At 71.6% G+C, this 111,560-nt stretch carries 105 protein-coding genes (2 of these 105 only partly in view); 50 read left to right on the forward strand and 55 right to left on the reverse strand.

Going from position 1 to position 111,560, the window contains the following annotated elements:
* From ACE101_RS15340 to ACE101_RS15365, 6 genes are all read left to right on the forward strand, one after another.
* Window positions 1-173 carry the 3' portion of a hypothetical protein gene (locus tag ACE101_RS15340; RefSeq protein WP_379130948.1) on the forward strand. It extends 109 nt beyond the left edge of the window, so only the last 173 of its 282 coding nucleotides appear in the window; the start codon falls outside the window, past its left edge; its stop codon occupies window positions 171-173.
* Window positions 174-259: 86 nt separating this feature from the next.
* Entirely contained in the window at window positions 260-604 is a 345-nt protein-coding gene (gene fliN / locus ACE101_RS15345) for a flagellar motor switch protein FliN (RefSeq protein WP_379138706.1), read from the forward strand.
* 14 nt (window positions 605-618) lie between these two features.
* Window positions 619-1,656 (forward strand): flagellar motor switch protein FliG, encoded by a 1,038-nt coding sequence (locus ACE101_RS15350; RefSeq protein WP_379130951.1) that lies wholly within the window; start codon window positions 619-621, stop codon window positions 1,654-1,656.
* Between the two features lie 79 nt (window positions 1,657-1,735).
* On the forward strand, window positions 1,736-2,800 hold the full coding sequence (gene flhB / locus ACE101_RS15355) for a flagellar biosynthesis protein FlhB (RefSeq protein ID WP_379130953.1): 1,065 nt from the start codon (window positions 1,736-1,738) through the stop codon (window positions 2,798-2,800).
* Complete coding sequence (locus ACE101_RS15360) at window positions 2,800-3,243, forward strand: BspJ family T4SS effector nucleomodulin (protein WP_379130955.1); 444 nt, start codon at window positions 2,800-2,802, stop codon at window positions 3,241-3,243. The genes flhB and ACE101_RS15360 overlap by 1 nt, the downstream gene beginning before the upstream one ends.
* A gap of 257 nt (window positions 3,244-3,500) precedes the next feature.
* Window positions 3,501-4,175: a response regulator transcription factor gene (locus ACE101_RS15365; protein ID WP_379130957.1), complete on the forward strand. Its 675-nt coding sequence runs from the start codon at window positions 3,501-3,503 to the stop codon at window positions 4,173-4,175.
* Between the two features lie 58 nt (window positions 4,176-4,233).
* Here the strand turns inward: ACE101_RS15365 and ACE101_RS15370 are convergent, their stop codons facing one another.
* The 18 genes from ACE101_RS15370 to ACE101_RS15455 form a co-directional block, all read right to left on the reverse strand.
* Window positions 4,234-4,866 (reverse strand): transglycosylase SLT domain-containing protein, encoded by a 633-nt coding sequence (locus ACE101_RS15370; RefSeq protein ID WP_379130960.1) that lies wholly within the window; start codon window positions 4,864-4,866, stop codon window positions 4,234-4,236.
* A gap of 13 nt (window positions 4,867-4,879) precedes the next feature.
* The gene (gene fliK, locus ACE101_RS15375; protein WP_379130962.1) at window positions 4,880-6,904 is read right to left on the reverse strand and encodes a flagellar hook-length control protein FliK; all 2,025 of its coding nucleotides are present in this window, start codon (window positions 6,902-6,904) and stop codon (window positions 4,880-4,882) included.
* Window positions 6,901-8,205: a MotC family chemotaxis protein gene (locus ACE101_RS15380; RefSeq protein WP_379130965.1), complete on the reverse strand. Its 1,305-nt coding sequence runs from the start codon at window positions 8,203-8,205 to the stop codon at window positions 6,901-6,903. The genes fliK and ACE101_RS15380 overlap by 4 nt, the downstream gene beginning before the upstream one ends.
* 20 nt (window positions 8,206-8,225) lie before the next feature.
* Window positions 8,226-9,545: a MotB family protein gene (locus tag ACE101_RS15385; protein ID WP_379130968.1), complete on the reverse strand. Its 1,320-nt coding sequence runs from the start codon at window positions 9,543-9,545 to the stop codon at window positions 8,226-8,228.
* 1 nt (window position 9,546) lies between these two features.
* Window positions 9,547-10,242, reverse strand: a complete 696-nt coding sequence (locus ACE101_RS15390) for a hypothetical protein (protein ID WP_379130971.1) — start codon at window positions 10,240-10,242, stop codon at window positions 9,547-9,549.
* Window positions 10,242-11,936, reverse strand: coding sequence for a flagellar basal-body MS-ring/collar protein FliF (fliF, locus tag ACE101_RS15395; RefSeq protein WP_379130974.1), 1,695 nt, complete (start codon window positions 11,934-11,936; stop codon window positions 10,242-10,244). Before fliF ends, ACE101_RS15390 begins: the two co-directional genes overlap by 1 nt.
* 172 nt (window positions 11,937-12,108) lie before the next feature.
* A complete protein-coding gene (gene fliP / locus ACE101_RS15400; protein ID WP_379130976.1) occupies window positions 12,109-12,882 on the reverse strand; it encodes a flagellar type III secretion system pore protein FliP in 774 nt (257 codons plus the stop codon).
* An 18-nt stretch (window positions 12,883-12,900) separates the two neighbouring features.
* Window positions 12,901-13,395 (reverse strand): flagellar basal body-associated FliL family protein, encoded by a 495-nt coding sequence (locus ACE101_RS15405; RefSeq protein ID WP_379130978.1) that lies wholly within the window; start codon window positions 13,393-13,395, stop codon window positions 12,901-12,903.
* Between the two features lie 133 nt (window positions 13,396-13,528).
* Window positions 13,529-14,227: a flagellar basal body L-ring protein FlgH gene (flgH, locus tag ACE101_RS15410; protein WP_379130980.1), complete on the reverse strand. Its 699-nt coding sequence runs from the start codon at window positions 14,225-14,227 to the stop codon at window positions 13,529-13,531.
* The gene (locus ACE101_RS15415) at window positions 14,227-14,751 is read right to left on the reverse strand and encodes a MotE family protein (RefSeq protein ID WP_379130982.1); all 525 of its coding nucleotides are present in this window, start codon (window positions 14,749-14,751) and stop codon (window positions 14,227-14,229) included. Before ACE101_RS15415 ends, flgH begins: the two co-directional genes overlap by 1 nt.
* The gene (flgI, locus tag ACE101_RS15420; protein WP_379130983.1) at window positions 14,751-15,869 is read right to left on the reverse strand and encodes a flagellar basal body P-ring protein FlgI; all 1,119 of its coding nucleotides are present in this window, start codon (window positions 15,867-15,869) and stop codon (window positions 14,751-14,753) included. Before flgI ends, ACE101_RS15415 begins: the two co-directional genes overlap by 1 nt.
* On the reverse strand, window positions 15,869-16,360 hold the full coding sequence (flgA, locus tag ACE101_RS15425) for a flagellar basal body P-ring formation chaperone FlgA (protein WP_379130985.1): 492 nt from the start codon (window positions 16,358-16,360) through the stop codon (window positions 15,869-15,871). Before flgA ends, flgI begins: the two co-directional genes overlap by 1 nt.
* 285 nt (window positions 16,361-16,645) lie before the next feature.
* On the reverse strand, window positions 16,646-17,434 hold the full coding sequence (gene flgG, locus ACE101_RS15430; protein WP_379130987.1) for a flagellar basal-body rod protein FlgG: 789 nt from the start codon (window positions 17,432-17,434) through the stop codon (window positions 16,646-16,648).
* A 14-nt stretch (window positions 17,435-17,448) separates the two neighbouring features.
* Complete coding sequence (fliE, locus tag ACE101_RS15435) at window positions 17,449-17,790, reverse strand: flagellar hook-basal body complex protein FliE (protein WP_379130990.1); 342 nt, start codon at window positions 17,788-17,790, stop codon at window positions 17,449-17,451.
* Window positions 17,791-17,800: 10 nt separating this feature from the next.
* Window positions 17,801-18,214 (reverse strand): flagellar basal body rod protein FlgC, encoded by a 414-nt coding sequence (gene flgC / locus ACE101_RS15440; protein WP_379138709.1) that lies wholly within the window; start codon window positions 18,212-18,214, stop codon window positions 17,801-17,803.
* Window positions 18,215-18,216: 2 nt separating this feature from the next.
* The gene (gene flgB, locus ACE101_RS15445; RefSeq protein WP_379130993.1) at window positions 18,217-18,594 is read right to left on the reverse strand and encodes a flagellar basal body rod protein FlgB; all 378 of its coding nucleotides are present in this window, start codon (window positions 18,592-18,594) and stop codon (window positions 18,217-18,219) included.
* A gap of 85 nt (window positions 18,595-18,679) precedes the next feature.
* Window positions 18,680-19,057 carry a DUF2794 domain-containing protein gene (locus tag ACE101_RS15450; protein WP_379130995.1) on the reverse strand — a complete coding sequence of 126 codons (378 nt, stop codon included), beginning with the start codon at window positions 19,055-19,057 and terminating at the stop codon, window positions 18,680-18,682.
* 541 nt (window positions 19,058-19,598) lie between these two features.
* Window positions 19,599-20,165, reverse strand: coding sequence for a peroxidase-related enzyme (locus ACE101_RS15455; protein ID WP_379138712.1), 567 nt, complete (start codon window positions 20,163-20,165; stop codon window positions 19,599-19,601).
* A gap of 375 nt (window positions 20,166-20,540) precedes the next feature.
* Here ACE101_RS15455 and ACE101_RS15460 point away from each other — a divergent pair, with 375 nt between their 5' ends.
* On the forward strand, window positions 20,541-25,382 hold the full coding sequence (locus ACE101_RS15460; RefSeq protein ID WP_379130998.1) for an NAD-glutamate dehydrogenase: 4,842 nt from the start codon (window positions 20,541-20,543) through the stop codon (window positions 25,380-25,382).
* Window positions 25,379-26,020, forward strand: coding sequence for a 5,6-dimethylbenzimidazole synthase (gene bluB, locus ACE101_RS15465; RefSeq protein ID WP_379131000.1), 642 nt, complete (start codon window positions 25,379-25,381; stop codon window positions 26,018-26,020). Before ACE101_RS15460 ends, bluB begins: the two co-directional genes overlap by 4 nt.
* An 18-nt stretch (window positions 26,021-26,038) precedes the next feature.
* On the opposite strand, the gene ACE101_RS15470 is transcribed toward bluB, so the two are convergent.
* Window positions 26,039-27,202, reverse strand: a complete 1,164-nt coding sequence (locus ACE101_RS15470; protein ID WP_379131003.1) for an FIST signal transduction protein — start codon at window positions 27,200-27,202, stop codon at window positions 26,039-26,041.
* A 218-nt stretch (window positions 27,203-27,420) separates the two neighbouring features.
* Window positions 27,421-27,711 (reverse strand): 50S ribosomal protein L28, encoded by a 291-nt coding sequence (gene rpmB, locus ACE101_RS15475; protein ID WP_379131006.1) that lies wholly within the window; start codon window positions 27,709-27,711, stop codon window positions 27,421-27,423.
* A 274-nt stretch (window positions 27,712-27,985) separates the two neighbouring features.
* Here rpmB and ACE101_RS15480 point away from each other — a divergent pair, with 274 nt between their 5' ends.
* Window positions 27,986-28,843, forward strand: coding sequence for a DUF3108 domain-containing protein (locus tag ACE101_RS15480; RefSeq protein ID WP_379131009.1), 858 nt, complete (start codon window positions 27,986-27,988; stop codon window positions 28,841-28,843).
* Window positions 28,844-28,853: 10 nt separating this feature from the next.
* Here the strand turns inward: ACE101_RS15480 and panB are convergent, their stop codons facing one another.
* Window positions 28,854-29,735: a 3-methyl-2-oxobutanoate hydroxymethyltransferase gene (panB, locus tag ACE101_RS15485; protein WP_379131012.1), complete on the reverse strand. Its 882-nt coding sequence runs from the start codon at window positions 29,733-29,735 to the stop codon at window positions 28,854-28,856.
* Window positions 29,732-30,379, reverse strand: coding sequence for a TetR/AcrR family transcriptional regulator (locus tag ACE101_RS15490; RefSeq protein WP_379131015.1), 648 nt, complete (start codon window positions 30,377-30,379; stop codon window positions 29,732-29,734). The genes panB and ACE101_RS15490 overlap by 4 nt, the downstream gene beginning before the upstream one ends.
* A 96-nt stretch (window positions 30,380-30,475) precedes the next feature.
* On the opposite strand from ACE101_RS15490, the gene ACE101_RS15495 reads away from it, so the two are divergent.
* The 5 genes from ACE101_RS15495 (at window position 30,476) to ACE101_RS15515 (ending at window position 38,534) form a co-directional block, all read left to right on the forward strand.
* Window positions 30,476-31,177, forward strand: a complete 702-nt coding sequence (locus ACE101_RS15495; RefSeq protein WP_379131018.1) for a PspA/IM30 family protein — start codon at window positions 30,476-30,478, stop codon at window positions 31,175-31,177.
* Window positions 31,178-31,216: 39 nt separating this feature from the next.
* Complete coding sequence (locus tag ACE101_RS15500; RefSeq protein ID WP_379131021.1) at window positions 31,217-31,492, forward strand: YiaA/YiaB family inner membrane protein; 276 nt, start codon at window positions 31,217-31,219, stop codon at window positions 31,490-31,492.
* 78 nt (window positions 31,493-31,570) lie between these two features.
* A complete protein-coding gene (locus tag ACE101_RS15505; RefSeq protein ID WP_379131024.1) occupies window positions 31,571-34,990 on the forward strand; it encodes an acyl-[ACP]--phospholipid O-acyltransferase in 3,420 nt (1,139 codons plus the stop codon).
* 681 nt (window positions 34,991-35,671) lie between these two features.
* Window positions 35,672-38,035: a bifunctional diguanylate cyclase/phosphodiesterase gene (locus tag ACE101_RS15510; protein ID WP_379131027.1), complete on the forward strand. Its 2,364-nt coding sequence runs from the start codon at window positions 35,672-35,674 to the stop codon at window positions 38,033-38,035.
* A 13-nt stretch (window positions 38,036-38,048) separates the two neighbouring features.
* Window positions 38,049-38,534, forward strand: a complete 486-nt coding sequence (locus ACE101_RS15515) for a BLUF domain-containing protein (RefSeq protein ID WP_379131029.1) — start codon at window positions 38,049-38,051, stop codon at window positions 38,532-38,534.
* Window positions 38,535-38,627: 93 nt separating this feature from the next.
* On the opposite strand, the gene ACE101_RS15520 is transcribed toward ACE101_RS15515, so the two are convergent.
* Both ACE101_RS15520 and ACE101_RS15525 read right to left on the reverse strand, forming a co-directional pair.
* The gene (locus ACE101_RS15520; RefSeq protein WP_379131032.1) at window positions 38,628-40,310 is read right to left on the reverse strand and encodes an acyl-CoA dehydrogenase family protein; all 1,683 of its coding nucleotides are present in this window, start codon (window positions 40,308-40,310) and stop codon (window positions 38,628-38,630) included.
* A 114-nt stretch (window positions 40,311-40,424) separates the two neighbouring features.
* The gene (locus ACE101_RS15525) at window positions 40,425-41,312 is read right to left on the reverse strand and encodes a DMT family transporter (protein ID WP_379131034.1); all 888 of its coding nucleotides are present in this window, start codon (window positions 41,310-41,312) and stop codon (window positions 40,425-40,427) included.
* 143 nt (window positions 41,313-41,455) lie between these two features.
* Here ACE101_RS15525 and ACE101_RS15530 point away from each other — a divergent pair, with 143 nt between their 5' ends.
* Entirely contained in the window at window positions 41,456-42,337 is an 882-nt protein-coding gene (locus tag ACE101_RS15530; protein WP_379131036.1) for a YihY/virulence factor BrkB family protein, read from the forward strand.
* 253 nt (window positions 42,338-42,590) lie between these two features.
* Here ACE101_RS15530 and ACE101_RS15535 read toward each other — a convergent pair whose 3' ends face one another.
* Window positions 42,591-43,628, reverse strand: coding sequence for a glutamine synthetase beta-grasp domain-containing protein (locus tag ACE101_RS15535; RefSeq protein ID WP_379131038.1), 1,038 nt, complete (start codon window positions 43,626-43,628; stop codon window positions 42,591-42,593).
* Window positions 43,629-44,081: 453 nt separating this feature from the next.
* Between ACE101_RS15535 and ACE101_RS15540 the strand changes: the two genes are divergently transcribed.
* A complete protein-coding gene (locus tag ACE101_RS15540) occupies window positions 44,082-44,276 on the forward strand; it encodes a DUF2735 domain-containing protein (RefSeq protein WP_379131041.1) in 195 nt (64 codons plus the stop codon).
* 96 nt (window positions 44,277-44,372) lie between these two features.
* On the opposite strand, the gene ACE101_RS15545 is transcribed toward ACE101_RS15540, so the two are convergent.
* Entirely contained in the window at window positions 44,373-45,302 is a 930-nt protein-coding gene (locus tag ACE101_RS15545) for a glutaminase (RefSeq protein ID WP_379131044.1), read from the reverse strand.
* Between the two features lie 45 nt (window positions 45,303-45,347).
* Window positions 45,348-48,170, reverse strand: coding sequence for a phosphoenolpyruvate carboxylase (locus ACE101_RS15550; protein WP_379131046.1), 2,823 nt, complete (start codon window positions 48,168-48,170; stop codon window positions 45,348-45,350).
* 272 nt (window positions 48,171-48,442) lie between these two features.
* Between ACE101_RS15550 and ACE101_RS15555 the strand changes: the two genes are divergently transcribed.
* The 3 genes from ACE101_RS15555 (at window position 48,443) to ACE101_RS15565 (ending at window position 49,701) form a co-directional block, all read left to right on the forward strand.
* Window positions 48,443-48,790 carry a hypothetical protein gene (locus ACE101_RS15555; RefSeq protein ID WP_379131049.1) on the forward strand — a complete coding sequence of 116 codons (348 nt, stop codon included), beginning with the start codon at window positions 48,443-48,445 and terminating at the stop codon, window positions 48,788-48,790.
* Window positions 48,787-49,371: a hypothetical protein gene (locus tag ACE101_RS15560; RefSeq protein ID WP_379131052.1), complete on the forward strand. Its 585-nt coding sequence runs from the start codon at window positions 48,787-48,789 to the stop codon at window positions 49,369-49,371. Before ACE101_RS15555 ends, ACE101_RS15560 begins: the two co-directional genes overlap by 4 nt.
* Before the next feature lie 78 nt (window positions 49,372-49,449).
* Window positions 49,450-49,701, forward strand: coding sequence for a hypothetical protein (locus ACE101_RS15565; protein ID WP_379131055.1), 252 nt, complete (start codon window positions 49,450-49,452; stop codon window positions 49,699-49,701).
* Between the two features lie 42 nt (window positions 49,702-49,743).
* Here the strand turns inward: ACE101_RS15565 and ACE101_RS15570 are convergent, their stop codons facing one another.
* On the reverse strand, window positions 49,744-50,019 hold the full coding sequence (locus tag ACE101_RS15570; RefSeq protein WP_379131057.1) for a hypothetical protein: 276 nt from the start codon (window positions 50,017-50,019) through the stop codon (window positions 49,744-49,746).
* A gap of 545 nt (window positions 50,020-50,564) precedes the next feature.
* On the opposite strand from ACE101_RS15570, the gene ACE101_RS15575 reads away from it, so the two are divergent.
* Window positions 50,565-51,308, forward strand: a complete 744-nt coding sequence (locus ACE101_RS15575) for a Crp/Fnr family transcriptional regulator (protein ID WP_379131058.1) — start codon at window positions 50,565-50,567, stop codon at window positions 51,306-51,308.
* A gap of 119 nt (window positions 51,309-51,427) precedes the next feature.
* Window positions 51,428-51,988, forward strand: coding sequence for a ComEA family DNA-binding protein (locus ACE101_RS15580; protein ID WP_379131060.1), 561 nt, complete (start codon window positions 51,428-51,430; stop codon window positions 51,986-51,988).
* Window positions 51,989-52,070: 82 nt separating this feature from the next.
* On the opposite strand, the gene ACE101_RS15585 is transcribed toward ACE101_RS15580, so the two are convergent.
* From ACE101_RS15585 to ACE101_RS15595, 3 genes are all read right to left on the reverse strand, one after another.
* Complete coding sequence (locus ACE101_RS15585; protein ID WP_379131062.1) at window positions 52,071-53,666, reverse strand: adenylate/guanylate cyclase domain-containing protein; 1,596 nt, start codon at window positions 53,664-53,666, stop codon at window positions 52,071-52,073.
* A gap of 154 nt (window positions 53,667-53,820) precedes the next feature.
* Window positions 53,821-54,783 carry a CobW family GTP-binding protein gene (locus ACE101_RS15590; RefSeq protein ID WP_379131065.1) on the reverse strand — a complete coding sequence of 321 codons (963 nt, stop codon included), beginning with the start codon at window positions 54,781-54,783 and terminating at the stop codon, window positions 53,821-53,823.
* 64 nt (window positions 54,784-54,847) lie between these two features.
* Window positions 54,848-55,669: a creatininase family protein gene (locus ACE101_RS15595; RefSeq protein WP_379131067.1), complete on the reverse strand. Its 822-nt coding sequence runs from the start codon at window positions 55,667-55,669 to the stop codon at window positions 54,848-54,850.
* A 194-nt stretch (window positions 55,670-55,863) separates the two neighbouring features.
* Between ACE101_RS15595 and ACE101_RS15600 the strand changes: the two genes are divergently transcribed.
* Both ACE101_RS15600 and ACE101_RS15605 read left to right on the forward strand, forming a co-directional pair.
* Window positions 55,864-56,442, forward strand: a complete 579-nt coding sequence (locus ACE101_RS15600; protein ID WP_379131070.1) for a MarR family winged helix-turn-helix transcriptional regulator — start codon at window positions 55,864-55,866, stop codon at window positions 56,440-56,442.
* A 113-nt stretch (window positions 56,443-56,555) separates the two neighbouring features.
* Window positions 56,556-56,753 (forward strand): hypothetical protein, encoded by a 198-nt coding sequence (locus ACE101_RS15605; RefSeq protein WP_379131073.1) that lies wholly within the window; start codon window positions 56,556-56,558, stop codon window positions 56,751-56,753.
* Window positions 56,754-56,790: 37 nt separating this feature from the next.
* On the opposite strand, the gene ACE101_RS15610 is transcribed toward ACE101_RS15605, so the two are convergent.
* Window positions 56,791-57,825, reverse strand: coding sequence for a phosphotransferase family protein (locus tag ACE101_RS15610; RefSeq protein WP_379131075.1), 1,035 nt, complete (start codon window positions 57,823-57,825; stop codon window positions 56,791-56,793).
* A gap of 152 nt (window positions 57,826-57,977) precedes the next feature.
* Here ACE101_RS15610 and ACE101_RS15615 point away from each other — a divergent pair, with 152 nt between their 5' ends.
* On the forward strand, window positions 57,978-59,375 hold the full coding sequence (locus ACE101_RS15615) for an FAD-binding oxidoreductase (protein ID WP_379131077.1): 1,398 nt from the start codon (window positions 57,978-57,980) through the stop codon (window positions 59,373-59,375).
* Window positions 59,376-59,785: 410 nt separating this feature from the next.
* Here the strand turns inward: ACE101_RS15615 and ACE101_RS15620 are convergent, their stop codons facing one another.
* From ACE101_RS15620 to ACE101_RS15635, 4 genes are read right to left on the reverse strand one after another with little or no spacing between them, the layout of a single operon-like run.
* Window positions 59,786-60,490, reverse strand: coding sequence for an FAD-binding oxidoreductase (locus ACE101_RS15620; protein WP_379131079.1), 705 nt, complete (start codon window positions 60,488-60,490; stop codon window positions 59,786-59,788).
* A 1-nt stretch (window position 60,491) separates the two neighbouring features.
* A complete protein-coding gene (locus ACE101_RS15625) occupies window positions 60,492-61,097 on the reverse strand; it encodes a sulfite oxidase-like oxidoreductase (RefSeq protein ID WP_379131081.1) in 606 nt (201 codons plus the stop codon).
* Between the two features lie 58 nt (window positions 61,098-61,155).
* Entirely contained in the window at window positions 61,156-61,341 is a 186-nt protein-coding gene (locus ACE101_RS15630; RefSeq protein WP_379131083.1) for a hypothetical protein, read from the reverse strand.
* On the reverse strand, window positions 61,338-61,691 hold the full coding sequence (locus ACE101_RS15635) for a hypothetical protein (RefSeq protein WP_379131085.1): 354 nt from the start codon (window positions 61,689-61,691) through the stop codon (window positions 61,338-61,340). Before ACE101_RS15635 ends, ACE101_RS15630 begins: the two co-directional genes overlap by 4 nt.
* A 219-nt stretch (window positions 61,692-61,910) precedes the next feature.
* Here ACE101_RS15635 and ACE101_RS15640 point away from each other — a divergent pair, with 219 nt between their 5' ends.
* Window positions 61,911-62,201 carry a hypothetical protein gene (locus ACE101_RS15640; RefSeq protein WP_379131087.1) on the forward strand — a complete coding sequence of 97 codons (291 nt, stop codon included), beginning with the start codon at window positions 61,911-61,913 and terminating at the stop codon, window positions 62,199-62,201.
* A gap of 52 nt (window positions 62,202-62,253) precedes the next feature.
* Here ACE101_RS15640 and cysK read toward each other — a convergent pair whose 3' ends face one another.
* Window positions 62,254-63,237, reverse strand: a complete 984-nt coding sequence (gene cysK, locus ACE101_RS15645) for a cysteine synthase A (RefSeq protein ID WP_379131089.1) — start codon at window positions 63,235-63,237, stop codon at window positions 62,254-62,256.
* A 155-nt stretch (window positions 63,238-63,392) separates the two neighbouring features.
* The gene (locus ACE101_RS15650; protein WP_379131091.1) at window positions 63,393-65,150 is read right to left on the reverse strand and encodes an ABC transporter ATP-binding protein; all 1,758 of its coding nucleotides are present in this window, start codon (window positions 65,148-65,150) and stop codon (window positions 63,393-63,395) included.
* Between the two features lie 239 nt (window positions 65,151-65,389).
* Between ACE101_RS15650 and trxA the strand changes: the two genes are divergently transcribed.
* Window positions 65,390-66,298: a thioredoxin gene (gene trxA, locus ACE101_RS15655; RefSeq protein ID WP_379131094.1), complete on the forward strand. Its 909-nt coding sequence runs from the start codon at window positions 65,390-65,392 to the stop codon at window positions 66,296-66,298.
* A gap of 64 nt (window positions 66,299-66,362) precedes the next feature.
* On the forward strand, window positions 66,363-67,031 hold the full coding sequence (locus tag ACE101_RS15660) for an LON peptidase substrate-binding domain-containing protein (protein ID WP_379131096.1): 669 nt from the start codon (window positions 66,363-66,365) through the stop codon (window positions 67,029-67,031).
* 123 nt (window positions 67,032-67,154) lie between these two features.
* Here ACE101_RS15660 and ACE101_RS15665 read toward each other — a convergent pair whose 3' ends face one another.
* The 5 genes from ACE101_RS15665 to ACE101_RS15685 are packed head-to-tail and all read right to left on the reverse strand — an operon-like array spanning window position 67,155 to window position 69,946.
* Window positions 67,155-67,613 carry a peptidylprolyl isomerase gene (locus ACE101_RS15665; protein ID WP_379131098.1) on the reverse strand — a complete coding sequence of 153 codons (459 nt, stop codon included), beginning with the start codon at window positions 67,611-67,613 and terminating at the stop codon, window positions 67,155-67,157.
* Complete coding sequence (locus ACE101_RS15670) at window positions 67,606-68,085, reverse strand: UCP034077 family protein (protein ID WP_379131100.1); 480 nt, start codon at window positions 68,083-68,085, stop codon at window positions 67,606-67,608. The genes ACE101_RS15665 and ACE101_RS15670 overlap by 8 nt, the downstream gene beginning before the upstream one ends.
* Window positions 68,075-68,614, reverse strand: a complete 540-nt coding sequence (locus ACE101_RS15675) for a peptidylprolyl isomerase (RefSeq protein WP_379131103.1) — start codon at window positions 68,612-68,614, stop codon at window positions 68,075-68,077. The genes ACE101_RS15670 and ACE101_RS15675 overlap by 11 nt, the downstream gene beginning before the upstream one ends.
* Window positions 68,615-68,653: 39 nt before the next feature.
* Window positions 68,654-69,154, reverse strand: coding sequence for a pantetheine-phosphate adenylyltransferase (gene coaD, locus ACE101_RS15680; protein WP_379131105.1), 501 nt, complete (start codon window positions 69,152-69,154; stop codon window positions 68,654-68,656).
* A gap of 45 nt (window positions 69,155-69,199) precedes the next feature.
* A complete protein-coding gene (locus ACE101_RS15685; RefSeq protein ID WP_379131107.1) occupies window positions 69,200-69,946 on the reverse strand; it encodes a phosphodiester glycosidase family protein in 747 nt (248 codons plus the stop codon).
* Window positions 69,947-70,109: 163 nt separating this feature from the next.
* On the opposite strand from ACE101_RS15685, the gene ACE101_RS15690 reads away from it, so the two are divergent.
* On the forward strand, window positions 70,110-70,655 hold the full coding sequence (locus tag ACE101_RS15690) for a hypothetical protein (protein WP_379131110.1): 546 nt from the start codon (window positions 70,110-70,112) through the stop codon (window positions 70,653-70,655).
* A 34-nt stretch (window positions 70,656-70,689) separates the two neighbouring features.
* Here the strand turns inward: ACE101_RS15690 and ACE101_RS15695 are convergent, their stop codons facing one another.
* Both ACE101_RS15695 and ACE101_RS15700 read right to left on the reverse strand, forming a co-directional pair.
* Window positions 70,690-71,097 carry a DUF4174 domain-containing protein gene (locus tag ACE101_RS15695; protein ID WP_379131112.1) on the reverse strand — a complete coding sequence of 136 codons (408 nt, stop codon included), beginning with the start codon at window positions 71,095-71,097 and terminating at the stop codon, window positions 70,690-70,692.
* A gap of 90 nt (window positions 71,098-71,187) precedes the next feature.
* Window positions 71,188-71,496, reverse strand: coding sequence for a hypothetical protein (locus ACE101_RS15700; protein WP_379131115.1), 309 nt, complete (start codon window positions 71,494-71,496; stop codon window positions 71,188-71,190).
* Between the two features lie 543 nt (window positions 71,497-72,039).
* Here ACE101_RS15700 and curA point away from each other — a divergent pair.
* From curA to ACE101_RS15720, 4 genes are all read left to right on the forward strand, one after another.
* Window positions 72,040-73,053, forward strand: a complete 1,014-nt coding sequence (gene curA / locus ACE101_RS15705) for an NADPH-dependent curcumin/dihydrocurcumin reductase (RefSeq protein ID WP_379131117.1) — start codon at window positions 72,040-72,042, stop codon at window positions 73,051-73,053.
* Between the two features lie 126 nt (window positions 73,054-73,179).
* Window positions 73,180-73,401: a hypothetical protein gene (locus ACE101_RS15710; protein ID WP_379131120.1), complete on the forward strand. Its 222-nt coding sequence runs from the start codon at window positions 73,180-73,182 to the stop codon at window positions 73,399-73,401.
* A 242-nt stretch (window positions 73,402-73,643) separates the two neighbouring features.
* Window positions 73,644-74,735 (forward strand): transglycosylase SLT domain-containing protein, encoded by a 1,092-nt coding sequence (locus ACE101_RS15715; protein WP_379131122.1) that lies wholly within the window; start codon window positions 73,644-73,646, stop codon window positions 74,733-74,735.
* A 130-nt stretch (window positions 74,736-74,865) separates the two neighbouring features.
* Window positions 74,866-75,117: a hypothetical protein gene (locus ACE101_RS15720; protein WP_379131125.1), complete on the forward strand. Its 252-nt coding sequence runs from the start codon at window positions 74,866-74,868 to the stop codon at window positions 75,115-75,117.
* A 675-nt stretch (window positions 75,118-75,792) separates the two neighbouring features.
* On the opposite strand, the gene fdhF is transcribed toward ACE101_RS15720, so the two are convergent.
* The 5 genes from fdhF to ACE101_RS15745 all read right to left on the reverse strand — a co-directional run bounded on the left by fdhF (window position 75,793) and on the right by ACE101_RS15745 (window position 82,571).
* A complete protein-coding gene (gene fdhF, locus ACE101_RS15725; protein WP_379138715.1) occupies window positions 75,793-78,591 on the reverse strand; it encodes a formate dehydrogenase subunit alpha in 2,799 nt (932 codons plus the stop codon).
* 198 nt (window positions 78,592-78,789) lie between these two features.
* On the reverse strand, window positions 78,790-80,508 hold the full coding sequence (locus ACE101_RS15730) for an NAD(P)H-dependent oxidoreductase subunit E (RefSeq protein ID WP_379131127.1): 1,719 nt from the start codon (window positions 80,506-80,508) through the stop codon (window positions 78,790-78,792).
* 226 nt (window positions 80,509-80,734) lie between these two features.
* A complete protein-coding gene (locus ACE101_RS15735; RefSeq protein ID WP_379131130.1) occupies window positions 80,735-81,028 on the reverse strand; it encodes a hypothetical protein in 294 nt (97 codons plus the stop codon).
* A gap of 56 nt (window positions 81,029-81,084) precedes the next feature.
* Entirely contained in the window at window positions 81,085-81,693 is a 609-nt protein-coding gene (locus ACE101_RS15740; RefSeq protein WP_379131132.1) for a LysE family translocator, read from the reverse strand.
* Between the two features lie 74 nt (window positions 81,694-81,767).
* Window positions 81,768-82,571, reverse strand: a complete 804-nt coding sequence (locus tag ACE101_RS15745; RefSeq protein ID WP_379131134.1) for a universal stress protein — start codon at window positions 82,569-82,571, stop codon at window positions 81,768-81,770.
* A gap of 186 nt (window positions 82,572-82,757) precedes the next feature.
* Here ACE101_RS15745 and ccoN point away from each other — a divergent pair, with 186 nt between their 5' ends.
* The 4 genes from ccoN (at window position 82,758) to ccoP (ending at window position 86,268) form a co-directional block, all read left to right on the forward strand.
* Complete coding sequence (gene ccoN / locus ACE101_RS15750) at window positions 82,758-84,416, forward strand: cytochrome-c oxidase, cbb3-type subunit I (RefSeq protein ID WP_379131136.1); 1,659 nt, start codon at window positions 82,758-82,760, stop codon at window positions 84,414-84,416.
* A gap of 67 nt (window positions 84,417-84,483) precedes the next feature.
* Window positions 84,484-85,227, forward strand: coding sequence for a cytochrome-c oxidase, cbb3-type subunit II (ccoO, locus tag ACE101_RS15755; RefSeq protein ID WP_379131139.1), 744 nt, complete (start codon window positions 84,484-84,486; stop codon window positions 85,225-85,227).
* 4 nt (window positions 85,228-85,231) lie between these two features.
* Window positions 85,232-85,381, forward strand: a complete 150-nt coding sequence (locus ACE101_RS15760; RefSeq protein WP_379131142.1) for a cbb3-type cytochrome c oxidase subunit 3 — start codon at window positions 85,232-85,234, stop codon at window positions 85,379-85,381.
* A gap of 5 nt (window positions 85,382-85,386) precedes the next feature.
* On the forward strand, window positions 85,387-86,268 hold the full coding sequence (ccoP, locus tag ACE101_RS15765) for a cytochrome-c oxidase, cbb3-type subunit III (protein ID WP_379131144.1): 882 nt from the start codon (window positions 85,387-85,389) through the stop codon (window positions 86,266-86,268).
* A gap of 395 nt (window positions 86,269-86,663) precedes the next feature.
* Here ccoP and ACE101_RS15770 read toward each other — a convergent pair whose 3' ends face one another.
* The 4 genes from ACE101_RS15770 to ACE101_RS15785 are packed head-to-tail and all read right to left on the reverse strand — an operon-like array spanning window position 86,664 to window position 91,516.
* Window positions 86,664-87,917 (reverse strand): molybdopterin molybdotransferase MoeA, encoded by a 1,254-nt coding sequence (locus ACE101_RS15770; protein ID WP_379131147.1) that lies wholly within the window; start codon window positions 87,915-87,917, stop codon window positions 86,664-86,666.
* A complete protein-coding gene (gene mobB / locus ACE101_RS15775) occupies window positions 87,901-88,437 on the reverse strand; it encodes a molybdopterin-guanine dinucleotide biosynthesis protein B (protein WP_379131149.1) in 537 nt (178 codons plus the stop codon). The genes ACE101_RS15770 and mobB overlap by 17 nt, the downstream gene beginning before the upstream one ends.
* Window positions 88,428-90,404 carry a molybdopterin biosynthesis protein gene (locus tag ACE101_RS15780; RefSeq protein WP_379138718.1) on the reverse strand — a complete coding sequence of 659 codons (1,977 nt, stop codon included), beginning with the start codon at window positions 90,402-90,404 and terminating at the stop codon, window positions 88,428-88,430. Before ACE101_RS15780 ends, mobB begins: the two co-directional genes overlap by 10 nt.
* 8 nt (window positions 90,405-90,412) lie before the next feature.
* Window positions 90,413-91,516: a molybdopterin-binding protein gene (locus ACE101_RS15785; RefSeq protein WP_379131151.1), complete on the reverse strand. Its 1,104-nt coding sequence runs from the start codon at window positions 91,514-91,516 to the stop codon at window positions 90,413-90,415.
* Window positions 91,517-91,699: 183 nt separating this feature from the next.
* Between ACE101_RS15785 and ACE101_RS15790 the strand changes: the two genes are divergently transcribed.
* From ACE101_RS15790 to ACE101_RS15830, 9 genes are all read left to right on the forward strand, one after another.
* Window positions 91,700-93,493 (forward strand): acyl-CoA dehydrogenase C-terminal domain-containing protein, encoded by a 1,794-nt coding sequence (locus ACE101_RS15790; protein WP_379131153.1) that lies wholly within the window; start codon window positions 91,700-91,702, stop codon window positions 93,491-93,493.
* A 212-nt stretch (window positions 93,494-93,705) separates the two neighbouring features.
* Window positions 93,706-94,914 carry an acetyl-CoA C-acetyltransferase gene (locus ACE101_RS15795; RefSeq protein WP_379131155.1) on the forward strand — a complete coding sequence of 403 codons (1,209 nt, stop codon included), beginning with the start codon at window positions 93,706-93,708 and terminating at the stop codon, window positions 94,912-94,914.
* A 227-nt stretch (window positions 94,915-95,141) separates the two neighbouring features.
* The gene (locus ACE101_RS15800; protein ID WP_379131157.1) at window positions 95,142-95,672 is read left to right on the forward strand and encodes a DUF2059 domain-containing protein; all 531 of its coding nucleotides are present in this window, start codon (window positions 95,142-95,144) and stop codon (window positions 95,670-95,672) included.
* A 71-nt stretch (window positions 95,673-95,743) separates the two neighbouring features.
* A complete protein-coding gene (locus ACE101_RS15805; RefSeq protein ID WP_379131160.1) occupies window positions 95,744-97,945 on the forward strand; it encodes a 3-hydroxyacyl-CoA dehydrogenase NAD-binding domain-containing protein in 2,202 nt (733 codons plus the stop codon).
* 178 nt (window positions 97,946-98,123) lie between these two features.
* Window positions 98,124-99,056 carry a diacylglycerol/lipid kinase family protein gene (locus tag ACE101_RS15810; protein WP_379131162.1) on the forward strand — a complete coding sequence of 311 codons (933 nt, stop codon included), beginning with the start codon at window positions 98,124-98,126 and terminating at the stop codon, window positions 99,054-99,056.
* Entirely contained in the window at window positions 99,053-99,901 is an 849-nt protein-coding gene (locus ACE101_RS15815) for a metallophosphoesterase family protein (protein ID WP_379131165.1), read from the forward strand. Before ACE101_RS15810 ends, ACE101_RS15815 begins: the two co-directional genes overlap by 4 nt.
* A gap of 333 nt (window positions 99,902-100,234) precedes the next feature.
* Window positions 100,235-101,923, forward strand: coding sequence for a methyl-accepting chemotaxis protein (locus ACE101_RS15820; protein ID WP_379131167.1), 1,689 nt, complete (start codon window positions 100,235-100,237; stop codon window positions 101,921-101,923).
* A gap of 667 nt (window positions 101,924-102,590) precedes the next feature.
* Window positions 102,591-103,883, forward strand: coding sequence for an oxalate/formate MFS antiporter (gene oxlT / locus ACE101_RS15825; RefSeq protein WP_379131169.1), 1,293 nt, complete (start codon window positions 102,591-102,593; stop codon window positions 103,881-103,883).
* 140 nt (window positions 103,884-104,023) lie between these two features.
* Window positions 104,024-104,221: a hypothetical protein gene (locus tag ACE101_RS15830; RefSeq protein WP_379131171.1), complete on the forward strand. Its 198-nt coding sequence runs from the start codon at window positions 104,024-104,026 to the stop codon at window positions 104,219-104,221.
* Between the two features lie 115 nt (window positions 104,222-104,336).
* Here the strand turns inward: ACE101_RS15830 and ACE101_RS15835 are convergent, their stop codons facing one another.
* Window positions 104,337-105,926 (reverse strand): catalase, encoded by a 1,590-nt coding sequence (locus ACE101_RS15835; protein ID WP_379131174.1) that lies wholly within the window; start codon window positions 105,924-105,926, stop codon window positions 104,337-104,339.
* A gap of 205 nt (window positions 105,927-106,131) precedes the next feature.
* Here ACE101_RS15835 and ACE101_RS15840 point away from each other — a divergent pair, with 205 nt between their 5' ends.
* The 5 genes from ACE101_RS15840 to ACE101_RS15860 form a co-directional block, all read left to right on the forward strand.
* Window positions 106,132-107,073 carry a LysR substrate-binding domain-containing protein gene (locus ACE101_RS15840; protein ID WP_379138720.1) on the forward strand — a complete coding sequence of 314 codons (942 nt, stop codon included), beginning with the start codon at window positions 106,132-106,134 and terminating at the stop codon, window positions 107,071-107,073.
* A gap of 132 nt (window positions 107,074-107,205) precedes the next feature.
* A complete protein-coding gene (locus ACE101_RS15845) occupies window positions 107,206-108,294 on the forward strand; it encodes an AbrB family transcriptional regulator (protein WP_379131177.1) in 1,089 nt (362 codons plus the stop codon).
* A 91-nt stretch (window positions 108,295-108,385) separates the two neighbouring features.
* Window positions 108,386-109,933, forward strand: a complete 1,548-nt coding sequence (ilvA, locus tag ACE101_RS15850) for a threonine ammonia-lyase, biosynthetic (protein ID WP_379131180.1) — start codon at window positions 108,386-108,388, stop codon at window positions 109,931-109,933.
* Window positions 109,934-109,991: 58 nt separating this feature from the next.
* Complete coding sequence (lgt, locus tag ACE101_RS15855; RefSeq protein WP_379131183.1) at window positions 109,992-110,888, forward strand: prolipoprotein diacylglyceryl transferase; 897 nt, start codon at window positions 109,992-109,994, stop codon at window positions 110,886-110,888.
* Window positions 110,885-111,560, forward strand: the 5' portion of a protein-coding gene (locus tag ACE101_RS15860) for a class I SAM-dependent methyltransferase (protein ID WP_379131186.1). 428 nt of this gene lie beyond the right edge of the window; the window shows 676 of its 1,104 coding nt (coding positions 1-676); it begins with the start codon at window positions 110,885-110,887; its stop codon lies off the right edge, out of view. Before lgt ends, ACE101_RS15860 begins: the two co-directional genes overlap by 4 nt.

The raw sequence follows: 111,560 nt of genomic DNA on the forward strand, positions 1-111,560 counted from the left end.
AATACGGCCGCGCCTTCGCCCAGACGAGCCAGGCCCTGACAACGGCCGGCGAGGCGGTGCGCGGCTTCAGCCACGAGGGCCGCGAGATCCTCGAAGCCCTCTCGGCCAAGATCGAGGAGGCCCGCGCCACGCTGGCCGAACTCGAAGCCGCCGGCCGCCGGCCCGGTGCCTGAGCTTCCCCGACACTCCGCCCTGACACTCCGCCTTTGCCCGACGAGACGTGCCGATGAGCAGAAACCCCTTCGACGACGCGCCGGACATGTCGGCGAGCCACGCCGACGCCCTGTTCGCCGCGGTGAACCCGGCCCCGACGCAGGCCGAGCAGACGATCGGCACGGGCCGCAACCTCGACGCGGTGCTGCGCATCCCGGTGCTGATCCAGGTGGTGCTGGGCTCGGCCACGATGCCGGTCGCCAACCTGATGAAGCTCGGCCGCGGCGCCATCGTCCCGCTCGACCACCGGGTCGGCGAGCCCGTCGACGTGATGGTCAACGGCCGCGTGATCGCGCGGGGCGAGGTCGTGGTGGTGGAGGAGGACAATTCCCGGTTCGGCGTCTCGCTCACCGAGATCGTCGGGCCCTCGACCTCCGACCACGCGGCGTGACCTGAGAGGGCGGGATGACGGCGGCACCCCTGGCGGTTCGCGGCGTACAACAACGGCCTCTGAAGCCGGTCGACGAGGTCGCGACGCTGCTGCTTGCCATGGGCAAGCCGGCAGCGGGCCGCCTGCTCAAGTACTTCGACGAGGACGAGATCAAGCTCATCACCCGGGCCGCGGTGAAGCTCGGCCCGGTGAGCCCCGAGACGATCGACGGCCTCGTGGACGCCTTCGTGGCGGAGTTCTCGCAGGGCGCGAACCTGCTCGGCACCGTGACCGAGGTCGAGAAGCTCCTCACCGGCCTGCTCCCGCCCGATCAGATCGCCGACATCCTCGCGGAGGTGCGCGGCACCAGCACCAAGATGTCGGTCTGGGAGCGGGCCTCGGGCGTGTCCGAGACCGTGCTGGCGAGCTACCTCGTCAAGGAACACCCGCAGACCGCGGCGCTGATCCTGTCGAAGATCAAGCCCGCCGCCGCCGCCAAGGTGATGAGCCACCTGCCGCAGCCGCTGCGCAACAGCCTGATGCGGCGCATGCTGGCCTTCAAGCCGATCGTCGCCGACACCCTGCGCACCATCGAGAAGATCATCAACGACGACCTGATGGTGAACTTCACCCGCAACGCCGGGGCCGACACGCACGCCAAGATCGCGGACATCATCAACAAGATGGAGCGCGAGCACATGGACGACGTGCTGACGAACCTGTCGGAATCGCGGCCAAAATCCGCCGAGATCCTCAAGGGCCTGCTGTTCACCTTCGAGGACATCGTCAAGCTGTCGCCGCGCGCGCGCACGGCCCTGTTCGACGCGGTGCCGAACGACAGGCTGGTGCTCGCCCTCAAGGGCACGCCGACGGAGTTCCGCGACACGGTGCTCGGTGCGCTCTCGGCCCGCGTGCGCCGCATGATCGAGAACGAGCTCAACAGCGGCGATCCCGCCCAGGCGCGCGACGTGCTGGAGGCCCGCCGCACCATCACCGACCTCGCCCTCGACATGGCCGGTCGCGGCGAGATCGAGATCAACCCGGAGAGCGAGGATGACGCGCTCATCCGCTGACGGCGCCCGCCGTCCCCCGCCGGGCGCGGCCGTCCCGCGCGCCCCCACCCCCACCCGCCCTGCCGGATCGTGACGCCGCATGGCCGAGGACGTCGACCAGGACAGCAAAACCGAGAGCCCGACCGAGCGGCGCGTTCGGGAGGCGATCGAGAAGGGCGACGTCCCGGTCGCGCGCGAGGCCTCGGTCCTCGCCGCGGTGATCGGGCTCCTCATCGTCCTGACCCTGATCGTGCGCGGGCAGGCGGCAACGCTCGCCCGGGATCTCGTCCCGCTCTTCGATCAGCCGCGCGGCTTCACCCTCCAGACCGGTCGCGACGCGACCATGCTGCTGGAGGGGGTGGCGATGATCATGGGGCGCTTCCTGCTGCCGATCGTGGCGGTGCTGGCGGTCTGCGGGCTCGCCGCCTCGGTGTTCCAGAACCTGCCCCGCTTCGTCGGCGATCGCATCCAGCCGAAATGGTCGCGGGTCTCGCCGGCCGCGGGCTGGAGCCGGATCTTCGGCCGGACCGGTCAGGTCGAGTTCCTGAAATCGCTCTTTAAGTTCCTCACGATCAGTGTGGTCTCCCTGCTGCTGCTGCGCTCCGAGCGGCACAAAGTCGTGAACGCCATGTCCGTCGATCCAAGCCAGGTTCCGGAACTGATCCTGACCATGGCGATCCGCCTGGTCTCGGCGGTCAGCATCGCCACGATCGTTCTGGTCGCCGCCGATCTGATCTGGGCGCGGCTGCGCTGGCAGCGCTCGCTGCGGATGTCCAAGCAGGAGATCAAGGACGAGCACAAGCAGATCGAGGGCGATCCCCTGGTCAAGGCCCGCATGCGCTCGATGGCGCAGGACCGCACCCGCAAGCGCATGCTCGCCGCGGTGCCGCGCGCCACCGTGGTGATCGCCAACCCGACCCACTTCGCCGTGGCCCTGCGCTACGAGCGCGACGAGAGTCCCGCCCCGCTGGTGGTCGCCAAGGGCCAGGACCTCATCGCCCTCAAGATCCGCGAGATCGCCGAGAGCAACGGGATCCCCGTCATCGAAGACAAGCCTCTCGCAAGATCGCTGTATGACAGTGTCGAAGTCGATCAGATGATCCCTGCGGAATTCTATCGCGCTGTGGCTCAGATCCTGTTCTATTTGTTCGCGAGGTCGCGATGATGACCCACGCCCCAGAGACGCCGCCCGGCATGCGGGCCGCGATCGAGCATCTCGAAGCGGCCGAGTGCATCTTCGCCCGCGAGATCCGCGACTTCATCGCCGAATTCTGCCTGCTCGACGGCAGCGTGCTGATCGGCTGGGTGCGCGACGATCGCCACGGCAACATCGCCGACCTCGTCGCCTCCTCGGCCGAGCCCTTCTACAAGGAAGCGACCCTGATCTACGGGGACGCGGCCGATGTCAGCTTCTCCTGGGGGCGCTCGCCCACCGTGGTGCTCGACATGGAGTTCGGCGCGGAGGCCCTCACGGTCTTCTTCAAGCTCGTCCTCGACGGAACCTACGTGGGTGTCGCCATCGACCGCATCCTCCCCGGATCCGATCCCGACCTCGACCTCGACCGCTTCGCGCATACCCTGTCGCGCGCCCGGGTCGGCCGGGCCTGACGGCCCGGCGCGGGACCGCCGGAGCGCCCCCTGTGGCAGCGCTGCCCCGGGTGTTGCACCGATGCCATTGACCGAATCGACGCCCGGCGACATCATCCTTACCAAGAGGTTGCGGTCTCCAACGAGCAACACGATCCCCCGCCAGCGCCGTCTTCACCACTGCCCGCGACCCCTCGGGCGGCCTTCGGTGCGGCATGACCGAGGCGGATCGGACAAGGTGAGCGACCGCGAAGACGACAGTTCGGGGTCCACGATCCATGTACATCTTCGTCGATGACCGGCCGACGGTGACCAGCGGTTACGCGGCTGGCTTCGAGCGCGAGGGCGTCTCCTCCCTCGGTCTGGTGGGAGACGAGTTCCGGAGCTGGTTCAGCGCCGCCTCGGCGGGCGACATCGACGCCGTCCAGGGCTTCCTGCTCGGGGATTTCGAGGACCGGCTCGCCTGCGCGGGCCTGATCCGGCGGCAATCGCGGGCGCCGATCATCGCGCTCAGCGATGTCCGCTCCCTGGAGACGACGCTCCAGCTCTTCACCGCCGGGATCGACGACGTGCTGGGCAAGCCCGTCCACGTCCGCGAGATCCTGGCCCGGTCGGAGGCGATCTGGCGCCGGGTGAACGGCGAGGTCGCCCCGCCGGAGGGTCAGGCTGAGCGTCTGAAGGTCCATTTCGACGGGCGCGACCCCGAGATCGACGGCGAGGTCATGTCCCTCCCCCGGCGCGAGCGGCACATCCTCGAATATCTGGTGCGCAACCGCGGCCGGCGCCTGACCAAGGCGCAGATCTTCAACGCCATCTACGGCGTCTACAGCAACGAGGTCGAGGAGAGCGTGGTCGAAGGCCACGTGAGCAAGCTGCGCAAGAAGCTGCGCGAGCGGCTCGGCTACGATCCGATCGAGGCCAAGCGCTACATCGGCTACACCTTCGTGGGCTGATCGCCGCCCGAAGCGACTCGAGGCCGGCGGGATCCGTCGGCCCGCCGACGGATCGCCCTCACTGGCAGAAGGCCTTGGCTCCGGGCGTCCACGTCCCGAACCCGGTCGCCACCATGTTGGTGATCACCCGGCAGACATACTGCTTCTGGGCCGGGTTGTTGTTCGGCCCCGCGTGATAGCGCGCCACCGCCAGCGTCCAGGTGCCCTCGCGCGCCTTCAGCTCCTTGAGGAACTGCGTCGCGTATTCGACATTCGCCTTCGGATCGAGCATCGCCTCCACGGAGCCGAACTTGGCGCCGTGGAAGTGGTGGTTGATCTGCATGCAGCCGAGATCGATCAGCCGCACGCCCGAGCGCTTGGCCTCCTCGAACTTGGCGCGCACATCCGCGGCGCTGGTGCCGAAATAGGCCTTGCCCTGGATGTTCATGGCGTAGGGTTGCAGCGAGCCGCGCTTGCCGCTCTCCGTGAGCCCGACCGCGTAGAGCATGCCGAGCGGCACGCCGTGCCGCGCGGCGGCCTGCGCCATCTCCCGCTCGCAGATGTTCGAGGCGACCGGCGGCCGCGTGGCCGGCGGGCCGGCATTCGCCAGGGCCGCCGCCGGGCCGGCGACCAGCAGCAGGCCGGCCGGGATCAGCCGGCGCCTCAGCCGGCGGTACGGCGCGGGCTTCTCGGAGAATACCGCACGACCCATGTCCGACACCCGCTCAGAGATAGACGCCGCTGCGGCCGGAGCCGGAGGTCGAAGCCGTGTCATCGTGTCGATCCCCTCGCGACGCGGTGCGCTGGTCCGCTCCCGGTTCGGATTGGCGGCGGCCCGGCTGATCGGGCGTGGCCCCCCCCTGCGCCTGTCCGCCGCCCGGCGCGCTGAACCCGCCGCCCGCCGATTGGCCGAAGGGTGAGCCGCCGGAGCGCCCCGCATCGGCATTGCCTGCCTGGATGGTGATGATGTCCGGCTTGTAGCCGGCGTTGCGCAGCAGGTCCGACAGCATCCCGGCATCCTTGCGCAGGAGCTCCGCCGTTTCCGCCTGGCTGGTCTTGAGGTTCATCTCGAGTTCCTCCCCGCGCAGGCGCATGACGACCTGCACGGAACCGAGATCGGCCGGCTTGAGCTGAAGCGTCAGGATGCGCAGCGGGCCCTGCGCCGGGGCCGAGGCCGGTTGGGCCGCCTGGCTGGCGATGGCCTGCGCGAGATGCGGCAGCGTCGCCCCCGGCAGGGCGGAGGGCCGGGACGTCCCGGCCGTCGGCAGGGCCGGCGCGCCGAGCGGCAGATCCGGCGTCGTGGGCGCGGCTCCCGCATCGAGCGCCGCGCCGAAGGAGGCCGGCTGACCGGCCGTCCGGTCGCGTCCCGCGCCGTCCGGCTGGGCGGAATCCCGGCCGGCCTCGGGCTGCGGCCCCGGCGCCACGGGCCCGACCGGCCGGGCCTGCTCGGCAAGACCCGGGGCGGGCTCGGCGCGCAACGGCTCCGGACGCGCCATGCGCGGCTCCGCCGCCGGAACGGTGGCGCGCGCGGCGGTCCGCGTGGCCGGCACGGCCGCGTTCAGCGCGGCGCTCTGGGTCGCGGCGGCCTCCGGCACCGCGACCGGGGCGCTCACCGGGGGCTGGCCGCCCGCGGCTGGCGGCAGGTGGCCCGGACGGCCCGGATCGGTGTCGCGCCCGGCCCGGGCTCCGCGGGCGGGACCGCCGCGATCCGGATCGCGGGGATCCGGCGCCTGCGCCGCCATCCCGAGCCCCGGCGCCTCGCCGGGCTTGGCATCCGCTCGCGCGGCTCCCGCGGGGATGGCTGCGGCCGGACGTCCCGCAGGAGCGGCAGCGTCATCGGATGCGACGGACGGCATCGTCGCGGCCCCGGCAACCGGGACAGCGGCATCCATCGGAATCCCGTCCGGGACGGGACCGCCGGGGACCGCCTGGGGCGCCACGCGCCCGGCGGCCGTGGGCGACGCCGGCGCCGGCGCCGGACCGGCGAGCCCCGCGGTGGCGGCCGGTGCGCCGAGGGGCGCGCTCACCCGGTCGAGCGGCGAGGCTTTGGCCGGGACCGGGGTGGATGCCGGGGCGACCGGCACGCGGGCCGCCGGCGGCGTGGCGGCCGGGGCCTCGCCCATCGCTGCGGATGCCGGCTGGACGGGAACGGCGGCGCCATCCGGGCCGGGCAGCACCGGCGGCCGCACGGGATCGAAATGCGTCTCCTGCGCCACCACCACGGCGCGGAAGGCCGGGGTCGCGGGCAGCTCCGCCGGTCCGAAGCCGGACAGGGGGGACGGCCTCGGATCGGACGGCAGGGCCGGGGCGGCCGGCTCCGAGGCCGGCCCGGGGGCGGCGATCAGCTGCTGCAGCACCGCCGGGGCGGTGCCGGCACCGGAGGCGGGGAGGATGGCCGCCGCGTCGTCGTCCGGGGTGGCGGGAGCCGGCGCGTCGGGCTGGGTGCGCGCCGCCGTGAGCGCGGCGGCGAAGCGCAGCACCGCCGTCTCCGACAGGCCGCCCGCCCGTGCGGCCGGAGCCTCCGGGGCGACCGGCAGCATCTCGTCGCCGATCGCGCCGGGTTCGGCCGTGTCCTCCGCCGCGGGGGCGGGGCGCGCCGGAAGGTCCCGCCGCTCGTCGAGGGCGTTGAGGACGGCGCCGAAGGCGCCCGGCCCGGCCGCGGCGTCGCCCTCGGGCTCGGACGGCGCCCGGCCCGGCGCCGCGTCGACGACGCGCCGGATGGCGGTGAGGATGCTGTCGAGGGAATTCATCGGAGCGTCCGCTGCATCAGTTCGTCGATCTGTCCGATCACCTGCTGGGCCCGGGCGATGGCCGGAGTCGGCGGCATCGGCCGCTTGGCATCCGCCGTCTGCTCCGGCTGGGCCGCCGGGGCGGGCGGCGGCTCGCTCCGGATGATCACCGCGGTGGTGAGCGCCGCGTCGAGGAGCGTCGCGTCGGCGGCCGGCAGGGCCGCGCGGTCGAGGCCGCGCAGCACCGCCAGGGCGCCGTCGTAGCTCTCCGGCGCGACGATGGCGGCGGCGGCCCGGTAGAGGCGCGCCTGCGCGGCCTCGACCGTGCCGGGCGCCGTCAGCGGGGCGGCTTGGCTCGCCGCGAAGATCGCGGTGGCCGTCTTGCCCTGCTCGATCGCCGCGCGCGCCACCATCAGGTAGAGTTCGCGCCGTCCGTCCGGCTCGATCTCCGCCAGCATCGTGCCGAGGCGCGCGATCCGGCGCTGGTCGTCGCCGTAATCGAGCCGGGTCAGGGCGGCGGCGAAGCGCTGCCGGAAGTTCCCCGCATAGACCGAGCGCCGGTAGCGGCGCAGATACTGGACCGACAGCGCCTCGAAGCGGGTCACGTCGCCGCTCTGGGCGAGGATGAAGACCTCGCGGCGCAGCGCGCCCTCCTCGACCAGCGTCCCCGGGGCGAGGAGCCGCGCGACGTCGAGGAACTTCAGCGACTGGGCGGGGTCGTCGCGCACCACCAGCGCCGCCTGCACCAGCGCGAGCTGGCCGCCGAGGCTCAGCGGCAGGCCCTGCGCGTCGATCTTCATGAGAAGCCGGCGGGCCTCCTTCTCGCGCCCCTCCAGATAGGCGAGCGAGCCCTGGAGCAGGGATGCCTCCGCATCCGGCATGGTCCCGGCCTCGATCACCCGGCGCAGCACCCCCGGGCCGCCGCCCGCGAGCGCGAAGGCCACGGCGGCGCGCAGGTTGGCCGTCTGAGCCCAGGTCTCCGGTTCGAGGCCGATCAGCCGTCCCTCGATATGCGCGATCAGCGGACGCTGGGCGAGGTGCGCCTGCGTGTCGCCGCGCGCGATCCGGTCCTGAAGGAGCTGCAGCGTGCGCTGGAGCTGCACCGGCAGGCCGCGCGGCTCCACCGGCAGCGGCTCGATCTTGGCCGCGGGCGCCCCCCCGTGTCCGCCGCCGCCACCCTGCTCGCCGCCACCGCCATGGCCGCCTGCGCCCCCCTGGCCGCCATGGTCTCCCCCGCCGTGATCGGCGGCGAGGGCCGGCCCGGCCAGGGACAGGGCGAGGGCGCAGAGGGCTGCGGCGCGCGCGAGGCGCCGCGCCCGCATCCGCGATGCAACCGCCCGCCTCACTCGGAGCGCTCCCGCAGCAGGATCTCGATGCGCCGGTTCTCGGCGGCCAGCGGATCGGCGGCATTGCGCGGCTGGCGGTCGGCATAGCCCTCGACGCGCTCGATCCGGCTCTCCTGCACGCCGCCGCGGATCAGCATGTAGGCGGCCATCTGCGCGCGGGCGCTCGACAGGCGCCAGTTGTCGTAGGTGTCGGACTTGAAGGGCCGTCCGTCCGTGTGGCCGCGCAGGACGAGGCGCCCCGGCCGGCTGCTCACGATCTTGGCGATGCGCTCCAGCGCCTTGACGACCTTGGCCTGCGGCTCCGCGGAGCCGACGCCGAACATGCTGAAGTTCAGCTCGTCGGTGACGCTGATGAGCACGCCCTCGCCCGTGCGCCGCACCTCGATCTTCGGGGCCGGCGAGGCGGTGCCGAGGGGCTGGACGGCCTTGGCGATCTCGGCCTTCAGCTCGGCCGCCGCGGCGTCCGCCTCCGCCGATTTGGCATCCGGCGCCTTGACCTCGGCCGCCTTGCCCTCCGGCATCTTGTCCTGAAGCTTCGCCTCGACGGGCTTGGTCTCCGTGGGCTTGGCCTCCGTGGGCTTGGCCTCCGGCTTCGTCTCCGAGGCCTTGGCGGCCTTCGTCTCCGGCGGCTTGATCAGGTCGGCGATCTCCTTGGGCAGCAGGTCGGAGCCGGCCCGGGCCTCCCGCACCGTCGCCTTCGCGTCGATCCGGGTGTCCCGCGGGGGCTTCGCCACCGTGTTCACCGGGCCCGGCACCTCGGTGCGGGCCTGCGGCAGGGCGGGCACCTGCCAGTAGAGCGGATCGAAGGGATCGCGGGCCGCCTCGCCGCCGGCGAGGCCGGGGCGGCCGGATTCCCCCGGCATCGCGTCGGCCATCGCCGTCTCGCTCTGCTGGTCGGCCTCGGCGGCGAGCTTGGCGAGGACCGCGTAGGGATCCTGGAACAGGGCCGATTCGCGGGTCTTGCCCGCGGCGCCCCCGGAGGCCGCGGCCTCCTTGACCTTCTCCTCGCTCTTGCCCTTGCTCTCGCCGCTCCTCGCCTCGGGCTTGCCCTCCTCGCCGCTCTGGCTGGCCTCGCCCGTGGGATCCCGCAGGCCCTTCTTCTCGGGGGAGGTCTCGGACAGCCGGATCGGGTTGAAGTAATCCGCGATGGCGGCCTTGGTCTCCTTGCTGGTGGAGCTCATCAGCCACATCACCAGGAAGAGCGCCATCATGGCGGTCATGAAGTCCGCGAGCGCGATCTTCCAGGCGCCGCCGTGATGGCCGTCGTCGTGGTCGCCATGGCGGTGGATGATGATGATCTCGTGGTGGTCGGCCATGTCACGGGCTCCCGAGGGCGTCCGACAGCAGGCGGCTCCAGGCCGAGAGCTGGGTCTCGATCACGGTGTCCTGCGCGCTGACGGTCACGTCGGCCGTCCCGGCGGGGGTGAAGGCGATGCCGTCCGCGAGTGGGCCGAGGGAGGCGGCGAGCGCCGTCAGCAGGTCGGACGGCCCGCTCACGCGGATCGCCGGATTGGCCCCGTCCGCGAGCAGCCGCGCGATCGCCTCGCGCAGCGATGCCACCGCCTGGGCGCGCAACGCCTCGCCGATGACCGGGCCGAGCAGATGGGCGACCCGGTCGGTGAGCCGGGCTTCGAGGTCGCGCAGCGCCGCGGCCACGCCCTCGGCGAGCACCCCGGCCTCCCGCTCCGCCCAGTCGCGGCGGGATTCCCGCATCTGCTCGTCGGCGATGGCCTGGGCCTCCGCCAGGGCCGCTTCGAGGGCCTGCGCGGTCTCGGCGGCGGCCTGGGCGCGCCCCAGGCGCCGGCCGCGCTCCTCGGCCTCGCGCAGGAGGGCGTCCCGGTCCTCCGCGGGTTCCGGGGCCGCCGCCGCGGCGGCCCGGACGGGCATGTCCGGCTCGGCCGCGCGGCGGGCGGCCCGCAGCAGCACCGCCAGGGGCTCGGGCTCGGGCTCGGACGAGGCCGCGGCGGCCTCGGCGGAGAAGTCCGGCAGGTAGCGGGCGAAGACCGCCGACATCAGGCCGCCTCCTCACGCATGAGCCAGCGCTTGAGGATGTTGGCCGCCTGCTCCTCGTCGAACTCGATCATCTGCTCCAGCTTCTTCTGCGGCGACGAATGCAACTTGTTGGTGAGATCGTCGATGAGGCTCGCCATGACGGGGGCGCCGAGCTGCGGCGCGCCCGGGGCGCCGCCGGCCGCGATCGCCGCCGCGGTCTCCGGACTGATGAGGCCCGCCGCCGCGGCCGCCTCCGCTTCGGCCAGCAGCGCGACCTCCGCCGCGGCCTCCGCCGTCTGCTCCTGCTCGATCGCGGGGACGTCGAGGATCGCCCGCAGGGCCGGCCGCAGGCCGAACCAGATCAGCAGGGAGGCGACCACCAGGATCGTCGCGGCGTTGATGAGCGTCGCCGACTGGCGCATCAGCACCTCGGTCAGGCTGAGCGGCGGCACCGGCTCCAGCGGCTGCCCGTCGTTGACGAAGCCCACCGCCGCGACCTTGACGTGGTCGCCCCGGTCCTTGCTGAAGCCGGCCGCCGAGGCGACGAGCTGCTCGATCTCGGCGACCTGCGTCTCGACCCCGTTCGGGGCGTTCGGCCCGGCGAGGGCCGTGAGCCGCGCCTTGTTCACGAGCACCGCCACCGAGATCTGCTTGATCCCGTAGCCGTCGCTCACCGTCTGGATCGTCTTCGAGGAGATCTCGTAGTTGGTCAGGTCCTCGCGCTTCTGCGACTCGCTGCTCGCCGTGTCGTTGCCGTCCGAACGGGTGCGCTGGTCGGGCAGGTTCTGCTGGGCCGAGGTCGGCCGCTGCGAGCTGCGGTTCTGAGAGTTCTCGTTCTCGCGCGTCGCCTTCACCGAGCGCTCGACCCGCTGGTCCGGGTTGAAGATGGTCTCGTTGGTGCTCGTCTTGTCGGTGTTGAGCCGTGCCGCGACGCTCACCTCGAAGTTCCCGACCCCGAGATAGGGCGTCAGGGTGCGGCGGATGTTGTCCTGGATCTCGCGGTTCACGACCTTTTCCAGGCTCGCCATCTTGCCGGTGGGCGCGTTGGCGACGTCGTCGCCCGACAGGAGCAGCGTCCCGTCGGTGCCGATCACGGTGACGCGCTCGGGCTTCATGCCCGGAATGGCCGAGGCGACGAGGTGGCGGATCGCCTGGGCGCCGCTGGTGTCGTCGGCGGGCTCGGTGCGCACCACCACCGAGGCGGAGGGCGGCTGCTGCTCGCGCCGGAAGGAACCGCGGTCGGGCAGCACGATGTGCACCCGGGCGGCGCGCACGCCCTTCATGGTCTGGATGGTGCGGGCGATCTCGCCTTCGAGCGCCCGCACCCGCGTCACCTCCTGCATGAAGGAGGTGAGCCCCAGCGAACCGAGATCGTTGAACAGCTCGTAACCGGATTTCGAACTCTGCGGCAGGCCCTTCTCGGCGAGCAGCATGCGCGCCTGGGCGGTGTGGCCGTAGGCGACGAGCACGGCGGTGCCGTCCGAACTCACGTCGAAGGGAACGCCCGCATCCTTCAGCACCGAGCCGATGCGGCTGATGTCCTCGCGGTTGAGCCCCGTATAGAGCATCTCCTGCGCCGGACGGCTGAGGTAGTAAGCGCCCAGCCCGACCGCCAGGAACACCGTCAGCCCGATCACCCCGAGCGCGGCGAGGCGGCGGGCGCCGAGTTCGATGATGTTGTTCCACAGCCTCTCGGCGTGCTCGCGACCGGACATCAATGAACCGCTCTCAAGGATGGGGGGCCTGATCGAAGGTCATCTTGCGGGCCAGCCTTGCGCGGAGGTTGCGCGGGCGAGGCCGGCAAGAAGCCGGGGCATGAAACGGCGAAGCCCTTCCGGCCCGGCTCCGGGCGGAAGGGCTCCTGACGCAGCGCAGCCGTCGCCGCGCTCAGAAATACGATCGCACCAACCCGCTCACGAGCAGGTTCCAGCCGTCGATCAGCACGAAGAACAGCACCTTGAACGGCAGCGAGATCACGGTCGGCGGCAGCATCATCATGCCCATCGACATCACCACCGTGGCGACGATCATGTCGATGACGAGGAAGGGCAGCGCGATCAGGAAGCCGATCTCGAAGCCGCGGCGCAGCTCGGAGATCATGAAGGCCGGGATCAGGATGCGCAGGTCCACCTTCTCGCCGGCCTCGGCCTTGGGGAAGTTGCGGCTGGCGAGATCCGCGAAGGTCTGGAGGTCCTTCTCGCGCACGTGGGATTGCATGAACTCGCGGAACGGGTCGGCGACCTTGCCGAAGGCCTCCTCCTCGCTGATGCGGTTCTCGGTCAGGGGCCGCACGCCCTCCTGCCACGCCCGGTCGAAGGTCGGGGCCATGACGTAGAAGGTCATGAACAGCGACAGGCTGACCAGGAACAGGTTGGCCGGCGTGGTCTGGAGGCCGAGCCCCGAGCGCAGGAAGGACAGCGCCACCACGAAGCGGGTGAAGCTCGTCACCATCACGAGGAGGCCCGGCGCCACCGACAGCACGGTCAGCAGGGCGACGAGCTGGATGATGCGGCCGCTCGCGGCGCCGTTGCCCGGCGGCAGCAGGGCGTCGAGGGCCGGCACGCCGGTGGCACCGGATTGCTGCGCCAGGGCCGCCCCGGCGACGAGGAGCGGCAGGGCGAGGCCGAGAAGCCCGGCGGCGGCGGGAAGGAAGCGTCTCATCGAAGGGGTTCCGCGGCGCTACTGGACGATCAGCGTCTCGACGACGAGTTCGCGTACGGCGCCTTTGGTCCGCAGCTGCACGCGCTCGTTGAGGTCCTCGCGCAGGTGCTGGAGACCGCTCGCGCCCTCGACCTGGGCCAGGGAAACGGTGCGCAGATAGGCGAGGATGTCCTGGCGGATCTCCGCCACGGCGATGTCCGGGGTCTGGATCGCGCCGGTCTTGTAGATGATGGAGCCTTCGAAGCGGATCCAGGTGTCGCCCGAATCGGCGAGGTTGGAGACGAGCGGCCCGACACTGCGCGTGCTGAGGTCCCCCGTATAGGCGAGGACCTTGGTGGCCTTGTCGTGCTCCTCCTGCTTCTTGGCATCGACCGCCTTCTCGACGGTCGACAGGAAGTAGTAGCCGAGCGCGCCGCCGGTGCCGCCGGCGACGAGGGTCAGCAGGGCCAGGATGGCGATCCAGCCCTTGCCCTTCTTGGGCTCGCCCTTGGGATCGGTCTTGCTCGCGGCCATGGCGCGGTTTCCGGTTTCCGGGAGCCCGGAACGGGCTGCCGTCCGCCGTGTCTTGGCTTGCGGAGCTTGCGCGAGGCAGGTCTGCCCGGGAGCCGGCCGGTCCGGTTTCCGGACCGGTCGTCCTCGGGCCGGATCAGAACGGCGTCACCGTCTCCCAGACCCGCTGCCCGTAGGTGGGATCCTGCACGTCCGTGATCCGCCCGCGGCCGCCGTAGGAGATGCGCGCCTCGGCGATCTTGTCGTAGTCGATGGTGTTCTTGCGCGTGATGTCGCGGGGCCGGACGATGCCCGCCACGGTGAGCACGCGCACCTCGCTGTTGACGCGCACCTCCTGCGAGCCGCTGATCAGCAGGTTGCCGTTCGGCAGGGTGTCGGTGACCACGGCGGCGACCGACAGGCTCAGGTTCTCCTTGCGGTCGATGGTGCCGTTGCCCTTGGTCTCAGTGCCCGAGCGGATGCCCGCATCGGCGGTCGCCGAATCCTTGGCGGCCGAGACGCCGTAGCTGAAGTCGAAGCCGAGGCTGGACTTCTGGCTGCGCGAGCGGTCGGTGGCGTTGTCGAACTGCGCCTTGTCGTTGATCGAGATGCTGACCGTGATGACGTCGCCGACGTTGCGCGCGCGCGGGTCCTGGAACAGGTCGGAGGCCCCGGGCGCCCAGGTCGAGTTGTAGCTCCGCCGGGGCACGGCCGCGAAGCTCGCGGGCATCGGCTCGCGCGGCACGGCGAGGCCCGTGCCGATCGGCGTCAGGAGCGGCGGGCGTCCGATCGGGTCGAGGGGCTGGGCGCAGGCGCCGAGGCCTGCCACGGCCGCGCAGGTGAGCAGGCGCTTCATCAGGATTTCTCGTCGGGCTTGGGTTTCTTGGTGGCGTCCGTCATCTTCCGGGCGAGCTGGGCGCCGCGGGAGGCCTCCATCTCGCTCAGGATCGTGCTCGCCGCGCGCACGCTGAGCTTGGAGAGGAGCGCGGCGGCGGCCTCGTCGGGCATGTTGGCGAGCTGGAGCGCCGCGGCGTCGGGCTTCATCTTGGTGTAGATCGCGACCACCGCCTCGTCGGCCTTGGCCAGGAACTCGTTGCGCCGCCGCAGCCACTCCTCGTACTCGGCGCGCTTGGCCTCGAGCCGCTGGATGCGCTCCTCGACCTGCTTGTCGAGGGCGATGAGCGTCTCCTTCTGCCACGCGAAGCGCGCATCCGCCGCCGCATCGGCGATGCCCGCGCAATAGCCGCCGGGAGCCTTCGCGGTGGCTGGCGCCGCCGCGGGGGCCGCGGCAGCCGGATTGGCGGTCTCCTGGGCCTCGCCCCGGCCGCAAGCGAGACCGAGAAGGCCGAGGCCGAGGGCGAGGCGGAGGCGGCGCCTCATCATTGCACGACGAGCTCCGCCTGGAGGGCGCCGGCCGTCTTCACGGCCTGCAGGATCGAGATGATGTCGCTCGGCTTCAGGCCGATCTGGTTGAGGCCCTTGACCAGGGTCTGGAGGTCGGAGCCGCGCAGGATCGCCACGTGGCGCTGCTGCTCCTGGGCCGCGACCTCGGTGCGCGGCACCACCGCCGTCTGCCCGCGGGAGAAGGGCTCGGGCTGCGAGACCTCCGGCGTCTCGGTCACGCGCAGGGTGAGGTTGCCCTGCGTGACCGCGACCGTGGAGATCTGGACGTTGCGCCCGATCACCACCGTGCCGGTGCGCTGGTCGACCACCACCCGGGCGGGGGTGTCCGGCTCGATGGTCAGGTCGCCGATCTCGGCGACGAAGCGGGTCTGGGCGATGGACGGCGGCTTCTGCAACTCCACCGAGCGCTGGTCGCGCGCCAGGGCGACCCGGCGCCCGAAGCGTTGCAGCGCGTAGGCGTTGATCGCGTCGCCGATGAGGATCGAGGTCTTGAAGTCGGGATTCTTCAGTTCGAGGACGAGCTGCGGCAGCTGCTGGAAGGAGCCGGGCACCTGGCGCTCGATCAGGGCCCCGTTCGGGATGCGGCCCGCGGTCGGCACGCCCTGCGTGATCGACTCGGCCTGGCCCGCGACCACGAAGCCCGAGACCGCCATCGGCCCCTGCGCCGCGGCATAGACCTGCCCGTCGCCGCCCGAGAGGGGCGTCATCAGCAGGGTGCCGCCCTTGAGGGAGGTGGCGTCGCCGAGCGAGGTCACCGTGACGTCGATGCGCGAGCCCACCGTCGAGTAGGGCGGCAGGTCCGCGGTCACCATCACGGCGGCGACGTTGCGGGTGCGCAGGCGCGAGTCGCGCACGTTCACGCCCATGCGGTCGAGCATCGATTGCAGGGATTGCTCGGTGAACTGCGCGTTGCGCAGGGTGTCGCCGGTGCCCTGGAGGCCGGTGACGAGGCCGTAGCCCACGAGCTGGTTGTCGCGCACGCCCTGGAGCGTGGCGATGTCCTTGATGCGCGTGCTCCCGGCGGCGAGCGCAGGAGGGGCGGCAGGGAGGGCGGCGGCGAGCAGGGCGGCGAGGAAGGCGAGGAGCCGGACCATCAGCGCGCCTCGCCGATCCGGATGCGGCCGTCGCCCTGGACGGTGCCGCTCACGATGCGCCCCGTATCGGAGTTGCGGATCCGGATCACCTCGCCGAGGCCGCCGTTCTGCAACGGCGTGCCCAGGGTGGTGATGACGAGGCCGTTCTCCTCGAAGATCATCTGCGCCGGGGTGCCCCGGCTCACCAGCCGCGGGTCGTCGACGGCGTTGACCGGCACCGGCTCGCCCGGCAGCAGGGTGCGCCGGGCCACCCGTCCGACGATGGCGAGCGGCGCGTCGATCACCGCGAGGCGCGCGCGGAAGGTTGGCGGGAACGCCTGCTGGCGCAGCATCGTCTCCTTGATGACGTCGCCCGGATAGACCGTCACGACGGGCACCGGCAGCACGATGTCGTCGGCGAGGCGGGCCGGCTCGGCCGAGGCGGCCCCGGCGAGGCAGGCCAGCCCGGCCGCCGCGGCGAGCGCGAGGGCGCGCCGGATGAGTCTCGTCATGATCGTCATGATCACACCCTGACAGCGAGGACCGGACGGAGCGGACGACGCGCGCCGTCCCTCCCCGCCCGGGGAAGACCGCGCCGCCGCGTCCGGCTTGAGGCGTCCCCGGCGAGGCGGATTCCTCCGGCCGTCGGAGCGGTGAACGGAACGGGAGACGGTCGCCGCCGCACGGGCGGCCTCGTCGCGCTCCGCATCGTTCCGCCGGCCGAAGCGGTCACCGGTTCGGCGGAGACAACGATGCGAAACCAAGAACCTAAGCAGGATTGCTCCATGCCATTCTGCTTAGCGGATGCCCTTCGACACCGTGCCGGCCATCTCGTCGGCGGCCTGGATGACCTTCGAGTTCATCTCGAAGGCGCGCTGGGCGGTGATGAGGTTCGTGATCTCCTTGACCGGATCGACGTTCGAACTCTCGAGATAGCCCTGCTGGATCTTGCCGAAGCCGGTATCGCCCGCGACCCCGGTGACGGGCGCGCCCGAGGCCGCCGTCTCCCGATAGAGGCCGTTGCCGAGGGGTTCGAGGCCGGATTCGTTGGCGAAGTTCGCGATGGTGAGCTGGCCGAGGAGCTGCGGGTTCGCCTGCCCGTCGACTTTGGCGTAGACCTGCCCCGACTGGTTGATCACGACGTCGACCGTGTTGGCCGGGAACAGGATCGCCGGCTCGACGGTGTAGCCTTCGAGGGTGACGAGCTGCCCGTTGCTGCCCTTGTTGAAGGAGCCGGCGCGGGTGTAGTTCGTCTCGCCGTTCGGGTTGGTGATCTGGAAGTAGCCGCGCCCGTTGATGGCGAGGTCGAGGTTGTTCGAGGTCTGGGCGAGCGGCCCCTGCCGGTGCAGGTTGCGGATCGCCGCGGCGCGCACGCCGAGGCCGAGGAGCGCGCCCTCCGGCACCGCCTCCTGGCCGGTCTGGTTCGGCACGCCCTGCTGGCGCTCGGCTTGGTAGAGCAGGTCGGTGAACTCCGCCCGCGCTCCCTTGAACCCGGTCGTGTTCAGGTTGGCGACGTTGTTGGCGATGACTTCGAGGTTGAGCTGCTGGGCATTCATGCCCGTGGCGGCGATCGCGAGCGCTCTCATGTCGGCAACGTCCTTCAGATCGCCATGCGGCTGATTTCGAGATAGGCGGCCACGACCTTGTCGCGGATGGCGATGGCGGTCTGCAGGCTCTGCTCGGCGGACATCACCGCCTCGACCACCTGCTGGGTGGAGGCCCTGCCCTGGAGCCCGGAGATCGCCGCGGCCTCGCCGGCCTTCAGGTTGTCGCGCATGCCGGAGGCGAGCTGCGCCATGACATCGCCGAAGGCGGGACCCGCCGGGGCCGCGGCGGCGCCCGTGCCGAGGGCGCTGCCGAGGATGCCCGAGCTGGCGGAGGTGGCGGAGACCGGGCCGGCCCGGTCGATCAGCGCATTCAGGGATGCGACGGCCTCGATCATGGCGGCAGCCTCAGGTCTTCAGAAGGTCGATGACGCTCGCCACGAGGGCGCGGGCCTGCTTGATCATCTGCAGGTTGGCCTCGTAGGAGCGGTTGGCCTCGCGCATGTCGGCCATCTCGATGAGCACGTTGACGTTCGGGAACTTCACGTCGCCGTTCGCGTCGGCGGCGGGGTTGCCCGGGTCGTGCTCGACGCGGAAGGCGGACTTGTCCGTCCCGATCTCGCGCACCTTCACGCCCGCCGCGCCTGCGGCGCGGTCGAGTTCGGTGCGGAAGGTGATGGTCTTGCGCTGGTAGGGGTCGGCGCCCGGCTCGGCGGCGGTCGACTGGGCGTTGGCGATGTTCTCGGCCACCACGCGCAGGCGCAGGGACTGCGCCTCCATGCCGGCGCTGGCGAGCCGGGTCGAGATCTGCAGGGGGTCGATCATCAGACCTTCACGCTCGCCATCAGCATGCGGTGGAAGGCCTTCGTCACGGCCGTGTTGAGGTTGAAGTCGCGCGCGATGTCGTTCGACTTCAGCATCTCCTGCTCGAGGCTGACCGTGTGGCCCTCGGCGATGGCGTCCCAGCTGTCGGCCGGCTTCACCTTGACGGTGGGCGCGCCGGTGGCCGCCTGCATGTGGCCCCGCCGGGTCGTCGACATCTCGATCCCGGTCCGGGCGAGCACGTCGGAGAAGGGCGCGACGTCGCGCGCCCGGTATCCGGGCGTGTCCGCGTTCGCGATATTGCCCGCGACCGTGGCCTGCCTCACGGAGAGGTGTTTGGCTTGCCGCGAGGCGAGGTCGAAGAGATAGACGCCGCTCACCGTCAGGTCCTCGGAACGATCCAGTGATCCGAGGTCTAGGGGCGCTACCTTGTCCGAGGCTGGCGGCAAGCTTGCCGCCGCGAGGTCACGATACGACGCGCAGAGGCTTCTCCAGCACCCGCAGCACCTGCGCGAGATCATGCCCGCGCTTGAGGATCCGCCCGGTCTCCGCCACCACCGCGTAGGCGCCCTGGCGGCGGGCGAGGCGCGGATCCTTCTCGATCCGGTAGAGCGGCCGCTCCGAGGTGCGCCGGTGGATCGAGAACACCGCCTTCTCGCGGGTGAAGTCCATCGTGTAGTCGCGCCACTCGCCGGCCGCGACCATGCGGCCGTAGAGGTTCAGGATCTCGCGCAATTCCGTGCGATGAAACGAGACCGGCGGCGGGGTCGCGGATCGGGGGAAGGGAATGACCCGGGTCTCCGCGCCCGGAATCCGACTGTCGGCCGTCTCTCCCTCGCTCATCGCTCCTCCTGGCTCAGGGCGGGCAGCGCCCGCGTCCGGTGCATGATGGGATGCGCCCCCCGGCCCCGCAAGAGCCCGCAAAGCGGCGCCGTCAACCGGGCGCGAACAGCGTCCCGCGGAGCGGGCCTGGACGACCGGAGGGCGAGCGAAAGCCAAGGCCGCGGCGACGCAGACGTCGCGGCGGCTCAGACGTCGCGGAGGCGACCGCAGGCGTCCGAGGCCAGGCCTAAAACCAGGCGAGCGCTCCGAAGCGCTTGCCCCGGAGCGACGATTGCCGGCTTCGCACACGGCGTCGGCCTCCGGCCCCCACGGCCGTGCCGCCACGGGATGGCCATCTTTCCGCCCGCATCGCGCCCTCCCCCGGCCGCGATGCGGTGCCATCGGTTAACGGACCTCTCGGCCGGGCCCGTCGATGATCCCCGTCCCGGGCCCCCGCGGCCCCCGGGGTTCGGCGGCGGAGCCGGCCTCCCCCAGAGGTTTCGAGACCCTACCTTCAGACCGCCTCCCCGGAGCGCGGTCTTTTTTTGACGGGGCGGGTGGATCAGGCCTCGGGGAGGGCTCGCCCGTCGGCGTGGTAGGAGCGGTTCGGGCGCATGTCGACGGCCGAGGCCATGCGGTTCGACATGTTGAAGAAGCTTGCCACCGCGGCGATGTCCCAGATGTCCCGGTCGGTGAACCCGGCATCGCGCAGGACCTCGCGGTCCTCCTCCTCCACCGTCCAGGGCGCCTCGGTGAGCGCCACCGCGAAGTCGAGCATCGCCCGGTGGCGCGGCGAGAGGTCGGCGGCCCGGTAGTTCATGGCCAACATCTCGCCGAGCACCGGATCGCCCGAGAGGGTGCGGACCGCCGCGCCATGCGCGGTGAGGCAGTAGTAGCACCGGTTGAGGCTCGACACCGCCACGGCGATCATCTCGCGCTCCAGCTTCGACAGGCCGGAGGGCGCCAGCATCAGGTCGTTGTAGAAGGTCGCGAAGGCGTCGAGCTTGGCGGCATCGTGCGCGTAGGCGAGCAGCACGTTGGGCACGTAGCCGATCTTCTCCCGGCACTTGTCGAAGTAAGCCACGAGATGCGGCGGCAGCTCCGCCGCGGGATCGAGGTCGAGGGCCATCACGACCCCGTCGACCTCCTGCGGCCGCGGCGACTCGCCGACATCCGGCTTGCCGCCCCGCTTGCCCCCGGATCTTGCGGCCGCAGCGTCGGCCGCCGCGGGTCCGGCCGCCGCGGACTCGGCTGGCGTGGCCTTGGCTCCGGTGGCCTTGGCTTCCGTGATCTTGGCTCCGGTGGCCTTGGCGGCCCCCGATCTGGCGCCCTTCGGCTTGGCGCTCGCGGATTTGGCTTCCCTGGACTTGGCGTCGGCCATATTCCCTCTCCCTGTGGGCAGGTCCGAAGCTATAGGGCGAGGGACCGGAAGGGGCGAGACGGGTTGCGGGCCGCCAAGGTCTGTGCCACCCGTCGCGCGCCGAGCCCCGCGGAGGAACGAGCCGTGGACCTGTCGACCGCGACGCCCGAAGCCAAGGCAAGCCGCACCGACCTCATCGCCGCCGCCGTCGCGGTGGCGGAGCGCCGCCAGGAGACCGGAGGATTCGTCCGCGACCTGTTCGGCCGGGTGCCGCCGGAGGATCTCAACCCCTACGCCGCCGAGACCCTCGCGGATCTCGCGGCGGCCGCCCGCCAGCACCTCGCCGCGGCGCGGCTCGACGGCGCCGGATCGGACATCCGGCTCAACGACGTGGTGGTGGAGCGCGACGGGGGCCGCCGCGACGTCACCGTGCTCGAAGCCGTCAACCCCAACCGGCCCTTCCTGCTCGACTCGACGCTCGCGGAACTCGTGGCGCGGGGCTACGAGCCGCGGCTCGTCGCCCACCCGATCCTCGCGGTCGAGCGCGCGCCCGACGGCGCCCTCCTGCGGGTCGCGGGGGAGACCACCGCCAACGGTGCGGCGACGCTGAGCCGCGAGAGCTTCATCCACATCCATCTCGACCGGATCGACGACGAGGCCGAGCGCCGGAGCCTCGTCACCAGCCTGACCCAGGTCTACGCGGACGTGGCGGTCGCCACCGACGACCACGCCGCCATGCAGGCGCGCCTCGACGACGCGGCCGCCACCTACGCGTCGGGCCCGCCCCTGCCCGAGGGGGAGATCGCCGAGGCCTACGCCTTCCTCGACTGGATCCGGGACGACCAGTTCACCTTCCTCGGCATGCGCGAGTACCGGCTCGCGGGAGAGGCCGAGTATCGCGCCGTGCCGGAGAGCGGGCTCGGCCTCCTGCGCGACGCCTCCCTCGAGGTGCTGCGCCGCGGGCGCGGCATGGTGGCGATGACGCCGGAGATCCGCGCCTTCCTGGAGCGGCCCGAGGCGCTCATCATCACCAAGGCGAGCCTGATCTCGCGGGTACACCGGCGCGCCCATCTGGACCTGATCGGCGTCAAGCTGTTCGGGGCGGACGGCCGGGTGGCGGGCGAACTGCGCATCGTCGGGCTGTTCGCCAGCACCGCCTATACGAGCCGCGCCGAGGAGGTGCCGTATCTGCGCCGGAAGGTGGCGCGGGTGGTGGCCGAGGCCGGCCTCGACCCGACGAGCCACGCGGGCCGCTCGCTCCTCCACGTGCTGGAGACCTATCCGCGCGACGATCTCTTCCAGATCGACACCGATCTCCTGCGCCGCTTCGCCCTCGCCATCGTGTCGCTCGCCGAGCGGCCCCGGGTGCGGGTGCTGGCCCGGCCGGACAAGTTCGGGCGCTTCGTGTCGCTCCTCGTCTACGTGCCCAAGGACCGCACCGACGCCGCCCTCCAGAAGCGGATCAGCGCGCACCTCGCCGCGCGGCTCGGCGGCCACATCTCGGCGGTCTACCCGGATTACCCGGAGGGGCCGCTCGCGCGCCTGCACATCATCATCGGGCGGCGCGAGGAGACCCCGCCCGAGATCGACCCGCAGCAGCTCGAGGCCGAGGTGACGGGGCTGAGCCGGACCTGGGCGGACGGGCTGCGCGACGCGCTGGCCGGCACCATGGACGGGACCCGCGCGCGGGCGCTCGGCGCCTATTACGCGGAGGCGTTCCCGGCGGGCTACCGGGAGGCCTATGCGAGCACGGAGGCCCTCTCCGACATCGCGATCCTGGAGCGGATCTCCGCCGAGCGCTCGCGGGCCGTCGACCTGCACCGCCGGCCCGGCGATCCGGAGACCCGCATCGGCCTCAAGGTGTTCTCGCGCGGCAGCGCGCTCCCCCTCTCCGAGCGGGTGCCGGTGCTGGAGAATCTCGGCTTCCGGGTCATCGACGAGCGCACCTTCCTGATCGGCCGCGCGGGCGCCCCGGAGGCGGAAGGCATCTGGCTGCACGACATGCTGCTGGAGCGGGCCGGCGGGGGGGCGATCGATCTTCCGGCGGTGGAGCGCCCGGTCGAGGCGGCCCTGCTCGCCATCGCCCGCGACCTCGCGGAATCCGACGCCTACAACCGTCTCGTGCTCGAAGCCGGGCTCGGCTGGCGCGACGTCGCCCTGATGCGGTCGCTCGGCCGCTACCTGCGCCAGCTGCGCATCCGCTACGGGCAGGACTACCTCGCGGCGGTGCTGAGCCGCCATGCCGACCTCGCCCGGACGATCGTGGACCTGTTCTACGCCCGCTTCGATCCCCGGGCCGGGGCGGACCGGGCGGCGCGCCAGGAGGCGATCCGCGCCGAGATCGAGACGGGCCTCGCGGCGGTCACCAGCCTCGACGACGACCGCATCCTGCGCCGCTTCGTGAACCTCGTGGAGGCGGCCCAGCGCACCAACTTCTTCCAGGTCGCGCATCACGGCCTGCCGCCGGACACCATCGCCTTCAAGTTCCGCTGCGCCAAGGTCGACGGCATGCCCCTGCCGCGGCCGCTCTTCGAGATCTTCGTCTATTCGCCGCGGGTCGAGGGCGTGCACCTGCGCTTCGGCTACATCGCCCGCGGGGGCCTGCGCTGGTCGGACCGGCCGGAGGATTTCCGCACCGAGATCCTCGGCCTCGTGAAGGCCCAGCAGGTCAAGAACGCGGTGATCGTGCCGGTGGGCGCCAAGGGCGGCTTCTTCCCCAAGCGCCTGCCCGCGGCCTCCGACCGGCAGGCCTGGCTCGCGGAGGGCACCGAGAGCTACCGGATCTTCATCCGCACCCTGCTCTCGATCACCGACAACATCGTGGGCGGCGCCATCATGGCCCCGGCCGACACGGTGCGCCACGACGGCGACGACGCCTATCTCGTGGTGGCGGCCGACAAGGGCACCGCCACCTTCTCGGACATCGCCAACGCCATCTCGATCGAGACGAAGCACTGGCTCGGCGACGCCTTCGCGTCGGGCGGCAGCCAGGGCTACGACCACAAGGCCATGGGCATCACCGCCCGCGGCGCCTGGGAGGCGGTGAAGCGCCACTTCCGCGAGATCGACATCGACATCCAGAGCGAGCCGGTGACGGTGGTGGGCGTCGGCGACATGTCGGGCGACGTGTTCGGCAACGGCATGCTGCTGTCGCGCTGCCTCAAGCTCGTGGCCGCCTTCGACCACCGCGACATCTTCCTCGACCCGGATCCGGACCCGGCGACGTCCTACGCCGAGCGCCGCCGCCTGTTCGAGCTGCCGCGCTCCTCCTGGGCCGATTACGACCGCGCCAAGATCTCGGCGGGGGGCGGGATCTTCCCGCGCTCGGCCAAGACCGTGCCGCTGTCGCCGCAGATCCGCGCGCGCCTCGGCTTCGACCGCGCGGAGGCGACGCCCGCCGAGGTGATGCAGGCGATCCTGAAGGCTCCGGCCGACCTCCTGTGGTTCGGCGGCATCGGCACCTACGTGCGCGCCTCGGGCGAGAGCGACGACGAGGCCGGCGACCGCGCCAACGACGCGATCCGCATCACCGGGGCCGACCTGCGCGCCCGGGTGGTGGGCGAGGGCGCCAATCTCGGCCTCACTCAGCGCGGTCGCATCGAGGCGGCCCGGCGCGGCGTACGTCTCAACACCGATGCCATCGACAACTCGGCGGGGGTGAACACCTCGGACGTCGAGGTGAACATCAAGATCGCGCTGACCACGCCGGAGCGCGACGGGCGCCTGGGGCCGGAGGCGCGCAACGCCCTCCTCGCCGGCATGACCGGCCAGGTCGCCGACCTCGTCCTGCGCAACAACCAGCTCCAGACGCTGGCCCTGTCCCTGGCCCAGCGCCAGGGCGCGGGGGAGAACGGCTTCGCGGTGCGGCTGATGCAGGCGCTCGAGGCCGAGAACCGCCTCGACCGCTCCGTCGAGTACCTGCCCTCGGACGCGGCGCTCGCCGAGCGCACGCAGGGCAACGAAGGGCTGACGCGGCCCGAACTCGCCGTGCTCCTCGCCTACGCCAAGCTGTCGCTGAAGGACGCGCTCCTCGACAGCCCGGTGCCGGACGATCCCTACCTCGCCCGGGAGCTGGAGCGCTACTTCCCACCGGTGCTGCTGGCCCGCTACCCGGACGCGGTGGCGAGCCACCGGCTGCGCCGAGAGATCATCGCGACGGGGCTCGCCAACGCGATCATCAACCGGGGCGGGCCGACCCTCGTCAGCCGGCTCTCGGACGAGACCGGGGCGGAGGCGCCCACCGTGGCGGCCGCCTACGCGGTGACGCGGGACGTGTTCGGCCTCATCGACCTCAACAAGGCGGTGGACGGCCTCGACGGCGTGATCGCGGGCGATCAGCAGCTCGCCCTCTACGCCGAATTGCAGGACCTGCTGCGCCAGCGGATGGTCTGGTTCATCCGCAACACCGATCTGGCGGCCACCGAGGGCGGCATCGACGCCGTGGTGACGCGCTACCGCGACGGCGTCGCGGCAGTGGCGGGGGCTCTCGCCGAGGTGCTGCCGGCCGCCGCCCGCGAGGCGCTCGCCAAGCGCACCCGCACGCTGATCGACCAGGGCGTGCCGGAGGAGCTGGCGGGCCGGCTCGCGGCCCTGCCCGAACTCGGCGCGGCCCCGGACATCGTGCGGGTGGCCGAGGCGACCGGGCGGGCGCCCGCCTCCATCGCGGCGACCCACTTCGCCCTCGAGGACCTGTTCCGCCTCGGCCCCCTCACCCGGGCGGCCCGCGGCGTGCCCGTCGCCGACACCTTCGACCGCATCGCCCTGGAGCGGGCGGTGGCCGGCATCGCCGCGGCCCACCGGGCCCTCACGGCGGAGGCCGCCGCCACCGGCGAGCAGGGCCAGGCGGCGGTGGAGCACTGGAGCGCGGCCCGCGGCGCCTCCCTCGGCCGCATCCGCACCGCCGTGGCGGCGATCGCCGCCTCCGGGCTGACGGTGTCCAAGGTCTCGGTCGCCGCGAGCCTGCTCGCGGATCTGACCCGCTCGTGACGGGCGCGCCGGATTTCGACGAGACCTTTCGCGAGCATCTCGCCGATCTCATCGCGTGGCGGCGCGACGTGCGCCGCTTCCGCGGCGAGCCGGTGCCCGAGGCGGTGCTGACGGAGTGCCTGTCCCTCGCCTGCCTCAGCCCCTCGGTCGGCAACAGCCAGCCCTGGCGCTTCGTGCGGGTGGCGGAGCCGGACCGCCGCGCCGCTATCCTGGCGAATTTCGCCCGCTGCAACGAGGCCGCCGCCGCGCGCTACCCCGACGAGCGCGCCGCCGCCTACCGGCGCCTGAAGCTCGAAGGCCTGCGCGAGGCGCCGGTGCATCTCGCGGTGTTCTGCGACGAGGGGACGGAGGTCGGACACGGGCTCGGCCGCGCGACCATGCCGGAGATGCTGCGCTACTCGGTGGTGCTGGCGATCCACACCTTCTGGCTCGCGGCGCGCGCCCACGGCATCGGCGTCGGCTGGGTCTCGATCCTCGATCCCGACCCGCTCACCGCGCTCCTCGCCGTGCCGGCGGAGTGGCGTCTCGTCGCCTATCTGTGCGTGGGCTACCCGCAGGAGGAGCACGCGGATCCGGAGCTGGTTCGCCACGGCTGGCAGCAGCGGCTCTCCCCCCGGAGCCTGCTGGTCGAGCGCTGAAGGCGCCGGGAGCCTTCGTCAGGCCCGCGGCGCGGCGCCGATCGCGATTCCGGTGAAGGTCTGGTTCAGATGGATGGCGCGGTACTGCTCGCCGCGCGTCTCGAACCCGATGACGTTGTAGCGCCGGTAGAGATCGGACAACCGGTGGCGGACCTGATGCAGCTCCGCATCGAGCCGGCGCAGCACGCAATCGAAGCCGATCACGAGGTCGAGGCCGCCGAGCGCCGAATCGAGGCGGGCGAGCTCGTCATGCGTGGTCGCCACCAGATCCTTGCGCCCGGCGAGCGTCAGCACCACGCCCTCGTCGATGGCACAGAGGAAGCTCAGGGAGCCGTCCGGGTTGAGCCTGTGGATCGAGCGGCAGAAATAGTCGCCGCCCACGCGCACCGCGAGGGGGTTCGCCGCGAAGACCGTGGGGGTGAGCATCTCGGGCTGGAGGCCGAGCGCTCGCGCGTATTCCGCCGCCGCCGGCTCCGCATTGAGTTCCCGCACGGTGCGGTTGCCCGCATCGGTCTGGGTCACCACGAACTTGACCGCGCGCGGCTCCAGGTTGTCGGTCTTGAACACCTCGATCGGGTGGTCGGTGCCGACGATGAGCAGGATCGCCGCCCCGTGATGCACCTGCCCGTCATGGATCAGGGCGGTGTTGGCATCGGTGAGCGCGTCGCCCGCCGAGCCGCCGACGAGCGGGATCGCGTCGAGGCCGAAGGCGACCGCCGAGGTGACGCGCTCCTCCGCCAGGGTGAGGCCGTCGATGAGCGAGATCGCGAAGCGCTGGGCGCAGCCCTCCCCGCCCCGGTCGAGCCGCATGCGCAGATCCCGCACCGAGGCCACGGCCGCCTCGACGTCGAGGCGCTCGATGCCGGTCAGCACGGCGGAGACGACCCGGAATCCCTCGCGCGGGAAGGCCACCACGACGAGGCCCCGGTCGAGGCCGCCCGCCGGGCTGATCTCGCCCGAGGAGGTGCAGCCCGCCACGCCCACGCCGGGGAAGCGATGCGCCAGGGCGGCGCTCACCGCGGCGGCGCCGTAGGAGGGCGAGAAGAATACGAGAAGCTGCGCGACCCGCGCGCCGTCGATCGCCGCTGCGATCTCCGCGACCGCATCCTCGGCCCGCGGCTTCTGCGACCATGCCGTCTGGACGCCGCAGAGATGCGCGCGCCCCCGCCCTCCGTTCACCACAGGACGCCTCCCTCACCATCGGCCGTGGACGGCCGCCCGGGCCCGTTCGGGGAACCCGTTCCGTTTGCCCTACGCTGCGTCAGATCGACCGGCGCGGCAAGAGGTGTGCGGTCGACACGGCGTCACAGGCGCAGACGAGCGGCGCCGCGTCCAACGCGGAAAGCCGCCGGTCCGGAGATGGGACGGCGGCTTCAACCCGACGATGCGCAATGCCGCCCTCAGGCGGCCTCGGCGAGCTTCTTCTCGATCTCGCGCTTCAGCAGGCGGGCGTTCTGGGACAGGTCCTGCTCGCCGGCCTTGACCAGGAACGCATCGAGACCGCCGCGGTGCTCCACCGAGCGCAGCGCGTTCGCGGAGATGCGCAGGCGCACGGAGCGGCCGAGCGTGTCCGAGAGGAGCGTGACGTTGCACAGGTTCGGCAGGAACCGGCGCTTCGTCTTGCGGTTCGAGTGGCTCACCAGGTGGCCGGTGAGCACGGCCTTGCCGGTAAGCTCGCAGCGACGCGACATAGTCTCAATCCTTCACAATCCGATAGGCCACGGGCCGCTTGACGCTCACGCCGGGCGCTGGAGAAGCGACCGCGGCGGCGACCGGACCGCGCGAAAGCCAGGAAGGCTCGGGCCTATAGGGGAGAGAGGGTGCGTCCGTCAAGCGTGAGGGCGCGCCGGACAGGCCTCTCCCCGGATGCGAGACGAACCGTTAACCTTAAACTCGTCACGATGCCGCGCGATTCCCGCGGATGACGGCCCTCGGGCCCATGTCCCCTCAGAACGGTCTGTCCCCATGCGTGCGAAGCCCCTCCTCACGGCCCTCCTCGCTCCGGGCCTTCTCGGGCTCGGGCCGGTGGATCCGGCCGCCGCGGCGCGGGCGCGGGCCGCCGCCACGGCGGTGAGCGTGGATTACGGCATCATGCTGGCGGGCGTGCCCATCGGCACCGCGCAGATGACCGGGGCCATCGAGGGCACGCGCTACAAGATGGATGTCACGGCGAAGCTCACCGGTCTCGTCGGGGCGATCACCGGCGGCTACGGCGCGGGCCGGTCGGCCGGGCAGGTGGCGGGCCGGCCGGTCCCCGGCAGCTTCGCGGTGGCCTCGCATTCCTCCAGCACCTCGATCACGGTGCGCATGGCGCTGACGCGCGGCAACGTGGTGGCCGCGGAGATCACTCCGCCCCTGCTGGTCGATCCCGAGCGGGTGCCCGTGGAGGCCTCCGCCAAGCGCGCGGTGGTCGATCCGGTGAGCGCGCTGCTGATGCCCGCGCAGGGCCGGGGCGACCTCATCGACCCGGAGAACTGCAACCGGGTGATCCCGGTCTTCGACGGCGCGAGCCGGTTCGACGTGATCCTGAGCTACGGCGAGACCCGGCGGGTGGAGAAGCCGGGCTATGCCGGGCCGGTCCTCGTGTGCAACGCGCGCTACAAGCCGATCGCCGGCCACCGCCCGGACAAGCCGGGCGTGAAGTTCATGGAGGACAACACCGACATGTCGGTGTGGCTCGCCCCCGTGGAGGGCGCGCGCGTGCTCCTGCCCCTGCGCATCTCGGTGCGCACCCAGCTCGGCACCAACATCATCGAGGCGACCCGCTGGACGCAGACCGGCGCGGGCGCCCCCCCGACGCAGGCGGCGGCCGTGGCGCAGTGATCTCGCCCGCTCAATCGCCGCCGTCGGGCGCGTCGAGCGCCGCCCGCGCCGCCTCCGGCAGGGCGTAGGATTCCGCCGGTCCCGGGAAGCGGCCGGCCCGCACATCCTCCGCATAGGCCTCCAGCCCGGCCTGGAGCAGGCCGTAGCCGTCCACGTAGGTGCGCACGAACTTCGCCTTGCGGCCGGGCAGCAGGCCGAGCAGGTCGTGCAGCACCAGCACCTGCCCCGAGCAATCCGGCCCCGCCCCGATGCCGATGGTCGGGATCGTCAGCGATTCGGTGATCCGCGCGGCGAGTTCGGACGGGATGCCTTCGAGCACCAGGGAGAAGCAGCCCGCATCCTCCAGCCGCCGGGCGTCGTCGATGATCCGGCGCGCCTGCGCCACCGCGCGGCCCTGCACCTTGAACCCGCCCATGGCGTTCACGCTCTGGGGCGTGAGGCCGAGATGGCCCATCACCGGGATCTCGCAGGAGACCAACGCCTGCACCACGGGCACCCGCGCCACGCCGCCCTCCAGCTTCACCGCCGCCGCGCCCCGCTGCAGGAAGCCGCCCGCGTTGCGGATCGTGTCCGCGAGGTCGAGGTGGAAGGTGAGGAACGGCATATCGGCCACCAGGAGGGCCCGCGGGCGCGCCCGCGCCACCGCCTCCACGTGGTGGTTCATCATCGCGAGGCTGACCGGCAGGGTGTTGTCGAAGCCCAGGCAGACGTTGCCGACGCTGTCGCCCACCAGGATCACGTCCACCACCGGGTCGACGAGCCGCGTCATCGCGGCATCGTAGGCCGTCACCATCACGATGCGGCGCCCCTCCGCGCGCCACGCCTGCAACGTCGGGATGGTGACGGGCGGCGCGGCGGAGGGCGCCGGGGTCGCGTCGGGATGGTGGCTCATGGCGTAACCTCCGGTTTGGCGGCGGGCGGCGTCAGGCCGAGGCCGATCGCCGTCACCACGGTCTCGATCTGCCCGCGCAGCACGGGCTCGCTCAGCGTCATCAGCTTCTCGTCGAGGCCGAGGCTGACCATGCCGTGCGTCGCCGAGAACAGGCTGCGGGCGAGGAGCGCGCGCGGCTCCTCGCCGAGGTCCGGCCGCAGCACGGCGAGCGGCGCCTCGATGTGGCGGAACAGGCGCACGCGCTCGCGCACGAACCATGCGGGCGGGGCCGTCTCCATCCGGTGCTGGAACAGGGCGCGCCAGCGGGCCGGATGCTCGATGGCGAAGCGCAGGTAGGTCGCGGCGAGCCGCACCAGATCCTCGGTCGCGGCAAAGCGGTCCGGCGGCACGGCCACGCCGCCCTCGCCCGTCGCGGTGCGCACCGCCGTGATCGTGGCCTCGAACAGGTGCAGCGTCCGCAGGTTCACGCTGAGGATGAGCGCGTCGAGATCGGGGAACACCGTGTAGATCGCGCCGAGCGCGCAGCCGACCGTGCGAGCAAGGTCCCGCGCCTTGAGGGCTTCGAGGCCCCCGGCCGCGATCGTCGCCTCCGCGGCGTCGATCAGCGCGACCCGCAACTGCTCGCGGCGCTCCTCCGTGCTCATCCGCACCTCCGGCGTGAACGACGTTCAAAAATGCGCTTGAACATCGTTCACAGACGTGGGAGCGTGAGATCGTGAACAACGTTCATGAGGTCTCCGATGCTCCGGATCTTCGCCACCCTCGCCCGCGGCGCCGCCGCGCGGGCCTGCGAGGACATCATCGATCAGAACGCCCTTCCCCTCCTCGACCAGCAGATCCGCGAGGCCGCGTCCGCCCTGGAGGACAGCCGCCGGGCGCTCGCCCGCGCGATGGCGCAGCAGGGCGCCGACGCTCAGCGCGAGGCGACGCTCGGCGCCAAGCTCGCCGACCTGGAGCAGCGCGCGGTCGCGGCCCTGGCGGCCGGGCGTGAAGACTTGGCGGGCGAGGCCGCCGAGGCGATCGCCGGCCTGGAGGCGGATCTGGCGGCCCTGCGCGAGGTCCGCGCGGCCTTCGCCGGGGAGGTCGAGGCCCTGCGGCGCAGCGTGCGCGAGGGCGGACGGCAATTCGCCGAGCTGGAACGCGGCCGGCGCCTCGCGGAGGCCGCCGAGGCGGTGCGCCGCCTGCGCCTGCGGCGCGGCGAGGGTGCGCCCGGCGCCGCGGCGGCCTTGGCCGAGGCGCAGGCCACCCTGCGCCGCCTGCGCGAGCGGCAGGCCGGCGAGGCTGCGGCCGCCGACGCCCTCGCGGCCCTCGACGCGGCCGGGCCCACCGGCATCGCCGAGCGGCTCGAAGAGGCGGGCTTCGGCCCCCGCACCAAGCCCAGCGCGGTCGGCGTGATGGAGCGCCTGCGCGCCAAGGCCGCCGCCCCGGCCGCAACCGCCTGATCCCGCCACATTATAGCCCGCCGAAGGACGTTTCATCCGATGAACACGCAACCCGCGCCCCAGCATACCTCCGCCTGGGTGGCCTTCACCTACGCCTCCTTCCTCGGCTCCGCCACCATGGTGGGAGGCGGCATCCTGTTCCTGCCCCTCGACCTCTGGATCAAGGGCTACCTCGCCATGGGCGTGGTGATGCTGGTCCAGTCGTGCATCACGATGGTCAAGACCGTCCGCGACGTCCACGAGAGCAAGCGGATGCTCAACCGCATCGAGGATGCCCGGGCCGAGCGCCTGCTGATGGAGATGAGCAAGGAATGAGCTGCTAAGGTGCCGGCCGCCCACACCTCCCACCGGCGCCGGTCTCTCGGCTGACCCCAACCGATCGAGGTTCCGTTCATGTCCGGATCGCTGATGGCCACGCGGCGCTTCGCGCCGCTGTTCTGGTGCCAGTTCTTCTCGGCCTTCAACGACAACTTCCTCAAGAACGCGCTGGTGTTCCTGATCCTGTTCGGGGTCGGGGGCGCGGGCGGCGGGGCGGATGGCGGCTCGGCCGCGCTGGTCACGCTCGCGGGCGCGGCCTTCATCGCGCCCTTCTTCTTCCTGTCCGGGCTCGGGGGCGAGTTGGCCGACCGGCACGACAAGGCGTGGCTGACCCGCCGCCTCAAGGCGGCGGAGATCGCGGCGGCCGGCGTCGCGGTGCTCGGCTTCTTCCTCGCCTCGGTGCCCGTCCTGTTCGTGGCGCTGGTGATGTTCGGCGCCATCGCGGCCCTGTTCGGGCCGATCAAGTACGGCATCCTGCCCGACCACCTCGCCCGCACCGAGCTGCCCGCCGGCAACGCGCTCATCGAGGCGGCGACCTTCCTGGCGATCCTGGGCGGCACCATCGCGGGGGGGCTCGCGGTCACGCATGGCGGTCCCTCGGTGTTCGGCGGGCTCGTCATGGGCTTCGCGGTGCTGTGCTGGGCCGCGAGCCTGCTGATCCCCGCGACCGGCGAGGCGGCGCCGCACCTCGTGGTGGACCGCAACGTCCTGCGCTCCACCGCGGGCCTGGTGCGCGACCTCTACGCGGATGCGCGCCTGTGGCGCACCGGGCTGATCACGAGCTGGTTCTGGCTCGTCGGCGCGGTGGTGCTGGCCCTCCTGCCCGCCGTGGTGAAGGGGACCTTCGGGGGCGACGAGAGCGTCGTCACCACCATGCTGGCCCTGTTCTCGGTGGGGGTCGCCGCCGGCTCCGGCCTCGCCTCCTGGCTCTGCGCCGGGCGCATCGTGGTCCTGCCGACCCCGATCGCGGCCCTGATCATGGGCCTCGTCTCCCTCGATCTCGCGGCGGTGGCCGCGCAGGCGACCCCGCCCGCGGCCCCGCTCTCGGCGATCCCCTTCCTGTCGCGCTTCGAGGGCGTGCGGATCGCGGTGGATTTCGCGCTGCTCGCCGCCGCGGCCGGGCTGTTCATCGTGCCCTCCTTCGCGGCGCTCCAGGCCTGGACCCCGAAGGCGTACCGCGCCCGGGTGATCGCCGCCTCGAACGTGCTCTCGGCCGCGCTCATCGTGCTCGGCGCCGTCGGCCTCGCGGCGCTCCAGAAGGCGGGCCTCTCGGGAGGCGGCCTGTTCCTCGTCGTCGCGCTGGCCAATCTCGCGGCCGGGATCGCGATCCTCGCCGTGCTGCCGACCAGCGCCTTCCGGGACTTCCTGTCGATCCTGTTCCGGGCCTTCTACCGCATGGAGGTGCGGGGCCTCGAGAACCTCGAGAAGGCGGGCCCCAACGCCATCATCGCCCTCAACCACGTCAGCTTCCTCGACGGCGGCCTCGCGCTCACCCTCACCGAGCGGGAGCCGACCTTCGCCATCGACCACACCATCGCGCAGCGCTGGTGGGTGAAGCCGTTCCTGTGGCTCACCAAGGCCCTGCCCCTCGACCCGACCAAGCCGATGGCGACCCGCCGCCTGATCAACGCCGTGAAGGGGGGCGAGACGCTGATCATCTTCCCCGAGGGGCGGCTCACCGTCACCGGCAGCCTGATGAAGGTCTATGACGGGGCGGGGCTGATCGCCGACAAGTCCGGCGCCCTGGTGGTGCCGGTGAAGATCGACGGGCCGGAGCGCACCCTGTTCTCGCGCCTCTCGCGGGCGCAGGTGCGCCGGCAATGGTGGCCGAAGATCACCGTGACCGTGCTGGAGCCGGTGCGCCTCGCCGTCGATCCGGCGCTGAAGGGCAAGCGGCGCCGGCAGGCCGCCGGGGCCGCGCTCTACGGGATCATGTCGGACCTGATCTTCCGCACGGCACCGATCGACCGCACCGTCTTCGACGCCGTGGTCGACGCGGCCCTGCGCGAGGGCACCGGCCGCGTCGCCGTCGAGGATCCGGTCGCGGGCTCCCTCACCTATCGCCGCCTCCTCGTCGGGGCGCGGGTGCTCGGGGGCCGGCTCGCGCCCCTGGCGCCGGAGGGCCGGGCCATCGGCGTGATGCTGCCCAACGCCAACGCCGCCGCCGTCACCGTGCTCGGCCTGATGTCGGCCGGCCGCGTGCCCGCGATGATCAACTTCACGGCGGGGGCCGCGACCATCCTCAGCGCCTGCAAGGCGGCGGAGGTGGAGACCCTCGTCACCTCGCGGGCCTTCGTGGAGAAGGGGCGGCTCGACGCCCTGGTCGCCGGCCTCTCCCCGAGCCTGCGCATCGTCTATCTGGAGGACGTGCGCGGGCGGATCGGGCTCCTCGCCAAGCTCGGCGGCTTCCTGCACTGGCGCCGGCCCCTCGCCGTCCGCCGCCCCGACGACCCGGCCGCGATCCTGTTCACCTCGGGCAGCGAGGGCCTGCCGAAGGGCGTGGTCCTGTCCCACCGCAACATGCTGGCCAATGCCGCCCAGGCCCAGGCCCGCATCGATTTCGGCCGCACCGACAAGGTCTTCAACGTCCTGCCGGTGTTCCACTCCTTCGGCCTGACGGTGGGCCTCGTGCTGCCCCTCGTCTCGGGGGTGCCGGTCTATCTCTACCCCTCCCCGCTCCATTACCGGGTGGTGCCGGAGCTGGTCTACGGCTCGAACGCCACCATCCTGTTCGGCACCGACACCTTCCTGACGGGCTATGCCCGGGCGGCCCACCCCTACGACTTCCGCTCGCTGCGCTACATCCTGGCGGGCGCCGAGCCGGTGAAGGATGCGACCCGCCGCACCTACGCGGAGAAGTTCGGCCTGCGCATCCTCGAAGGCTACGGCGTCACCGAGACCGCGCCGGTGCTCGCCCTCAACACGCCGATGTTCAACCGTTTCGGCACGGTCGGCCGCATCATGCCGGGCATGGAGGCGCGCCTCGAACCCGTGCCGGGCGTGACGGAGGGCGGACGGCTGTTCGTGCGCGGCCCGAACGTGATGCTGGGCTACCTGCGGGCGGAGAAGCCCGGTGTGCTGGAGCCGCCGGCCGAGGGCTGGCACGACACCGGCGACATCGTGACGATCGACCCGGACGGCTTCGTCACCATCAAGGGCCGCGCCAAGCGCTTCGCCAAGGTCGGGGCCGAGATGGTCTCGCTCGCGGCGGTGGAGGCGATGGCCGCCGAGCTGTGGCCCGGCGCGGCCTCGGCGGTCGCCGCCGTCCCGGATGCCCGCAAGGGCGAGCGGCTGGTCCTGGTGACCGAGCAGCGCGACGCCAGCCGGGCCGCCTTCCTGGCCCATGCCCGCGCGAAGGGCACAAGCGAGCTGGCGGTGCCGGCCGAGATCCTCGTCGTCGACCGGCTGCCGCAGCTCGGCTCCGGCAAGACGGATTTCGCCGCGGTGACGCAGCTCGCCCGCAGCCGCGCCAGCCTGCCCGAGGCAGCGGAGTGATACGGTTTCCGAAAGTGATCTTCCGGAAACCGTATCACGCGTTGATTGTGTTCACTCCCAAGACGCGCTGCCGCTCGGCGCATCCATTCGCCGCCCCGGCACCGATGCCGCCCCGACACAAGCGACTGTCTCTGCGTTGTTTTGCGTTCCGTGAATCCGCCGGCCCGCTCGGGGGAGGGGTTCCCGCGCCTGGATCGGAACCCACCCGCCAGATCCACAAGGAGGCTCGTGCGGTCCGTCGTGGCGTTCATCCGTCAAGAATCGACGCAGCCGGGTAGCGGGCGCTCAGCATGTGAGTGGTGGCGCGCCAAGGGCGCCGTGATCGCGTCGCGGAAGCGCTCGACCCGAGACCGCCGCACACAACTCAAACATGAGATTGCTGCATGGTAAAACAACCTCTGGATCAGAATCCGCACAGCGGCCCATCGAATCCCGCCGCGCGATTCACCGAGAGAATACCACTTCGCCACGAACGATGATCGACCGGGCGTAGCGGCACCGGTTCACGCTCAATTAGGGATGACCCGCATCGAGAACGATCATCGCGGGCGAATGATCTGGTCGTACCTGGCATGAACCGCCAGGTAATGTCGGGCGTGCAAGTGTCACGGGCACACAGGAGTTCCCGGACCGCACGAGTGATTGTGCTCCGCCGATTCCAGCCCGGAACCGAGATCCTTGATGACGGATTTTCTCGCCTGCCTCACGCAGCAGCACGACCTGCGCCTCGTTGCCGTCGCGGCCGTCATCTGCGCCCTCGGGTCCTATTCCACCTTCGCCCTCGGCCGGCAGTGGTTCCGCCCCGGGAAGCGGATCCTCTGGGTGATGGGCGCGGTCCTCACGACGAGTTCGGCGATCTGGGCCACGCATTTCATCGCCATGCTGGCCTTCGATCCGGGGATGGCCTTCGGCTTCGACCTCCTGGCAACGGCGGCCTCCTTCCTGCTCGCCGTGCTGCTGGTGAGCCTGGGCGCGCTGGTCGTCGTGGCGGCGCCCAGCCGCCTCGGGGGCATCGCGGGCGGCCTGATCATCGGCATCGCCATCGCGGCGATGCACTATACCGGGATGGCGGCCTACCGGGTCCAGGGCACCGTCAGCTGGGAGCCCGTCCGGGTCACCGTCTCGATCCTCTCGGGCATCGCCTTCACGATGCTGGCGATGGCGCTCGCCTTCTCCCGGTCGCGCCTCCAGCGCGATCTCGCGCCCCCCGCGCTCTCGCTCGCCGTGTGCAGCACGCATTTCATCGGGATGAGCGCGATCCGGCTGACCTATGATCCGGCCGTCGCGATCCCGGAGGGTGCCCTCGACGCGACCGTGGTGGCGGTGCTCACCGCCAATGCCGCCCTCCTGATCGTCGGGGCGGCGCTCGCAGCGCTGCGCCTGCAGATGCTGAACCGGCGGCGGCTCGCCGCGGAGCACCAGCGCCTGCGCGACCTCTCCGACATCGCGGTCGAGGGCCTGCTGATCTGCGATCGCGACACCGTGGCGGGCGTCAACCGCAGCCTCGAGCGGGTGCTTGGCCAGTCGCGCGAGACCGTGCTGGGCCGCCCCATCGACCAGCTGCTGCCCGGCCTGTCCGTCTCCCTCATCCCTTCCAGCCACGAGATCGACGCGACGCTGCGCGACGGCGTGGCGGCCGAGATTCCGGTGCGGGTCATCGCGCAGAGCATCACCATCGATGCCAAGGTGCACACAGTCATCGCCGTGCGCGACCAGCGCGAGCGGCTGCGGGCGGAGGCGGCGATGCACCACCTCGCTCATCACGATGCCCTCACGGGCCTCGCCAACCGCCTGAGCTTCACGACGGCGCTCGCGGAGTGCCACGCCGCCCGCCGCAAGGAGGCCGGCGCCTTCGCGCTGCTCCTCCTCGACCTCGACCGCTTCAAGGCGGTCAACGACACCCTCGGCCACGGCATGGGCGACGAGCTGCTCCGGCGGGTCGCCGGGCGGCTGCGCCGCGCCATCGGCGAGGACGATCTGGTGGCGCGCCTCGGCGGCGACGAGTTCGCGATCCTGCGGCCGGGCGCGACCGATCTCGGCGCGATCCAGCCCTTCGCGGAGCGCGTGATCGACCTGCTCGGCCGTCCCTTCATCATCGACGGGCACATCCTCGACATCGGGGCGAGCATCGGCGTCGCCCTGGCGCCCCAGGACGGGGCGAGTCCCGAGCAGCTGATGCGCAACGCCGACCTCGCCCTGTACGGGGCCAAGGAGGACGGGCGCGGCCGCTACCGGATGTTCGAGAGCGAGATGAACGCCCGCATGCAGGCCCGGCGCTCCCTCGAACTCGACCTGCGCCGCGCCATCGCCCGGCAGGAATTCGACCTCTACTACCAGCCCCAGGTCGATGCGCGCAGTGGCCGCTACGACGGGGCCGAGGCCCTGCTGCGCTGGCATCATCCCGAGCGCGGCCTCGTCTCGCCGGGAGAGTTCGTCCCGCTCGCGGAGGAGACCGGTCTGATCATCGCGCTCGGCGAGTGGGTGCTGCGCACGGCCTGCGCCGAGGCGCTGCACTGGCCCGGCCATCTCACCGTGGCCGTCAATCTCTCGCCGGTCCAGTTCCGGGATGCCCGGCTCGCTTCCATGATCCGGAGCATCCTCGACGAGACCGGGCTCCCGGCCGCGCGCCTGGAGGTGGAGATCACGGAGGGCACCCTGTTGCAGGACGAGCAGCGGGCGCTCGCCATCCTGCAGGAGATCCGCAGCCTGGGCGTGCGGGTCTCGATGGACGATTTCGGCACCGGCTACTCGTCCCTGAGCTACCTGCGCCGTTTCCCCTTCGACAAGATCAAGATCGACCAGTCCTTCGTGCGCCAGACGCCGCAGGACAAGGAGAGCGCCGCGATCGTGCGGGCGATCGCGATGCTCGGGGCGAGCCTCGGCATCAAGACGACGGCCGAGGGCGTCGAGACCGACCAGCAGTCGCGCTTCGTCGCCGCCGAGGGCTGCGATCAGCTGCAAGGATACCTGTTCAGCAGGCCGGTGCCGCCGGATCGGATCGCAGCGGTGCTGCGCGATCCGGCCCCGCTGGCCGCGACCGCCTGAGGGAGCGAGAGACATGCCTCTGCACCGCCTGCTCTACCGCAGCGAGATCACCCTTCCGGGCAGCGAGACCGCGGTCCGGCACCAGATCGACGCCATCGTCGCGGAATCCGAGGCGCGCAACGCCGCCGCGGAGCTGACCGGGGCGCTGCTCTACGTGCGCGGCCTGATCGTCCAGGTTCTGGAGGGCCCGCTGCCGGCGATCGAGGCGACCTTCGAGCGGATCTGCTGCGACCTGCGCCATCGGCGCGTGGAGCTGCTCGAACTCACCCAGGCGGAGGGCCGGATGTTCGGGTCCTGGTCGATGACGCATATCCGGGTCGGGCACGACCTCGACGCCCTCCTGCCGACGCGGCTGATCGAGATCGGCGCGGACGGGGCCTCCGCCCACGCGACCATCAACCTGATGCGCTCGCTGCTCACCGCCGGGGCGGCGCGGGCCGCAAGTCAGGCTGAAGGCGAGGCAGCCGCCACGGCGCGAGCGTCCCTCTCCCGCCCGTGAGCGGGTCTCCCGCGCTCCGCCTCGGACCGCTCCCTCACCCCACGATGCGCGACGCCGCGCGGGAGCGGATGATTCCGCCCCGCCGGGCCGGCCTCACTGCGCTTCGAGCAGCCGGCGGGCGATCACCTGGGCCTGGATCTCGGCGGCGCCCTCGAAGATCGAGAGGATGCGGGCGTCGCAGAGCACGCGGCTGATCTGGTATTCCAGCGCGAAGCCGTTGCCGCCGTGGATCTGCAGGGCGTTGTCGGCCGCCGCCCAGGCCACGCGGGCGCCGAGCAGCTTGGCCATGCCCGCCTCCAGGTCGCAGCGCTTGCCCTCGTCCTTCTGATGCGCCGCGTAGTAGGTGAGCTGGCGCGCGATGGCGATCTCCACCGCCATCATGGCGAGCTTGTCGGCGACGCGCGGGAAGCTCACCAGCGGCTTGCCGAACTGCACCCGCTCCTCGGCGTAGCGCAGGCCGATATCGAGGGCCGACTGCGCCACGCCGATGGCCCGCGCCGCGGTCTGGATCCGGGCCGATTCGAAGGTCTGCATGAGCTGGGCGAAGCCCTTGCCCTCGACCTCGCCCAGCAGGTTCGCGGCCGGCACCGCGAAGCCGTCGAAGGCGAGTTCGTACTCCTTCATGCCGCGGTAGCCGAGCACCTCGATCTCGCCGCCCGAGAGCCCCTCGACCGGGAAGGGGGTCGCGTCGTCGCCGCGCGGCTTCTCGCCGAGGAGCAGCGACAGGCCGCGATGCCCGGGCTCGTCGGCCTTGGTGCGCACGAGGATCGTCATCAGGTCGGCGCGGACCGGATGCGTGATCCAGGTCTTGTTGCCGTAGACCTTCCAGACGTCGCCCTCCCGCACGGCCTTGGTGCGGAGATTGGCGAGGTCGGAGCCGGTATTCGGCTCGGTGAAGACGGCGGTGGGCAGGATCTCGCCCGAGGCGATCCGAGGCAGGAAGCGCTGCTTCTGCTCCTCGGTGCCGCCGCAGAGGATCAGCTCGGCGGCGATCTCCGCGCGGGTGCCGAGGGAGCCGACGCCGATATAGGCGCGCGACAATTCCTCCGAGACCACGCACATGGAGGTCTTCGGCAGGCCCATGCCGCCGTATTCCTCCGGGATGGTGAGGCCGAAGACGCCGAGCTCGGCCATCTGGCCGATGATCTCGAGGGGGATGTAGGCGTTCTCCCGGTGCCACTCATGGGCGTGCGGGGCGACCTCGGCCTGGCCGAAGCGGCGCATCTCGGAGCGGATCGCCTCCATGTCCTCGTCGAGGCCCGAATCGCCGATCGTCGCGGAGCCCTGCCCCTCGCGGATCAGCTTGACCAGGGCGGCGCGGTGCGCGGGGGTGTTGCCCGCGGCGATCATCGTCTCGACGGCGCCGGTCCGGTGGCGGGCGACCTCGTCGGCGCTCAGGCCGAGGGAGGTCGTCGGGCGCACCATCTCGCCCTGGCTCATCGGGATGCCGCCGAAGATCTGGTCGAGATACTCGCCGACGCCGATGCGCACGAGCAGCGTCTCGGTCTCGCCGAGCCGGCCGGCGGCCTGCAGCCGCTCCGCATAGGCGGCGAGCTGCGTCACCGCCTCCGCGTAGGTGGCGAGCCACGCGAGGCCGTGCGCCGCGTGCTGCTCGGCCTCCAGCCTCTCGGCGGAGAGCCGGCCCTCCGGGGTGACGACGCTCGCCCGCACCCGGCGCCCGGCATCGGCGGCGAGAGCCCGCGCCGCGACGGCCGCCTCGCGGGCCAGGGTCACAAGATCGGCGTCGGCGGTCAGGGGCGCGACCTGTGCGGACATGGCACTCATCTCCCAAACATCTTGTGCGCTGCATGATAGCGGCGATTGGGACGGCTTGTAGAGGGCCGGGTCCCCTTGCGTCTGTCCGACTTTCGGGGGTTGGCGGAAGGCCGCTCAGCCCCGGCTCGCGACCGCGACGCCCGCCGCCGCGACGGCCATGCCGAGGAGCTGGACCGGGCCCAGCGTCTCGCCGAACAACCCGAAGGCCATGGCGGCGGAGACCGGCGGCACGAGGTAGAACAGGGCGGCGACGCCCGCCACCGCGCCGCGGCGGATGAGGGCGAGCAGGATCAGGATCCCGCCCACCGAGAGCCCCAGCACCGCCCAGGCGAGCCCGGCCAGGGCGGGGGCCGAGGCGTCGAAGCGGCCGTTCTCGAGGAGGAGCGCGAGCGGCAGCGTCATCAGGGCCGCCCCCAGGAACTGCACCGCGGCGTTGGTGCGCAGGTCGGCGGCCCCGCCGGTCCGCTTCTGCCACAGGGTGCCGAGGGTGATCGACACGGTGGCGGCGAGGCAGACGCCGACGGCGACGAGCGGGATCGCATCCGCCGCCGCGCCGAGCTTCGGGGCGAGAACCAGCCCCGCCCCGACGAAGCCGAGGCCGATCCCGAGCCAGCGCCGGGCCGAGACCCGCTCGCCGAGGAGCGGGCCCGCCGCCACCGCGGTCATGAGGGGTTGCAGGCTGGTGACCAGGGCCGCGATGCCGGCGGGCAGGCCGCGGCTCACCGCCCAGAACACCCCGCCGAGATAGAGGCCCTGCATCAGGATCCCGGCCAGGAGCGCGTCGCGCCAGCCGCGCCAGCCCGCCGGCCAGGGAGCGCCGGCCGCCAGGGCGAGCCCGGTGAGCACCGCGACCGTGCCGAGGAAGCGCAGGGACAGGAAGGTGAGCGGCTCGGCATGCGGCGCCACGAGGCGCGCGACCACGAATCCCGTCGCCCAGATCACGACGAACACGGGCGGCGCGAGGGTCGCGGCGAGGGCGGAGGCGTCTGGCGCAGGCTTCATCATTCTGCCCGTGCAGGCAGCACAGGCCGGATGGCCGCGCAACCTCCGCCGCCGGTATCCGGCCCCGCTCCGAACGCATGACGCAGGGATCGGGATTTCTTCTCCCGTCCTGGCCCGGACCCGGTGTAGAAGCCTGATCCGTCATGCGCCTCCGCACCGCCCTCGAGATCGCCGCCATCGCGGCCCAGCGCTTCGTCGCGCATGACGGCTGGGCGATCGCGAGCCACATCGCGCTCTCGCTGCTGACCTCCCTGTTCCCCTTCCTGATCCTGCTCACGGCGCTCGCGAGCGTGTTCGGCTCGAAATCCCTCGCCGACGAGGCGAGCAATCTCCTGTTCGAGGTCTGGCCGAGCGAGGTGGCCGGGCCGGTCGCCGCGGAGGTGCACCGGGTGCTCACCGAGCAGCGCGGCGGGCTCCTCACGGTGGGCGCATTGCTCGCCCTCTACTTCTCGTCGAGCGGCGTCGAGAGCCTGCGGGTCGGGCTCAACCGCGCCTACGGGCTGCGCGAGATGCGGCCCTGGTGGCTCACGCGTCTCGAATCGATCGGCTACGTGGTCTGCGCCGCCTTCGCGATGCTGGCCTTCACCTTCCTGGTGGTGCTGGGACCGCTGTTCTGGCGCGGTCTCGTCCTGGTCGCGCCGGGAATCGAGCCGCTCGGGCTCACCATCGCGGTGGTGCGGGTGAGCCTCACCGCCTTCCTGATCGCCCTCGTGCTGGTGATCGCCCACAAGTTCATCGCGGCCGGGCGGCGTCCCTGGCACATGGTGCTGCCCGGCGTCGCCGTCACGCTGAGCCTGTGGGTGCTGGCCGGCCTCGGCTTCGGGATGTATCTCGACCGCTTCTCGGGCGCCTACGCCTCGACCTATGGCGGCCTCGCCACCGCGATGGTCTTCCTGATCTTCCTGTACTGGCTCGCCGCCATGTTCCTGTTCGGCGGGGAGATCAACGGCACGGTGATCGCCGCGCGGCGCCGCCGCCTCCAGGCCAAGGCCCAGGCCCGTAAGGACACGATCAAGTTGATGTAGGCCTCGGCAACTTAACTTCTGCGCGTATCCCTCAAATGGATGATGCGGGCCTCGCGCGGCCATGCTCAGCTCATGGTCGGCTCTCACGAGACGGAGACCTCCCTTTCGCCCGCCCCGGCCCCCGCCGCGGCGGGCGTTTTCCTGTGGGCGCCGCTCCGACGCAGGAACGCGCTCGACTGCGCTCCGGCCCGGACACGGAAACGGCGGGGATGCCTGGCATCCCCGCCGCGTCGTGTCGTCGGATGGGTGAGGCTTACGCCGCGGCCGAGACGGCGCTCGTGGGGACGGTCGCGATCGTCTTCAGAACCTGCGAGGCGATCTGGTAGGGGTCGCCCTGGGAGTTCGGACGGCGATCCTCGAGATAGCCCTTGTAGCCGTTGTTCACGAAGCTGTGGGGCACGCGGATCGAGGCGCCGCGGTCGGCCACGCCGTAGCTGAAGGTGTGGATCGAGGCCGTCTCGTGCTTGCCGGTCAGCCGCATGTGGTTGTCCGGGCCGTAGACCGCGATGTGGTCCTCGCGGGCATCCGCGAAGGCCGCCATCAGCTTCTCGAAATAGTCCTTGCCGCCGGTCTCGCGCATGAACGTGGTCGAGAAGTTGCAGTGCATGCCCGACCCGTTCCAGTCCGTGTCGCCGAGCGGCTTGCAGTGGAACTCGATGTCGATGCCGTACTTCTCGCAGAGGCGCAGCAGCAGGTAGCGCGCCATCCAGATCTCGTCGGCGGCCCGCTTGGAGCCCTTCCCGAAGATCTGGAACTCCCACTGGCCCTTCGCCACCTCGGCGTTGATGCCCTCGTGGTTGATGCCGGCCGCGAGGCAGAGATCGAGGTGCTCCTCGACGATCTGGCGGGCGACCTCACCGACGTTCTTGTAGCCGACGCCCGTGTAGTAGGGGCCCTGCGGCGCCGGGTAGCCGGTGGTCGGGAAGCCGAGCGGGCGGCCGTCCTTGTAGAAGAAGTATTCCTGCTCGAAGCCGAACCACGCCCCCTCGTCGTCCAGGATGGTGGCGCGCTTGTTCGAGGGGTGCGGGGTCGTGCCGTCCGGCATCATGACCTCGCAGAGCACCAGCACGCCGTTGGTGCGCGCCGCATCGGGGAACACCCGCACCGGCTTCAGCACGCAATCCGAGCTCGAGCCCTCGGCCTGCATCGTCGAGCTTCCGTCGAAGCCCCAGAGCGGCAGCTGCTCCAAGGTCGGGAAGCTGTCGAACTCCTTGATCTGCGTCTTCCCCCGGAGGTTCGGAACAGGCGCGTACCCGTCGAGCCAAATGTATTCGAGTTTGTACTTCGTCATTTCGAGCCTCTCGTCAGGGCTCCGTGCGGAGCGCGAGGCGGTGCTGCCAGTTACCTTGCCAACCAAGGTTCCCGACCCAAAGCATGGGCCGTGCCAAGTTCGGGGCGCCCCGGCCGCGCGCTCCCGCCGCCGCGGACCGGCGGGCGCCGCGGGAACCGACCTCCCCGTTCGCGCGTGTCACCGGATGAAGAACATCGTTAACGGACGCGCCCGATACTCGGATGACGCAGTTCAGGGCACCATCCCTGCCCCAGCGGCATGCGGGAGAAGCAGGCCAGCCGCGCATCTCGCGGCTGCAATATTGCCGATGGATTTGGCAAGGCCTAGTTTGCACATATTGTGGGCAATTACTGATTTTATTGGAAGCAGCCCGTACAAGCCGTGCGCAGGCGCTGTTATATTCGCTGGGCATCTGGCGCATGGACGCGCAGCCGAGGACAGGAGACAGGGGCAATGACGACGGCACCCCGTCGCGAGACGGCGAAGATCTATCAGTTCCCCGTGCGGGGACGGGACGGCCAGGGTGGCCGCCGGCCGGAGACGAGCACGTCGGACCGCAATGCGTTCCGCTTCGCCGACGCAGCCTTCGGAAGCGGCTGGTATCACGACGCCGCGATCCAGGACGCGGAGCGCCCGCGCAAGCCGTGAGGCCGCCGCGGTGGCGGGCCGGGGATCCGCGGCGGTCTTCGGGCTGGCCGTGGAGAACGCCTCTCCATGAGAGGCCGGCGATCCGCAGCCCCGCTCTTACTGGCCGAAGATCGACCAGCCGAGCCGCTTGGTGAGCGCCTCCAGGGCGATGCGCCCGAGGTGGGAATTGCCCGCGGCGTCGAGGCCCGGTGACCAGACGGCGATCGAGGCCTTGCCCGGCGCGACCGCCAGGATGCCCCCGCCGACCCCGCTCTTGCCGGGCAGGCCGACCCGGTAGGCGAACTCGCCCGACCCGTCGTAATGGCCGCAGGTGAGCATCACCGCGTTGATGCGCCGCGCCCGCTCGGGCTGCACCACCCGAAGCCCCGTCGTGGGGTTGAGGCCCGAATGGGCCAGGAACCGCCCGGCCTCGGCGAGCTGCCGGCAGGTCATGGCGATGGCGCAGTGGTGGAAATAGACGCCGAGCGTGTAGTCGACCGGATTGTCGATCACCCCGTGCGCCTTCATGAAATTCGCCAGCGCCGCGTTGCGGAATCCCGTGCGCAGCTCCGAGGCCGCCACCGCCTCGTCGATGATGATCGAGGAATCCTGCGCCAGGAACTGCATGAAGCGCAGGATCTCGCCGAGTGCCTCGCGGGGCTGGTGGCGGGACAGGATCAGATCCGTGACGGCGATCGCCCCGGCATTGATGAAGGGATTGCGGGGGATGCCGCGCTCGAATTCGAGCTGCACGATGGAGTTGAAGGGGCTGCCGGAGGGCTCGCGCCCGACCCGCTGCCACAGCCGGTCCCCGACCATCCCGAGCGCGAGGGTCAGGGTGAACACCTTCGAGATGCTCTGGATCGAGAAGGGCATGTCGGCGTCGCCCCCGACCGCCACCTGCCCGTCCGCGTCGATCACCGCCATGCCGAAGGCCTGCGGATCGGCCCGGGCGAGTTCGGGGATGTAGGTCGCGACCGCACCCCGGTCGGGGCGCGCGCGCATCTCCTCGGCGATCTCGTGGACGATACGGGACAGGTCCGGCACGGGGCGTCTCTCGTGATCTCGCGACGGGGCGGGTTGCGCGACGCCTCAGCCGAAGGCGCCGACCTCGTGCTGGATCATCCCGCTGATCTCGCGGACCTGGGCGAAGAGCCGCCCGATCGGCTCGAACAGGGTGCGGTGCTCGGTCTCGTAGGTGCCGACGCCGCGCGGCCCCGCCGGCTCGCCGAAATGGAGGCCGAGGGTCGGGTCGGGCGTCACCGGGAAGATCTCGTCGAGGGCCTTGAGGCAGCCCGCCACGTCGAGGCGCAGGATGCGCTCGATCAGGATCTCGCGGGTGACGCCGCCCTGGGGCCGGAAGCCGGGGATGTGCACCGCCAGGAACCAGATCCGGTGGATCAGGGCGAGCCGCAGGGCGTGGAGCAGGGTCAGGCGCAGGCTCATGGCGCCGAGGTCGGGCGCCACCGTGTGCAGCATCAGGTGGTCGTGGGTCAGGCGGCCGAACAGGCGGCGCAGGCGCGGGGCGAGGTTGAGCCGGTCGAGGGCGGTCGCGATGGCGATGATCTCCTCGCGCCGTCCGTCACGGGTGGCCCGCCGCGCCCGCTCCAGCCACATGCCGGGATCGAGGGTCTCCACGTAGGCGCGCAGCACGTCGAGGTCGCTCACCGCGGCGGCGTGCTGGACGAGGCTGAAGGCGCGCCCGAAGCGCTCCGACTGGGTGCGCATGTCGCGGAACAGGTCCGGCGCCCGGGCGGCGGCGCGGCCGATGCCGTGCATCGAGTTCGCCAGGAAGCCGAGTTGCTGGAGGATCGCGTTGTTGGGGATCGCCCGGATCTGGCGCGGATGGGTGATGGCGACCGGCCCGCCCGCATCCGACTGGCGTGCCACCGGCCGCGAGCCGGTGCGGTCGATGAGGTTCGGGCCGAAGGTGCCGAGCAGGGCCGCGTAGCCCGGATCGTCGACGAGCGTCCCCATGTCCTGGCGCACGCCGGTGAAGAACTCGGTGGCGAAGTCCGGCTCGGCGTAGATCGGGTCGTCCGGCGGATCGCCCGCCGCGAAGACGTGCTCGACGATGCGCAGCACCGTGGCGCGGGCGAGCGACCTTGAGCCGAACAGCAGGTAGCCGTCCGTGCCCTGGAAGCTCGATTCGAGCCGCACCTTGAGGCCGGCCTCGCGGTTGCGCCGGCGGGCATGGCTCGGCGCGAGGTAGGCGAGCCGGTCCTTGAGGCTCGCCGGATGGGCGCCGCGGCCGATCGATTCACCATGCGTGTCGAAGACGACGAGCTCGACGTCCGACAATCCGTTCTGCACCATCATCTCGGTGATGCGCAGGCGCAGCCGCTCGATCCAGAAGGTGGCGGCGAGCTGGCCGACGTAGCGCCCGGAATCCGAGTAGCCGAATTGCAGGACGAGGCGGCCGATGCGCCGCAGGTAGCGCCGCCAGTGGGGCGAGCGCAGGGCGTCCTCGATGACGTGGACCCCCTGCTCGAGGGCCGAGGCGGTCTCGAAGAGTGGCGTGATCTCGACCCTATCGCCGATGCCGAAATGCTCGGCGAGCCAGAGGGCGGCGAGCAGGGTGTAGCCGGTCTCGGTCTCGGCGATCAGGAAGCGGACCGGATGGGTGCCGTCCACGTGCTTGAGGATCTGGGCGATCGTCATCATCAGACGGGCGGCGGAGGCCCGCTCGGCGGCGAGCGCCCCGAAATCCACCGGCACCGCCTCGACGTGGTCGAGGAGTTCGTTGATGGAGGCGAGGTGCGAGCGGCGCTGGGCCGGGTCGGTCGGATCCCCGTCCCGGTCGAGGGTGCGGCGCACCGCATTGTGCACCTGCGAGGCGTTGAGCCGGAAATGCGGCAGCCCGTTCTGGAGGCCGTGGGCGGCGCAGCCGGCGCGCAGCACGCAGAGCTTCAGCCGCGCCTCCTCGTCTCCCGCCTCCGCGATGGCCGTGCCGAGCGCGGCGATGAGCGGCCCGGCCTCGGTCTGCGCGCGCTCCCGCTCGATGATCAGCGCCAGGGCGAAGCGATGGACCGTGTCGAGGCTCGGATCATCCCCGAGCTTGGGCGCCACCGCGAGCTGGCGCGCCACCGCGTCGCGGGCGCCCTCGGCGAGGCGGCGCACCGGCTGCGCCGCCGGATCGTCGGGGAGCTGAGCCAGCACCCGCTCGAATTGCGTGCGCTTCGATTCGAGCCGGTAGCGCAGGGTGTCCCACCAGCCGATATCGGTGCGCCCGTCCGTGTCGCAGCCCACCCAGGAGGCGAGCACCACGGGCTGGGGCACCAGGGCGTGCCAATGATCGGGCCAGCGCTCGCGGGCGGCGCGCAGCAGGGCCTCGTTGAGGGCGTCGAGGGCGGCGCGCCCGTGCTGGACCGAGAAGCGGGCCTGATCGAACTCGTCGTTGAGGGTGATGACCGGATCGGGCCGCGAGGACAGGGCGGCGGCCTGCGCCAGCAGCTCGCGGCGGGATTCGGGCGCGGGGGTCGAGGCGGCCTCGGCGAGCAGATGCGCCACGGCCTTCGGCATGCCGAAGGTCGGATGGGCGGTGAAGACCGCGGCGAAGCGCGGACGCTCGATGCGCGCCCGCACGGCCTCGAAATCACTGCCCTCGCCGAAGACGAGGGGCGCCGCCCCGGCGAGATCCTCGCCCGCCTCCGCCTCCAGCCCCACATAGGCGCGCAGGCGCGCGGCCCGCTCCTCCAGGGCCTGGAGCCGCAGGCCGGCGAACAGGCCGTCGAGATCGGCCTCCGTCACCTCGCCCCGGTCCATCCGTCGGCTGATCGCCAGGGCGACGGTGAGCACCGGGTTGCGGAAGGGATCCTCGCTCGCCTGCTGGCGCGTCTGCTCCACGAGGGCCAGGAGATCGGCTTCGAGGCCCTCCGGCGTTTGCGGATCGGAGCTGTTCTCGGTCCGGTACATGGCATCACTCGTCGCAGCGAAGGGGCGCGGTCCCGGGCAGAAGGCAAGGTCCGTTCCGCCGGAACCCGGATCAGCTGCGTTTCGGCCGAGACGGTCCGCAGCGCAAGACGCAGCGTCGCGCCCGCCCCGGAGTAATCTGGAATCCCGGCCGTCCTTCGGATAGACCAGGGGGAGAAACCGAGGATTCGGCGGGCGCCGCTGGCGGGACCCCGCCGGCCGTTCCGGGACGACATCCACGTGCGGGAAGGCGGGCAACCTCGGACAGAGCGGAAATGGTCGTCTTTCTGGCCGTCGCGGCCGTGATCCTCGCAGTCGGTGTCGTCCTGCTGATCGTCCACGCCTCGGACCGGCGCCCGCCCCTGCGCCTCCCGCGCGAGATGATCCTCGAGGAACGCGGGGACGAACTCTACGATGCCGTCGGCCCCCGGCCGAAGAGCCCGGTCGACCGCGACGCGCCCTCACTCGACGTGATCTCCGACGGCGTGCCGCTCCGGCTCGATCCCCAGCGGCTCCAGGGGCCGCGCCCGCCGCGCGGCACGCCGCTGGTGATCGACCACGACCCCTCCGAACACGGGCCGCGCCCCCGTGATCAGGGACGCGATCAGGGAGATGCCGCATGAGGCTGCGGCTCGGCCTCGCCCTCCTGCTGGCGACGGGGGCTGCCGCCGGCGCGCAACAGGCGCCCGTCGCCTGCGGCGAGCGGGCGGCGGAATATGCCAGCGCCAAGGGCGTCGCGCTCTGGGTCACGCGCCGGGGAACGCTGACGCGGGAGAACCCCCTGCGCCCGCTGACGCCCGACAACCTGCAGGTTCTCCAGGTGGTGATCCGCAACAAGGCCGCGACGGCCTACGGCCCCGACCTCGACACGCTCCGGCGCGGCCTGTCGCCCGCGGGGCTGGAGGCGCAGAGCGGGGCCGCGATCAAGTGGACCGAGGGCGTCGACGGCCTGCCCCCCACCCTGCGCATTCTGGAGGATGACGGGGCCGGCGTGCTCGCGGCGCTCCAGTTCCGTGGCTGCGGCGAGGCGCCGAAGGTCGCCGCGGTCAAGCCCGCCCCGGCGGCCCGGCGCGATGCCGCCGCCAAGGCGAAACCCGACAAGGCCAAGACCGACAAGGCCAGGACCGACAAGGCGTCCGATCAGCCGGCCGCCCCGACGCGCCTGCCGAACGGCTTCACGCTCCCGCAGGGAGCGATCGAGTGATACGGTTTCCGATTGATCGCTTGGCGATCGCGCAGCCATCGCCAAGCGATCAATCGGAAACCGTATGAGGGCGATGCGATGATGATCGCGCCGTGGGTCCGGCTGACGCTCGAAACGGCGCGGCTCGCCGCGGAGGCCGGTGAGGTCGTCGCCCTCCGGCTGGCGCTGATGGCCCGCGGCGGCCGGGCCGCCGAGACCGAGGCCCGGCGCATGGTGACGGAGAAGATCGAGGCCGCCGCGGAGGCGGCCCGCGCCGGCAACGGGCTGCGGGCCGTGAAGGGCTACCGGCGCCGGGTGCGGGCCAATGCCCGGCGCCTTCGCAAGGGGTGAGACGATGTCCGGACGGTGAGTTCCGGGCATCGCACGAGGCCGCTACTTGCGGGCGGCCATCATGTCGTGGGCCAGCACCGTGAGCTTACCGATCAGGCTCGAAATGTCGCCGTGGGTGCAGGACCATTGCGTGCCGATCGCGGCGCCGTCCGAGGAGACCGAGACGACGGCCACCGAGCGCAGCTTGCCCTCGCGCGCGAGCCGCAGCTGCTCCTGCAGCACCTCGATCATCGACGCCGTGTTCTCGTCCGCCGGAGCGGTGGAGACCGCCTGCGGGAAGGTGAGGAGGCGGGTGTGTTCGGGAGCGGGTTCGATCATGGGACTCTTAACGACGCAGGGTGGGGCCATGGGCGCGGGACGCGGGCTCGCCGTCGAGCCGCGCCAGGAGTTGGGCGAGGTTCCCGGCCAAATCGGAAGACATCGCTTCCGCCAGGGAGCCTTCGAAGACGGCTTGCAAGCCGGGAGAGAGAACGTCGACCAGTCGATCGCCGGGGGACAGGACGGCCCCGCCGCCTGCCAGCTCGGGCAGTGCCGGCGCGGATCCGTGCCACGACGCAGGCGAACTGTGTGAGGTCATCGCACTCTCGGAACTATAAGCCGCCTCTCGCCCCAAACCTGCCAGTCTCGGCGCGGATCACAATCCCTCGTCTGCGGCCGAGCTTTCGGTTCGGGCGCCGTTGTGATCGCGCCGCAACACCTTCCTGCCAAACCCGCCCAGCGGGCGCACGGACGCGCCGCGGCCGGGACCGAGGCCAAAAAAGCCCTCGCACGAGCCGAACCCTGCCGATGCCTTAACCTATGTTAGATCCGAATGCGGGCACTTATGACCACACTCGGGCGTCACGGCCTAGGTCATCCGCCCCTTGTCTCAGTATCTAATTCGGAAGCTCGAATACTACGGGCCTCTCACACCAGAGGAGAGGCAGTCTCTCGATGCGGTCACGCGCCTTAGAACCCGAAGGATACGGGCCCGCGACGACATCATTCAGGAAGGCGATCGGCCGCAATCGATCAGCATCGTCCTCGATGGCTGGGCTTGCCGTTACAAGAGCTTGGAAGATGGCCGCCGGCAAATCGTCGCCTATCTGCTTCCCGGCGACATCTGTGACCTTGGGGCATCGATCCTGCGCGAGATGGATCACTCGATCGGCGCCGTCACGGCCACTACGCTCGCGGAGATTCCCTTCGAGGCCGCGGACCAGCTGGTGAGCGATCACCCCCGCCTGATGCAGGCCCTTTACCGGGATGCGATGACCGCCGCATCGATCCAGCGGGAATGGACGGTCAATGTCGGGCAGCGCACCGCCTTCGAGCGCCTGGGCCACCTCCTGTGCGAATTGTTCGTGCGGATGCAGACGCTCGGGCTCACCCGCGGCAGCAGCTGCGACCTTCCCCTGACGCAGGGCGAGATCGCCGACACGATCGGCCTTTCCGTGGTCCACGTGAACCGCACCCTTCAGGAGTTGCGCAACACCGGCTACGTCACGGTCGCGGGGCGGGAACTGACCATCCACAGGCTGGATGCCCTGGAGCGGGCCGCCCTGTTCAACCGGAACTACCTGCATCTCCCGCGCCGGGGTCACCTCTCCGAAGCCGGCGAATCCTGACGCGCCCCAAGAGGTCTCGGCGGGCCGCAGCCCGCTCACCTGCGTCATCGGTTCGCCCGCGTCACTAAAATGACATCGTCGTCGCGCGTCTCTGGAGTCCAGATGCCTGGATTTCCGTCATGCTGACCGGCTCGGCCATCACGCGTGTGCTCGTCATCGTGGTCCTGGCCGCGGGGCTCGCGGGCGTCTGGCAATCGCTTGCCGGACGGCTCGCGCCGGTCGAGCCGGCCCCGACGACGCAGGCGGCACCGCCACCCGCTCCCGAGGCACCGGTACGCTCCGTCTATGCGGGCGGCGGCGAGGCACGCCCGCGTCCGCTGTTTCCCGATCCGGTTCCGCCCGCCACCGAGGCCGCGGCCGAGCCGGCGCCGCCCACCCCGCCGCCGGTCTTCGCGCCGCCGGTCTCGACGCCCCTCGCCACGGCGGCCGCCGCGCCGCTTCCCTACGCCGCCCCGGCGCCCGCCCCGGAGGAGCCGCCGCCGGCCGCCGCGGCCGCGCTGGGGGGCATCGACCTCAACACCGCGACGCTCGCCGAACTCAACGGCCTGCGCGGCGGCGGGCTCATCGGCAAGGCGATCATCGCCGGCCGGCCCTACGGCTCGCCGCAGGACCTGCTGTCGAAGCGCATCCTCAGCCGCACGGTCTTCGAGCGCATCAGGGATCAGGTGACGGTGCGCTGATCGCGCCGGATCCGGTTTCCGCCGCTCAAGCGCCGCGCGGGCTCAGAATCCGACAGCCGGTCGACGCCTTCCGGCTGTCGTATCACGCGGCGCTCGGCCGGGCCGGACGCGCATCGAGGGCCTGGAGCGCCTCGGCGAGGCGTCGCCGCGCCCGCTCCGCTGCGGCATCGTCGAGGGCGCCGAGATCGATGAACAGGTCGAGGCCGGCGGCGTGCTCCGAGATCACCGTCGCCTCGGTCGCGAGCTCACCCGCCAGCCCCTCCACCGCGTAGGGCACGACCTCGCGGCTGATGCCCTTCATGCGGATCGGCGGCTGCGGCACCGCCCGCACCACGTCGCGCACCTGCGCGTAGGTCTCGAAGCTCAGCATGATGCCGCCGGGCTCCGCGATCGCCTGGAGGCGCGCGGCGAGGTTCGCCTCCGCCCCGATGATCGTGTAGTCCATGCGGTCGTCGCTGCCGAAATTGCCGACGTTGCAATAGCCGGTGTTGATGCCCATGCGGGCGCGGAACGGGATCTCGATGCCGCGCCGCCGCCACTCCGCGTTGAGCTGCCCCAGGCGCCGCTGCATCTCCACCGCCATGACGAGGCAGGCGCGGGCATCGCCCCTGACGCCGAGCGTCTCGGGATCGCCGAAGAACACCAGCATCGCGTCGCCGATGAACTTGTCGATCGTGCCGCCGTGGCGCTCGGCGATGGCCGCCATCTCGGTGAAGTACTCGTTGAGGAGCGCGGTCAGCTCCTCGGGCTGCAACCGCTCCGTCGAGGCGGTGAAATCCTTGATGTCCGAGAAGAAGATGGTGAGCTTCTTGCGCTCGGTCTGCACCACCACGTCCTTCTCGCCGCTGAAGATGCGCCGGTAGATCTGCGGCGGCAGGTACTTGGCGATCTTGAGCGAGATCGCGGCGAGGAAGTCGTTGGCGGTGGCGAGTTCGCGGTTCATGGCGCGGATCAGGCGCGCCTGCCGCCCCTGGAGCAGGATCACCGCCAGGCCGGCGCCCGCCGCCAGCACGAGGTAGGCGAGCAGGAACTTGAAGGCGAGGATGTTCGCCTCGATCGGCTGGCGGATCGCGATCTCCTGGATCCCGCGCACGTCGCCGGTCTTCCAGTCGGTCTTGGGGCTCAACGGGTGGCTGTTGTGGCAGGAGACGCAGACCGGCCCCATCACGATCGGGCTCGCGACGCGCACCTGCCGGTCGAAGATCGAGCCCGAGACCTCCACCACCGGATCGCGGGCTTCGGGCGCGGCCGCCCGCAGGGAACCGAGGGCTCCGCGCTCGAAGCCGTCGAGGGCCTGCGCCTCCCGGTTGCGGAACGGCAGGTCCGAGACGAAGCGGTAGCGCACCGCCCCGTCGCGGTCGCTGATCTTGCGGCCGAGTTCGATCGACAGGGTCGCGGGAATCGGGATCGCGCCGGGCTCGGCCCGGAAATCGTGCGTGACGCTGACGGGGCGGTCGGCCTTGAGGACGCGGTCGACCACCTCGGTGGCGTAGAAGCCGCGCACGTCGTTGATCAGCCGCCCGGTCTCGTTCGCCTGCTGGCGCAGGATCTGCTCGGAGAGGGCGCTGAGATCGAGCCATGCCGCGACCGGCAGCCCGAGCAGCCCCAGGCACACCGCCAGCACGAGGAGCGGCATCAGACGCCCCTGACCATCCGCGGCCTTCTTCGCACCCGCCATGTCCGGCCCCCGTCCCGGGACGGCGACCAGCGTCGCCCGACCGGATCCCGGTCTAAGCATCATTCGCCGGCGTGGCCATCGGTCCGGCGGCGAAAATCATGCGCCGGACCGGAGCCGAAGCGGGCGGACGGGCTCGTCCGCCCGCGCGGGGGCCTCAGGCCTTCGTCGCCTCGAAGCCAGCGCGGATCCGCTCCGGATCGAGGTTGCGGCCGATGAACACCACCCGCGACTCGCGCGGGTCCCCCGCCGCCCACTCGTCCTGGAGATCCCCGTCGAGGATCATGTGGACGCCCTGGAACACGAAGCGGCGCGGCTCGTCGGGGAAGCTGACGATGCCCTTGCAGCGCAGGATGTCCGGCCCCTGCACCTGGGTGAGATCCGAGATCCAGGGCATGAACTTGTTGGGATCGACCGGGCCGGGCAGCCGCGCCGAGACCGACTGGATGTCGTCGGCGTGGTGATGATGGTGGCCCTCCTCCAGGAATTCCGGCTCGACGGTCATGATCCGGTCGAGGTCGAAGGCCTTGCGGTCGAGGACGGCGTCGAGGGGCACGGCGCATTGCACGGTGCGGTGGATGACGGCCGAGGGGTTGATGGCCCGGATCTGGCGCTCCACCGCGGCGAGCCCGGCCTCGTCGACGAGATCGGCCTTGTTGAGCAGGATCACGTCCGCGAAGGCGATCTGGTTCTTGGCCTCGGGCGCGTCCTTCAGGCGCTCGGACAGCCACTTGGCGTCCGCCACGGTCACCACCGCGTCGAGCCGGGCCGCCTCGCCGACATCCTGGTCGACGAAGAAGGTCTGGGCGACGGGGGCCGGATCGGCGAGGCCGGTCGTCTCGACGATGATCGCGTCGAACTTGCCCCGCCGCTTCATCAGGCCGTCCATGATGCGGATGAGGTCGCCGCGCACGGTGCAGCAGATGCAGCCGTTGTTCATCTCGAACACTTCCTCGTCGGCGCCGACCACGAGGTCGTTGTCGATGCCGATCTCGCCGAACTCGTTGACGATCACGGCGTAGCGCTTGCCGTGCGGCTCGGTGAGGATGCGGTTGAGGAGCGTGGTCTTGCCGGCGCCGAGATAGCCGGTGAGCACGGTGACGGGGATCTTGTCCGACATGCGGCGAACCTGAGGGGCTGGGCCGCCGGCACGGGGCGGCGGGAGGAGGCGATGATATAGTGTATCAATCCGCCGGCCGCGAGGGTGGTCCGGGTGGCGAAGATGGTCCGAATGGACGGACGCGGCCGACGTCGCGCAGGAGGTCCGCGAAGGCGCGGGCGCCGTGCGCGAGGGCGGCCTCGCCGGCCTCCGCCGTCGCCAGGGTCGCGTCGCCCATGGCGCCGGCCGGGTTGAGATCCTCGGCGAGCCACGCGAGGGCGGCGGGCCGCCCTGCCCGCAGATGGGTGAAGTCCCGCTCCATGGCGCGGCTCGCCGGCACGAAGTCCCGCACCGCCTCGCGGCGCACGAGGTCGGGGCGCAGGGCCAGCATCAGGGCGGTCTCCACGGCGCCGCCATGGATGCCGTGCCGCACCTCGTCCTCCGGGAAGAGGCCCGGCGGGTAGCCGAACCGGCTCCAGGCCGTGGTGACGGCGACGAGCCCGCAGGTGCGGCGCAGGTCGAGCGCCACGAGGTCGATGAGCGCGCTGTTGCCGCCGTGGGAGGTGACGATGACGAGCTTGCGGCACCCGGACCGGTGCACGGCGGTGCCGATCTCGACCCAGGCGGTGAGCGCGGTCGGGCCGGAGAGCGTCAGGGTGCCCGGGAAGCTCAGGTGCTCGTCGGACTTGCCCACCGCCTGGACCGGCAGGATCAGCACGTCGAGATCCTCCGGCACCAGGGGGTGCAGGCGGGCGAGGTAGCCCTCGGCGATGATCGCGTCGGTGCCGAGGGGCAGGTGCGGCCCGTGCTGCTCGACCGCCGCCACCGGCAGGACCGCGATGGCATCGTGGAGCGGGCGGGCGCGGATCTCCGCGGTGGTCAAATCCTGCCAGGAACGGGCCGGCATGCGGGTCCTCCGATCGGTCCGGGCAGATTAGGGGCCCGGATGCCGGACGCCTATCGCCCCGCCCGCAGACGGGCTGTGCACCGGAGGCGGGCTGTCATCGGAGCGTCACGGGGCGGCGGCAGATGGCGCTATAGTGTCCCCGCAGGCGGTCGCGGAGGCATCCGACCCGCCTCCCGCGTCGAAGGAAGAGTGGCATGGTACCGGCCGAGCAGGCGACGCCCGTGGAGGCCGATGAGGCGCCGCGCCGCAAATCCGCCAAGGTGCGCCCGCCCGGCGCCAAGAGCGTCGGCTGGGCCCTGGTGCAGGCGGCGCGCATGCATCGCGCCCGGATCGGCGACCGGCTCGCCGCCCTCGGCCTCTTCGCCGGACAGGAGCAGGTGGTGCAGGTGCTCGCCACGGCGGGCGCCATGACCATGGGCGACCTCGCGGCGACCCTGCGGGTGCGTCCCCCCACCGCCTCCAAGACCGTGACCCGGCTCGCCGCCCTCGGCTTCGTCGAGCGCCGGACGGAGGCCGCGGACGGGCGCATCGTGCGCGTGCGCCTCACCGAGGCCGGCCTCGCCAAGGCCGCGGCGATCGACCGGATCTGGGACGAGGTCGAGGCCGAGATGCTGGACGGCTTCGACAACAAGGAGAAGCGGCGCCTGCGCAAGCTCCTGCGCAGGGCCACCCGCAGCCTCGCGGAGGCGTCCGGGCTCGACGCGCCCGAGCCGGAGGACGATCTCGACGGCGCCGGCCTGGAGGCCGACGACGGCGGCTCCGATTCGGATTGAGGCCCGCCACACGATCGCCCCGGACCGTTGCCGATCGGCCACGGTCCGGCCCCGTCTCCGCCCGAATCGGCTGGTCAGGTCGCGCCCCAAGGACAAAGACGGGGAGTGATCCGATGCTGGAACGCCAAGCGGCGGCTTCGGGAGAGACCGACCTCGAACGCTCCGTGGCCGAGGCCCTGCGCATCATCGCCGAGGTGCAGGCGGAACGGGGCGACACGCCGGTGCGTTCCGCGCGCCTGCGGCTCGCGACGATCTACGGGGTGAACCGCCTGCGGCGGCGGCTGCGCGGCGAGGGCAGCGCCGCCGCCTGAGGACGGAGGCGGTCGACCTTGGCGCGATGCGGGACGTTCAGCCGCGCACCAGCTCCCAACCGCGCTCGGCCAGCGCGATGCCGAGCGCTCCCTTCTCGCTCGCATCCGCGCTCGACGCGTTGCCGGCTTTGGCGCGGGCGAGCACGCCTTCGAGGATCACCGCGAGGCGGAACAGCGCGAAGGCGAGGTGGAAGGGTGTGATGCCGTCGCTGCGGCCGGTGCGCTCGCAGTAGCGGCGCACATAGGCCTCCTGGCTCGGGATCCCGAGCGCGTCGAGGTCGCGCCCGAGGATGCCGCGATAGACCGCCGGGTCGGTGTTGTAGGCGATGCAATTGTAGGCGAGGTCGGCCAACGGATGGCCGAGCGTCGCCAGCTCCCAGTCGATGATGCCGATCACCCGCGCCTCGGTCGGGTGGAAGATCATGTTGTCGAGCCGGAAATCCCCGTGGCAGATCCGGGTCTCGTCATCCTCCGGGATATGCGCGGGAAGCCAGGCGGCGAGATGGTCGATCGCCGGGTTCTCGCGGGTCTTCGAGGCCGCCCACTGGCCCGACCAGCGGTCGATCTGCCGGCGGAAGTAGTTGCCCGCCTTGCCGAAATCCGACAGGCCGATCGCCGCCGGATCGACCAGATGCAGCCGCGCGAGCGCCTCGTTCATCGCGAAGTAGATCCGCGCGCGCTCCTCGCGCGGCAGCTCCGGCAGGGCCGGATCCCAGAACACCCGCCCGTGCAGCCGCTCCATCAGGTAGAACGGCGTGCCGATCACCGCCGGATCGGCGCAGAACGCCACCGCTTGCGGCACCGGCACGTCGGTGCGGGCCAGTGCCTGCAGGACCCGGAACTCCCGGTCGACCGCGTGGGCGGAGGGCAGGAGCTTGCCCGGCGGCTGCTTGCGCAGGATGTACTCCCCCGCCTCCGCGACGACGAGGAAGGTCGGATTCGACTGGCCGCCGCGCATCTGGCGCAGGTCGGTGAGGCGCCCGACCCCCTGCCCGGCCAGGAAGGCCTCCAGCGCCTCGGTGGGGAAGCGATGCGCCTCGCGCACCGGGATGGTCTCGGGCAGGGCTGTCATGGGTGTCCGTGATCCGGGGGCTCGCCGCGGGACCATGCCCCAAGCGCCGGGCGGGGTCATTCGTGCAGCGCAGCAATTCGGAGGGGGCGCTTGACGCCGGGCGGCATCCGCGCGAGGGCGGGCCCTCGTTGACCCCGCCGGAGACCGCCCCGATGAGCCCCGAGACGACCCAGGATCTCGTCGCGCGCCTCGCCGCCCGTCTCGGTCCGGGCGGCCTCCTCACCGACGCGAGCGACGTCGCGCCCTTCGCCATCGACTGGCGGCACCTGTTCCCGGGCCGCCCGGCCTGCGTGGCGCGGCCGGCGAACACGGCCGAGGTCGCCGACGTGGTGCGGCTCTGCCGCGAGGCCGGGGCCGCGATCGTGCCGCAGGGCGGCAATACCGGACTCGCGGGCGGCGCGGTGCCGGACGGGTCGGGGACGCAGGTGGTGGTCTCCCTCGCCCGCATGAACGCGATCCGGGCCGTCGATCCGGTGGGCCTGACGCTCACCGCCGAGGCGGGCTGCGTGCTGAAGACCGCGCAGGACGCCGCCGCCGCCGCCAACCGCCTGCTGCCGGTGAGCTTCGCGGCGGAGGGCTCGGCGATGGTGGGCGGCGTCATCGCCACCAATGCGGGCGGGCTCAACGTCGTGCGCTACGGCATGACCCGCGCCAACGTGCTCGGCCTCGAAGTGGTGCTCGGCGACGGCAGCGTCGTCGACGGCCTGCGGGCCCTGCGCAAGGACAATGCGGGCTACGACTGGAAGCAGCTCTTCATCGGCTCGGAGGGCACGCTCGGCCTCGTGACGGCGGCGGTGCTGCGGCTCGCGGCCCGGCCGCGCCACGTGGCGACGGCTTTGCTCGCGGTGCCGGATCCCGCGGCGGCCCTGCGGCTGTTCACCCTGGCCCAGGACGAACTCGGCGACGCGATCCAGGCCTTCGAACTGATCTCGGGGCTCTCCCTCGACCTCGTCGCGCGCCATGGCGGGCCGCGCAACCCGCTCGGGCCGGCGGACTGGTACGTGCTGATCGAGGCGGCCTCCTCCCTTCCGGCGCTCCGCGAGGCGGCGGAGGGCGTGCTCGCGACGGCTCTGGAGCGCGAGGACGCGGTCGACGGCGTGATCGCCGAATCCGGCCAGCAGGCGGCCGGCCTGTGGGCCCTGCGCGAGGGCATCACCGAGGCCGAGGCCAAGGAGGGCCGCGGCGTGAAGCACGACGTCTCGGTGCCGATCGCGGCGATCCCCGATTTCCTGGCGGCGGCCGGCCGCGCTCTCGCGGAGCAGCTGCCCGGGGCGCGCGCCAATGCCTTCGGCCACATGGGCGACGGCAACATCCACTACAACGTGCTGGCGGCGCCCGATCAGCCGGGCGAGACGATCAACCACGTGGTGCACGGCGTGGTGGACGCGTTCGGCGGCAGCATCTCGGCCGAGCACGGCATCGGCCAGTACCGGGTGGCGGAACTGGTCCGCCACCGCCGACCGGCCGAGATCGCGCTCGCGCGCCGGGTCAAGGCCGCGCTCGATCCGGAGGGGCTGCTCAACCCGGGCAAGGTGCTGGGGCGGGAATGATACGGTTTCCGGAAGATCACTTTCGGAAACCGTATCACGAGCCCGCGCGGCGCCTGAGCGAGGCCGGTTTCCGCATCGCGAAGCGATCATCCGGAAACCGTATGATACGCAATCCGCTTGATCGAAGCGGATTGCGTATCAGCAAGCCCGCGCGGCGCTTGAGCGAAGCCGATTTCCGCATTGCGAAGCAATCAACCGGAAATCGTATGAGAGAATCTCCCTGCTCCGCGCACCCCGACGAGCATCAAACCAACGATCATTCGGGACACGAACTACAAGGACCCGACGGAGGGCATGGAATTCGCCGCGATCCCTCACGCTGACGTGCCCACAGCATGAGGAGGGTTCGGCTCTCCAGGGTCGGTTCGGCCAACGGATCGTCGATCGATGGCGGCCCGCCCGGGAACCCCCTACCCGCCGAACCGCTCGGTCCGGATCGTCGCCGGAGCCACGCCGGCATCGACCAGAAGGTCGCTCACCGCGCTCACGAAGGGGTTGCTCCCGCACACGAAACTCCGGGCCGGCATGCCCAGATGGGCGAGCGCCTCCGCCATGCGGGCCGCGTCGAGGCGCCGCCCGCCCGGGATCCGGGTGAGTGTGAGCATCAGCCGGAAGGCCGGCTCCTCCGCATCGCGCCGCAGCAGCTCGTCGCGGGCGATCACCTCCTCGGGGATGCGGGCCGAATAGACGAGGAGCGCCGGTACCGTGGGCGCCGCCGCGGCCCGATGGCGGAGCATCGACAGCAGCGGCACCACGCCCGAGCCGCCGCCGACGAGGAGGAGCGGACCGCCCTGCCCCGCCTCCCAGGTGAAGGCGCCGATCGGCCCGCGCAGCTCGATGCGGTCCCCCACCGCGGCGATGTCGGCGAAGAAGCCCGAGACCTCGCCGTCGTCGAGGCGCTCGATCATCAGGTCGAAGCCCGCCTCGTCCCCGGGCGCCGAGGCGACGGAGTAGCTGCGCTGGGCCTGATAGCCGTCCGGCGCGGTGAGCCGCACGTCGACGTGCTGCCCGGCGCGGAAGCGGAAGGGCGCGTCGGGCCGGACGGTGAAGCGCTTCACCCGCGGCGTCTCGGCGGCGACCGCCGTGATCACCGCCTCCTGCCAAGCCGACGCCACCTCAATCGTCCGAGAAACGCTGCTCGCGCCAGGGATCGCCGTACATGTGGTAGCCGCGCAGCTCCCAGAACCCGGCCTCGTCCTTGGGCGTGAAGCGCAGCCCCTTCACCCACTTGGCGCTCTTCCAGAAGTAGAGATGCGGCACCAGCAGCCGGGCCGGGCCGCCGTGGTCGGGCGGGATCGGCTCGCCCGCGTAGCGCGTCGCCACCATGCCCTTGCCGCCGACGAGATCGGCGACCGGCACGTTGGTCGTGTAGTCGTCGTAGCCCTCGGCGAGCAGGAAGGCGGTCGGCGCCGCGAGGCCGGCCGCCGCGAGAAGGTCGTCGATGGTCACGCCCTCCCAGGCCGTGTCGAACTTCGACCACTTGGTGACGCAGTGGATGTCGCCGCTCCAGCGGGTGCGCGGCAGGGCCTCGAACTCGCTCCAGCTCCACCGTTTCAGGGGCTTGGGGCCCTGCCAGAGGGTGAAGGACCAGCGGGCGAGGTCGATGCGGGGGGTCGGCCCGAGCTGCAGGACCGGGAAATCCTCGGTCAGGTACTGCCCGGGCGGCAGCCGCTCCTCGACCGGCCGGGACGGCCGCCGGCCCGTGAACCCGCGCGTGGTCATCAGGGTCTCCTCGTCGCCTCCCGCCAAGATGGCGCCGCCTCGCGCGCCCGTCGAGTCGTCAGCCCGCCCCGGGATCGACCTCGTCGCCCTGCCGGTCCGTGGCATCGGCGCCCGAGCGGTTGCCGTCGGATCCGCCGTCCTTCGGCACCGCCGCGACGCCCTTGAGGTCCTCGGCCTTCACCGGCGCGTCGGTGCGGGCCGGTCGGGCGGGCTCCCGTTCCGGCGCGGCATCCCGCTCGCTCATCGGCCCGAGCCCCGCTCGTCCTCGTGGCCGACCGCGGCCGTCGCCCGGTCGATGGCCTCCTCGGTGGCCGGACGCGGGCTCGGATCGCTGATCCGCCGCAGCGTCTCGGGGGGCGTCTCCCGCGCGGTCTGCTCGCTCGCATCGGTCGCGCCGATGGAATCGAGCCGCTGATCGTCCGACGCGATGCGTGCGACCTGGGCGTCCCAGTTCGGATCGCTCTTCAGGTCTTCCTGCGTGCGCGAGGGGATGCCGACGTCGAGCGGGCTGTCCTGGCCCATGTCCTGGCCGTTGCGATCCGTATAGGGATCGAAGTCGCGCAGCGACGGCCGCGCCTGATCCGTCTTCGCCATGATCGAATGCCTCATGCTGGCCGCGAATGTCAGCAGTCAACTCCGGGCGCGGGATGAGGTTGCGGTCCGCCCGGGGCCAAGGTCGATGGCGCGCATTGCGCTGCCGCAACGAAAATGCAGCGAAACGATGCCAAGCCCTCTTTCATCCCGATCCGGCTTGTCGCAGTCTGGCCGCACACAAGCCGTCGGGAGAGCGGCCCAGCAATCTGGAGGTGCGCCATGGTCATGCCGAATCGACTCGTGAAATCCGCCTGGATCGCGGCGGAGGTCACGCGCGAGGCATCCGAGAAGGTTCTGGTGGTCGAGGCCTATATCGCGGTGAGCCCGCTGGAGAGCGGCTACGATCCGGCCCGCTACGGGCAGTTGGTGGAGGATGTCCGCCGCATCCTGGACGAGAACCCGGATATCGACCGGGCCTCGATCCTGAGCGTGCATCGGGAATCGCGCTGCGCCGCCCTGTTCCGGCGCGCGGTGCCGGACTGCACCGGCAAGCCCGAGCTGGTCGCCTGAGCACCGGTCCGGGACCCGGGCCTCCCCAGCGGGAGGCCCGGGCCGGCCCGGCTCAGATGCCGTCGAACAGCGCCGACGAGATGTAGCGCTCGGCGAAGGAGCAGGCGACGGTGACGATCCGCTTGCCCTTGAATTCGGGGCGCGCGGCGATCTCGAGAGCCGCCGCCACGTTGCCGCCCGTGGAGATGCCGCCCGGGATGCCCTCCAGCCGCGAGAGCAGGCGGGCGGTCTCGAAGGCGGTCTGGTTCGAGACGGTGACCACCTCGTCGATCACGCCGCGGTCGAGGACGTTGGGCACGAAGCCCGCGCCGATGCCCTGGATCTTGTGCGGGCCGGGATTGCCGCCGGACAGGACCGGGGAATCCTCCGGTTCCACGGCGATCACGCGCAGGTGCGGCAGGCGCGGCTTCAGCACCTGGCCGACGCCCGTGATGGTGCCGCCGGTGCCGACGCCGGCCACGAAGGCGTCGAGCTGGCCCTGGGTGTCGTTCCAGATCTCCTCCGCGGTGGTCTTGCGGTGGATCTCCGGGTTCGCCGGGTTGTTGAACTGCTGGGGCATCACCGAGCCCGGGATCTCCTTCAAGAGTTCCTCGGCTTTGGCGACGGCGCCCTTCATGCCCTGCGGGCCGGGGGTGAGCACGAGTTCGGCGCCGAGGAAGGCCAGCATCTTGCGGCGCTCGATCGACATCGTCTCGGGCATGACGAGGATCAGCCGATAGCCGCGGGCGGCCGCCACGAAGGCGAGCGCGATGCCGGTGTTGCCCGAGGTCGGCTCGACCAGGGTGCCGCCCGGCTTCAGGACGCCGGAGGCCTCCAGGGAGTCGATCATGTTGACGCCGATGCGGTCCTTCACGGAGGCGATCGGGTTGAAGAATTCGAGCTTCAGCAGGATCTCGGCCTCGATGCCGCGCTCCTGGGGCAGGCGGTTGAGGCGCACGAGCGGCGTGTTGCCGATGGTCTCGGTGATCGAACCGAAGACGCGGCCGTGGCCGGGCTTGCGGCCGGTATCCAGGGCGGTGGTGGCAGCATCGGCCATGTCGAATCTCCCGGGCGACAGAGGTGACGCAGGGACGCGATGCCCCGCTCCGCGAGCACGCCTAGCCTAAATCCGACATGGCGTCGAGATATAGTCGATCATACATATTTTTACTGTGAAATAGGAGGTCCGGGATGATTTCCGGGGCTCGCACGTCACGCTGTGGCGGCGAGGCCGGCCCCGGGCAGCACGAGGGCCGGCGGGCCCGAGGCGGCGACCCGCCCCCCGTCGAGAACGTGAACGACATCGGCCCCGGCGAGGCTGGTGAGCCGGTGGGCGATCATCACCACGGTGCGGCTGCCCGACAGGGCGGAGAGGGCGGCCATCACGGCGGCCTCGGTCTCGCCGTCGAGGGCGGAGGTGGCCTCGTCGAACACGATCACGTCGGGGTCGTGATAGAGCGCCCGGGCGATGCCGATGCGCTGGCGCTGGCCGCCCGAGAGGCGCGCCCCGCGCTCGCCCACGCCGGTGGCGTAGCCCGCCGGCAGCGTCGCCACGAAACCGTGCAGGCCGGCGAGCCGGGCGGCCCGCTCGACGGCGGCGGCATCCGGCTCCTCGATGCCGAGGGCGATGTTCTGCGCGATGCTGCCGTCGATGAGGAAGATGTCCTGCGGCACGTAGCCGATCCGGTTCTGCCACGCCGGCAGCGTGCGGGGATCGAGGGGCACGCCGTCGATCCGGATCGTCCCTTCCCCGGGGGCGAGGAGCCCGAGGAGCAGGCCGACCAGGGTCGACTTGCCGGATCCGGTCCGGCCGACGAGGCCCACCGTGGTGTTCGCGCCGATGACGAGGTCGATGCCGCGCAGGGTCGGGCGCCCCGGCTCGTAGGCGAAGGAGACGCCCTCGAAGCGGATCGCCTCCCGGAAGGGCAGGCGCTCGGCCGGACGCGTCGGCAGCGGCTCCTCGTGGGCGAGCTCGGCCACGAGCTGGCCGACCGCCGGCAGGTAGAAGCGCAGCAGGGCGACCGAGTTGAAGATGTTCTGGAAGGCCGGGAGCATGCGGTAGCCGGCGAAGGCGAACAGCCCGAGGAGCGGCAGCAGCCCGGCCGTGTCGAGCCCGTGCGCGAGGGCGAACAGCACCACCACGATCACCCCGCCGAAGGCGATCGCCTCGATGACGAAGCGCGGCACCTGCCCCGTGAGCAGGCTCGCCGCGGTGGCGCGCGCATAGGCGCGGGCGGGGGCGTCGAAGCGCCTCACGAAGGGAGGGAGCCGGCCGTAGAGCGACAATTCGGTCAGCGCTCCGAAGGTCTCCTGGACCACCCGGAAGCGCATCTCGTTGTCGGCGGTGGCGCGGGCGCCGAGCCGGGCGAGCCGGGCCCGCACCAGGAGGTAGAGCCCGACATAGAGGCTGCCGAAGCCGCCGCCGAGGATCAGCGCCAGGGTGGGCGCGTAGACGACGAGGAAGAGCGCGACGGCCGCCGCCGAGACCGAGCGCGAGGCCATGACGAGGCTCGGCGTCAGCACCCCGACCACGAGCCGGTCGGTCTCGCTCAGCACGTTCTTGGCGAGTTCCGCGCTGTTGGTGCGGGCGAAGAACAGGCGGTCGCGGGTCACGTAGCGGGCGAGCAGCCGGCGCGCGAAGCCGTAGCCGGTGAGATGCGCGAACAGGAGCTGCGCGTAGGTGAGCCCCGCATTGACCACGCTGGTGGTGAGGATCGCGGCGAGCGCGGCGAAGCCCGTCGCCAACAGGAAGCTGCGGTCGTCCGCGAGGCCGAGGGCGGCGCGGATCGGCCCCACCACCGGGATGCGGGAGGCCGCCGCCGGATCCCCCACCAGGGTGAGGAACGGCACCACCGAGGCGACGCCCACGATCTCGAACAGGCCCGCGACGGCGAGGCCGAGGGCGATCAGGATGATGCGCCGCCGGTCCTGCGGACGCATCACGCGGACGAGGTCGATCAGCGTGCGCATGGGGAGGCGCGTACGCGGGCCGGGCCGGCGAGGCAAGCTTTCGCAGGCCGGGACCGCGGGCCCGCGCGGAAGCATGCGGATTTCGAGGCTCGGCGGATTCCGAGGCTTGGCGGATTTCGCTTGGCGGATTTCGCTTGGCGGTCGCAGTGCGGGCGCACTAGTCAGGCTGGCGGCGCGACCCCATGTCTTCCCGGACAGTTCAGCGTCGCCGAAACGCCCGTCGTTTCCCCGAGGTCTTCATGCTCACCGACACCCCCGCGGCCGGCCCAACGCCCGCGGATGCCCTGATCAAGGACACCACCACGAACGGCTTCCGCCAGGACGTGATGCAGGAGTCGATGCAGCAGCCCGTGCTGGTCGATTTCTGGGCGCCCTGGTGCGGCCCGTGCAAGCAGCTCACGCCGATCCTGGAAAAGGCCGTCAGGAACGCCGGCGGCAAGGTGAAGCTCGTCAAGATGAACATCGACGAGCATCCCCAGATCGCCGGCCAGCTCGGCATCCAGTCGATCCCGGCGGTGATCGCCTTCCAGCGCGGCCAGCCCGTCGACGGCTTCATGGGCGCCCTGCCCGAGGGCCAGGTCAAGGGCTTCATCGAGCGCCTCGTCGGCCCCCTCGGCCCGACCGCGGTCGAGGATCTGATGGCCGAGGCCGAGGCGGTCGCCGCGGAGGGCGACGCCGAGGCCGCCGCCGAGATCTACAGCGCGATCCTGGCCCAGGAGCCCGGCCATGCGGGGGCGATCGCGGCCCTCGCCAAGCTCGTCCTCGACCGGGGCGACGTCGAGGGCGCCCGCCAGTTCCTCGATTCGGCGCCCCCCGAAGCCGCCAAGAACCCGGCCATCGCGAGCGTGCGCGCGGCGATCGAGCTTGCCGAGCAGGCCGCCTCGCTGGGCGATCTCGGCGCGCTGCAACGCCGGATCGAGGCGGATCCCTCCGACCATCAGGCGCGTTTCGACCTCGCGCTCGGGCTCAACGCCCGGGGCCGTCAGGAGGACGCGGTCAATCACCTGATCGAGATCGTGCGGCGGGACCGGACCTGGAACGAGGACGCCGCCCGCAAGCAGCTGCTGCAGTTCTTCGAGGCCTGGGGTCCGATGGACCCGATGACGATCCGGGGCCGGCGCAAACTGTCGTCGCTGATGTTCTCGTAGGGGATGAGCCGGACGGGGCGCCCGCGGGCGCCCTTCAGGCCGCGACAGGGGCGGGAGCGGCGCGATGAGCATGAACGTGGCCTACAGGGGCCCGGCTGACTGCCCGGGCGTGATTCCGGTCTTTCCCCTGCCGGGCGCATTGCTGCTGCCGCGCGGCCAGATGCCGCTCAACATCTTCGAGCCGCGCTACCTCGCGATGGTCGACGACGCGCTGCGCGCGGAGCGGGTGATCGGCATGATCCAGCCGGATCCGGAGACGAGCGAGCATTCGCTGGCGCCGAAGCTCTACCGCGTCGGCTGCGCCGGCCGCATCACGCAGTTCGCCGAGACGGGGGACGGGCGCTACCTGATCTCGCTCACCGGGATCGCCCGCTTCCGAATCGAGGAGGAGATCTCGACCACGACGCCCTACCGGCTGTGCCGCGTGACCTTCGATCCGTTCGCGGCGGATTTCCAGGCTCGGGCGGGCGAGGAGGCGGTCGACCGGGCGGGGGTCCTGCGCGCGCTCAAGGATTTCGTGGAGGCCAACGACCTCAAGGTCGACTGGGCCGGGATCGAGGAGGCGCCGAACGAGGCGCTGGTGAACGCGCTCTGCATGATGAGCCCGTTCGGCGCGCGCGAGAAACAGGCGATGCTGGAGGCGGCCGACCTGAAGACCCGCGCCGAGGTGCTGATCGCCGTCACCGAGATGGAGCTGGTGCGCGGATCGGGCTCCGAGCCGACCCTGCAATAGGGATACGGGCTCGGGACATCCCCCGTCCGGGCGAGCGGATTCGCCGCTTCGGCTCGCGGACACGCCGGGAAATGATGGGATCGGAGAACCCCTCTCCCGGGTGGGAGAGGGGCGAGGCTCGCCTCAGGCGGCCTGGACGCGCATGGACACGATCTTGTCGGGATCGCGCACGGGCTCGCCGCGCTTGATCTGATCGACGATCTCCATGCCCTCGGTGACCTTCCCCCACACCGTGTACTGGCGGTCGAGGAAGCGGGCATCGGCGAAGCAGATGAAGAACTGCGAGTTCGCCGAGTGCGGGAAGCTGGTGCGGGCCATCGAGCAGGTGCCGCGCACGTGTGGCTCCGCGTTGAACTCCGCCTTCAGGTCGGGCAGGTCCGAGCCGCCGGTGCCGGTGCCGGTCGGGTCGCCGGTCTGGGCCATGAAGCCGTCGATCACCCGGTGGAACGGCACGCCGTCGTAGAAGCCTTGCTCCGAGAGGGTGCGGATCCGCTCCACGTGGCCGGGGGCGAGGTCGGGGCGAAGCTGGATCACGACGCGGCCCTTCGTCGTCTCCATCACGAGGGTGTTCTGATCACTCATGCCGGGTCTCCTTTGGTCCGGAATACACGAATCGCAGGGCGATGGGCCGCCCCGCAATGGCACCACCGAGCCCCGCCGTCACCGGCACGGGCGTGCAGGCGCGCAGGGCGTCGAGCGTGGCGGAAACGAGCGCGCCGCGCCGCTCGGCGGGCACGCTGGCATAGGTAACGCGCGGGGTCCCCTGCAGGCGCCCGTCGCTCGTGAGGCTGAGCCGCAGGGTGAGCTGGGCCCGCCCGAGTCCCGCGGGCGGGGTCCAGCAGGCGGCGAGCGCCGGATAGAGTTCGACCAGCGTGTCGGCCGGCGAGACGAGGCGGGCGCGGTCGACGGGCACCCGCACGGTCGCCCGCAGGGTCGTCGGCAGCGACAGGACCGGCGGATCCCCGAACTCGTCGTCGAACTGCGCCCTGGCTGGCGCCGCTCCGACGAGGGCCGCCGCGAGGATCGCGGGAGCGAGCCCGCGCTTAGCGGCCATCCTGGGCGAGCGTCATGGTCACGATCTTGTCGGGGTTCGGCACGGCGCCGTTCTGGCTGCTCGACCCCTTCTTGATCTTGTCGACGACGTTCATGCCCGCCGTGACCTCGCCCACCACCGTGTACTGGTTGTTGAGGAAGGAGGCGTCGCCGAAGCAGATGAAGAACTGCGAGTTCGCCGAGTTCGGGTCCTGCGACCGCGCCATGCCCACCGTGCCGCGCTTGAACGGGGTCGGCGTGAACTCCGCCTTCAGATCGGGCAGCTTCGACTTGCCGGTGCCGGTGCCGGTCGGATCGCCGGTCTGGGCCATGAAGCCGTCGATCACCCGGTGGAAGGGCACGCCGTTGTAGAAGCCTTGGCGGACCAGCGTCTTGATCTGCTCGGCGTGCTTGGGCGCGAGGTCGGGCCGCAGCTGGATGGTGATGCGACCGTCCTTGGTGTCGAGATAGACGGTGTTGGCGTCCGGCGCCGCGGCGGCGCCGAAGGCGGCCGCGACGGTGAACACCAGGGCGACGAGCCAGCGGGTCATCGGAAAGGTCCTTCTCGGTCGGATGAGAGGTCGGGCCCGTCAGGGCTTGGCGAAACGGGCCGTCAGGCGCTCGGCAACGAGGCCGGGCACGAAGGGGCGCACGTCGCCGCCCATGGCGGCGATCTGGCGGACCAGCGTGGCGGTGATCGGGCGCACGCCCGTGGAGGCGGGCAGGAACACGGTCTGCACCTCGGGGGCCATGGCGCCGTTCATGCCGGCGAGCTGCATCTCGTAATCGAGATCGGTCCCGTCGCGCAGGCCGCGGATGAACAGGCTCGCCCCCACCCGGCGCGCGGCCGAGACGGCGAGATCGTCGAAGGTGACGACCTCGAGCGCCGCTCCCTCGGCGGCGGCGACGGGGCCGCAGGTGGCGCGCAGGAGTTCCGCCCGCTCCTCGGCCGAGAAGAGCGGCGTCTTGCCCGGATGGACGCCGATGGCGATGACGAGCCGCCCGACGAGGCGGCAGGCCTGCCGGATCACGTCCACGTGGCCGTTGGTCACCGGATCGAAGGATCCGGCATAGAGCGCGGTCGGGTTCATCGCGGCTCCAGGTAGAGCATCGGGTGGGAGAAGGAAACCGGGGCCTCAGCGGGGAACCGCGCCGACGAGGGGCCCCAGGGGCCGGCTCAGGTCCGAGCGGTTGAGGGCGGGGGCGTAGAGGCTCGACACGCTGCCGTCGAGGAACAGCGCGTTCGGGCAGTTCAGGCCGTCCTTGAACAGCCGCGCGAAGGCCCCGAAGGTCACCGGCGCCTCCGAGATGGCGAAGACCGCCGTGTGCCCGTCCGGCTTCACGCCGACGCCGTTGCGGATCTTGAGCGAGGGGCCGTTGGTCGAGATCTTCGGGTGGATGCGCCCGCCGATCACCAGCATCGGGCCCGATTGCGTGGCGTAATCCGCCTTCACCCGGGCCCGCAGGTAGCGGCTCGTCTCCAGCACCCCGGCCTTGTCGCCGCTGACGTAGAAGATGCCGTTCGGCTTGAGATGGAAGTTGCCGGGACCGTTCGCGGTGTTGGCCGCCTTCACCTCGCGGCCGTCCTCCACGTAGAGCCCGACCGGCGCGAGATCCGGATCGTACATGCCGGCATTCATCGCGAAGGAGAGGCGCTGGCCCTGGGCGGAGGCGAGCCGGCCGAGGGAGCCGTAGGGCAGCCCGTCGGCGCCGCGCCAGAACAGCTTCACCCGCGCCCGGCGCAGGTCGACCGTGCAGGCGACGAAGCGTTCGCCCTCGTGCGTCACCGGCTCGCAAGGCCCCGGGGCGGCCGCGGCGGCCGCGGCCCAGACCAGCATCAGGCATCCGAGAGCGGCCCGCAGGCAGCCGTTGCGCCCCATCATGTCCCCTGCCCTGTCGGTATCGGCCGCCGGTCGTGCTCGCGCGAACCGACGGTCATGCTTGGCGACGCTCGGTAGCACGCGATCAAGTTCCTGTGCAGTGCGGACCGAAACCGCTCCGACCGCGTTCTTGTCCCAGGGGGATCTCGTACTCGGAGATGGCGACATGAAACGGGTGATGGTGGCGTCCGCGGCCATGGTCGGTGCGCTCCTGCTGGTGCCCACGATGGCGGAAGCGCGGGGCGGCTTCGGCGGCGGCGGATTCCGGGGCGGCGGCTTCGGGGGTGGCGGGTTCCGCGGCGGCGGCTTCGGCGGAGGCGGATTCCGCGGTGGTTTCGCCGGGGGCGGCTTCCGGGGCGGCGCCTTCGGCGGGGGCTTCCGCGGCGGCGGCTTCGGCCGTCCGGGCTTCGCGGGCGGCTATGGTTGGCGCGGCGCGGGCTGGCGCGGTGGTGGCTATGGCTGGCGCGGCGGCGGCTGGGGCTATCGCGGGGGCTGGGGTTACGGCGCGGCGGGTCTCGGCCTCGGCCTGGGTCTCGGGCTCGCAGCGGCCTCGACCTATCCGTATTACGGCTATGGCGGCTATTACGGCGGCTACTATCCGGCCGGCTACGGCTACGGCGACTATTACGGCGACGGCGGCTGCTACCAAGTGCCGCGCGTGCGCTGGACGCCCTACGGCTACCAGCGCGTGCTCGTGACCCGCTGCTACTGACGGCATCCCGGCGGGGCGGCCCGGGCGGCCCCGTTCACCGTGCCCTGCGCTGCGCGGCCTCGTCGCGGCGCATGGGCATCGCGTCGATCGTGGCGAACAGCGTGTCCGCGGCGATCGGCTCCTCGGACGCGAGCTTGGCGCCGCCATCCTTGCCGACGAGGACGGTCCGGAAACCATCCGCCGGCAGCGACAGGCTGCGCCGGACGGCCATGGCCTCGGCGTCCCGCCCGATGGCCTCGACCACGACGAGATCCCGCTCCCGCAGGCCGGCGCGGGCCTCCTCCACGATGCGGCGCTGGCGCAGCACCCGCGAATCCCCGGCATCGGCCGCGATCACCAGAACCCGCGACGTCCAGCGGTGACGGTCGAGCGGCGCGGCGCCGGCCGGGGCGGCGATCACGGCCGTGGCCAGCGCCGCCTGCATCATGGCGTTCAGAACCATCGTCGACCTCGCGAAGTTCGGATCACCCGGGGAGATAGGACGGGAGGGCATCCGGTCGATGCCCTCCACCCCACCCCGGACGGAGGCCGGTCAGAAGCGCGGGCCGCCGGAGGTATTGCCGCGCTGCTGCTGATACCCCGGCCGCGACGGGTTGCGGGCGTTCGGATCGCCGTGGATCATGTTGTTGCGCCACGCCCGGTTGCGGCGATGCAGGTCACGCTGGCGGTGATCGTGGCGGTAGCGGCGGTGATGGCGCCGATAGGCGGCGGGCTCGCCCGTCCCGTAACCCTCGACGAGGCCCGGGGCCGGCATGGCCGGGGCCGCGGACGCGCCCGAGATGCCGGCTGCCGCGGCGATCATCAGCGCGCCGAAGCCGGCGGCCAGATAGGTCATCGTCATGTCAGTCGCTCCGATCGTGAGGATGTCGCACCGTCTCAAGTTCCGGCCGGCCGCGTGACCGCATTCGCCCCCGCCTCATCAGGAACGTCATTCCGATAACGCAGGGGGCGGTCCGATCTTCTCAGCCACCCAGCCCCGTGATCCGGCACCGCATCCGTGCTTGCAGTGCCATTCACATGGAACGGCTCCGTAAGCTGGCAAGAACGACTTCCAGGCTTTGGTGCCGAACCGCACATTTCGTGATCATGCCCGGGATGAGAAGCCGCGAGCAGGCCGTGAACCTTGCGGCACCCGGGCTGCGTGGCCGCGTCGGCGACGCCCCGCCCCGTCATTGACGCTTGCCATCAGCGCGCCAAGTGCCGCAGGCATGGCCGAGCGCCGCAGGCATGGCCGAGCGCCGCAGGCGAGCCGAAGCGCCGCAGGCAAGCCAAGCGCCGCAGGCGGAGCCGGGCGCCGCGGCAAGCGGCGCCACCGGGCCGCGGCGCCGCCGTCCCGGCCGGCCGAACCGGCATGGCCCGAACCGACCTGTCAGGGAGACCGCGCATGTCCGACACCAACCGCCGCATCGTCCTCGCATCCCGCCCCCACGGCGAGCCGACCCCGGCGCATTTCCGGCTGGAGCGGAGCACCGTCCCGGTGGCGCGCGACGGCGAGGTGCTGCTGCGCAACCGCTACCTCTCGCTCGATCCCTACATGCGCGGCCGGATGAGTGCGGCGAAGTCCTACGCCAAGCCGGTCGAGATCAACGACGTGATGGTGGGCGGCACCGTCTCCGAGGTGGTCGCCTCCCATCATCCCGGCTTCGCGGAGGGCGACCTCGTGCTCGCCTATGGCGGCTGGCAGGATTTCGCGGTGTCGAACGGCCAGGGCCTGCGCAAGCTCGATCCCGCCGTCGCCCCGGTGACGACGGCGCTCGGCGTGCTCGGCATGCCCGGGATGACGGCCTATACGGGCCTCCTGACCATCGGGGCGCCCAAGCCCGGCGAGACCGTGGTGGTCGCCGCCGCGACCGGGCCGGTGGGCTCCCTGGTCGGACAGATCGCCAAGCTCAAGGGCGCGCGGACGGTCGGCATCGCGGGCGGGGCGGACAAGTGCCGCCATCTCACCGAGGAGCTGGGCTTCGACGCGGCCGTCGACCATCGCGGCGACGATCTGCCCACGGCTCTGGCGGAGGCCTGCCCGCAGGGCATCGACGTCTATTTCGAGAATGTCGGCGGCGCGGTGTTCGATGCGGTGCTGCCGCTCCTCAACGACTTCGCCCGCATTCCGGTCTGCGGGCTCGTGGCGAACTACAACATGACGGAGCTGCCCCCGGGCCCCGACCGGGTGCCCGCCCTGATGCGCGCCACCCTGAGCAAGCGGCTCACCTTCCGCGGCTTCATCGTCTGGGACTTCGCCGAGCAGGAGCCGGACTTCCTGCGCGACGTGGCGGGCTGGCTGCGCGAAGGCCGCATCCGCTACCGCGAGGACATCGTCGAGGGCCTGGAGCAGGCGCCCGAGGCCTTCATCGGCCTGCTCAAGGGCCGCAACTTCGGCAAGCTCGTCGTGAAGCTCTGAACGCTGCCCGGCCGGCGCGGGCGAGCGTGCGCCGGCCGGAACCGGATCACCGGGGCGGGGGTTCCTTGCAGCGCGGCCGTTCCGGTCGCCGGAGAGCGGCCCGGCGGGCCGCCGGAGGACGATCCGATGAAGACACTCCTGATCGCCGCGACCGCCGCGGCCGGACTCCTGGCCGCAGGCGGCGCGGCGGAGGCGAAGGGCTGCATCAAGGGCGCGATCGTCGGCGGCGTCGCCGGCCATTACGCCGGCAAGCACGGCCTGGCCGGAGCGGCCGCCGGCTGCGCGATCGGCCGCCACCAGGCCAACAAGCGCGATCGCGACCGCGCCGCTCCGACCGCGAATCGCTGAGGGGATTCCACCGCGCCGCGGCCCAGGTTGCAGTGCAGCACGCATAAGGCCCCGCTTCGACCGGTCGATCCAAGTCAAGCTTGGCCATTCGCACCGGCGATAGTCGCCGTGGAACGGCGAAGCTTGACCGCGATGTGGCCAGCGCATCCTGCGAGCACTGCCGTGTTATCGCCACAACTCCCCGGCTTCTTGGCCGAAACGGGTCGGACACAGTCGACTCGGAAGCTCGGGGATGATCCTTCATGCAGCATCGCGCGATCGGTCCGTCGGCTCAGGCCGTTCGTTGGGCGCCCGCCGGCTCCCGGGACGCTCTGACCGTCTGCGGACGGGGTCGCGCTCAGCGCGGCGGCGTCCCGGTGCTCGCCCGCACCGCGCTGACCGCCGCCTGCCTCGCCGCGGGGCTGGGCAGCCTGCTGCACCATTACGGCCCCGACCTGACCGCCAGCCGGCCCTCGGTGGCCCTGATGGCCGACCTCCTGGTGATGCCCAAACCCCGCGTGCAGGAGCACCACCCCGTGCAGGCCCAGCCCAAGGAGGCGCCCCTGCGCATGCCGGTGCACGACCTCGACACCGCGCTCGGCTCGGAGGGCGTGGACCGCGTCTCCTACGACGACCTGCTCTCGGCGACGCTCGGCGGCGATCCGAACGAGATCCTGACTTTCGGCCCGATGAAGGTGCGCCGCCACATCGTGCAGACGATCGTCAAGGCGGCCTACAAGGTCGGCATGGACCCGGTCCTGCTGATGGCCGTCGCCGACAAGGAATCGAGCTTCCTCACCGAGGTCCAGGCGCGCACCTCCTCGGCCACCGGCCTCTACCAGTTCATCGAGCGGACCTGGCTGCAGGTGATGCGCGAGTTCGGCGCCCTGCACGGCTACGCCCGCGAGGCCGCGCTGATCGGCGAGGACAATGCCGTGGCCGATGGCGCCGAGCGCGCCCGCATCCTCGACCTGCGCCGCGACCCGGCCCTCTCGGCGATCCTCGCCGGCGAGATGCTCAAGCGCGACAGCGCCCGCATCGCGGCCCGGATCGGCCGCACCCTCACCCTGGGCGAGACTTACCTCGCGCACTTCCTCGGCCCCGACGACGCCGAGCGCTTCATGGCGAAGGTGGTGGAGGAGCCCAAGGCCGAGGCCGCGGCCCTGCTGCCCAAGCCCGCCAAGGCCAACAAGCCGATCTTCTACGAGCGTGTCGGCCGCCGGAAGGCCCGCAGCCTGAGCGTGGCCCAGGTGCACGACAAGTTCGAGGCCATGATGACGACCCGCGGCGACCGCTACCGCGATGTCGGCTCGCTCATGGGCGTCATGGCCTACGCGGCGGCGCAGTCTCCCTGACGCGCAGTTGGATCCGGCCGTGCGCCGCCCTAAGCTTTGTCTTCGAAGAGCCGGACCGAACCCGTCCGATCACGTTTACCGGGATGGGGGTGGTGCGGGAGGACAGCGCCCTGGGGCAGAGAGGATCGCGATGGCAGCGAAGGACGACGGGGTTTCCTACGCGAACGAGTACGCCGCCACGGCCGGGCAGCAGGCCGCCTTCTTCCGCGAGCAGGCCGAGCGCCACCGGCGCGAGGCGGCGATGGCCCGCCTGTCCGCGGACCTGAGCGGCGGCAGCGACCGCGAGGAGCAGACCCGCCGCGCCGAGCATCTGGAATCGCTCGGCCGCTACGACGACACGATGGCGGAGGCCTTCGAGGCGCGCGCCCGCGGCCCGCAATAGGGCCGGACGGCCGCGCCCGGCTGCGGCCCCCGCGATCCCGGCGGGTGGCCGTCGAGGCTCCCCCTGTTCGGCCCGGGGCTCGGGACCGGGCGATGAGCTGCACCTGGACGGTGCGCGCCGCGCCGCGCCCGGCCCTGATGGGCATCGGGACATCTCGCGCAACGAACCAACCCCGCATGCCGCATTGCTCGACGGGCCGGTGGCGCCCGCAACACTCCTCGAACAGGGGTGGCGCAAACGGCCCTCGAAGCACCCCGCAAGGCGGATCCAAGGCTCCGGAGCCTTGTCCGACGAAGCGGATTCCGGTTCGTCGCAGGACATGCGGCAAAATCAAAGACCCTGGAGCAGCGCCCGATCGCAATGGGCTCGGGCGCTGCTCCAGGGTTTTGGGATCAATCCTCCGGGGAGCGAGCCGGCCAGAGGCTTGCTTTGCAAGCAGCTCAGCCGAGGCGTGTCGCGGGTTCCATGAACGCCACGCCGATCAGGGCTTGCGCGTGATACGGTTTTCGGAAGATCACTTTCGGAAACCGTATCACGAGCCCGCGCGGCGCCTGAGCGAGGCCGGTTTCCGCATCGCGAAGCGATCATCCGGAAACCGTATGACTTCCGGTTTCCGAAGCGGGTCACCCGGAAACCGGATGACCCGCCCTTCCGAACCGATCGTCCGGAGCCCCATCACTCCGCCGCGATCGACGCGGCGCCGATCGGCACCACGCGGGCCGCGCAGAACTTGAATTCCGGGATCTTGCCCATCGGGTCGAGGGCCGGGTTGGTGAGGAGGTTCGCCGCGGCCTCGGCGTAGCAGAAGGGCATGAAGACCATGCCGTCCGGCACGTCCCGGTCGGAGCGGACCTTGACCTCCACCGCACCGCGCCGCGTCTCCAGCCGGATCGCGTCGCCGGGGACGAGGCCCAAGCGGCCGAGTTCGCGCGGCGCCATGAAGGCCACCGCCTCGGGCTCGATCGCGTCGAGCACGCCCGCCCGCCGGGTCATCGAACCGGTATGCCAGTGCTCCAGCACGCGGCCCGTGGAGAGGACCATCGGGAACTCGGTGTCGGGCACCTCGTCGGGCGGCACGATCGCGGCGGGCACGATCTTCGCCCGTCCGCTCTCGGTCGGGAAGCCGGCGTAGAAGATGATCTCGTTGCCGGGCTGGTCGGGCGCGTCGACCGGGTAGGTCACGGCCCCCTCGCGCTCCACGCGCTCCCAGGTGATGTTCTTGAGGGAGGGCATCACCTGCGCCATCTCGGCGAAGACGTCGGCCGGACCGCGGTAATCCCAGGCGAGCCCCATGCGGCGGGCCATCTCCTGGATGATCCACCAATCCTGGCGCGCGTCGCCCGGCGGGGGCACCACGGGCCGGGCCATCTGCACCCGCCGGTCGGTGTTGGTGAAGGTGCCGGCCTTCTCGGCGAAGGCCGAGGCGGGCAGCACCACGTCGGCGTGGAAGGCCGTCTCGGTCAGGAACAGGTCCTGCACGACCAGATGGTCGAGCATGGCGAGCGCGCCGCGGGCATGGTTGAGGTCGGGATCCGACATCGCCGGGTTCTCGCCCTCGACATACATGCCGCGGATCTGCCCGGCATGGATCGCCTTCATGATCTCGACGACGGTCAGGCCCTGCTTGGGGTCGAGGGACTGGCCCCAGAAGTTCTCGAACAGCTCCCGCACGGCCGCCTTCTCGACCGACTGGTAATCGGGATAGACCATCGGGATCAGGCCCGCATCGGAGGCGCCCTGCACGTTGTTCTGGCCGCGCAGGGGATGCAGCCCGGTGCCCGCCCGGCCGATCTGGCCGGTGGTGAGGGCGAGCGCGATCAGGCAGCGGGAATTGTCCGTGCCGTGGACGTGCTGGCTCACCCCCATGCCCCAGAAGATGATCGAGGCCTTGGACCGCGCGTAGAGGCGCGCCACCTCGCGCAGGGTCTCGGCCGGGATGCCGCAGACCCGCGCCATCGCCTCGGGCGTGAACTCGCGGATGCGCTCCTTCAGCGCGTCGAAATTCTCGGTGTAGCCGGCGATGTATTGCTGATCGGTGAGGCCCTCCTCCACGATCACGTTCAGCATCGCGTTCAGCATCGCCACGTCGGTGCCCGGCTTGAAGGCGAGGTGCCGGTAGGCGTGGCGCGACAGGACCTGCCGGCGCGGATCCATGATGATGAGCTTGGCGCCGCGCTCCTTGACGGCGTTCTTGATGAAGGTGGCGGCGACCGGGTGGTTCACCGTCGGGTTCGCCCCGATGACGACGATCACCTCGGCGTCGAGGGCGGCCGAGAACGGGGCCGAGACGGCGCCCGAGTTCAGCCCCTCCATCAGCGCCGCCACCGAGGAGGCGTGGCACAGGCGCGTGCAATGGTCGACGTTGTTCGAGCCGAAGCCGAGCCGCACCAGCTTCTGGAACAGGTAGGCTTCCTCGTTCGAGCCCTTGGCCGAGCCGAAGCCGGCGAGCGCGCGGGGCCCGTGGGCGTCGCGGACGCGCACGAGGCCGCCCGCGGCACGCTCCAGCGCCTCCTCCCAGGTCGCTTCGCGGAAATGCGTCCAGGGATTGGCCGGATCGACCTGATCGTTGGCGTCCTTCGGCACGGTGTCGAGCCGGATCAGGGGCGCCGTCAGCCGGTGGGGATGGTGGACGTAGTCGAAGCCGAAGCGGCCCTTCACGCAGAGCCGGTTGTGGTTGGCCGGGCCGTCCTTGCCCTCGGCGTAGACGATGCGGTCGTCCTTGACCTTGTAGGAGACCTGGCAGCCGACGCCGCAATAGGGGCAGAGCGAATCCACCGAGCGGTCCGGATAGACCACGCGCTCCTGCGCATCGTTCAGATAGGCCGACGGCATCAGGGCGCCGGTCGGGCAGGCCTGGACGCATTCGCCGCAGGCCACGCAGGTCGATTGGCCCATCGGGTCGTCGAAGTCGAACACGACCTTGGCGTCGGCATTGCGGTAGGCCATGCCGATCACGTCGTTGACCTGGACCTCGCGGCAGGCCCGGACGCAGAGGTTGCACTGGATGCAGGCGTCGAGGTTCACCCGCATGGCCGGGTGGCTGACGTCCGGCTGCCAGCGCGCCTCGGACGGGAAGCGGCTCTCGGCGATGCCGACCCCATCCGCCTGGGTCCAGAAATGCGAATCCGGATCGTGGGAGGTCTCGCGCGCCGGCTGGTCGGCGACGAGGAGTTCCATCACCATGGCACGGGCCTTCACCGCCCGGTCGCTCTGGGTCTTCACCTTCATGCCGACGGCCGGCACGCGCTTGCAGGAGGCCGCGAGCACGCGCTCGCCCTCGATCTCGACCATGCAGGCGCGGCAATTGCCGTCCGGCCGGTAGCCGGGCGCCGGCTTGTGGCAGAGATGCGGGATGTGGGTGCCGAGGCGCTGGGACACGGCCCAGAGCGTCTCGCCCGGCCGGGCCTCGACCGGCTGGCCGTCGAGTTCGAAGATCACCCCCGGGATGCCGGCCGGAAGGTCCCGCAGGGCCATGGTGCCGCTCGGGGCCGGGCCGGCCTGTCCCCCGGCCTTGGCGCCCTGCGAATAGGCGCCGCCGGCCTCAGGCCTCGTGCCGGCACCGCCGGCATCCTGCGGGGCGGCGGGACCGGTCGCGAGCGGGTCGCTGCCGGCCGGATTGCTGTTCTGGGTGCCGCTGCTCATGGATCGCTTCCCCGTCCGAACCCGTCCGCCCTACTCGGCCGCCATGGGCCGCGGGGTCGGGAAGAGGTCCGGGAAGTATTTGATGACGCTGGTGAGCGGGTTCGAGGCCGCCTGCCCCAATCCGCAGATCGAGGCGTCGCGCATGCATTGCGAGAGTTCGCCGAGGAGGTCGGTGTCCCAGACCCCGTGCTCCATCAGCATGCGGGCCTTCTGGGTGCCGACCCGGCAGGGCGTGCACTGGCCGCAGGATTCGTCCTCGAAGAACCGCATCAGGTTGAGGGCGGCGCCCCGGACGTCGTCCTTGTCCGAGAGCACGATCACCGCGGCCGAGCCGATGAAGCAGCCGTATTTCTCCAGGGTGCCGAAATCGAGCGGGATATCGTCCATGGAGGCCGGCAGGATGCCGCCCGAGGCGCCGCCCGGCAGGTAGGCCGCGAAGCGGTGGCCCTCGGCCATGCCGCCGCAGAACTCCTCGATGAGTTCGCGGATGGTGACGCCCGCCGGCGCGAGCTTCACGCCCGGCTCCCGCACCCGGCCCGAGACCGAGTAGGAGCGCAGGCCCGTGCGGCCGTTGCGGCCGTGGCTCTTCCACCAATCCGGCCCGCGCTCGATCAAATCGCGGACCCAGTAGAGGGTCTCGACATTGTTGATCAGCGTCGGGCGGCCGAACAGGCCGACTTGGAACGGGAAGGGCGGCTTGTGGCGCGGCAGGCCGCGCTTGCCCTCCAGGCTCTCGATCAGCGAGGATTCCTCGCCGCAGATATAGGCCCCCGCCCCGCGGCGCAGATGCAGGCGCGGCCCGCCGGGCGGCAGCTTCGCGATCTCGCGGGCCAGGATCGCGCGGGCGATCGGGTATTCGTCGCGGATGTAGAGGTAGACGTCCTCGGCCTCCACCACGTGGGCGCCGATCAGCGTGCCTTCGAGGAAGCGGTGCGGATCGGTGTTGAGGTAGAGCTGGTCCTTGAAGGTGCCGGGCTCGCCCTCGTCGCCGTTCACCGCCATCAGGCGCGGCCCCTTCTCCCCACGCACCGAGCGCCACTTGCGCCCGGTCGGGAAGCCCGCCCCGCCGAGGCCCCGCAGGGCGCCGTCGTCGAGGATCGACAGCACCGCCTCGACGGTGAGGTCGCCCGCGCGCAGGCGCTCCAGGGTGCGGTAGCCGCCCGCCGCCCGGTAGGCGTCGTAACCGACGTATTCCGGAATGTGCGCATGGGTGTCGCCGGCCGCCACCGCCGCCTTCACGCGCTCGGGCGTCGCCTCGAACAGGAAGTTGTGGCCGACCTCGGCGGCGGGCGCGTGGTCGCAGAGCCCGACGCAGGGCGCGCGCACGACGCGCACCTGGCCGCCGATCTCCGCCTGGAGCGCGGCGAGCAGATCCTCCGCCCCGTGCATCGCGCAGGTGAGGCTGTCGCAGACCCGCACCGTCAGCGCGGGGACCGCGGCCTCGCCCTCCTTCACCACGTCGAAATGCGCGTAGAAGGTCGCGGTCTCGAACACCTCCGCGAAGGCGAGGCCCATCTCGTCGGCGAGCGCCGCGAGATGGGGCGCGCTGATCTGCCCGTAGGTGTCCTGGATCAGGTGGAGATGCTCGATCAGAAGGTCGCGGCGGCGCGGGGCCTCGCCGAGGAGCGCCGCGATCTCCGCCTTGGCCCGTGGATCGACTTGGCGGCCCTTCGGGACCGGTCTCGCCCGTTCGCGGCCGCGTCCGGGATGATCGAAGCGCTTCACGCGCGTGACGTCGTGCTGGCTCATGGCATCACCCTACCAGCTGGCATACAAAATACAATGATCCACACGGGACGCTCGCAGGGCGATCTTGTCTCGGGCTGTGCGCAGGGGGGAGGCGGGGGGCTCGCGACGATGGCGCCCCGATCGCCGCGCCCGTCGCGGCGAACCGACCCTCGATCCGTTAAAAAGTATAAGGGCCGGTTCGGGGACCGCAGCCCCCCACCAAGGTCGAAGGCCGGTCGCATCGGGGTTACTGGCCGCCGAAGGCGCGCAGCGGCCGGCCGGCCTCCGAGCGATGCTCCAGGCGCACGCGCCCTCCTGCACGATCGATTCCGGTCACGCGCGGGCCGGCGACGGCGTCGAGTTCCTCCTCGAAGGCGTCGAGGGCGGCGTTGAGGGCCTCGCACCCCTCCGGCCATGCCGCGGCAAGACGGGCCTCGACGCCCTCGCGCATGGCCTCGGTCAGCGGCGGACGCGTCCCGGCCGCGTAGGCATCGGCGGTGATGCGCGCCCATTCGCGGGCGGTTCTGTCGGTCTCGGACATGGTCGTTTCCCCTCCGGTGATGGAGGAGGAACGCGCCAGCGGGCCGGATCGTCGCCTCAGCGCCCCGTCTCGACCGCGAGCCACACGGCGACGAGCACGAGCAGCACCGCCGAGACCTTTCGCAGACGGGTGGCGGTGCGCGAATCGCGCAAGGACGGCCGCAGGCGGGCGGCGAGGAGCACGATCCCGGCATGGATCACGGTCGCGATGAGGACGTAGACGGCGCCGAGCGTGATCATCTGCATCTCGACGGACGGCCCCTCCGGCCGCACGAACCGGGGGAGCGCTGCGAGGAAGAACAGGAAGGATTTGGGGTTGAGGAGGTTGAGGAGGAAGCCGCGCAGAAGCAGACCGTCCCCGGAATCGCCGGCGGCCGCGGCCGGCCCCTCGTCCCGCCCGATCCAGATCTCGACGGAAAGGCCGACCAGAACCAGCACGCCCGCCCAGCGCAGGAGGCCGAACAGCGCCGGGTAGCGCGCGACCGCGAAGCCCGCCCCGAGCCCGGCGGCGAGCGCCTGGACGGCGAGGCCGAGCGCGACGCCGAGCACCATCGCGAGGCCGGCCCGGCGCCCGCGCGCCAGGGCGAGCACGGCGAGCGTGGTCATGTTCGGCCCCGGCGTGAGTTCCAGCACGAGGACGGTGATCAGGAACGCGACGGAGGGCATGCACTCGTCACCGGGTGACGCCGAGGCCGGATGGCAGGCCACGGCTCACGCTTGGAAGCTCCCGGAACAGAGCCTCAATGGCTCATCAGGCAGCAGGCATTCGTCGCCTGGAGGATGTCGCGGGTGACGCCGCCGAACAGCCATTCGCGCAGGCGGCTGTGGCCGTAGGCGCCCATCACCACGAGATCGGCCCGCTGCGCCGCCGCGTTGGCGAGGATCGCCGCGCCCGGCCGGACCCCGGATTCGGGCACCATCCGCGCCGTGGCAGGCACCCCGTGCCGGACGAGGAAATCGGCGACGTCGCCGATCGCCTGCCCGTCGGTCTCCGGCCCCACCCCGAGCACCAGCACCTCCTCCGCCTTCTGCAGCAGCGGCAGGGCGGCGAGAACGGCCCGGCGGGCCTCCGGCGCGTCCTTCCAGGCCACGACGGCCCGCTCCGCCCGCAGGCGGACGAGGCCCGGCGGCACGACGAGGACGGGCCGGCCCGCCTCCATCAGCAGCGGCCCCGGCGGCACCCCGAGCGCGCCCGCATCGCCGTCGCGGCCGACCACCAGCAGATCCGCCGCCCGGGCCTGGACGGCGAGGTAGGTCAGGCCCGGCGCCAGGGCCGCCCGCCACGCCGCGTCGAGACCGGGGCCCGCCGCCTGCTCGAACAGGTCCCGGGCCTGGCGCAGCTCGTCGAGGACGCGCTCCTTCTCGGCGTCGTAGATCCGGCCCGCCTCGGCGATGTCCATGGCGGTGACCGGATCCGTCACCTGCCGCGCGGCCGCGCCGATCAGGCGGGCCTCGAAGCGGCGCGCGAGATCGGCGGCGAGCTGCACGCGCGCGGCCGCGGCCGGACCGAGATCGAGGGACACCATGATGCTGGCGTAGGTCATCGGACATCTCCGCAGCCACGACTGAACGGGACGGGATTGTGCGCGACCCGCGGAGGCGCGGCCTTGATCCAGCGCAACATCACGGCCCGTCCGGAGCCGGTTGATCTGCATCAAGGTTGGCCGTGCCGACCCGCCGGATAAGCGCTCGTCAGCGCGGGAGAGCCCGCGTCTCCACACGAGCGAGCCATGGCCTCAGCCTCATCCAGCAAGTACATGACAGAAGGCGAGGCGGGCCTGTGCGCGGCCCTCGGCCTCGGCTTCCTCGTCAGCCTCGTCGCGGCCGCCAAGGCCGTCGACGCGCCCTTCGGCGCGCATGCGGCGATCTTCGCCGCCGCGAGCGCGGCCGGCATCGTGGCGATCCTGCGCCGCTACGCCGCCCGCGATCCCGAGCCGGTCCCGCAGGAGATCGGCGGCAAGCCCAACTACAATCTCGGCCCGATCAAGGTGACGGCGATCGCCGCGATGGGCTGGGGCATCGCCGGCTTCCTCGTCGGCTGCATCATCGCCTTCCAGCTCTGGGCGCCCTCGCTCAATTTCGGACTCGAATACACCACCTTCGGCCGCCTGCGCCCGCTGCACACCTCGGCGGTGATCTTCGCCTTCGGCGGCAACGTGCTGATCGGGACCTCGCTCTACGTGGTGCAGCGCACCTGCCGGGTGCGGCTCGCCGGCGACCTCGCGCCCTGGTTCGTGGTGCTCGGCTACAACCTGTTCATCGTCATCGCCGGCACCGGCTACCTGATGGGCGTGACCCAGTCGAAGGAATATGCCGAGCCCGAATGGTACGCCGATCTCTGGCTCACCATCGTCTGGGTCGCCTATCTGCTGGTCTTCCTCGCCACGATCTGGAAGCGCCGGGAGCCGCACATCTTCGTGGCGAACTGGTTCTACCTCGCCTTCATCGTGACCATCGCGATGCTCCACATCGTGAACAACCTCGCGCTGCCGGTCACGGTCTTCGGCTCCAAGTCCTACCCGATCTTCTCCGGCGTGCAGGACGCGCTGATCCAGTGGTGGTACGGCCACAACGCGGTCGGCTTCTTCCTCACCGCCGGCTTCCTCGCGATCATGTACTACTTCGTCCCGAAGCGGGCGGAGCGGCCGATCTATTCCTACCGGCTCTCGATCATCCACTTCTGGGCCCTGATCTTCATGTATATCTGGGCCGGGCCGCACCACCTGCACTACACCGCCCTGCCCGACTGGGCGCAGACGCTGGGCATGACCTTCTCGATCATGCTGTGGATGCCGTCCTGGGGCGGCATGATCAACGGCCTGATGACGCTCTCGGGCGCCTGGGACAAGCTGCGCACCGATCCGATCCTGCGCCTGATGGTGGTCTCCCTCGCCTTCTACGGCATGGCCACCTTCGAGGGGCCGATGATGTCGGTGAAGGCGGTCAACGCGCTCAGCCACTACACCGACTGGACCATCGGCCACGTGCATTCGGGTGCGCTCGGCTGGGTCGCCTACGTGTCCTTCGGCGCCCTCTACTGCCTCGTGCCGTGGCTGTGGAACCGCCGCGAGGTCTACAGCCTGCGCCTCGTCGAGTGGCACTTCTGGGTCTCGACCCTCGGCATCGTCCTCTACATCACCTCGATGTGGGTCGCCGGAATCATGCAGGGCCTGATGTGGCGGGCCTACAATACCTTCGGCTTCCTCGAATATTCCTTCGTCGAGACCGTCGAGGCGATGCAGCCCTACTATCTCGTGCGGGCGCTCGGCGGGACGCTGTTCCTGATCGGCTCGCTGATCATGGCCTACAACCTCGCCATGACCATCCGGGGCCGCGAGGCGACCGAGTCCGACATCACCCCCGGCGCCGCCCTCGCCCCGGCCGAGTAGCCGCCCGCCCCGACCGGCCCGCCGCGCGGCGGGCCCCCTCCCCTCGTCACGAAAGATCCGTCCGGCCATGGCCATTGCCCAGCCCGGCCTCTGGAAGAGGCACGAGTTCTTCGAGAAGAACTCCATCCTGCTCCTCATCGGCGTCCTGATCGTCGTCGCGATCGGCGGCCTGATCGAGATCGTCCCGCTGTTCTACCTCAAGAGCACCATCGAGGCGGTCGAGGGCGTGCGCCCCTACACGCCGCTCGAACTCGCGGGCCGCAACATCTACATCCGCGAGGGCTGCTACCTCTGCCACAGCCAGATGATCCGGCCGATGCGCGACGAGGTGGAGCGCTACGGCCACTTCTCGCTGGCCGCCGAGAGCCTGTACGACCACCCGTTCCAGTGGGGGTCGAAGCGCACCGGCCCCGATCTCGCCCGCGTGGGCGCCAAGTATTCGGACGAGTGGCACCGCGAGCACCTGCGCGACCCGCGCGCGGTGGTCCCCGGCTCGATCATGCCGGCCTACGCCTTCCTCGACCGTCCGCTCGATGCGGACGCCATCGTGGACGACCTCATCGCCAACCGGCAGCTCGGCGTGCCCTACAGCCCCGAGATGATCGCCTGGGCGCAGAGCGACCTGCGCAGCCAGCTCGACCCGGACGGCGCCGGCGGGGCGGATTTGCAGAAGCGCTACCCCGGCGCGGTGCTCCACCTGCCCGGCAGCCGCAGCCAAGTGACCGAACTCGACGCCCTCGTCGCCTACCTCCAGGTGCTCGGCACGATGGTCGACTTCAAGATCTACGACGACAAGCAGAACCTGAGGTGACGCCGTGAGCTACGATCTCGCCTCCCGCTTCGCCCAGACGAGCGGCCTCGTCTACTTCGTCGCCCTCTTCGCCGGAGCCGTCCTGTACGCGCTCTGGCCCCGCAACCAGGGCCGGTTCGACGCCGCCGCCCGCCTGCCCCTCGACGAGGAGTGATCCCCGTGGCCGATACACGCCATCCGCCGGCGGGCCTGCCCGGCGCCCCCGAGACCACCGGTCACGAGTGGGACGGGATCCGCGAATACAACAACCCGCTGCCGCGCTGGTGGCTCTATTCCCTCTACGCGACGATGGTCTGGGCTCTGGGCTACTGGGTCGCCTACCCGGCCTGGCCGCTGATCAGCAGCCACACGCGGGGCCTGCTCGGCTATTCGAGCCGCGCCGAGGTGCTGGCGGATGTCGAGCACACGCGGCAGGCGCGGGCGATCCTCGGCCAGGACCGGCTGGCCGCGGCCTCGCTCGCCGAGATCAAGGCGGATCCCGCCCTGCTCGCGCTCGCGCTCGCCACCGGCAAGGCCGCCTTCGGCGACAATTGCGCCGCCTGCCACGGCACCGCGGCGACGGGCCGGACCGGCTACCCGAACCTCCAGGACGACGACTGGCTCTGGGGCGGCAGCCCGGAGACCATCGCGGAGACGATCCGCGTCGGCATCCGCGCCGGCCACGCCGACACGCGCCAGGGCGACATGCCGGCCTTCGGGCGCGACGGCATCCTGAAGCGCGACGAGGTCGAGGCGGTGGCGAACTACGTCCTGTCCCTGTCGGGCAAGGCCTTCGCGCCGTCCGCGAGCCTGGAGAAGGGCGCCGGGATCTTCGCCCAGAACTGCGCCGCCTGCCACGGCGAGCAGGCCAAGGGCAATCCGGAGATGGGCGCCCCGAACCTGACCGACGCGGTCTGGCTCTACGGCTCCGCGCCCGAGCAGGTGACGGCGACGATCGCCAACGGCCGCAAGGGCGTGATGCCGACCTGGGAGGGCCGGCTCGACACCGCGACGATCAAGTCGCTGGCGGTCTACGTGCACAGCCTCGGCGGCGGCCGGTAGACGGGGCCTCGGTCAGACCGGGGCATCCGTCCGAGACGGCTCCCCCGTTCCCGGGCGCAGGCAGCGAGGGCGGAATGCGACCCGGGACCCCGCACAAGAAGCGGAAAGCGCGACGGTTGATCGAAGCCGCCCCGCTCCTCAGGCCGAGGTGCCGCGCAGCAGCCTCGCAGCGCGCCTGATACGGTTTCCGGAAGATCACTTTCGGAAACCGTATCACGAGCCCGCGCGGCGCCTGAGCGAGGCCGGTTTCCGCATCGCGAAGCGATCATCCGGAAACCGTATGACCGGTCGTCCCAGCACGGCAGCTTTGGATTTCCGCTCAGGGGGGCTTCGAGGCTTGCTTCGCGAGTAGCTCGGCATGAGGAGCGGGCGGGTGCCATGGAGGCTGCGAGCGCTCACCACAGCAGCGGGTGCAGGAACACCTCCACGGGGTCGCCCTCGGCGACCCCCGTCGCCTCCTCCGGCAACGCCGCCAGCCCGTCGCTGCCGGTGAGCGAGGTCAGCACCCCGGCCCCGTCGCGGGGGAACTTCACCGCCTCCACCGTGCCGTCCTCCGCCCGCCGCAGCGAGACGCGCACGTATTCTCGCCGTCCCGTCTTCTTGCGGTAGCGGAAGGCCGCCCGGACGGATTGCGGCAGGAGCGGCCCGGAGAGCGCCCCCGAGAGCCGGGCGAGGAGCGGGCGCACCACGAAGAGCAGCGTCACGTAGACCGCGACCGGGTTGCCGGGCAGGCCGACGAAGGCGGCATCGCCGATCAGCCCCATCGCCACCGGCCGGCCGGGCTTGATGGCGAGGCGCCAGAAGACGAGGCGGCCGATCGCCTCCACCGCCGCCTTCACGTGATCCTCCTCCCCGATCGAGACGCCGCCCGAGGTCAGGATGAGGTCGTGGTCCCGCGCCGCCGCCGCGAGGCGCTCGCGCAAGGCCGCGGGCTCGTCGCGCAGGATGCCGAGATCCGACACCGCGGCCCCGAGCCGCCGCAGCAGGGCGACGAGCAGCACCCGGTTCGAATCGTGGATCGCCCCGGGCCGCAGGGCCGCGCCGGGCTCGGCGAGTTCGTCGCCGGTCGAGAACACCGCCACCCGCAGGCGGCGGCGCACCGGCAGGGCCGCGTGGCCGGTCGCCGCCGCGAGCGCGAGGTCGGGGGGCGTGAGGCGCCGGCCGGCCGGGATCACCACGGCGCCGCAGCCGATATCCTCCCCGGCCGGGCGGCGGTTCGCCCCCGGCTTGAGGCCGGCCGGCAGCACGACGCGGCCGCCCTCGACCCGCACGTCCTCCTGCATGAAGACCGTGTCCGCATCCGCCGGCATCGGCGCGCCGGTGAAGATCCGGACGGCAGCGCCCGCTGCCGCGACGCCGGTCGCCGCCCGGCCGGCCGCGAGCCGCCCGCGCAGGGGGAGCGCCGTCTCGCCCGCGGGCGCGAGGTCGGCGAAGCGGACCGCATAGCCATCGACGGCGGAATTGTCGAAGGGCGGCAGGTCGAGGAGCGCCCGCAGGTCGGCGGCGGCGATGCGCCCGTCCGCCTCCCCGAGCGGCACGCTCTCGATGCCGGCGACGACGGGCAGCCGCTCGGCGATCAGGGCAGCGGCCTGATCGACCGAGAGCAGCGGACCGCCGAAGGCGAAGCAATCGTCACTGAGTTGCGCCATGCTCGAGCCTCTCGAGAACCGCGGCCAGCGGCTCCGCCCGCGATCGCACCGCCGCGGCGATCGCCTCCACATCGTCGAGGGGCAGCACCGGCAGGGCGGCCTGCGGGAACGGAACGTCGCTCGCCACCGCGACGATGCGCGGATCCTCCGGATGCAGGGGCGGCCGGCCGTTCGCCGCGCGGAACACTTCGAGCTTCGGATGCGCCTCGCGCTTGAAGCCCTCGACGAGGACGAGGTCGCAGGGGGTCAGGCGCCGCAGCAGCGCCGCGAGGGTGGCCTCGGGCTCCTCCCCGACCTCGTGGATCTGCACCCAGCGCCGCGCCGAGGACACGATCACCTCGCTCGCCCCGGCCGCGCGATGCGCGTGGGAATCCTTGCCGGGCTGGTCGACGTCGAAGGCGTGATGCGCGTGCTTGAGGGTGGCGACGCGCAGGGACCGCGCGGTCAGCGCCGGGATCAGCCGCCGCAGCAGCGTGGTCTTGCCGGCGCCGCTCCAGCCGGCGAGGCCGATCACCCGCATCGGGCTGCCTCCGCCGGTGCGAAGCCGAGATCGTGCAGGTCGGCCCGCATCTCGGGCGCGGTCAGGAGCGCGAGGAAGGCCGCGATGGCGGGGTCGTCGCGCCGCCCGGACGGGTAGGCGAAGTCGTAATGCTCCTCGGTGAGGGGCAGGAAGCCGAGGCCGTAGCTGCGCGCCACCGTGGCGATGGCGACCCCCCAATCGGCGCGCCCCTGCGCCACCGCCGCCGCGACCGCGTTGTGCGAGCGGGGCTGATTCCAGTAGCCGGGCGGGCGGGCGCCGGCGAGGAGCCCGTCGATGAGCGCCCGGGTGCCGGCCCCGGTGTTGCGGTTGACCATCACGGCCTCCGGATCGGCGAGGAGCCCGGCCACCGCCTCGGCCGCGCCGCGCCCCGAAAAGCGCGCATCGCCCGGGCGGAAGACCACGCCCTGGAGGCGCCGCCAGCCGGGCGCCAGGGCGAGGCCGGGGGTGAGGAAGGGCGCGTTGTAGCGGCCGGTCTCCGGGTCGAGGAGGTGGAGGCTCGCGAGGTCGCACTCGCCTCGCTTGAGGGCGGCAAGACCGCCCGCGGAGCCGACCCAGATGGTCCGCGCCCGCACGCCCCGCTCGGCGAGATGCCCGACGAGACGGTCGAGGCCGAGGCAGTGGCTGCCGACCAGGGTGAGGTCGGGCGGCCGCACCCCGGCGCCGAGGCGCGTGACCGCGACCCGCTCCCCCGCCTCCACCCCGGCGCGCGCGGCCGGCACCGCGAAGAACCCGTCCGCCTGCGAGAAGGCCGTGACCGCCCCCGAGCCCTTGCCGAGGGGCAGGGCGACGAGGCCCTCGGCCCCCTTCGCCAGGGAGGCCATCACGAACTCGGTGCGGCCGAGTTCGGAGGCGAGGCGCTGGGGCAGCACGGCCTCGACCCGGCTCTCCTCGCGCGGGGGCAGGCCGGCAAGCGCGCGGATCAGCGGCACCACGAATTCGTGGAAGGTGAACATCGCCGAGGTCGGGAAGCCGGGCAGCACCACGACGGCCTTGCTGCCGACGGCAGCCAGGCAGAGCGGCTTGCCGGGCTTGAGCGCCACCCCGTGCACCAGGATGCCGGGGGCGCCGAGCCGCGACAGGATGCGGTGGGACACGTCCCCCGCCCCCTTCGAGGTGCCGCCCGAGAGGACCACCACGTCGCCCGCCGCGAGCCCGGCCCGCAGGGCCTCCTCGAGGGCGGCTTCGTCGTCGCGCACGATGCCGTGCGGCAGGGCCTCGCCGCCGTTCTCGGCCACGGAGGCCGCCACGATGGCCCCGTTCGAATCGTAGATGCCGGACGGCGGCAGCGGCGCGCCGGGCGCGACGAGTTCGTCGCCGGTGGAGATCACGGCGACGCGCGGGCGGCGCACCACCGCGACCGCGGCGAGGCCGCAGGCCGCGAGCATGCCGATCTCGCGGGCGGTGACGAGGGTGCCCCGGCGCAGGACCGTCTCGCCGCGGGCCATGTCGGCGCCCGCATAGCCCACGAACTGGCCGGGGGCCGCCGGCCGGCCGAGATCGATGGCCGGCGCCTCGCCCTCCCGATACTCCGTCGCCTCGAGCATCACCACGGCGTCGGCCCCGCGGGGCAGGACGCCGCCCGTGGCGATCGGGGTGGCGGTGCCGGGCGCCACCGGGAGCGCCGGGGCGACGCCGCAGGCCAGGATCTCGCGGTTGAGGACGAGGCGGCGCGGCTCCGCCTCGCTCGCCCCCCCGGTGTCGGCGGCCCGCACGGCGAAGCCGTCGACCAGCGCACGGTCGAAGGGCGGCACGTCGATGGGCGAGGCGATGTCGTGGGCGAGCACCCGGCCGAGGGCCGCCGCGAGGGGGATGGACTCGTCGGCGAGGGGCGCGTGCGGCACCGCGGCCCGGAAGCGCGCCAGCGCCTCCTCGCGCGAGGCGACGGTCAGGAACTGCTCCTGGCGCGCCGCCCGGGCGAGGCGGTCGGAAAAGTCGTCGGCGGACAGCGCGTCGCTCACAGAGGCAGGATCTCGACCGGACTACCCTTCGCATAGCCCTCGTGCTCGGGCGGCACCAGCACGGCCCCGTCCGCCAGCGCGAGGCGATGAAGCGGTATGTCGGCACCGCCGAGCGGTTCGGCACCCTCGGCGGATCGCCGCACGAAGACGATCTCGGCGAGACCGATCCCCGAGGCGATCTTCCGCACCAGCGGGGCGCTCGGCAGCGGCGCGGGGGCGGCTCCGGCGAGCGCCGCGACGAGGGGGCGGCCGAGGGCGAGATGGACGGCGAGCGCCGCGTCGAGCCGGCCCGGCAGGAGCAGGACCGGGCGGCCGGCGACCGTCCCGAACCCGGCGGTCTCGCCCGGCCGCAGGGCGATCCCGTGCGCGGCGAGCGTTCCGGCCCGGGCGAGCCCCTCCGCGCTGCGGTCCGAAGCGCCGAGGCCGGTGCCGCCGATCACGAAGGTCGCGTCCGCGTCGAGTTCGGCGAGCGCGCCGGCGATCGCCGCCGGATCGTCGGGAGCGGCCCGGACGAATTCCACCCGCGCGGATTCGTCGTCGGCGAGGAGGCCCGCGAGGAACGGCGAGAGCAGGTCGGGCGCCGCCTCGCCGGTCGCCAGCAGGGCGATGCGGGGGCGGCGCACGACGACCTCGGTGATCCCGGCCGCCGCGAGCGCGAGGATCTGGAGGGCGCTGATCCGGTCGCCCGCCGACACCAGCGGGCTGCCCGCCGGGATCTCGCCGCCGGCCGGCCTCGTGCCGTCCCCGGCGGGCGCGTCGGCGACGGCCTCCCCCGCCGCGACGGCCTCCGGGGGCAGCACGGTGTCGGTCCCGGGCGGGAGGGCCTGCCCGATCTCCACCCGCGCGGGGGGATGCGGGAACGGCACCGGCGCGTAGGCCGAGGCGCCGAGGATCCCGGCCGCCGCGACTGCGAAGCCGTCCCGCAAGGCCGTGCGCGCCGCGGGGGCAGGCCGGAGGCCCAAGACGGCGCAGGCCGCGACGGAGCCCCGCGCCGCGGCGAGCGGGATCCGCCCGCCCGCCACGGGGGGCAGGCCGGAGAGGAGCCGCGCGCGGGCCTCGGCGAGGGGCATCACTTGCGAGGAGGAAGACAGACGCGTCATGGCTGCCGGGGAGCGAGAGGGTTCCCCCTTCGGATGCGGCATCGCGCCCCCGCGATCAAGGGCGGGGGCGCGCCTCCACCCATGAACGGCTCCGGACTCCTCTTCCGCTTCGCCCGGAGATAGTTTACATGTGAACCATCTCGCGGCGGGACGACCGCGGAGGATCGAGGGAGACGAGGGCCGATGCCGAGCTACAAGGCACCCGTGGAGGATGTCCTGTTCCTCCTCAACGACGTGTTCGGGTTCGCGCGGTACAGCAACCTGCCAGGCTTCTCGGACGCGACGCCGGACGTCGTCGAGGCGATCCTCTCGGAGGGCGCCAAGCTGTGCGAGGAGGTGCTGACCCCCATCAACCTGTCGGGCGACGCCGAGGGCTGCACCCGGCACCCGGACGGCTCGGTCACCACGCCGAAGGGCTTCAAGGCCGCCTACGACGCCTATGTGGGCGGCGGCTGGAACGGCCTGTCGATGCCGGCCGAATATGGCGGCCAGGGCCTGCCCGCGACGATCAACAGCGCGATCCAGGAATTCGTCTCCTCGGCCAACATCGCCTTCGGGATGTATCCCGGCCTGACCCAGGGCGCGATGGCGGCCCTCCTCGCCCACGGCACCGAGGAGCAGAAGCAGACCTATCTCCCGAAGATGATCGAAGGGGTCTGGACCGGCACCATGAACCTCACCGAGCCGCATTGCGGCACGGATCTCGGCCTGCTCAAGACCCGCGCGGTGCCGAACCCGGACGGCTCCTACGGCCTCACCGGCACCAAGATCTTCATCTCGGCCGGCGAGCACGACCTCTCCGAGAACATCGTCCACCTCGTGCTCGCCCGGATCGAGGGCGCGCCCGCCGGCACCAAGGGCATCTCGCTCTTCGTGGTGCCGAAGGTGCTCGTGAACGCGGACGGCTCGCTGGGTGAGCGCAACGGCGTGTCCTGCGGCTCGATCGAGCACAAGATGGGCATCCACGCCAACGCCACCTGCGTGATGAACTACGACGGCGCCACGGGCTGGCTCGTCGGCGAGGCCAATCGCGGCCTCAACGCCATGTTCGTGATGATGAACGAGGCGCGGCTCGCGGTGGGCATCCAGGGGCTCGGCCTGTCCGAGGTCGCCTACCAGAACGCCGTCGCCTACGCGAAGGACCGGCTCCAGGGCCGCGCCCTGACGGGGGCCAAGGCGCCCGACAAGCCGGCCGACCCGATCATCGTGCATCCGGACGTGCGCCGCACCCTGCTGTCGATCCGCGCCTTCAACGAGGCCGGCCGGGCCCTGGTGCTGTGGACGGCCCTTCAGGCGGACGTGGCGCACCGCTCCGCCGACCCGGCCGAGCGGCAGGCCGCCGAGGACCACATGGGCCTGCTGACCCCGGTGGTGAAGGGCGTGCTGACCGACCGGGGCTTCGCCAACGCGGTCGAGGCCCAGCAGATGTTCGGCGGCCACGGCTACATCGAGGAATGGGGGATGTCGCAATTCGTGCGCGACGCCCGCATCGCCCAGATCTACGAGGGCGCCAACGGCATCCAGGCCATGGACCTCGTCGGCCGCAAGCTGCCTCGCGACGGCGGCCGGGCGATGATGCGCTTCCTCGCCGAGGTCGAGGGCTTCTGCAAGGAGAACGGCGCCGACGAAACCCTGAAGGTCTATGCCGGCCCCCTCGCCAAGGCGCTGGGAGACCTGCAGAAGGCCACCATGTGGCTGATGCAGAACGCCATGGCCAAGCCCGACAATGCAGGCGCCGCCGCCACCGACTACATGCACCTGATGGGCCTCGTGGCGCTCGGCTACATGTGGGCGCGCATCGCCAAGGCGGCGGCCGCCCGCAAGGCCGAGGGCAGCGGCGACGCCGCGCGCCTCGACGCCAAGCTGAGCACCGGCCGCTTCTACATGGAGCGCATCCTGCCCGAGACGGGGACGCGGCTCGCCCGGATCTCGGCCGGTGCGGACGCCGTCATGGCCGTGCCGGCGGAACTGTTCTAAGCATCATTCGCCGACGCGACCACCGGCTCGGCGGCGAAAATGATCCGGGAACAAGGACCTGGGCAGAGCTGCTCCGTGCGGTTCCGCTCGGCGTCCACGCCCTGGGCGGCGGCCGGATGCGGCCGCTCAGGGCCCGCGCATGCCGATCCGCCGCGCGGCCCCGGCCGGGCGGCCCGAGACACCCTGGCGAGACATCCTGGGAAGAAGCACCCATGCCCGACGCCTACATCTACGACCATGTCCGCACGCCGCGCGGCCGCGGCAAGCCCGACGGCTCGCTGCACGAGGTGACGGCCTTGCGCCTCGCCGAGACGGCGTTGCGCGCCCTCAAGGAGCGCAACGGCCTCGACAAGGCCGCCGTCGACGACGTGGTGCTCGGCTGCGTCGATCCGGTCGGCGAGGCCGGCGGCGACATCGCCCGCGCCGCGGCCCTCGTCGCCGATTACGGCGAGCACGTCCCCGGCGTGCAGATCAACCGCTTCTGCGCCTCGGGCCTCGACGCGGTGAACTTCGCCGCCGCCCAGGTGATGAGCGGCCAGCACGACCTGGCGGTGGGCGGGGGCGTCGAATCGATGAGCCGCATCGGGCTCGGCGCCTCCGGCGGCGCCTGGCCGGTGGACCCCTCCATCGCGGTGAAGTCCTACTTCATGCCGCAGGGCGTCTCGGCGGACCTGATCGCCACCAAGTACGGCTTCTCCCGCGACGCCTGCGACGCCTACGCGGTGGAATCGCAGAAGCGCGCCGCCCGCTCCTGGGAGGAGGGCCGCTTCACCAACGCCGTCGTGCCGGTGAAGGACGTCAACGGCCTGACGCTGCTCGCGCGCGACGAGCACATGCGGCCGGGCACCGACATGCAGACGCTGGGCGCCCTCAAGCCCTCCTTCGCCCAGATGGCGCAGATGGGCGGCTTCGAGGCGGTGGCGATCGCGGCCCACCCGGACGTCGAGGCCCTCGACCACGTCCACCATCCGGGCAACTCGTCGGGCATCGTCGACGGCGCCGCCGCCGTGCTGGTCGGCTCGGAGGAGGCCGGCAAGGCCCTCGGCCTGAAGCCCCGCGCGCGCATCCGCGCCTTCGCCAATATCGGCTCGGACCCGGCGCTGATGCTCACCGGGCCGATCGACGTGACCCGCAAGGTCCTCAAGCGCGCCGGCATGGCCCTCGGCGACATCGACCTCGTCGAGATCAACGAGGCCTTCGCCTCGGTGGTGCTGCGCTTCCAGCAGGCCTTCGACCTCGACCCGGCCAAGGTGAACGTCAACGGCGGCGCCATCGCCATGGGCCATCCGCTCGGCGCCACCGGCGCGATGATCCTCGGCACCGTCCTCGACGAACTGGAGCGCACCGGCCGGTCCACCGCCCTCGTCACCCTCTGCATCGGCGCCGGCATGGGCACCGCGACGATCATCGAGCGGGTGTGAGGCGCGGGCGCCCCGCCCGCGGAGGACCGCCCGATCGGAGCGGGCACGGCATCGTGTCCCTCGGCCCCGTTCGCCGAAGCGGGCCCCGGTTCGGCGGAGGAAATGATGCGAAACCAGGGACCTATGCAGAATTGCGCAGAGCAATCCTGCATAGGAGGTGCTTGACGGGAGGCCGTGCCGCCGGGCCTTCGGTCCCCGGCTTCCCAAGCCCTCATCAGGAAACGCCCATGACCAAGTCCCTCGCGACCAGGTCCCTTCCTCTCCTCGCCCTCGCGCTCGCGCTCGCGAGCCCCGCGGCGCGGGCCGATGACCGCGAAGCGATCGCGCGCGCGATCATCGAGCGGACGGTGGCGAAGAACCTCGGCATCGCCTTCAGGCAGGCCGAGGAGCGCTCGCTGGCCTCGGTCTCGGCCGAGCAGGCCGCGACGATCCGGCCCGAACTCGACAAGGGATTCGAGCAGGAGCGCACGAAGCTCGTGGGCGACCTCGCCAAGGAATACGCCCAGAAGTTCAGCGAGGACGAGCTGAAGCAGCTCGTGAAGATCTACGAGGACCCCGTCTTCCAGAAGTTCCAGGCGCTCAACGCCGATCCGAACTCCCTCGTCTCCAGCATCACCAAGGATGCGGTGACGCGGATGATGAACATGCTGGCGCTGGCGACGATGGCCCAGCAGCAGCAAAAGCCCGGTGCCGGCCCGAATCCGGGTGCCGGCCCGGCTCCCAATCCGGGCGCTGGCCCGGCTCCGAAGCAGCCCTGACCGGGACGCCCTCCGCGACGCCAAGCCGCCCGCGGAGGGCCCTCCCCGCCATGCCTCACGAGGACGCTCCGATGGACCTCACGCATTTCCGCTTCGAGACCGATTCCGACGGCATCGCGCTCGCGACCTGGGACAGCCCCGGCCGCTCGATGAACGTCATCACCCCGGAGGTGATGGCCGAACTCGACCGGATCGTCGACACGGTGGCGGCCGATGCCGCCATCAAGGGCTGCGTGATCACCTCGGGCAAGGACAGCTTCTCGGGCGGCGCCGACCTCACCATGCTCCAGGGGCTCGGGGCCGAATATGCCCGCCTCGCCCGGGAGCGCGGCGAGGAGGAGGCGATGCGCTTCTTCTTCGAGGAATCCCGGCGCCTCACCCTGCTCTACCGGAAGCTCGAAACCTGCGGAAAGCCCTTCGCGGCGGCGGTGCACGGCACCTGCCTCGGGGGCGCCTTCGAGCTGGCGCTGGCCTGCCACCACCGCATCCTGTCGGACGACGACAAGACCCGCGTCGGCCTGCCGGAGATCAAGGTCGGGCTGTTCCCGGGCGCCGGCGGCACGCAGCGCGTCGCCCGCCTGATGCAGACCGGCGATGCCCTCCAGATGCTGTTCAAGGGCGAGCAGATCCGCCCGCTGATGGCCCGCAACATGGGCCTCGCCCACGCGGTGGCCAAGCGCGACGAGATCGTCGATCAGGCCAAGGCCTGGATCAAGGGCGGCGGTTCCGCCGTCGCCCCCTGGGACCAGCCGAAGTTCAAGGCGCCCTCCGGCAAGGTCTACTCGCCCGCCGGTATGATGACCTGGCCGCCCGCCAACGCCATCTACCGCCGCGAAACCCACGACAACTACCCGGCCGCGAAGGCGATCCTGCAGTCCGTCTACGAGGGCCTGCAATTGCCGATGGATCTCGCGCTCAAGGTCGAGAGCCGCTACTTCGCCAGGATCCTGCGCTCGCCGGAAGCGGCGGCGATGATCCGCTCGCTCTTCGTCTCGATGGGCGAACTCAACAAGGGCGCGCGGCGCCCGGCCGCGATCGGACCGTCGAGCCTCAAGCGGGTCGGCGTCGTCGGGGCCGGCTTCATGGGCGCGGGCATCGCCTACGTCACGGCGCTCGCCGGCATGGAGGTCGTGCTCGTCGACCAGAGCGTCGAGGCGGCCGAGAAGGGCAAGGCCTACTCGCACAAGCTCGTCTCCGACCAGATCATGAAGGGCCGCGCCAAGACCGCCGACCGCGACGCGCTCCTCGCCCGCATCACCCCCACCGGCGACTACGCGGCGCTCGCCGGCTGCGACCTCGTCATCGAGGCGGTGTTCGAGGACCCGAAGGTCAAGGCCGAGGTGATCGCCAAGGTCGAGGCGGCGATCGGGCCGGAGGTGATCTTCGCCTCCAACACCTCGACCCTGCCGATCACCGGCCTCGCCAAGGCCTCGCAGCGGCCCGACCAGTTCATCGGCATCCACTTCTTCTCGCCGGTGGAGAAGATGCTGCTGGTCGAGATCATCATGGGCAAGGCCACCGGCGAGCGGGCGCTCGCCGCCGCCCTCGACTACGTGCGGGCGATCAAGAAGACGCCGATCGTGGTCAACGACGCCCGCGGCTTCTTCGCCAACCGCTGCGTCGGCGCCTACATCCTGGAAGGCCACCTGATGCTCGCCGAGGGCGTGCCGGCGGTGATGATCGAGAATGCCGGCCGGCAGGCGGGCATGCCGGTGGGGCCGCTCTCCCTCAACGACGAGGTCGGCGTCGATCTCGCGCTGAAGATCCTCAAGGCCACCAAGGCCCAGCTCGGGGACGCGGCGGTCAACCCGGTGCAGGAGCGCATCCTCGCGGGCCTCGTCGAGGGGGAGGGCCGGCTCGGGCGCAAGAACCGCAAGGGCTTCTACGATTACCCCGAGGCGGGGCCGAAGCGGCTCTGGCCGGGCCTTGCCGATCTGGCGGGCCCGCGCCTCGATCCCGAGGCGGTGGATTTCGCCGAGCTGAAGCAGCGGCTCCTCGTCGCCCAGGCGGTGGAGGCCGCCCGGGTCTACGGCGAGGGCGTGGTGACGGATCCGCGCGAGGCGGATGTCGGCTCGATCCTCGGCTTCGGCTTCGCGCCGTTCACCGGCGGGGTCCTGTCCTACATCGACGGCATGGGCGCGCGGCGTTTCGTGGAGCTGTGCCGCCGGCTAGAGGCCAAGCACGGCGCCCGCTTCGCGCCGCCCGACAGCCTGATCGCCCTGGCGGAGACGGGCGGGCGCTTCTACGGCCGCGCCGAGAAGCAGGCCGCCTGATGCGCCGGCCGTGACCCGATCCGGATCGCCCCAGCCCGGGCGATCCGGTCACCCGGCGGCCGCGATCAATCAAGACGCCCGGAGCCGGCGGCGGTCCGGGCGCCGCCATCAGGCTGAGACGGAACGCGCCCATTCTGCCCGCCTCGGGCGGCCGCGCCGCTCCGGCGGCGAGGCGGCGATGGGCGGGTTTGGAGCGGGATCGGGCCGGCGGGTGGTCCTGGTGACGAACGGGGCCTCCGGGGCGCTCGCCGAGCGGGGGCTCGATCCTGCCCGCCCGGCCGCGGCGCTGGCGGCGGCGGGTCTCGACGTGGTGGCGGAGCCCGCCCCCACCCTCCCCCTGCCCGAGCGGCTGCGCGCTGCGGCGGCGCTTCCCGGGATCGACGCCCTGGTGGTGGCCGGCGGCGACGGCACCCTGGCCTGCGCCGCCGAGAGCCTCGCCGGATCCGGCATTCCGCTCGGCATCCTGCCCGCGGGCACCATGAACCTGCTCGCCAGGGATCTCGGCCTGCCGCTCGACCTCGACGCGGCGGCCCGCGTGGTGGCGTCGGGGCATCCACGGGCGATCGATCTCGGCGAGGTCAACGGGCGGATCTTCGCCATCAACTCGGTGCTCGGAATGCCGGCCCGGATGCAGCGCCACCGGGAGGCGCGCCGCGGGCGCTTCGGCCTCGGGGCCCTGCTCGGCATGGCGGCGCTGCTGTGGCGCCATCTCGGCCGCTATCCCCGGATGAGCGCCACGCTCGACCTCGCGGGCACGACGCGGCGGATCCGGTTCCGCACCCTCGCCGTTGTCGTCGGCGACTACCGGGAGGATGTCGGCGCGGTCCTGCTGCGGAGCGGGGTCGATCGGGGCCGGTTCACGCTCTACGTCATCGCGGCGCTGTCGGCGCAGGGCCTGCTGCGGCTCGGCCTCGGCTTCGCGGTCGGCCGGTGGCGGCAGTTGCCGGATCTCGACCGGACCGAGACGACGCAGGCGACGCTCGCGGTGCCGCGCCGGCGCGTCCGGGTGATGAACGACGGAGAGGTGATCCTGCTCAAGCCCCCGCTGACCTACCGCATCCGCCCCGCCGCCCTGCGGGTGCTGGTGCCCCGCGAGGACGACGCCCCATGAGGCGGATCGCCCACATCTCCGACCTCCATTTCGGCCGGACCGATCCGGCGGCGGTCGAGGGGCTGGCCGCGGAGCTGAACCGCGACCGGCCCGACCTCGTCATCGCCTCCGGCGACTTCACCATGCGGGCGCATATCCGCGAATACGAGGAGGCCCGGGCCTTCCTCGCGCGCCTGACGGCGCCGGTGATCGCCGTGCCGGGCAACCACGACATCACGCCCTTCCGGCTGTGGGAGCGCTTCCTGCACCCGTTCCGGCGCTACCGCCGCTACATCGCGGCCGAGACGGAGCCCCTGTTCCAGGACGAGGAGATCGCCGTCCTCTGCCTCAACACGGTGCGGACCTGGGCGCCCGAGCGGGACTGGTCGCAGGGCAAGATCACCCGGGCGCAGATCCGCCGCACCGAGGCACGGCTCGCCGCCCTGCCCCCGCAGCTCTTCCGCATCGTCGTGGGGCACCACCCCTTCATGCCGCCGCCCTGGGACGAGGAGGCACGCTTGGTCGGGCGGGCCGACGAGGCGCTCGCGGCCTTCCAGCGCCACGGCGTCGGGCTGACCCTCGCCGGCCATCTGCACCGGGGCTATTCGCGCGTCGTGATGCCCCAACCCTCGGGCGAGCCGAAGGCGGAGATCGACGTCAGCGAGGCGCGCGCGAGCCCGCAGCACCTGCTCGCCGTGCAGGCCGGCTCGGCCACCTCCACCCGCCTGCGCGGCAACGAGCCGAACGCCTACAACCGCATCCGGATCGAGGACGGGGTCGCCACCGTGCAGGTGCGGCTCTGGACCGGCACCGATTGGTGCGACGCCGCCGAATCCGGCTCCACCCGCTGCGCCACCGAGGAGTGATACGGTTTCCGGACGATCACTTTCGGAAACCGTATCACGAGCCCGCGCGGCGCCTGAGCGAGGCCGGTTTCCGCATCGCGAAGCGATCATCCGGAAACCGTATGATCCGCTCCTCGGGGCGCAGCGGGTGGAGATTTCCGATGACGCGCCGCGAAAGGTTCCGCCCCGGAGCGCGGTCCATCCCGGAGACGATGCGGCATTCCGCCTCATCGATCCGGCAGCGAGCCGCTGCCTTATGGTTAAGTATACCGGAACATTAACGATTGCATCGCACCAATCGGACACGAGCCCCCGGGACATCATCAGGCATTCGGGGCGTCGCAGGAGTCCCCCGTGTCCTTCGATCGTGTTTCCATTCGCGCGAAGCTGGTATCCGCTTTCGCCGCTCTGACAATCGTGATGATCGGCCTGAGCGGTCTCAGCTTGACCGGATTGGCACGCATCGATGCTCTGCTGGATCGGGTTCAGACCGATTGGCTGCCCAGCGTACGGACCGCAGGCGAGATCAACGCGCTGACCGGCCGCTACAACACCAGCCTGCTGCGCCATCTGCTCGCGACCGACGGCAAGGCGCTGGCCGGCATCGATGCCGATCTCGCGCAACGCCGCGCCAAGCTCGACGAGAGCCTGAAGCGCTACAGCTCGCTGATCAGCAGCGACGCGGAGCGGACCGCCTACGAGGCCTTCCGGCGCGACTGGCAGGCCTTCCTCGACGTCGCCGATGCGATGACCGTCCTGTCCCGCGCCGGCCAGAAGGCCGAGGCGCTGGCGCTCTACGAAGCCAAGGCGGTGACGCCGCGGCGCCAAGCCTCGATCGCCCTCGACACCCTCGTCGCGCTCAACGACGCGGGCGCCGCCCAGGCGGAGCGCGACGCGACGGCGCTCTACACGGAGACGCGGCTTTGGACCCTCGTGGCGGCGGGCGGCGCGACCCTGCTCTCGCTCGTCCTCGCCGTCCTGATCACGCGCGGGATCGCCCGGGGCATCGCCTCGATCCTGCATCCCATGCAGGCCCTCGCCCAGGGCGACCTCGACGCGGCGGTGCCGCACCAGGGCGCCCGCACCGAGATCGGTCGCATCGCCGACGCGGTGCAGGTCTTCAAGGACGCCCTCCTGCGGATGCGCACCCTGGAGCGGGAGACCGAGGCGGCGCGGGCGGGTGCCGAGACGCAGCGCCGGACCGCGATGCGCGACATGGCGGACGGGTTCGAGGCCGCCGTCGGCGGCATCCTCGGCACCGTCACGGCGGCGGCGGCCCAACTCCAGGCGACCGCCCACGGCATGACCCAGGCCGCCGGCGAGACGGCGACCCGCTCGGCGAGCGTGGCGGCCGCGGCCGAGGAGGCGGCCACGAACGTCACCACCGTCTCGGCGGCCACCGAGGAACTCGGCGCCTCGGTGCAGGAGATCGGCCGGCAGGTCCATGGCTCGGCCGAACTCGCGCAGACCGCGGTGGACGAGGCGGGCCGGACCGCCGGCGTCGTGCAGGACCTGAGCAAGGCCGCCGCCCAGATCGGCGACGTGGTGGCGATGATCTCGACCATCGCCGGCCAGACGAACCTGCTGGCCTTGAACGCCACCATCGAGGCGGCGCGGGCCGGCGAGGCGGGCCGCGGCTTCGCGGTCGTCGCCGCCGAGGTCAAGGAACTCGCCACCCAGACGGCGCGCGCCACCGAGCAGATCACCGGCCAGATCGGCCGCATCCAGGGCTCCACCGACGAGGCCGTCGCGGCGATCGGGCGCATCACCGGCGTCATCCGGCAGATCAGCGAGGTGTCCGCCTCGATCGCGGCGGCCGTCGAGGAGCAGGGCGCGGCGACGCAGGAGATCGTCCGCAACATCACCCAGGCCGCCGCGGGCACCAGCGACGTCACCGCGACGATCGGCGCCGTCGCGGGCACCGCGGAGGAGACCGGGATCGCCGCCACGCAGGTGCTGGTCTCCGTCTCCGACCTGTCCCGCCAAGCCGACCAGCTCAGCGCGGAGGTGACCCACGTCCTCGCGACCGTCCGGGCCGCCTGACGGACCGCCAGACCTTCCACCGCGCGATCTCATCCGCATCCGGGCAAGACGGCCTGGACCAAGACGGCCCGGGCGAGAAGATGTGGGCAAGACGGGCCCGCCGCGACAGACGTCGCGGCGGGTCTTTCGTCGTGCGCGTCTCGCCACCGGCCTGCTTTCCGCACCCGGGAGCGGATGATGGCGGCGAGCGCGTCGTCAACGAATTCGCGCGGCGGATAATCCCGCTGCATCGCGGAATTTCTGATCTTGTCTTGGCAAGTCATCGCCGAGGACTTCGGCCAGCGTTGACAAAGCCGGAAATGCGTGAGCACACTAGAACTGGTATACAGTCGACCTGAAGCGAAGCATCCGCAGATCTGCAGTGCCATCAACCTGTTGGCCTGCAGCCGCTGACCGGCTGCGCCATCGCGGGATCGGCGGCCACCAGAACCATAATACGAGGAACGCCCCATGCTTCGAGCCAGACCTCCGTCGCCCGGCTGACGGCGGCGCCGTCCCCCGTTCGTCCCTTCCGACGATGCGATGCGCTCCGGACCTCGCCCGGAGATGCGCAGGGTTCCGCGCGCCCTGACGCGCGGCCCCTCCTCCAATCGACGAGCTCAACACGCCATCGAGCACCGGGAAACATCCCGAATAGCGGCCTCGAATCCCGCAGGGAGGACCATCCATGACATCTGTCGCCGCCACGAGAACGGAGGCACCCGCGATTGCGGGTCGCTGGTTCCAGCTGATCCTGGGCGTGATCTGCATGGTCGCCGCCGCCAACATCCAGTACGCGTGGACGCTGTTCGTCCCCGAAATCCAGAAGACCTTCGGCTGGGACCGGGCCGCGATCCAGGTCGCGTTCACCATCTTCGTGGTGGTCCAGACCTGGCTCACCCCCATCGAGGGCCACTTCATCGACCGCTACGGCCCCAGCCGCGTCGTCATGGCCGGCGGCTTCTTCACCGGCCTGGCCTGGGTGGTGAACTCCTACGCCTCCTCCCTGACCGGCTTCTACATCGGCGCGGTCATCGGCGGCATCGGGGTCGGCTGCGTCTACGCCACCTGCATCGCCAACGCCCTCAAGTGGTTCCCCGACCGCCGCGGCCTCGCCGTCGGCCTCACCGCCGGCGGCTACGGGGCCGGATCCGCGCTCACCATCCTGCCCATCGCCAGCATGATCGCCGATGGCGGCTTCCAGCAGGCCTTCTTCGTCTTCGGCCTGATCCAGGGCGCGCTGATCATCCTGGCCTCGATCGGCCTGCGCTCGCCGGCCCGCGGCGAGGTGACCTTCTCCACCACCGTCCAGCAGAGCCGGCGCGACTACACCCTGGGCGAGGCTTTGCGCACCAAGGTGTTCTGGGTGATGCTGATCATGTTCACCTGCACGGTGACCGGCGGGCTGATGGCGGTGGCCCAGCTCGGGGTGATCGCGCAGGATCTCGGGGTGAAGAACTTCCAGGTCAACCTGTACTTCATCACCATGGCGGCGCTGCCCTTCGCGCTGATGCTGGACCGGATCATGAACGGGATCTCGCGGCCGTTCTTCGGCTGGATCTCGGACCGGATCGGGCGGGAGAAGACGATGTTCATCGCCTTCTCGCTGGAGGGGATCGGGATCGTGGCGCTGGGCACGTTCGGGCACAATCCGTGGGCGTTCGTGATCCTGAGCGGGATCGTGTTCCTGGCCTGGGGCGAGGTCTACAGCCTGTTCAGCGCCACCGCCGCGGACACGTTCGGGTCGGGGCACATCGGCAAGATCTACGGGGTGCTGTACTGCGCGAAGGGCTTGGCGGCGCTGCTGGTGCCCGCGGGCAACCTGCTGATGCAGGCCACCGGCACCTGGACGAGCGTTCTCTACACCGTCGCCATCCTCGACCTGATCGCCGCCTGTCTCGCCATCACCGTCCTCAGACCCATGCTCAAGCGCCACCACGCCGCCAACGGCGTCCCCGTGCCGGAGGCGTCCCACGCCTGATTCATCCCGCCTCGCCCTCCGGGGCGAGGCGGCCGATCATCGGATCCCGGCTCCCGGCCCGGGACGACACGGGCCGCCCTCCGCGGCCCGTGCGCGCTCGTTTCGGGGCTGCGACAATCGCTTCCCGTGGGAGATTCGCGATGAGCATCGCCGCCGCCCTCGCTCTCCAGAGCATCCCCTTCGCCGGGCTCGTCCTGGCCACGAGCCGATGCGACCGCGACGCGTTCTCGATCCTCTACGCCGCCGGGCTCGGCCTCACGCTCTCCCTCATCGCCCTCGTCGAGGGCCAGTACGCCCTGCCGGGGCTCGCGGGCATGGCCGACCACGGGCCGCGCTGATCGGGCGATCGACCGAATCGCCGTCTCGCGCTGACAGCCAGGTCCGACGGCGAACACGAAAAACCCGCCCGGACGGGGGCGTCCGGGCGGGCATGAGCGTCGGCGGGAGGCGCGTTTACTCCGCCGCGACCTTCTGGGCCCGCGAGCCGTCCGTGTAGGTCTCGGCCGTCAGGCGCTTGTGCGGGGCGGCGCGGCCCGGCAGAGGCGGCAGGGCCTTGGCCTTCTCCAGGTCGATCCCGGCACCCTCGGCCACGCGGCGGCCGTAATCCTCGTCGGCGTGCCAGAAGTGCCAGACCATCCGCAGCTGGATCGGCTCGGGGCACTGCTTCATGTCGGCCACGAGGTTGGCGATCAGGTCGTCGCGCTCCCAATCCTCGAAGGAGCGGTAGCGCGCGCCGGCCTGGGTGTAGTCGTCCTCGGTGCGGCTGGTCTGGTAGCGGCCGAGATTGCCCGTCACCGGCTGGTGGTAATCCTTGGCGGGCTTCGGCGCCTCGCGCAGGCCCTCGGCCAGCGTGCTCGGCTCGTAGTTGATGTGCTTGTTCGGGCCGGTGCCGTCGACGCTGTACGTCATCTGGCCGTCGCGCTGGTTCGAATAGACCTTCACGCCCGGCTGCGGCGCGTTGATCGGCAGCTGCAGGTAGTTCGGGCCGACGCGGTAGCGCTGCGTGTCCGAGTAGGACAGGGTCCGGCCCTGCAGCATCTTGTCGTCCGAGAAGTCGATGCCGTCGACGAGCACGCCGGTGCCGAAGGCGGATTGCTCGACCTCGGCGAAGAAGTTGTCCGGCACGCGGTCGAGCACCATCCGGCCGCATTTCAGCAGCGGGAACTGGTCCTCGGGCCAGCGCTTCGTGTCATCCAGCGGGTCGAACGAGAGGTGATCGTTCGGGCCGTCCGGCATGATCTGCACGGCGAACTCCCATTCGGGGAAGTTGCCCGCCGTGATGTTGTCGTAGAGGTCGCGCGTGGCGTGGCCGACATCCTTGGCCTGGATCTCGGACGCCTGCTGCGAGGTCAGGTTCCGCACGCCCTGCTTGGGGATCCAGTGGAACTTGCAGAGCACCGCCTCGCCCTGGTCGTTGACCAGCTTGTAGGTGTTGACGCCCGAACCTTCCATCTCGCGGTAATTGGCGGGGATGCCCCACGGCGACTTCAGCCAGGTCACCATGTGGATCGACTCGGGGTGCTGGGCGACGAAGTCGAAGAAGCGCCACGCCTCCTGGCGGTTCGTCACCGGATCGGGCTTGAAGGCGTGGATCATGTCCGGGAACTTGATGGCGTCCCGGATGAAGAACACCTTGAGGTTGTTGCCGACGAGATCCCAATTGCCGTCGACCGTCTTGAGCTTCACCGCGAAGCCGCGCGGGTCGCGCTCGGTCTCCGGGCTCTCCTTGGCGCCGGCCACGGTCGAGAAGCGCACGAAGACCGGGGTCTTCACGCCGGTCTCGTTGAGCACGCGGGCGCGGGTGTACTTGGAGGCCGGCTCGTCGCCGATCTTGCCGTAGGCCTCGAAATAGCCGTGCGCACCGGCGCCGCGGGCATGGACCACGCGCTCCGGAATGCGCTCGCGGTCGAAATGCGTGATCTTCTCGATGAACTGGTAGTTCTCGAGCGTGGCGGGGCCGCGCTCGCCGACCGTGCGCAGGCTCTGATTGTCGCGGACCGGATGACCCTGCCGGGTCGTCAGGATCGGGCGTTGGTCGCTCATGAAGCCTCCTCTCGAAATCGAAGAGCGCGATGCCGGCCAGCCACCCTGGCCGAGGCGCCGGCACCGCACGAGGACGTCTGACATAGGGTCGGAGGGCACGCGCCCCAACCGCCCTTGGAACTAGAAGCGTTCTCGCTCGGCCTTATGACCGCCGCGTGACCCCAAGGCCAATGCATCGTTCCGAAACCAATGATAGACAGTGTCTATGAACATTGCCGGCCTGTCCCTGCGCGACCTCGAATATGTCGTTGCCGTCGCTGACGAAACCCATTTCGGCCGGGCGGCCGAGCGCTGCAACGTCAGCCAGCCGACGCTCAGCGTGCAGGTGCGCAAGCTGGAGGAGGCGCTCGGGCTCACGATCTTCGAGCGCACCAACCGGCGGGTGCTGCTGACCCCGAGCGGGCAGGTGGTGGTGCGGCAGGCCCGCGCGGTGCTGGCCGAGGCCCACCGCCTGCTGCTGCTCGCCCGCGAGGGGGTCGGCGCGGCGCTGGCCGGGCGTCTGGTGCTCGCGGCGATCCAGACGCTCGGCCCCTACCTGTTCCCGCAGGTGCTGCGCCAGCTGCGCCAGGAATTCCCGCAGCTCGCCCTGGCGCTGAGCGAGGGGCGCACCGCGGGCATCCTGGAGGGCCTGCGCGAGGGTCGGCTCGACGCGGCCCTGATCTCGCTGCCGATCGCCGAGGCGGGGCTGACCGTGGCGCCGCTGTTCCGCGAGCCCTTCCTCCTCGTCTGTCCGGCCGATCACGCCTTCGCGATGGGGGACGGCCCGCGGGCGGAGGATCTCGCCGGCCCCGACCTGCTGCTGCTCGACGAGGGCAACTGCCTGCGCGACCAGACGATGGCGGCCTGCGGCGCCGGCCCGGCGGCGGGGCGGCACGCCACCAGCCTGGAGACCCTGCGCTCGATGGTGGCGGCGGGGGCGGGCTACACGCTCCTGCCGGCGCTCGCCGCGCCCCAGGGCCCGGATCCGAGCGGCCTCACGGTCTGCCGCCGCTTCGGCGAGGGCGGCCCCGACCGGGTGATCGCGCTCGCATGGCGCGCGAGCGACCCGCGCAGCGAGGGGCTGACCCGGCTCGCAGGCTTCTTCCGCGCACATGCGCCGGGCGCAACTCTACCTTGCGGCATGACCGAGGCGGCGAGTTCGGCATGACAGGGCCGTGATTCGCGTCTAGCGACGGGATCCAGTCATCGTTGTCCGAGGCGGCGCAGCCAACCCCTCTCCCGGACGGGAGCGGAGTCTCTGCGTCGATCTCGGAGCCGGATCTCCGCATCAGCGCCCGCCATGAAGCCTGCCGACCTGGACCTCCGCCGCTCCGCCGCGCACGCGGTCCCGCAATGGATCGGCCTTCTCGCGGCCTCCGCTTGCCTCTCCGCCCTCCTCTCCGCCGCCGGCTTCCCGGCCGCCCTGCTGCTCGGCCCGATGCTGGCCGCGATCGTCTTCGGCGTCTCGGGGGCGGCGATCCGGGTGCCGAAACCCGGCTTCCTCGCCGCGCAGGCGCTGATCGGCTGCCTCGTCGCCCACGCGGTGAACGCCTCGATCGTGCAGACGATCATGGCGGATGGTCCGCTGATGCTCGCGGTCGTCGGGGTGACCGTGCTGGCGAGCGCCGCGGTCGGCTGGTTCCTCACCCGCATCCGGCTCCTGCCCGGCACCACAGCGGCCTGGGGCTCCTCGCCGGGGGCCGCCGCCGCCATGGTGGCGATGGCGGAGGAGTACGGCGCCGATCCGCGCCTCGTCGCCTTCATGCAGTACCTGCGCGTCGCCTGCGTGGCCCTCTCGGCCTCGATCGTGGCGCGGCTCTTCATGGGGACCGGGTCCGCGGTGGTGCCAGCCCCGGTCGGCGCCCCCGAGCTGGGCGCCGTGCTGACGACGCTCGCGGTCGCCGCCCTCGGCGCGTGGCTCGGACGCCTGCTCAACATCCCGTCGGGCGCGATGATCGGCCCCCTGGTGATCGGCGCCGCGCTCCACGCCACCGGCCTTGCCAGCATGAGCCTGCCCGACTGGCTCCTCGCCCTCGCCTACGCGGCGATCGGCTGGACGGTGGGCTTGCGCTTCACCCGCGCCACCGTGCGGGCCACCGTCTACGCCCTGCCCGGCGTGCTCGCGGCGACCCTGGGCCTGATCGGGCTCTGCGGGCTGTGGGCCTGGGGCCTCACCTTCCTGCTGCCGATCGACCTCTTGACCGCGATCCTCGCCACCAGCCCCGGAGGCCTCGATTCCGTGGCGATCATCGCGGTGGGCTCGAAGGCGGACGTCTCCTTCGTGCTCGCCGTGCAGACCCTGCGGCTCCTCGTGGTCATCATCACCGGGCCGCTCGTCGCCAAGTGGATCTCGCGCAGCAGCAGCAGCGGCGCCACCGGGGCCGGGTGACGCTGCGGCCACGCTCGCATCGCGGGCCGAAACCCGCTATGGGGCCGCCTTCGCGGCAGGCCCCGTCCTCCCGCCATCCGGACAGCGTCCCGTGCACGACTACATCAAGAAGATCCTCACCGCGCGCGTCTACGACGTCGCCATCGAGAGCCCGCTCGACCCGATGCCGCGCCTCTCCGGCCGAATCGGCGCGCCGGTGCTGCTCAAGCGCGAGGATCTGCAGCCGGTCTTCTCCTTCAAGCTGCGCGGCGCCTACAACAAGATGGCGGGGCTGCCCCGCGAGGTTCTCGACCGCGGGGTGATCTGCGCCTCGGCCGGCAACCACGCCCAGGGCGTGGCGCTCGCCGCCGCCAAGCTCGGGGTGAACGCGACCATCGTGATGCCGCGCACCACCCCGGCGATCAAGGTCGAGGCAGTGCGGGCGCGCGGCGGCAACGCCGTGCTGCACGGGGACGCCTTCGACGAGGCCTATGCCCACGCCAAGGCCCTGGAGGCCGAGCAGGGCCTGACCTTCATCCACCCCTACGACGATCCCGAGGTGATCGCCGGGCAGGGCACGATCGGGCTGGAGATCCTCCAGCAGCATTCGGGACCGATCGCGGCGATCTTCGTGCCGATCGGCGGCGGGGGCTTGGCCGCGGGCATCGCCACCGCGGTGAAGTTCCTGCGCCCCGAGACCCAGGTGATCGGCGTCGAGCCGGAGGACGCGGCCGGCATGGCGGCGGCCCTCCAGGCGGGCGAGCGCGTGGTGCTGAACTCGGTCGGGCTGTTCGCGGACGGCGTGGCGGTGCGCCAAGCCGGCGAGGAGACCTTCCGCCTCTGCCGCGAATATCTCGACGCGGTGATCACGGTCGACACCGACGCGATCTGCGCCGCGGTCAAGGACGTGTTCGACGACACCCGCGCCATCTCGGAGCCCTCCGGGGCCCTCGCGGTGGCGGGCCTGAAGGCCTGGGCGGCGCGCAGCGGGGCCGGCGCGGGCGGCGCCCTCGTCGCCATCAACAGCGGCGCCAACCTCAATTTCGACCGCCTGCGCCACATCGCCGAGCGGGCGGAACTCGGCGAGCGCCGCGAGGTGCTGCTCGCCGTCACGATCCCGGAGCGGACGGGCAGCTACCGCGCCTTCATCCAGGCGCTCGGCGCCCGCGCCATCACCGAGTTCAACTACCGCTACGCGGAGGGCTCGGCCGCGCACATCTTCGTCGGCGTGCAGCTCCAGGGGCAGGCCGGCGAGAAGGAGGCGCTGATCGCGGGCCTCACCGCCCTCGGCTACCCGGTGCTGGACCTCAGCGACAACGAGATGGCGAAGGTCCACGTGCGCTACATGGTGGGCGGGCGCGTGCCGGGACTCGCCGACGAGCGCCTGTTCCGGTTCGAGTTCCCGGAGCGGCCGGGGGCGCTGCTGAGGTTCCTCGACGGGCTCGGCGTCGCCTGGAACATCTCCCTGTTCCACTACCGCAACCATGGCGCCGATTACGGCCGGGTGCTCGCCGGCATCCAGGTGGCGGAGGGTGACGAAACCCGCTTCCGGCGGGCCCTGGAAGACCTCGGCTACCCGTTCCACGACGAGACCGACAACCCGGCCTACCGGCTGTTCCTCGACGGGAACGCGGGCGGCGAGCCCCTGCCATCGGCCTGACACAGCCGCGGCGTACCGGGTTGACGCCGCGCCGCCTCCGGTTCACCTCTGCCGCCCGATGCCGCCGCTCCTCGCGCTTCCCTTTCCCGCCATCAACCCGGTCGCCATCGCGATCGGGCCGATCGCGATCAAGTGGTACGCCCTCGCCTACATCGCGGGCCTCGTCGGCGGCTGGTTCTACGCCAAGCGCCTCGTCGCGGCCCCGTCCCTCTGGGGCGCGGTGCGCCGGCCCGCCGCCGCCGACATCGACGACCTGATCGTCTGGGTGGCCCTCGGCGTCGTGCTGGGCGGGCGCATCGGCTACGTGCTGTTCTACAATCTCGGCGCCTATCTGGCGCACCCGTCCGAGATCCTGGCGATCTGGCGCGGAGGCATGTCGTTCCACGGCGGCTTCCTCGGCGCGGTGCTGGCGCTGGTCCTGTTCGCCCGCGCGCGTTCCTTGAGCGCCTTCGCGCTGCTCGATCTCGCCGCCGTGGTGGTGCCGATCGGCCTGTTCTTCGGCCGCATCGCCAATTTCGTGAACGGCGAGCTGTGGGGCCGGCCCGCGCCGGACTTCCCCTACGCGGTGGTGTTTCCGAATGGCGGGCCGCTGCCGCGCCATCCGAGCCAGCTCTACGAGGCCGCCGCCGAGGGCCTGCTGCTGTTCCTCGTCATGGCGGTCGCGGTGCGCCGCTTCGGCTTCCGGCGCCCGGGCCTCGTCGGGGGCATCTTCGTGATCGGCTACGCCCTCGCCCGCACGGCCTGCGAGTTCTTCCGCGAGCCCGACGCGCAGCTCGGCTTCCTGTTCGGCACGGAGGTCTCGGCGCTCAACGGCGGCATCACCATGGGCATGGTGCTCTGCGTGCCGATGCTGATCATCGGGATCGTGGTGATCGCGCTCGCCCTCAAGGGGGTGACGGCGCCCCGCGCGAAGCTGGAGCAGAGGCCCGCCGACGCCGAGGCGCATTCGGCGTGAGCGGGACGCCGCTCCTCGCCGAGCTGCGCACGCTCATCGCCCAGACCGGACCGATCCCGGTCGAGCACTACATGGCGCTCTGCCTGGGCCATCCCCGCCACGGCTACTACCGCACCCGCGATCCCCTCGGCGCCGCCGGGGATTTCACCACCGCCCCCGAGATCAGCCAGATCTTCGGCGAACTCCTCGGCCTGTGGGCGGCCGGCATCTGGCACGAGATGGGCCGGCCCGCGCCCTGCCGCCTCGTGGAACTCGGGCCCGGCCGCGGCACGCTGATGGCGGATGCCCTGCGGGCGATCCGCGCGGCTCTGCCCCCCTTCGCCGCGGCGATCGACCTCCACCTCGTCGAGACGAGCCCGGTGCTGCGGGCCGCGCAGAATGACCGCCTCGCCCCGGCGGCCCTCCCGGTCCATTGGCACGACGCCGTCGAGACGGTGCCGGCCGGGCCGGCGATCATCCTCGCCAACGAGTTCTTCGACGCCCTGCCGGTGCGCCAATACGAGCGCACCGCCCGCGGCTGGTGCACGCGCCGGGTCGGCCTCGCGCCGGAGGGCGACGGCCTCGCCTTCGGCCTCGACCCGGAGCCGGTCCCCGACCTCGCGGCCGCGGCACCGGAGGGCGCGGTCCTGACCATCCCCTCGGCGGGTCTCGCCGTGATGCGCGGCATCGCCG

Origin of the sequence: Methylobacterium carpenticola (assembly GCF_042748905.1) — a bacterium.
GTDB classification, from domain to species: domain Bacteria; phylum Pseudomonadota; class Alphaproteobacteria; order Rhizobiales; family Beijerinckiaceae; genus Methylobacterium; species Methylobacterium carpenticola.

Coding starts and splice junctions, on each gene's coding strand:
- ccoN (WP_379131136.1), top strand. CDS start 82,758: ATGGCCTCAGCCTCATCCAGCAAGTACATGACAGAAGGCGAGGCGGGC.
- ACE101_RS15785 (WP_379131151.1), bottom strand. CDS start 91,516: ATGACGCGTCTGTCTTCCTCCTCGCAAGTGATGCCCCTCGCCGAGGCC.
- ACE101_RS15675 (WP_379131103.1), bottom strand. CDS start 68,614: ATGACCCGCTGGCTCGTCGCCCTGGTGTTCACCGTCGCGGCCGCCTTC.
- ACE101_RS15835 (WP_379131174.1), bottom strand. CDS start 105,926: ATGAGCGACCAACGCCCGATCCTGACGACCCGGCAGGGTCATCCGGTC.
- ACE101_RS15480 (WP_379131009.1), top strand. CDS start 27,986: ATGCGTGCGAAGCCCCTCCTCACGGCCCTCCTCGCTCCGGGCCTTCTC.
- ACE101_RS15730 (WP_379131127.1), bottom strand. CDS start 80,508: ATGAGCCAGCACGACGTCACGCGCGTGAAGCGCTTCGATCATCCCGGA.
- ACE101_RS15695 (WP_379131112.1), bottom strand. CDS start 71,097: ATGGTTCTGAACGCCATGATGCAGGCGGCGCTGGCCACGGCCGTGATC.
- ACE101_RS15715 (WP_379131122.1), top strand. CDS start 73,644: ATGCAGCATCGCGCGATCGGTCCGTCGGCTCAGGCCGTTCGTTGGGCG.
- ACE101_RS15560 (WP_379131052.1), top strand. CDS start 48,787: ATGAGGCTGCGGCTCGGCCTCGCCCTCCTGCTGGCGACGGGGGCTGCC.
- ACE101_RS15610 (WP_379131075.1), bottom strand. CDS start 57,825: ATGACAGCCCTGCCCGAGACCATCCCGGTGCGCGAGGCGCATCGCTTC.
- ACE101_RS15455 (WP_379138712.1), bottom strand. CDS start 20,165: ATGGCCCTCGACCTCGATCCCGCGGCGGAGCTGCCGCCGCATCTCGTG.
- ACE101_RS15365 (WP_379130957.1), top strand. CDS start 3,501: ATGTACATCTTCGTCGATGACCGGCCGACGGTGACCAGCGGTTACGCG.
- ACE101_RS15635 (WP_379131085.1), bottom strand. CDS start 61,691: ATGGCGAAGACGGATCAGGCGCGGCCGTCGCTGCGCGACTTCGATCCC.
- ACE101_RS15540 (WP_379131041.1), top strand. CDS start 44,082: ATGACGACGGCACCCCGTCGCGAGACGGCGAAGATCTATCAGTTCCCC.
- ACE101_RS15595 (WP_379131067.1), bottom strand. CDS start 55,669: ATGCCGGCCCGTTCCTGGCAGGATTTGACCACCGCGGAGATCCGCGCC.
- ACE101_RS15510 (WP_379131027.1), top strand. CDS start 35,672: ATGACGGATTTTCTCGCCTGCCTCACGCAGCAGCACGACCTGCGCCTC.
- panB (WP_379131012.1), bottom strand. CDS start 29,735: ATGAGCCACCATCCCGACGCGACCCCGGCGCCCTCCGCCGCGCCGCCC.
- ACE101_RS15520 (WP_379131032.1), bottom strand. CDS start 40,310: ATGTCCGCACAGGTCGCGCCCCTGACCGCCGACGCCGATCTTGTGACC.
- ACE101_RS15525 (WP_379131034.1), bottom strand. CDS start 41,312: ATGAAGCCTGCGCCAGACGCCTCCGCCCTCGCCGCGACCCTCGCGCCG.
- ACE101_RS15500 (WP_379131021.1), top strand. CDS start 31,217: ATGAACACGCAACCCGCGCCCCAGCATACCTCCGCCTGGGTGGCCTTC.
- ACE101_RS15565 (WP_379131055.1), top strand. CDS start 49,450: ATGATGATCGCGCCGTGGGTCCGGCTGACGCTCGAAACGGCGCGGCTC.
- ACE101_RS15685 (WP_379131107.1), bottom strand. CDS start 69,946: ATGATGGGGCGCAACGGCTGCCTGCGGGCCGCTCTCGGATGCCTGATG.
- ACE101_RS15530 (WP_379131036.1), top strand. CDS start 41,456: ATGCGCCTCCGCACCGCCCTCGAGATCGCCGCCATCGCGGCCCAGCGC.
- ACE101_RS15615 (WP_379131077.1), top strand. CDS start 57,978: ATGAGCCCCGAGACGACCCAGGATCTCGTCGCGCGCCTCGCCGCCCGT.
- ACE101_RS15605 (WP_379131073.1), top strand. CDS start 56,556: ATGCTGGAACGCCAAGCGGCGGCTTCGGGAGAGACCGACCTCGAACGC.
- ACE101_RS15390 (WP_379130971.1), bottom strand. CDS start 10,242: ATGTCGGCGGTCTTCGCCCGCTACCTGCCGGACTTCTCCGCCGAGGCC.
- ACE101_RS15450 (WP_379130995.1), bottom strand. CDS start 19,057: ATGAGCGAGGGAGAGACGGCCGACAGTCGGATTCCGGGCGCGGAGACC.
- fliK (WP_379130962.1), bottom strand. CDS start 6,904: ATGAATTCCCTCGACAGCATCCTCACCGCCATCCGGCGCGTCGTCGAC.
- ACE101_RS15810 (WP_379131162.1), top strand. CDS start 98,124: ATGGGCGGGTTTGGAGCGGGATCGGGCCGGCGGGTGGTCCTGGTGACG.
- ACE101_RS15625 (WP_379131081.1), bottom strand. CDS start 61,097: ATGACCACGCGCGGGTTCACGGGCCGGCGGCCGTCCCGGCCGGTCGAG.
- ACE101_RS15350 (WP_379130951.1), top strand. CDS start 619: ATGACGGCGGCACCCCTGGCGGTTCGCGGCGTACAACAACGGCCTCTG.
- ACE101_RS15830 (WP_379131171.1), top strand. CDS start 104,024: ATGAGCATCGCCGCCGCCCTCGCTCTCCAGAGCATCCCCTTCGCCGGG.
- fliN (WP_379138706.1), top strand. CDS start 260: ATGTCGGCGAGCCACGCCGACGCCCTGTTCGCCGCGGTGAACCCGGCC.
- ACE101_RS15370 (WP_379130960.1), bottom strand. CDS start 4,866: ATGGGTCGTGCGGTATTCTCCGAGAAGCCCGCGCCGTACCGCCGGCTG.
- ACE101_RS15805 (WP_379131160.1), top strand. CDS start 95,744: ATGGACCTCACGCATTTCCGCTTCGAGACCGATTCCGACGGCATCGCG.
- fdhF (WP_379138715.1), bottom strand. CDS start 78,591: ATGGCCCTGCGGGACCTTCCGGCCGGCATCCCGGGGGTGATCTTCGAA.
- ACE101_RS15385 (WP_379130968.1), bottom strand. CDS start 9,545: ATGGCCGACCACCACGAGATCATCATCATCCACCGCCATGGCGACCAC.
- ACE101_RS15600 (WP_379131070.1), top strand. CDS start 55,864: ATGGTACCGGCCGAGCAGGCGACGCCCGTGGAGGCCGATGAGGCGCCG.
- ACE101_RS15720 (WP_379131125.1), top strand. CDS start 74,866: ATGGCAGCGAAGGACGACGGGGTTTCCTACGCGAACGAGTACGCCGCC.
- ACE101_RS15770 (WP_379131147.1), bottom strand. CDS start 87,917: ATGGCGCAACTCAGTGACGATTGCTTCGCCTTCGGCGGTCCGCTGCTC.
- ccoO (WP_379131139.1), top strand. CDS start 84,484: ATGGCCATTGCCCAGCCCGGCCTCTGGAAGAGGCACGAGTTCTTCGAG.
- flgI (WP_379130983.1), bottom strand. CDS start 15,869: ATGGTCCGGCTCCTCGCCTTCCTCGCCGCCCTGCTCGCCGCCGCCCTC.
- ACE101_RS15505 (WP_379131024.1), top strand. CDS start 31,571: ATGTCCGGATCGCTGATGGCCACGCGGCGCTTCGCGCCGCTGTTCTGG.
- ACE101_RS15515 (WP_379131029.1), top strand. CDS start 38,049: ATGCCTCTGCACCGCCTGCTCTACCGCAGCGAGATCACCCTTCCGGGC.
- oxlT (WP_379131169.1), top strand. CDS start 102,591: ATGACATCTGTCGCCGCCACGAGAACGGAGGCACCCGCGATTGCGGGT.
- fliE (WP_379130990.1), bottom strand. CDS start 17,790: ATGATCGAGGCCGTCGCATCCCTGAATGCGCTGATCGACCGGGCCGGC.
- flgH (WP_379130980.1), bottom strand. CDS start 14,227: ATGAAGCGCCTGCTCACCTGCGCGGCCGTGGCAGGCCTCGGCGCCTGC.
- trxA (WP_379131094.1), top strand. CDS start 65,390: ATGCTCACCGACACCCCCGCGGCCGGCCCAACGCCCGCGGATGCCCTG.
- ACE101_RS15700 (WP_379131115.1), bottom strand. CDS start 71,496: ATGACGATGACCTATCTGGCCGCCGGCTTCGGCGCGCTGATGATCGCC.
- ACE101_RS15535 (WP_379131038.1), bottom strand. CDS start 43,628: ATGACGAAGTACAAACTCGAATACATTTGGCTCGACGGGTACGCGCCT.
- curA (WP_379131117.1), top strand. CDS start 72,040: ATGTCCGACACCAACCGCCGCATCGTCCTCGCATCCCGCCCCCACGGC.
- flhB (WP_379130953.1), top strand. CDS start 1,736: ATGGCCGAGGACGTCGACCAGGACAGCAAAACCGAGAGCCCGACCGAG.
- ACE101_RS15710 (WP_379131120.1), top strand. CDS start 73,180: ATGAAGACACTCCTGATCGCCGCGACCGCCGCGGCCGGACTCCTGGCC.
- ACE101_RS15405 (WP_379130978.1), bottom strand. CDS start 13,395: ATGGCCGCGAGCAAGACCGATCCCAAGGGCGAGCCCAAGAAGGGCAAG.
- ACE101_RS15735 (WP_379131130.1), bottom strand. CDS start 81,028: ATGTCCGAGACCGACAGAACCGCCCGCGAATGGGCGCGCATCACCGCC.
- ACE101_RS15380 (WP_379130965.1), bottom strand. CDS start 8,205: ATGCGGGCGCGGCGCCTCGCGCGCGCCGCAGCCCTCTGCGCCCTCGCC.
- ACE101_RS15815 (WP_379131165.1), top strand. CDS start 99,053: ATGAGGCGGATCGCCCACATCTCCGACCTCCATTTCGGCCGGACCGAT.
- ACE101_RS15845 (WP_379131177.1), top strand. CDS start 107,206: ATGAAGCCTGCCGACCTGGACCTCCGCCGCTCCGCCGCGCACGCGGTC.
- flgG (WP_379130987.1), bottom strand. CDS start 17,434: ATGAGAGCGCTCGCGATCGCCGCCACGGGCATGAATGCCCAGCAGCTC.
- mobB (WP_379131149.1), bottom strand. CDS start 88,437: ATGCGGGTGATCGGCCTCGCCGGCTGGAGCGGCGCCGGCAAGACCACG.
- ACE101_RS15745 (WP_379131134.1), bottom strand. CDS start 82,571: ATGACCTACGCCAGCATCATGGTGTCCCTCGATCTCGGTCCGGCCGCG.
- ACE101_RS15640 (WP_379131087.1), top strand. CDS start 61,911: ATGGTCATGCCGAATCGACTCGTGAAATCCGCCTGGATCGCGGCGGAG.
- fliP (WP_379130976.1), bottom strand. CDS start 12,882: ATGAGACGCTTCCTTCCCGCCGCCGCCGGGCTTCTCGGCCTCGCCCTG.
- ACE101_RS15800 (WP_379131157.1), top strand. CDS start 95,142: ATGACCAAGTCCCTCGCGACCAGGTCCCTTCCTCTCCTCGCCCTCGCG.
- ACE101_RS15585 (WP_379131062.1), bottom strand. CDS start 53,666: ATGGCGGGTGCGAAGAAGGCCGCGGATGGTCAGGGGCGTCTGATGCCG.
- flgA (WP_379130985.1), bottom strand. CDS start 16,360: ATGACGAGACTCATCCGGCGCGCCCTCGCGCTCGCCGCGGCGGCCGGG.
- ACE101_RS15740 (WP_379131132.1), bottom strand. CDS start 81,693: ATGCCCTCCGTCGCGTTCCTGATCACCGTCCTCGTGCTGGAACTCACG.
- lgt (WP_379131183.1), top strand. CDS start 109,992: ATGCCGCCGCTCCTCGCGCTTCCCTTTCCCGCCATCAACCCGGTCGCC.
- ACE101_RS15795 (WP_379131155.1), top strand. CDS start 93,706: ATGCCCGACGCCTACATCTACGACCATGTCCGCACGCCGCGCGGCCGC.
- ACE101_RS15550 (WP_379131046.1), bottom strand. CDS start 48,170: ATGTACCGGACCGAGAACAGCTCCGATCCGCAAACGCCGGAGGGCCTC.
- fliF (WP_379130974.1), bottom strand. CDS start 11,936: ATGTCCGGTCGCGAGCACGCCGAGAGGCTGTGGAACAACATCATCGAA.
- rpmB (WP_379131006.1), bottom strand. CDS start 27,711: ATGTCGCGTCGCTGCGAGCTTACCGGCAAGGCCGTGCTCACCGGCCAC.
- ACE101_RS15490 (WP_379131015.1), bottom strand. CDS start 30,379: ATGAGCACGGAGGAGCGCCGCGAGCAGTTGCGGGTCGCGCTGATCGAC.
- ACE101_RS15690 (WP_379131110.1), top strand. CDS start 70,110: ATGAAACGGGTGATGGTGGCGTCCGCGGCCATGGTCGGTGCGCTCCTG.
- ACE101_RS15590 (WP_379131065.1), bottom strand. CDS start 54,783: ATGTCGGACAAGATCCCCGTCACCGTGCTCACCGGCTATCTCGGCGCC.
- ACE101_RS15415 (WP_379130982.1), bottom strand. CDS start 14,751: ATGAGGCGCCGCCTCCGCCTCGCCCTCGGCCTCGGCCTTCTCGGTCTC.
- ACE101_RS15650 (WP_379131091.1), bottom strand. CDS start 65,150: ATGCGCACGCTGATCGACCTCGTCCGCGTGATGCGTCCGCAGGACCGG.
- cysK (WP_379131089.1), bottom strand. CDS start 63,237: ATGGCCGATGCTGCCACCACCGCCCTGGATACCGGCCGCAAGCCCGGC.
- ACE101_RS15555 (WP_379131049.1), top strand. CDS start 48,443: ATGGTCGTCTTTCTGGCCGTCGCGGCCGTGATCCTCGCAGTCGGTGTC.
- ACE101_RS15670 (WP_379131100.1), bottom strand. CDS start 68,085: ATGGCCGCTAAGCGCGGGCTCGCTCCCGCGATCCTCGCGGCGGCCCTC.
- ACE101_RS15580 (WP_379131060.1), top strand. CDS start 51,428: ATGCTGACCGGCTCGGCCATCACGCGTGTGCTCGTCATCGTGGTCCTG.
- ACE101_RS15660 (WP_379131096.1), top strand. CDS start 66,363: ATGAGCATGAACGTGGCCTACAGGGGCCCGGCTGACTGCCCGGGCGTG.
- ACE101_RS15790 (WP_379131153.1), top strand. CDS start 91,700: ATGCCGAGCTACAAGGCACCCGTGGAGGATGTCCTGTTCCTCCTCAAC.
- ACE101_RS15495 (WP_379131018.1), top strand. CDS start 30,476: ATGCTCCGGATCTTCGCCACCCTCGCCCGCGGCGCCGCCGCGCGGGCC.
- ACE101_RS15630 (WP_379131083.1), bottom strand. CDS start 61,341: ATGAGCGAGCGGGATGCCGCGCCGGAACGGGAGCCCGCCCGACCGGCC.
- ACE101_RS15665 (WP_379131098.1), bottom strand. CDS start 67,613: ATGAGTGATCAGAACACCCTCGTGATGGAGACGACGAAGGGCCGCGTC.
- coaD (WP_379131105.1), bottom strand. CDS start 69,154: ATGAACCCGACCGCGCTCTATGCCGGATCCTTCGATCCGGTGACCAAC.
- ACE101_RS15840 (WP_379138720.1), top strand. CDS start 106,132: ATGAACATTGCCGGCCTGTCCCTGCGCGACCTCGAATATGTCGTTGCC.
- ACE101_RS15360 (WP_379130955.1), top strand. CDS start 2,800: ATGACCCACGCCCCAGAGACGCCGCCCGGCATGCGGGCCGCGATCGAG.
- ACE101_RS15570 (WP_379131057.1), bottom strand. CDS start 50,019: ATGATCGAACCCGCTCCCGAACACACCCGCCTCCTCACCTTCCCGCAG.